Here is a 115,343-nt window from a genome sequence, read left to right as displayed (position 1 = left end):
TAAAAACGAGCGCGTCGATACCCTCCATCGCCGCAGCGAGCGAGCCTAGTTCGCGCCCGATCCGGTAGGTGTAGAGGTCGATTGCGAAACGCGCGTGTGCGTCATCGCTCGCGAGCAGCGCGCGCATGTCGCTGGATATGCCGGAGACACCCAGGAGTCCGGATTGTCGATAGATCAGTGCCTCGATTTCCCGAGCGTCCATTTTTAGCTCGTCGAGCAGATAGAGAATCACGCCCGGGTCCAGATTGCCGCTGCGCGTGCCCATCGGGAGTCCATCGACGGCGGTGAAACCCATGGTGCTCGCGACGCTCTTGCCAGCGGCGATCGCGCACATGCTCGCTCCATTACCGAGGTGCGCGACGACAGTCCGGCCCGCCGCGGCGCGCGGATCGAACTGCGGCAGGACGCCAGCAATGTATTCGTACGACAAACCGTGAAAGCCGTAGCGGCGCACACCCCGCTCCGTGATGGAGCGCGGCAGCGCATAGCTTTGCGCGAGCTCCGGCTGCGCACGGTGAAAGGCGGTATCGAAGCAGGCCACCTGCGGGATGCCGGGATTGCGCTCGCCGAGGATGCGAATCGGTTTCAGGTTGTGCGGCTGATGCAGCGGCGCGAGAGGAACCAGCTTTTCCAGCTCGTCCACGACAGCGGGCGTGACGAGTGTGGGACGTGCGAACACCTGCCCGCCATGCACGACGCGATGCCCCACCGCGACAAGCTCGTGCCCCTCGCTGTGGCTGCGCAAGAATTCGCCGAGATACTCGATCGCGCCGGCATGCCCTAGCTCGATGCCCTCCCCCCACGTCTTCTCCTCAACGCCTCCGCCACTGCCTATGGCTGTGAAGTGCGGCGCGGTATAGAGCCCCTCGATCTGTCCGTGCACGAGCAGCGCGGTACTTTGCGCGTCGTATGCGCAGTACTTGAGGCTCGACGAGCCGGCGTTCAAAACCAGGATGAGATCGGCCATTGCATCACCTGATCGCCTTGCTGCTTTCGCGGCGCGCGCGGGCGACAAGCGCCGCCACCGCGCACGAAGCGAGCCGCGTCATGACGGAGTCGGCGCGGCTCGTGAGGATGATCGGCACCCGCGCGCCGAGCACGATGCCAGCCGCGTCGGCTCCGGCGAGAAAAGACAGGCTCTTTGCGAGCATGTTGCCGGCCTCGAGGTCGGGGACCAGCAGGACGTTGGCCCGTCCTGCGACGGGGGAATCGATCTGCTTGATCTGCGCGGCCTTGAGGTCGATCGCGTTGTCGAGCGCGAGCGGCCCGTCGACGAACGCCCCGGTGATCTGGTGGCGGTCCACCATCTTGCACAGCGCGGCAGCCTCCACCGTGGACGGCACCTTCGGGTTGACGGTTTCCATCGCCGAGAGGATCGCGACGCGGACTTCGGGAACCTGCAGTGCGTGGGCGAGATCGATCGCGTTTTGCAGGATGTCCGCTTTCTCCTCGAGCGTCGGCGCGATATTGATGGCCGCGTCGGTGATGATGAGCGCCTGGTCATGCTCAGGCACATCCATCACGAAGCAGTGGGAAAGCCGCCGTGCGGTGCGCAGGCCCATGTCGCGCTTCACCACCGCGCCCATCAGTTCGTCGGTGTGGAGGCTGCCTTTCATCAAGGCCTCGGCCGCGCCCTCGCGCACGATCTGCACGGCTTTCGCCGCGGACTCCTCGCTGAACGGCGCATCGACGACCGGATAGCCGGCGATTGCGATCCCGTGCTGCGCCGCCACGGCTTCTATACGCTCCTTCGGGCCGACCAGGATCGGGGCGATCAGCCCCATCTGCGCGGCCTCGACAGCACCCTGCAGCGAACTCTGGTCGCACGGGTGAACAACAGCAGTGCGCAGCGGCGGTAATGCCCGGCTGGTCTCGATCAGCCGCTGATACTTCGCGTGCTTCGCTTCCATCAGCATCTCCCTTTGATGCGCAGGAAAGGTGTGAGCGACTACGAGCCCGTTCGCGCCGCGACAGCGCCGCGCGCAGGTGCAGGTTCCGCTGCGAGCACGCCACGAATGCGTTCGAGCGTCGCCAGTTGCCCGGGCGTTGGCTTCGCACTTTGCACTCGCTCGTCGGCAAGCAGTTTGTCGAGCAGCGCGAGCAGCCGCTCGCGGTCGACGCGCTCGGCGAGAAGCAGCGGAAGCGTGTCGATGGCCTGGTCCGGCTCGAAGCTCGCGATGAGTTCCTGCTCGCCCCGAACGCGGCGCCACTGGTCGGCGGGCAGTGAGGTCGGCAGATACTCCGAGTAAGCCTTCGCCAGTTCGCCGCGCATCGCGAGGCGCGCGATCGGCAGCGGCTCACCCTTGCGCGCAAGCAGCGCGGCCGAACGCGCAATCGCTTCGATATAGCCGCCTTCGCCGATCGATGCTAGCGCCTCCTTCACGAACGGCTGATCGCGCACGTCGCCCACCGGTTGATGTGTCGCGCGTTTTTGCCCAGATTGACGGTCCGCGAGATACATCGAGAACATGTTCGCGTAGATGCCAAAGAAGGTCGATTCCGTAGTCGCGTCGCGCATCGCGCGGTAGTAGTCAAGCGATGCGCTCACGATCTCGGAGCCCATCTGCTCGATCTTGAGCCATGGGTTGTCTTTGTCGACGGCCTGGCGGTGCGCGCGCGTTGCATCGGCCGCTCCCGGCAGCCACGCGAGCCACGGGTTGAGGTCCGACACACTCCAGCGCTCGAAACGCAGCGGATGAAATTCCCGCAGGAGACTCGCCGTCGTTTCGTTCGATGTCGCCTGGACGACTGGCTGCGCCAGTAATTCATAGGCATGCTGATTAAATTCGGAGATCTCCTCGACCGCCTGGAACGGTTTCTCGTCCTCGCGCTTGAAACGGTTGAAGCGCTCCGCGACTTCCTCGAGCCGGTACTCGCGGAACTCGACGTCGTAGATGGGCGTGCCCTGTGCGTCCTTCTGCTCGGTGATTTCCATGCCGTAGAGCCCGGCGGGCAGGCTCTCGATGTGATCCAGCACGGAGATGATCTGCTTGTGCTCCTTCTTCGCTACCCTGCCGGACACGAATATGCCAAGGTGGCCAACGTCCTGGTGCGTGAGGCCGACGATCACCTGCCCGCGCGCCTTGATCTCTTCAGTGCTTCCGTAGATATCCGCGACCCAGTTGAATGCCTGTTGCGGGGGAGTGATGTTGTCGCCGAGCGAGGCGAACAGGATGATCGGCGAGCGCAGTTCGCGCAGATCGAAGCCCTTGCCGTCGGGCCCCTTGACCTCGCCTGTCCACAGCTTGTTGCCGACGAACAGGTTGCGCGTGATCCACTCGATCTCTTCGCGATTCATCAGGTAGTACCCGCCCCACCAGCGCTCGAACTCCAGGAAACGCGGCGGCTCGGTGTCGATGTTCGCGTAGAGGTGGTGGTACTTGTCCCAGTACGTATTGGCCGGGTTCAGGTACTCGAAGTTCTGGACAAGGTGCGCGCCGTCGAACTTGCCGTTACCGAGATCGGAGGCGAACGAAGAGAGCCACGTGCCGCCCAGAATGCCGCCGACGTAGCGCATCGGGTTGTCACCTTCACCCTCGCTCCACGCGCCGCTCCAGTACGACATCGGCGCGCCGTTGATGACGATCGGGCCGGTGTCGTCGGGATCCGACGTCCCCAGCATCATCGCGGCCCAGCCGCCCTGGCAGTTGCCGACGATGGCCGGCTTCGGGCTGTCCGGATGCAGCGAGCGGACCTTCTTGACGAAAATCTGCTCGGCCGCGCAGACGTCCGGCAGCGTCTGGCCCGGTTCGGGATTCTGGAAGAACACCACAAAATAGACCGGGTGTCCGGCGCGAAGCGCAACGCCTACCTGCGAGTCGTCCTTGAAGCCGCCGATGCCGGGGCCGTGTCCGGCTCGCGGGTCGATGATCATGACCGGACGCTTTTTCGGATCAACGCTCACGCCTTCGGGCGGCCTGATCTTGAGGAGCGCGTAATTGACCGGCCGCTCGAACGTGCGGCCGTCGAGCACCGTCTCGTAGTCGAAGTGAAGCACCGGCTTAAGCCCTTGAGCGGTGCGTTCGACGAATTCGTTGCCGCGCGCATGCAGCGTGTCCCAGAAGAGCAGCGTGCGTTGCGCCGCGTCGAGCGCGTAGCTCCATGCGTTCCACGGCGTGAACGATGCCATCATCGCAGGCAGCGCCGCGGCGCCAGTCGCGCCCTCGCCATTGCCATTCAGCGCCTTGGTCACGCGTTCCCTGAAGTGCTCCTGCGCACCTCTCGTCCGTTTGCTGAGGACGAGCGAGATTTTTTCACCGATTTCCTGGCTGCGTGCAAGCTGAGTTGCTGCGTCCATAGAGTCAGCCTCGTAATCAGAATGATGGGCGACCAGGACGTGATAGCGGTTGCAGCTGCAACCCGGCGACGGCGATTCGTGTGGGCATGGGCGTACGAACCGCGGGGGGCGTGATCGCTGTCCTGTGTGTCGGGGTACCGGCGGCCAGTTTGCCGAGCCGATTCTCGTCCCAACATGTGTCGAACACATGTCCGGTCGGAGCGTCCCGACTTCGCGCTGCTATTAGCGCTTCGGTCAGGCGGAGTATGTCGGCCATTGTGCAACCGCACAATGAGACCAAAGTCGTATTTTCAAGGTGCGATCGAGGTGGGATACGGTTATGTGGTGCCGGCACACGCTGAGGAACCGGCGAGCGGACGGACTTCAACGCGATGTCGGGAACCAATATCTTGTTGGCGAAGCGCACGCACGCTCGTTTTCCAGTGCTTCAACGCCGAACAGGTCGATGCCACAGTTTCTCCAGCGCTAACATACTCGCGACGTCGTATGCGGTATCAGCGAGCGAACGCACGACGTTTGGACTTCGACCTCTTCAGACTCGCACTTTGATGGGAGATCGCATCATGGCTGCACGCACCCGTGGGCTCATCGTTACGATCGCGGCGCTGCTTCTGGCAGCGTCGTTCGGCGATGCAACGGCCACTGAACAGGCGCAACAACGTCGCGCAGGCCGCGACGTCCGCCAGGAAACGCGTCAGGGCTCGCGTAACACCAAACAGGAATGCCGCGCCGCTAACCAGACCAGCAACTCGCAATGCCGGCAGGACAAGCGACAAACCAAGCAGCAGGGTCGTCAGACGGCACGTGACATCAAATATTGATCGCTGCACCCTGGCGTTTTCCAGTTGGCCGACTACAACCGGGAATGAACGATGCTCCAACAAAAGGAGTGCTTCATGCGTGGTAGATCGGATAAATCAGCACGGGTATGGATATGTGCCTGCTTTCTCGCGGTCCTGCTACCTTGCCAGTCGAATGCTCAGGTCGTGCCTGGCCTGTTGTCGCCCAACACCGTCATTGGCGGCAATGTGAAGCAGCACGCCGACGCCGTGCTCGCCATCATGACCTACACGACCGTCCCTGACGTCACGACCAGTAACCTGTCGGTCAATAACAGCCTCAGCGGGAATCCGGGCTTCGGTCAGTCACAGTTGGGCGGCGGCTTCACGCTCAGCAGGACCTTTCCGTTGTATCTGGAAGGCACGATTGCCTATAGCCGTTACGATCCGGTTTTCATTGCGACGGATGGCGCCCAGCAGCGATCGGTACCGACCCGATGGAATACCGTCAGCAGTACGGTCGGCATCGGCTGGGATTTCCGGATCACGGACGAACTCGCGTTCCGCCCGATCCTGAACGGCACGATTGGGCGTGTCGCCAGCGATCTGCGGGTGGGACAGACGCTCTTCAATCACGTCACCGACAGCAACCTCCAGTTTCTCGAGAATGGCGTGCTGAACGCGTATGGCTATGGCGGCTCGCTGATGCTCGATTACGAGCACTACCGCGAGAACTATGAAATCGACGCTGAACTGCGCGCGACCGATATCTACCTGCGCAGCTTTGGAAGCTCGTCGGAGGCAGTTCAGGGTTCGGCCACGGCGCAACAAATCAGCCTGTGGACACGCTGGCGCGCGCCTACCGGCTGGCACGCGCTCGACCGGCCGATCCGCTATGTTCTCGAAGCCGCCTACTCCCACTACTTTGGCGACAGCGCGGGGGTGCTGGGATTCAATGACCTCACGTCGCTAGGCGTGGGCCTCGAACTCGACAGCAGCCGCTACCCCATCATCATCACCCGCACACGGGCGATGGTGCGATACGTGTTCGGACACAATGTGCACGGCGTGTCGTTCGGGTTTGCGATCAGCTTTTGATTCGCGCGTGACGCGCGCAACGATATGAGACCAAAGTCCAATTGACGCTATCCGGACCCAATCCGATAGTGAAGAATCGCTGTCTCTAGAGCAAGGCAACAATCCCCACATCAGTTCCTCGCAACGGCCGCTGTGGCCACGATCGGGCGTGCCGCATTTGCCCGGCAGCACATGTCTGTAAAGGCCGCTAACGGAACAGGCAAGGCTAACCATGGCACGAACGGCACCGTTCAGGGGCACCATCGCTGCATTTTTGTGTCACTGACGATTCTCGAGACGACCTGGCAGGAGAAAAACTCATGCTGCTAACACCGAACGAACAACGGGTTTTGTCCAGAGGATTACTCGATGTCCTGATTCGCGCCGGGCTCGTTGCTGTGCTGGCTGTCTTTTGTTACCGGATTTTCGTTCCGTTCCTTAACCTGATGGTGTGGGCGCTGATTCTCGCTATCACGCTCTATCCGCTTCAGGTCATGCTTCGCCGAACGCTCGGCAACAAGGACGGTCTGACTGCCACGCTGATCGTGCTCGTCGCCTTCGTTGTCGTTCTCGGGCCGACCTATATGCTGGGCGTTGCGCTCGCCGACTCGCTGGAGAACGGGATGGCCGTCGTCAAGAGCGGCAGCTTTCAGATTCCACCGCCCGCCGAATCGGTTGCGAACTGGCCGCTGGTTGGCAAACGTGTGTATGACGGCTGGCTCCAGGCCTCGACGGACCTCGTCAGCTTTGCGCAGAAGTTCGCGCCGCAACTCAAGGACGTGGGTCGCGCTCTGCTGGGAACGGTCACCGGTCTGGGCGCCGGACTGCTCGTATTCTTCGCCGCCTTGATCGTCGCGGGCATTCTGATGGCGTTCGGCGAGAAGGGGCACGGCAGCGCTGTGCAGATCGCCTCGCGCATCTTCGGCACGGAGAACGGCAACCAGATCACCGATCTGTGCACGGCCACCATTCGCGCCGTGGCCCAGGGCGTCGTCGGTATCGCGTTCATCCAGATGCTGTTGATCGGCGTCGCGTTCATCATCATGGGCATTCCCGGTGCAGGCCTGCTTGCCCTCGCCGTCCTGCTCATCGGCATCATGCAACTGCCCGCTACGCTGATTACCGTACCCGTCATCATCTTCGTGATCGTTACCGAGGGCGTGAGCACGGCGACGATCATCTTCTCCATCTATGTATTCATCGCGGGTCTCGCGGACAACGTGCTCAAGCCATTGCTGCTGGGGCGTGGCGTGGCGGTGCCAATGCCCGTTGTGCTGATCGGTGCGCTCGGAGGCATGGTGACGGGTGGTGTCATTGGTCTGTTCATCGGTCCCGTGATGCTGTCGGTCGGTTACCAGCTCTTCTGGCGATGGGTGAAAGACCCGCCAAAGCTTCAGTCCGACCAGGTTCAGGAACAGAAGCAGCCTTGAAGCTGCAGGTGCGGAGCCGTGTTGCCTGCCATGCGCCCATTCACGACGGCGATGCTGCTCGGCGCAGGTTGCCTGAGCGGGTGCATGCGTGTGGGACCGGACTTTCAGCCACAGCACGAAGCGTGGAGCGAACACTGGAGCAGCGCATCGATCAATCAGGTCACGCAGCAGACAGCAGAGCCTGATCTCCGCCAATGGTGGCTGATATTCGGCGACCAGAATCTCGAACATCTGATTGCCGTTGCCGATGCCAACAACGGCGACCTGAAGATTGCCGGTCTGCGCGTTATCGAGGCCCGCGCCCAGCTCGGTATCGCGCTCGCCGGGCGCTACCCGCAGGTGCAGCAGGTCAACGCCGACGTGCTCGCCTCGGCCCGCAAGCGCTCCGATGGATTCGACCCGCGTTCGGGGGCCTACCTGCAGTATGGCGCGGGTTTCAGCGTCGGCTGGGAACTCGACTTCTGGGGGCGTTTCGCCCGCGCCATCGAGTCCGCCGATGCCGCATTCTTCGCCGCGCAAGCCAACCGCGATGCCACGCTTGTTCTGTTGCACGCGCAGATCGCCGATACGTATTTCGCGCTGCGCACGGCAGAGGCCAGGCTGCGTATCGCGCGCGAAAACGCACAGCTGCAAAAGCGCAGCTACGAGATCACGGAAAAACTGTTCAAGAGCGGCGAGACCGATGAACTGGACCTTCAGCAGGCGAAAACGCAGTACCTCGGAACGCTCAGCAGCATCCCCGATCTCGAGAGCCAGATCGAACTTTCGCGCCACGGGCTGTCCGTGCTGACGGGCCAGCCGCCCGGCCCGCTGCCGGAACTCGACGTGCAGCCCGGCAAAGAAGGCGTCGTCCCGTTGGTGGACCGCGCCGTGCTGCAGAACGTGCCAGCCGATCTGCTATTGCGGCGTCCCGACGTTCGCGCCGCCGAGTATCAAATGGCCGCGCAGTCGGCACTCATCGGCGTGGCGAAGGCCGATTTTTATCCGTCCGTGTCGTTGCTGGGTTCGCTTTCCTGGAGCGCGAGTTCACTCGCGGGTTCACCGAACACGCTGGGCATTGCAATCGGCCCTAGCGTGACCTGGAACGTGCTCGATCACGGCAGGATCACGAACAACGTGCGCGTGCAGGACGCCCGGCTGCAACAGTTGACGGTCGCTTACCAGAACACCGTGCGCGAGGCGGCTCGCGAGGCCGATGACGCCGCCACTGCGCTGATCGCCGCGTTGCAGCGCGAAACCATTCTGAACGACGCTCAAGCGGCCGCGCGGCGCTCCCTCACGCTCGCCAATACGATCTACCGCGAAGGGTATTCGGACTTCCAGCGTGTGCTCGATGCCCAGCGCGCCCTGTTCACCCAGCAGGACGCCTACATCGTCAACCGCAGCAACGCCGTAGGCAGTCTGGTCGCCCTTTACAAGTCACTCGGGGGCGGCTGGTACACGGAGCAGTCGCTAGTCGACGACGCGACACGCAAGCAGATGCGGCAACGCACCGACTGGGGTGACCTGCTCGACGATGCGAGCGCTCCATCCAGCGCTGCCGCCCGCCCGCAAGGTGCGTCCCCATGAGCGATACACCCGAACCCTCGAATACAGCGCCGGCTCCGGCACCCGCCACCGATCCGTCGAGCAAGGCGGTGAAGTGGATCGTGTGGCTGATCGTCGTGAGCCTGGTCTGGTATCTGCTCGCCGACCGCTTTACGCCGTACACGCAACAGGCGCGCGTGCAGGCCTACGTCGTGCCTGTCGCCGCGGAAGTATCGGGACGTGTAACGCGCGTTCTCGTGCACAACAATCAGGAGGTCAACGCGGGTGACGTGCTATTCGAAGTCGATAACGAGCAATACCAGATAGCCGCCGTTCGTGCGCGGGCCGATTACGAGTCCACACGCCGACAGGTCGGCGCCAGCACTGCGGGCATTGATTCGGCGCTCGCATCGCTGCGGGCGGCAATCGCGAACGAGGTCAAGGCGCGCCAGGATAGCGAGCGCCTGGAACGGCTATACCGCGAAGACGAAGGCACGGTCTCACTGCGACGCATCGAGGTCGCGCGAGCCACGTATGAGCAGGCCCAGAGCCAGGTCGAGGCCGCGCGTGCCGAAGTGGAGCGCGCGCGGGAACAACAAGGCGGCAACGAAGCGGAGAACGCGCAGTTGCGCAGCGCGGCCGCCGCCGTGAAGAAGGCAGAACTCGATCTGGCCGACACGCGGATCGTGGCCGGCTCGGGTGGGGTCATCACCGATCTGCGTACGGAAGTCGGCCAGTTCGCGGCGGCAGGCAGCCCGGTGATGACGCTGATTGCGATCCGCGACGTCTGGATCAGCGCCGACATGACCGAGAACAATCTCGGCCATCTCCAGCCCGGCACGCCGGTGGAAATCTCGCTGGACGCGCTGCCGGGCCATGTCTTCGACGGGCGGATTCGCAGTATCGGCTACGGCGTGAGCACGGGCCAGAGCACGCCGCCGGGCAGTCTGCCCACCGTGCAAAACAGCCGCGACTGGCTGCGGCCCGCTCAACGCTTTCCCGTGATCGTCGAGTTCGACCCGCGCGAGCGCGAACGTCTGCGCAACATGCGCGTGGGCGGGCAGGCAGAGGTGATGGCGTTTCCGACTCAGCCCAATCCGCTCAATCCGCTCGGGCGCGTGTTCTTCCGCGTGATGAGCTGGCTCTCGTACGTTTACTGACCACGTCCATGGACAACAGGCTCCAGGTGACCGGTCGCCGTTCGCTGCGTCTTGCCACGGGGACCGCGCTCTGCCTCGCGATCAGTTTCGCGCTGGACTTCCCGATTCCCGTCGTCGCGCCGGTGTTCGCCGTCTTTCTTCTCGCGACGCAAACGCGGCCGCTGTCGCTCAAGACCGGCATGGTGCTCGTGCTGGTCGTGGCATTGACCACAGGCAGCGGCTTGCTGCTTGTTCCGCTGCTTCGTCACTACGCGTTCGGCGGCGTGCTGATCGTCGGCCTCATGCTTTATTTCGCCTTTCGTTACGGCCTGCGCGGCGGGAACAATCTGGTCGCCACATTTCTGGTTGCGGGTCTGACGATGATCTCCGCAGCGGGGACGAGCGACTTTCAATTGGCCGCGACCGTCGTCGGTGCACTGGCGAAGGGACTTTTGCTTGCCACGTTGGTATCGGCCCTGACTCACGGCCTGTTTCCCGAGCCGCCTGCCGCGCGGCAAGCACCTGCCGCGCCGACGATGCCCGACGCACAAGCGACGCGTATTGCGCTGCGCGCCGCGCTCGTGGTGATGCCGGCGTACCTGCTAGCGATGACCGATCCGGCCAGCTACATGCCGATCATCATGAAGTCCGTGAGCCTTGGCAGGCAGAGCTGCACCACGACGGCCCGCCATGCGGCGCGCGATCTGATCGGCTCCACGCTGCTGGGCGGCCTGCTCGCGATCGCGTTCTGGTTCGCACTCAGGCTCTTTGTGCACGTGTGGATGTTTTTTCTGTGGATGCTGCTGTTCGGTCTGCTGGTGGGACGCAAGCTGTATCGCATCAGCCCGACGCGTTACTCGCCCGGATTCTGGCTGAACAGCCTCGTCACCATGATCATCCTGCTTGGGCAGTCGGTGCAGGACAGCGTGGCCGGCAAGGATGTGTACACGGCATTTGCGGTGCGAATGGGGCTCTTTCTGGCTGTCACGGTCTACGCCTGCCTGATGCTCCTGATCTTCGAACAACGTCGAGGCGCAGGCTGATGCTCCGCTCGGCGCTGATGCTCCATCAACGAGGTGTGTGCAATGAACGCTGCAAAGGACGACGCTGCTATCCGCCTGAACGCTGGCGACATCCTGCGGGAAATGGGCAGGACCCTCTGGCATCTGCGTGCGATCCTGATCGGGCTTATCGTGCTATTCGTTCTGCTGACGATCGGAATGTGCTACTTCGGCGGCGCCGTCGAAACGGCGAACCGGACACCTTCGCCGTGGGGCGAGACCGTGTACTTTTGCGCGATCACCGCTCTCACCATCGGGTACGGCGATATCGTGCCGACTTCGACGTTCGGGCGGTTCGATGCCGTTGCGCTGGGTCTGGTCGGCCTCGTGATGACAGGATTGACGGTTGCCGCGGCCGTTCGGGGTGTGCAGGAGGCCGCGCAGCGTGCAATCGAACAGAAGAGGAGTGAGCGGGAGACTGACTGAATGCACGTTCACCGCGCTTGGTGGTCCGCCTCGCAATGATCCGGTCAGCTATCGCGCGAAACGATGACTTCAATCCGTGCGCTGCTATCGAAGCGCGGCGCTCGCGATATCCGCTCCGTGAACCTGCGCTTGCGGCGCCTGGGGTGCCGATGCGGGAGTCGGCGGCGCTGGCATCGTCATGTGCTCTGCCTGCGTCACCCATCCTCCGCCCATTGCCTTGTAGAGGGTGACGTAATAGGTCAGCTCGGCCGCCTGGGTTTGCGTATAGCTGAGCTGCGCGTTGAAGAGACTCCGCTCTGCATCGAGTACCTCGATATAGCTCGTATAGCCGCCCTCATAGCGCTTGCGCGCGAGCCGCGCATAGGTCGTCAAGGCATCGACCTGCCTGCCCTGAGCAGCGAGTTGCCCCTGACTCTTCTGCAGCGCGATCAGCGAATCGTCGACTTGCTGGAAAGCCGTCTGGACGGTCTCGAGATACGTATAGAGCGCTTCCTGCTCCCGCGCTTCGGCCAGATGGACCTGCCCGGTGATGTTGCCGCCGGTGAAAATCGGCTGCACGATCGATCCGCCCACCGACCAGATATAGGCCGGTCCGGTGAGCAGGCTTGAAAACACGGTACTGGCCGCACCGATCAGCCCCGACACCGAAATGGTCGGAAAGTACAGCGCGCGCGCCGCCCCGATCTGCGCATTTTCCGCGATCAGGTTCTGTTCCGCCTCCAGCAGATCCGGACGCCGGACCAGCAAGTCCGATGGCACACCTGCGGGAACGGCCGGCAACGCGATCTCCTGCAGTTCGCGCCCACGCGGGATCGGGCCGGGATTCTGCGCGAGCAGCACGGACAGCGCGTCCTCCTGCTGGGCAATCTGCATCTCGATCTGGGGGATGGTCGCGAGTGTGGCCTCGTACTCGGACTGGCTTTGCGCCAGCTCCATCTCCGACACTTCCCCGTGCTGGAAACGCAGCGAGAACACGCGCACCGCCTCGGCGCGACTCGTTGCCGTTGCCTGCGCGATATCGAGCTGCCGGTCGAGGCTTCGCAGATTGATGTACGAAACCGCCACCGAAGCGACCAGGGTGAGGATGGTGTCGCGCCGCCCCTCCTCGGTCGCGGCGAGTTGGGCGCGCGCGGCCTCGGTCAGGCGGCGCGTGTGCCCGAAGAGGTCGATGTTCATCGACGCGGCAAGCGTCGGCGAAAACAGGTTGTAGACAGGATCGACACTCTTGGGCAGCGGAATGCCGCTGGCACCCGACACGCGCTGGCGCGACGCGTCGAAGCCGGCGCTCACCTGCGGGAAGAACGCGGAACGCGTAATCTGCAACTGCGCGACAAATTCGTCGATGCGGGCTGCGGCGATCTTCACGTCGCGATTGTGTTCAAGCGCCGTGCTGATCAGATCATCCAGTACCGGCTCCTGGAACTGCTGCCACCATAGCGTATTGGCCACATCGGCCACTTCGGCGCTTGCGAACCGGTAGGTCGCGGGCACATCGACGTTTGGCCGCACGTATTCCGGGCCCGGCAGACAAGCGCTGAGGGCGAATGCCAGCAACGGCGCGAGCCGCCGCGTCATGGCCGACAAAGGAGCGCACGCGTGGGGGAATGCATGCATCTCAATCATCCTCGCGCGGCGCGGAAGGCGTTTCATTCGGCGCCCCCGCCGCGCCGGCCTGACCACCGGTGCCTGAGGCGTCGCCGCCCTTGTCCGGCTTCGCGGCACTCTTGCTCGAACGAGACGACATCGTTTCGAGCAGGTAGTAGAACATCGGGATGAAGAACACGGCGATCGCGGTCGCGCCGAGCATCCCGCCGATCACGCCGGTTCCGATCGAGTGACGGCTGTTGGCCGAGGCACCCACGGCGATGGCCAGCGGCACGCAGCCGAGAATAAAGGCGAGCGAGGTCATGACGATCGGCCTCAGCCGCTCTTCCGACGCAACGATCGTGGCGTCGTGCACCGTGGCGCCCCCCTCCCGGTTCATCACCGCGAACTCGAAGATAAGAATTGCGTTCTTCGCCGCTAGCGCAACCAGCATCGTGAGCCCGATCTGGAAGTAAATGTCGTTTTGAAGGCCTCGCATCAGGATGGCGAGCAATGCGCCGAAAATCGCGAACGGCACCGCCATCAGCACGCCGACCGGCAGAGACCATTTTTCGTACTGCGCCGCGAGAATCAGGAAGACCATCACGAGGCCGAAGATGAACACGGAGCCTGACGTTCCACCCGATTTGCGTGCTTCATAGGCCTCGCCGCTCCACGCAACACCAAACCCGTTCGGCATCTGCGCCGCGATGTCCTCGAGCGCGGCGATGGCCTGCCCGGAACTGAATCCGGGTGCTGCGTTGGCCGTCACAAGGACCGCGGGGAAGTTGTTGAAGCGCGTGAGAAGGTCCGGTCCCGTCACGTACCGGTAAGTCGCCACGGCACGCAACGGCACCATCGTATTGGTCCTGCTGCGCACGTAGATGCGGTCGAGATCGTCGGGTTTCAGCCGGGTAGACGGATCGGCCTGCAGGATCACCTGCCATAGCCGGCTCGAACGATTGAACTGCGACACATAAAGCGAACCGAACATAGTCTGCATCGCGCTGTACACATCTTCCACCGGCACGCCGAGCGTTTCCGCACGTTCGCGGTCGACATCGACGAGCAGTTGCCGCGAGTTCGGATTGAACGTGGTCGTGATACGGGCGAGTTCGGGCCGTTGCCGCGCCCGCGCGATGAACTGGCGGACCACCTCACCGAGTTGCGCGATGGTCGCGTCGCCTTTGCTCTGAATCCATACCTCGGTGCCGCCCGTGGTGCCGAGACCGGGAATCGAAGGCGGGTTGACCGGAATGACGAGCCCCTCCTTGATGACCGACAGCGCCTTGTAGGCGTTGACCAGCATAGTATGCGCATTTTGCGTGGCGGCATTACCTCGCGCATAACGTTCATCGAAACTCTTGAGCCCGACGAAGAACGTGCTGGCGTTGTTCTTGTTCTGCACGTCGAGCAGGCTGTAACCGTCGACGGTTGCAATACCGCTCACGCCATCCTGCTTCATGAAGTACTCGGCCACCCGATCCGACACCGCTGCCGTGCGGTCGAGGCTTGCGGCGTCGGGCATGACTATCGCGCCGAGCAGGTACCCCTGATCCTCCGGCGGAAGAAAGGCGGAGGGAATGATCCTCATCATCACGACCGTGAGCGCGATCATGCCCCCGAACAGTAAAAGCGCGAGCACCCAGCGCCGCATGACGAGCTTGACCACGTTGATATAGCCCTTGGTCATGCGAACAAATGCATTCTCGAACCAGCGGAAGAAGCCTTTCTTTTCGTGATGGGTGCTCTTGAGCAATATCGCAGCGAGCGCGGGCGACAAAGTGAGCGCGACGAGGCCCGATATCACGACGGAGATGGCGATGGTGATCGCGAACTGCTTGTATAGCTGCCCGGTGATCCCGCTCACGAAAGCGACCGGAACGAACACCGCGCACAGCACGAGCACGATAGCGACGACTGGCCCGGCCACCTCGTCCATCGCACGCTTGGCCGCGTCTTTCGGGTTGAGCTTGTGGACCGTTATGTTGCGCTCGACATTTTCGATCACGACAATGGCGTCGTCGACCACGATGCCGATCGCCAGCACCATGCCGAATAGCGTCAGCATGTTGATCGAAAACCCGAGCAGCGCCATGCCCATGGCGGTGCCGACGATCGACACCGGCACGGCCAGAATCGGAATCAGTGTCGCGCGCAAGCTTTGCAGAAAAACGAACACGACAATGACGACCAGCACCAGCGCTTCGAAGAAGGTGTGAACGACGTCCGAGATCGAGGCGCGTGTGAACTCGGTCGTATCCATCGCGATCCGGTAGTCGAGGCCTTCAGGGAACGACTTCTTCATTTCGGCCAGCGTGGCTTGGACCTGTCTCGACACGTCGAGTGCATTCGCGCCCGGCTGCTGGAAGACCGCGATGATGGTGGCCGGCTTACCCTGGAACCGGCTGCGGATCGAATAGTCCTTCTGCCCGAGCTCCGCCCTGCCCACGTCCCGCAGCCGCACGATCGCCGCGCCCTCGCTGGCCGCGCGCAGGATGATGTCGTCGAACTCGGACGGCTGGGCAAGCCGTCCGGTGGTCGTCACGGCAAACGACTGCTCGACTGGCGAGCCCGTCGGCGACTGCCCGATGCGCCCCACCGCGAACTGCTGATTCTGGTTCTGCACGGCGCTTTGCACATCGGCTACCGTGATCCCCAGTTGCGCCATCCGGTCAGGCTTGAGCCAGATGCGCATCGCGTAGTCCGGCGTGCCGAAGATGCTCGACTGGTTCGCGCCCGGTATCCGCTTGAGCGCATCGAGCACATAGATGTTCGCGTAGTTCGCGATATACGTAGCGTCGTAGCGCTCGTCCGGCGAATAGATCGCGATCACCATCATGAACGCCGACGACTTTTTCTGCACCTGAACGCCCTGCGCCTGAACGGATTGCGGCAACTGGGGCAGCGCGAGATTGACACGGTTCTGCACGTCGACCTGCGCGAGCTGCGGGTTGGTGCCAATCTCGAAGAAGGCGTTGATCGTCAGGTTCCCGGTCGATGAACTCGATGAGTTCATGTAAATCATGTTGTCCGCGCCGTTGACCTGCTGCTCGATCGGCGCGGCCACGTTGTTGGCGACCACTTCTGCGCTCGCCCCCGGATACGTTGCGCTGATCGTGATCTGTGGCGGCGTGATGTCCGGGTATTGCGCGACCGGCAACGACAGCATGGTCAGCGTGCCGCCCAGCGTGATGACGATGGAGATGACCGAAGCGAAAATCGGTCGGTCGATGCAAAAGTGGGAGATGCTCATCGCCACCGCCCTTCAGTTGGCGGCGGCCGATGCCGCCTCGCCGCCCGCAGGGCGATTTAACGGCGGCGCCGCGGGCGGCCCGGACGCACCGGATTCCTCATTGGTCTGAGCCTGTGACCCGCCCGGCTCGGCCTGCGGCGGGCTCGCGACGATCTTGAGGGGCGTATCGGCCACGACGCGTATCGCGCCATCGACGACGACCCGTTCGCCGTTTTTCAGGCCATCGATGATGAACCAGTCGTCACCGTGCCATTCGCCCACCTCGACCACGCGCTGACGCGCCTTGCCATCCTTGTCCACGACCCAGACAAAGTGACTTTTCGCGCCCTGAAGAACGGCGCGTTGCGGCACGAGTATGGCGTTGGGGCGGATGGCGCCCGAGACGCGGGCGCGCACGAACTGGCCAGGACGCAGCGAGCCATCCGGATTCGCGAAGACCGCCCGCACGAGAAATGTGCCCGTTTCGGTGTTGAACGCGGGATTGGCGAAGTCTATCGCGCCGCGTCCCTTGTAGATCGAGCCGTCGGCAAGCTGAAGCGACACCGAAAACGCATTGTTCGCCGGAAACCGCAACTGCCCCGCCGAAATCTGATCCCGGTATCGCAGTTGCTGGTTTTCGGAAATGCTGAAGTTGGCCCACATCGGGTCCAGTTGATAGACGTAGGTCAGCAGCCCATTCTGCGTGGAGGTGACGTAGCTGCCGTCCTGTTGTCGCGCGAAGCTCGACAGTCCGTTCAAAGGCGACTTGATCGTCGTATAGCTGAGATTGAGCTGCGCCGTGTCGACCTCGCCCTGCGCGGCGATCACGGCGGCCCGCGCCTGCTTTTCGTTGCCGACCGCATCGTCGAGGTCCTTCTTGCTCAACGCGTTTTCTGCCGCCAATGGTTGCACGCGCGCGAGGTTTGCCTTCGCCACTTCGAGACGTGCCTGCTGCTGGGCCAATTGTCCCTGAGCGGTTCTCAACGCCGCTTCGAAAGGCTTGGGGTCCATCAGGAACATGACCTGCCCTGCCTTGACCAACTGCCCTTCCACATACATGCGCCGGTCGAGGAAACCGTCGACGCGAGCGCGTATCTCAACTTCGCGCGAGCTTTCGGTCTGCGCGGTGAACTCGAAATCAACGGGGGTATCGTGCGGCTCCACCGTCGTCACGGTGACCTCTATCGGCGGGGTGGCTGCGACCGGCTCCTTCTTGCTGCAACCCGCGAACAGACCCAGAAGTGCAATGGCAAAGGCCATTGAGAGCACGCCTTTCGGGAAGGACCGGCATACCGATGCCTGTGCCGTTCGCCATTGCAGCGGCTGCTTATCATGCATGCACGCGCGCGCCATCATTGCCTCAGGGTGATCTCGTAAGGCCCGCCTTCGACCCGGCATGGACCGGTGAACACGACAGCTTCCGGTCCAACGCGCGCTGCTTGAAGGGACGGGGCTCCGACTGCTTGAACGTACCCACCGGGTCATGCCTGCTCGCGCAGAAATGGCACTGCGCAGCAGACCTGTCGCTGATTCGATGAAGGCCAGTATGGCGATGCCCCATGCCGGCAACAATCGGACTTTGGTCCTAGCTGGCGGTCGAGCAGGCACCTCGCCAGACGCACGAGCACTGTGTAAGAAACCGGCTGCGCTGCTCAATAGGACCAAGGTCTTATGGTGCCCTCGTTGACCTGCAGTTCATGCTTTCAGGAATAGTCGGCGCGGACATTGACCGCGATGCCTTACCACGGCGCAAGGTTTTCTTCCTGGGAGTGAAGCCATGTCCTCAAATCATGCAAAAAACCGGGAAGCGAAGTCCGAGGAAAAGGCCGAAGCAAAGATGAGCAACAAGGACTATTTGAAGGAGTTGGAGCGGCTTCACGTCGAACTGGTCAAGATGCAGCAGTGGGTCGTCAAAAGCGGCGCGAAGATCTGCATCGTGTTCGAGGGGCGCGACGGCGCGGGCAAGGGTGGAACGATCAAGGCGATCACCGAGCGCGTGAGTCCGCGCGTGTTCCGGATCGTCGCGCTGCCGGCCCCCACCGAGCGCGAAAAGAGCCAGATGTATATTCAGCGCTATGTTCCCCACCTGCCGGCAGCCGGCGAGGTCGTCATATTCGACCGGAGCTGGTACAACCGCGCGGGTGTCGAACGCGTCATGGGGTTTTGCACCCAGAAGCAGGCGGACGAATTCCTGGCGGCCGTGCCGTTGGTGGAGAAAGCAATCATCGCGTCGGGCGTCATCCTGATCAAATACTGGCTCGAAGTGAGCCCCGAGGAGCAGACCCGCCGACTCGAAGGCCGCATCCACGATGAGCGCAAAACCTGGAAGCTGTCGCAGATGGACCTCGATTCGTACAGCCGCTGGCACGACTATTCGAGGGCTCGCGACGAGATGTTCGCGAAGACCGACCTCGACTTCTCGCCATGGCATGTCGCGCGTTCCAACGACAAACGGCGTGCACGGCTCAACATCATCACCCACCTGCTCAATACGGTTCCCTATGAGAGCGTGCCGCGCTCCAAGGTGGTGTTGCCGAAGCGACAGAAGGCGTCGGGCTATGTGGAGCCGGAATACCCGTATAAATACGTGCCGGAGGCTTTCTAGCTGCCCCGCACATCCCGAACGGGAAAACAAACGCGTAACCGCAACGTGGCGTGCCAGGCCGCAGGTGAGATCACGCGGAACGCTGCAAAATGACGGTGACGCCGAAATCCGGGCGTGTTCGAGGCAAAGCCAATGCGGAGGACAATGATGGCCGATCTGTGGATTGGAAATGTCGAGGCCGACGTGTCATCGGAAGAGCTCAGTGAGTTCCTCGGCAGATATGGATTTCCGCCGTTCGACGCAATCCAGTACATGCCCGGGTCCGGCGAACGTCCCGCCGTGGTCCTGACCTTTGAGAATGTCGATATCGAGGCGCTGCGGATGCTCCAGCCGCGAATTCACAACCTTTACTGGAAAAACCGCACGATCGTCGTCCAGGTCGTGCCGCCGAGACGCGACGACTGAGCGGTTCGGGTCCGGAAGCGGCGCGCAAATATTCCAGGACGTATACGCGCGCAGGCGGCCATAAAAAGGCCACCTGCGTCGCCTGCCGTATAGCGTTTAACCTGTTCTCAAACGTCTTTCGTGCGACTCACGAATGGCGCGCGACCGTGCGCGCGGGCATCGTAACGGGGGAATTTCCCAGCTCGGCTCGTTCGGCGAGACGAACGAGTTCCGCGAGCGATTCGGCCCGCATTTTCTCCATCACGCGCGCCCGGTGAATCTTGATCGTCTTCTCCGCGGCGCCTAGCGCATCCGCCACGAGCTTGTTCGGCCGCCCGGCGACAACCAGCGCCATCACTTCACGCTCACGCGGGGTCAACTGGTTGACGCGACGCTGGATTTCAGCCTGTTGCGCGCGCTGCTCGAACCATTGCTGCGCGAGCGCCAGCGCACGATCAGTCGCTTCGAGCAAAAGGTTTTCGTCCACTGGCTTCAACAGAAAATCCGTCGCGCCGGCCTTCATCGCCGCGATGGCGGTGCCTATTCCACCGTGACCGGACACAAAGATAATCGGAATGCTGCTGAGCAACCGCTGCTGCAATGCAATGCCGCTCAGGTCGGGCAGCTTCAGGTCGAGCAGGAGACAGGCAGGCGCGCTGGTGAGATCCGCGTGATCGAGAAACTCGCCAGCACAACCGAACGTCTGAACGGTATAGCCCGCCGAACCGAGCAGGCGACCGAACGCCCTGCGTATCGACTCATCGTCGTCGACGATGAACACAACGGATGTGGGTGTATTCATGGTCGCTCTCGCACGGCAGTATTCATGGTCGCGCCCTCCGCAGGCAGCTCGATATGAAACGTCATGCCACGGTCAGCATTGCGCTCGGCCCACAGGCGCCCGCCGTGCACCGTGACGATGATACGGCTGATGGACAGTCCAAGGCCCATTCCGTCCGGCTTCGATGTCGAGAATGGCTTGAACAGGATCGCTAACTGTTCGTCGCTAACGCCCATACCGCGGTCGCGTACCGCGATGTGCACGCCGCTGACGCCCGCCATCGGACAGACGTGGACGAAGACCTCGCGGTCGTCGCTGACGCTGTCCAGCACGGCATCGAACGCATTGATGATCAGATTGACGAGTACCTGCTGCAACTGGACAGCATCGCCATGCAGCAACGGCAACCCGTTCTCGATGTGCGAACTCAGCGACACGTCGCACTCCGTGGCCCTGCGGTGCAAAAGTTGCATAACATCGCGCACGAGACGACTCATGTCGATCGTGCCCATCTCGGTCTGCTCGCGTTTTCCGAACTTCCGCATCTTGCGGACGATGGCGTGCGCGCGAGCGCTATCTGACACGATTTCTCCGAGCAACTCGAACAATTCGCTCTTGTTGAGCGGCTCGATTGCCAGGAACCGCCGCGCGGCCTGAGCGTTGCTGAGAATGGCGGTAAGCGGCTGATCGACCTCATGCGCGAGTGCCGCCGCCTTGTCGCCCACATCACAATCCTGTTCGCGATGACGACGTGCCGGACCGTCGCTTCGAAATACGGGCTCGGTTGCGCTCATGGCGTCATCGTGAGCAGGTTCGATGACGACCACCGCGTAGCGTGCGTTATCGACTGCAAACGAGACTGAGCTCGTTACCTGCACGTCGCCCTGTTCGCCTTCCTTTTTGCGCACGATGGCCGCACGCTTCGTGCTGCCTGCGGCGGCGCACGTCACCCACGACCTGCCGATCGGCGCGACGCCCTCCTTGTCCTGCGACGGATGCACAAGGACGTCGACCAGCATTCCGGTCATGTCCGTGGAGGCATATCCGAAGAGCAGCGCGGCTCGCGCGTTCGAGCAGACTATGCGGCCTTTGGCGTCGACCGCCAGCGCAGCGGACGGCACCACGTCGATCATGCTGCGAAGCACTTGTGGCGCCGCACATTCGACACCGCGCCTCGCGCGTGGCTCCGACGATACCTTGATGAACGATGCCAGATGAGCAATGTGGCCTGTTACCCAGACAAGCCACGGAAGCAAATTCTCTCTGCTGTGTACCGGACCTGTTAGCCGAAACGGCCGTTTCCGGGTTCCCACGTTCTCGCCATACATGGTGGCCTCCGAACGCGCAATCCAGCCATGGAATTGCGACATCGCTGCAGAATCGAGCATCGCTGATTGAACGCCATGCAGCCTGACGCGAACACCATGCGCAAAGACGCGCGAGATCTTGTTTACCTGCCTGGAAACGGCGACATACGTTATGTGTTCACAAGCGCGACGAACTACGGCAACCAACGGCGTCTGCTATTTGATTACCCGGAAAAACTGTGGCTCGAACGTGACATTCTGAAGTATTGAAACATGTGCTGGGTATGCGCAACTGAAACCAGTGTCTCACCGTATCCCTGATTGAACGTGTGAACGGTATGTCGAGAAAGCACACGTTAATTATCAGGAAAAAGGTCTGCTTTCTTTAAAGCGCTATCCGGATTCTAGGTCATTCTTTCCAACCTATATGTAATACACGTTACGCATTCATTCTCGCTTTTCGTGTGTAACGTGCATACATCGCGCAGGGGCGTCAGCGCGAAAACGGTTCGAATAATATTTGCAAACTCACATTCCGTATTTGGGGTCGATCTCACGCGTGCAGGGTGAAAATTGCCTCGGTGATAATCAATCTGCGCGATTGGCTAGCAAACATGCGTTCTCGCGCCAGTCATGGGTTGCGCCGTCACGGCGACGAAGCCGGTACGCCGCTACCGGCCTCCTTGTGCTGCGCGGAATGGGCGGGCGGATGCTTATTCGCCCTCGCCTTCTGCTCCGCCTTGCGTTGCACATCCTGCATATGTTTCATGCCCGGCGAGCTAGTTTGCCCATGAGCCGGCACAATGCCGATCGATGAAACAGCGAGCATCGTCGGCAATAGCCGTCGCCACGCCCGAGACAGGATCATGAATTTCACCTCGATCAATGGGGGCTGCAACGCGTGTGCGCTTCGTACGACCTCAGTTAGTTTACGTGGCCACTACAATATTTTAAACGCGCGTAAACGCGCGCTTTATGCGATCTGCTTCAAAAAAAGCAACTCGATGGAATTAAAAAACAATGGCAGATCACCATCCGAAATAAGACGTCACCCTGTGCAATTCGTACGCGCGAGCGCTATTCATTCGCTACACACTGGCACGAATAGTCAATAGGACTCTGGTCCGATTGCTCCCGCTGCACGTGACTGCAAATATGGGGCGATAGCCTTCCTGGCTGCCTCATTTTGCGCGGCGAAGGCCTGTGAACCACCGCTGACCCCGGCATGCCTGAGATGGCCTGCTCGTGGGACACCGCGCTGGTTGTCGTCGGCTGCGTCGTGTCGTAATCCGCACATCGGCTGGTTCGGCTGGGCAATGGGAGGAGTGGCCATGACTGGGTGGACTGAACGAATCTCCGGCGCAATCCGACTGCTATTGCTCGTGTTGTTGAGCGCGGTGTCATGTGCCGCGTTCGCGCAAGATCAGGCGCCGCCCGCACAAAACCAGGCGCAGCCCGCAGCCTACAAACCCGAGGAGATCGAGGCGCTCGTCGCGCCGATCGCGCTCTACCCCGACTCGGTGCTCGCGCAAGTCCTGATGGCTTCGACCTATCCGCTGGAGATCGTCCAGGCCGCGCGCTGGGTCAAGGAACACCCGAACGTCAAGGGCGATGACGCGATCAAGGCCGTGCAGGACCAGACGTGGGACACCAGCGTGAAATCTCTGGTTGCCTTCCCTCAGATTCTGGAGCCGATGAACGAAAAAATAGACTGGACGCAGAAACTCGGCGACGCCTTCCTTGCCCAGGAGAAAGACGTGCTGGCCGCTGTGCAGCGGCTGCGAGGCCGCGCACAGGAGGCCGGGAACCTGAAGTCGAATGAACAGCAGCAGGTGATCGTCGAGCAGCCCCCGCAACAAGGCGGCCAGACAGTCGTGCGCATCGAACCCACCAACCCCCAGGTGATTTACGTTCCAGCCTACAACCCAACTGTGGTTTACGGTGCCTGGAGCTACCCGGCCTATCCACCGACCTATTGGCCCCCGCCTCCTGCGTACTATCCTGGCGCCGCGCTGGCGACGGGCTTCGCATGGGGCGTCGGACTCGCAGCGGCGGGCGCGATATTCGGCAACTGCAACTGGGGCGGCGGCGATGTCAACATCAACGTGAACAAGGCCCGAAACGTCAATCGTAACTTCGACAGCACCAAAGTCCAGGGCGGCAAGTGGCAGCACGACCCCGGCCATCGCCAGGGTGTCTCGTATCGCGACAACGCCACACGCGACAAGTTTTCGCGTGACGTGCCAGGCCGCGATGCACGTAGCGACTTTCGTGGCCGCACGGGCGGCGCGGGTGGACCGGGAGGCGCAGGCGGCGTGGGCGGTGCAGGCAGACCAGGAGGCCCAGGCGGAGCCGGTGGTGTGGGCGGTGCAGGCAGACCGGGAGGCCCAGGCGGAGCTGGTGGCGTGGGCGGTGCAGGTAGACCGGGAGGTCCAGGCGGTGCTGGAGGCGTTGGCAACGCAGGCAGACCGGGAGGCCCAGGTGGAGCGGGAGGTGTCGGAAACGCGGGCAGACCCGGTGGTGTGGGTGGCGCCGGTGGTGCTGGTGGCCCCGGCGGAGTAGGCAACGCGGGCAGACCCGGTGGCGTGGGCGGAGCGGGAGGCGCAGGCGGCCCTGGCGGACGCGGTGGCTACGCTGGCGGGGGCCGCGACAGTGCTTTTCAGGGCGTCGGCGGTGGAGGTGCCTCGCAACGCGATGCCAGCCGTGGCAGTGCGAGCCTGCAGTCCTCGGGTTTCAATCGCGGCGGCGGCGGCGGTGGTGGCGGCATGCGCGCAGGCGGTGGCGGTGGCCGTGGTGGTGGTGGTGGCAGACGCTAGGGAGAACTTTCATGAAAGGACTATCGCGGCTTCGCCCTGCCATCAGCCTTGCGGTCACGGCGGCGTTGACGGTGGCGCTCACAATCGCTCCCGCGCAGTCGTTCGCCGCTACGGCACAGGCCTCGTTCGCCTCGCCCGAAGCGGCAATGAACGCGTTCGGTAACGCGGTCGCCGGCAACAACGAAGCGAAACTGAAGAAACTGTTTGGCGCCGACTTCCGGAAGCTTTTACCGCCAGTTGGCGCGCAAATCAGAGAGACGTTCCTCGCCCAGTGGCAGAAATCGCATGCGATCCAGGCCGCTGGCGAGAACCGCGCGCGTATCGCCGTTGGCGACGACGGCTGGACGTTCCCTATTCCGATCGTCAAGAACGCCGAAGGCTGGCATTTCGACATGGCGGCAGGCGCCAGGGAAATGCAGGTACGGCGCATCGGCCGCAACGAACTCGCGGTGATCCAGACGATGCTCGCGGTCTACGACGCGCAGCGTGAATACGCCTCGTCCTACCACGACGGTAGCGATATGTACGTCTATGCGCGCCGCCTTGCCAGTACGCCTGGAAAGCACGACGGACTTTACTGGCCTACGGGGGAGAACGAAGAACCGAGCCCGCTCGGTGAAGCGTTCGTCACCGCAGTCAAGCGCGGCGAATCGACCAACGGCTACTACGGCTACCACTACAAGTTGCTGACCGCGCAAGGACCGCACGCCCCGGGTGGCGCATACGACTACCTGGTCCGCGGCCAGTTGTTCGGCGGCTTCGCCGTCGTTGCATGGCCGGTCAAATATGGCGACACCGGCATCAAGAGCTTCATGGTGAGCCACGCAGGCCAGGTGTTTGAGCGCGACCTCGGGCCCGATGGCGCAGCCAAGGCCGAGGCGATGAAGTCATTCGATCCTGGTCCTGGCTGGGCGAAGGTGCAAGACACACAAGTCGCCCCGTAGTGGCGCGCACAGCATCGCCATCGCTTCAGGAGCGGGCCCGATCGGAATGACCCGCTTGCGGATCGCGGTCCGCTTTGCCGCGATAGTCGTCCACCGCGCTGCTCACGGTCGGATGAAACCGCTCGCCGCCGATCAACGGCATCAGTTCGAAACGCTTGAGCTTGTCGCGGACGGGGTCCTTCATCTCGGCGAAATGCAACGCGATGCCGCGGTCCTCCAGCACTCGAACAAGTTCACGCAGCATGTCGGCAGACGTGACGTCCACGCTGGTCACAGGTTCGGCGGCCACCACGATCCTGCGCACAGGCGTTGGAGATTCGTCGACCGCTTCCAGCAGGCGCTCCTGAAATAACTCCGCATTGGCGAAAAACAGCGGCGCGTCCCAGCGAAACAGCAGAAGCCCCGGAATCCTCGCAGCGTGCGGATAGCGCTCGATGTCGTGGTATCCGCGCAGATCTTCCACGCGGCCGAGAATGGCGTAATGAGGCCGCCAGCCATCCCACAAGAATTCGATGACCGCGAGGACCACCGCGATGCCAATGCCGGGAATCGCACCGAAGACCGCGACACCGGCGAAGCACACCATGGCAAGCCAGAATTCCCATTGCTGGATGCGATAAATCCGCTTGAGGTCGGTAATTTCGAACAGACCGATAGCGGCCGCGATGACCACGGCGGCGAGCGCGCTGTTGGGCAGGTATCGCATCAGATTCGGTGCGGCGAGCAACAGTACCGCCACGGCCAGCGCGCCCACGACGCCCGTCATCTGTGTCTGGGCGCCCGCCGCTTCCGCGACCGGCGTGCGCGACGAACTGCTGCTGATCGGGAACCCGTGAAAGAATCCTGCCGCGAGATTGGCCGCACCGAGGCCCACCATTTCCTGGTTGGGATCGACCCGCGTACGGAAACGGGCCGCGAAGGTGCGCGACAACACGCTGGTGTCCGCGAAAGATATCAGCGCGACGGCGCATCCGCCGAGGACGATCTTGACCAGATCGACGTCGCTTGCCCAGGGCACGGCAAAAGACGGCAGCCCCTGTGGAATCTTGCCGAGCACTTTGACACCGTGGGAATCGAGGTGAAACACGCTGACGCACAGGGTTGCGAGCACAACAGCTATCAGAATGCCCGGTACCTTTTCGAAGCGTTTGAGGAAGAGGATTAGCACAAGCGTTGCCACACCAACCGCCACGCTGTACCAGTTGGATTTCCCATCGGCGATAGCCGTGCCCAGATTCAGCAGGTCCCTCAGCGGACCTGCCTTTTCAATGGAAACGGCGAACAGCTTGGGCAACTGGCTGATCAGAACGGCGATGGCAATGCCATTCATGTAGCCATATCGAATGGGCTTCGAGAGCAATTCGGTCACGAAGCCGAGACGCAACAATCCCATCAGGATGCAGAACGCGCCGGAAACGACGGCCATCATGCTGGCGACCCCGATCGCGCGCGCGGGATCGCTGCCGGCAGTCGAAATGACGACGGCCAGAATCGGCGCCGCAAGGGCTGAGTCGGGTCCGAGGACAAGAATCCGGCTGGGTCCGAACACGGCATAGGCCAGCAGCGGAATGATAGTCGCGTAGAGGCCGTAGACACCGGGTACGCCGGACGCCTCGGCGTAGGCGATGCCCACTGGCACCAGCATGGTGGTCAAGACCAGCCCGGCCGCCACATCTTTCGATAACCAGCTTAAGCGGTACTCCCTCAACATGATGAGGCCTGGTAGCCAACGCAACCATCGGTGCATCGTGTTTGAGGGATGCCTGCCGTGGAGATCAGATTTGTCGGGTTGCATGAGCGGAATGAGTAGCGCCGGGAGAGACCCAGGCGGGCGACTGGATTGGGTGGATGTTAATGCCCAGAATAGATCAGGTTTCCGAAATAAGACAGCAGGTGATCTGCTCCGAACTTGTCGTTCTCGCAGTGGGCTGCTGCATGACCGGATCAGTGCATCCCTTTGCGAACCGCGACAACGGTCCCACTAAGGTGCTCAATGCGCCTGACCGGCGCGAATGGCCGCGGCGATATCCGTGCTGATCACGCCAAGCGCGCGCTCATGAGCCGCCACCAGCGCGCCATAGTCCTTTCCGTCAACCGGTTCGCGTGCCACGGTTTTCCCCACCACTGTGGTGCCACTGGCCGGTGGGCGCACGGCCCACTGCGCGTCGATCGTCACGGCGTCGCCAGGCACGCTGTCGATACTCATGATGTCCACTCGCACGCGCCACTCCGGCGGAGCGCCTGCGCCCAGATCGTACAACGACACACGCGCTGTGGTAAGGCGCTGCGCAAGGTCGGCGGCGATCACGCGGGCGATGTCCGTCTTCAGCGGCTCCGCCCAGCGCTCGTACTCGTTCAGCTCGATCCTGTTGTCGGCGGTGCGCGTGACGATCTGCGGACGGTCCACGACGTCGGGCACGGTAACGGGACTCACGACCACGGTCATCGTCGCGGGCACAGGCGGATCGGCACGCTGCGCATCGCCGTGCATGACGTAATACGTCGGCGAAGGCGAGCGGCAGCCCGCGATGGCGAAGAGCGCGATCAGGCAGACGGCGAGCACGGTTGCGCGGGTCATTGTTTCTCTCCTGGCTTGCCGCGCACCACCGCCTCCGGATGCCGCTCCAGATAGTCCGTGAGGTTGCGCACCGATGCGGCAGTACGGGCCAGTTCGCGCATGGCGTCGCTGGTGTTCTGCTGCAGTTGCGACTCGGGCTGCAAGGCGGAATTCGCCGAATCGAGCGCCGAGCGCGCCGACGACAGCGTGCCTTGCACCTCAGGCACGACGTCGGTGCCGAACCGCGAAATCACTTCGTTCGTATTCTGCAGCGTTTGTTGCGCCTGCGTGCCGATCTGCTGGAACGGAATGCCGTTGAGCTTCGCAAGAAGGCGTGTTAGCGACTCCTGCAGCGACTGGAGCGTGCGCGGGGCCGCCGGCAGTTCCGGCGGCGATTTCGACCAGTCGATCTTCGCCTTCGGAGCATCCGGGAAAATATCGAAAGCGACATACAGTTGCCCCGTGAGCACGTTGCCCGTGCGCAACTGGAACCGGAAGCCGCTGGCGACCAGGAAGTCGCCAAGCTCGTGCGGCGACGACGCAAGGCGTCCGCCCGCCTGCGGGCCGTTCTGAAAGCGCGACGTGAAGCGCTCCGGATACAGGTTGATCTCGACCGGAATGCTGAACTGACGCTTCACCGGATCGAAGCGCGTAAAGATGCGCGTCACCTCGCCGACCTGGACACCGCGGAAATCGACCGGCGCGCCGACGGTCAGTCCGCGCACCGAATCAACGAAGTTCACGACGTAGGTATCGACGATGCGGTCATGCACCCTCATCGCCTCCGCGCGCGTAGCGTACAGGTCGAACGGTGTTTTATCGACGACCTCGGGCATATTGCGGTCGGTCTCCGGCGTCTCGAATGCTATTCCGCCGATAAGCAGCGAAACGAACGATTGCGTATTGATCTGCACGCCCTCCGCGCTGAGCGACACGTCCAGCCCGCTCGCATGCCAGAAGCGCGTGTCGCTGCGTACGAAGCGATCGTATGGCGCGTTCACGAACACGTGCAATGTCACGCCCCGCCCGTTCGGATCCAGCTCGTACGAGTAAACCTGACCGACCTGCAAACGACGGAAGAACACCGGCGAACCGACGTCGAGCGACCCCATGTTCGCGCTCTTGAGCACGAATTCGCGGCCGGGTATGTCGCTCGGAAATACCGGCGGCACTTCGAGGCCGACGAAATCGTGGCGAGCCTTTGTCGAATTGCCCGCGTCCATGCCGACGTAGGAGCCCGAAAGCAGCGTGCCGAGGCCCGAAACCGTGCCGCCGGAAATCCGTGGGCGCACGACCCAGAAACGCGTGTTATCGACGAGCATGCTCGTCGCGTCCTTCACGAGTTCTCCGGTGGCGATCACGCGCTTGTGATCGGGTGACAGCGTGACCGACTTCACGATGCCGATGTCGACGTCCTTGAACTTGATCTTCGTCTTGCCGGCCTCCAGCCCTTCACCGGTGCGAAAACTGATCGTGACGGTCGGCCCCTCTTCGAGAATCGCCTTCACGGCGAGCCAGCCGCCGATCAGCAGCGCGACGATCGGCACCAGCCAGACAATCTGCATGCGCCAGCGCGAACCCGGGACCGGCTTCGCTTGCGGGAGATCGGGCAACGCGTCGTCAGGGCCGGGATCAGGCATATCAGGCATGCTCGACCTCCACAGGGTCCCAGATGAGGCGCGGGTCGAACGCCTCTGCGGCGAACATCGTCAGGACCACGACGGCCCCGAAGGCGATTGCCGCGGGCCCCGCCTTGATCATCGCGAGCGCATTGAACTGCACCAGTGCGACCAGCATCGTGACGACATAGATGTCGAGCATCGACCAGCGGCCAACCAGTTCGACCATCCGGTAAATTCGCGCGCGTTCGCTGGGCAGCCACGTCGAGGCGCGCTGTGCCGTCCACGCCAGATACGCAAGACTGAGAATCTTCAACATCGGCACCGCAATGCTCGCGATGAACACGACTACGGCGAGCGGCCATGAACCGGACACCCACAGGTACACCACGCCGCTCAGGATCGTGTCTTTTTGCGTCCCGAAGAGCGAGCTCGTGTCCATCACCGGCAGCACATTCGCCGGGATGTAAAGCACCACCGACGCCACGAGAAACGCCCACGTGCGCGACAGGCTCGCGGGCTTGCGCAGATGCAGCGCGGTCTCGCAGCGCGGACACGCTACCGCGTCTGCATGCGGCGGCATACGCACGAGGAGCTCGCAGCAAGGGCACAACGCAATGCCGCACGCGGCGCCCGTGAGACCGCGCGGCGGCGCTGCGAGACGTGCAGCGTGGGGTGTCGCCGAGGACGACACGGGCGCGATGCGATGCCAGAGGGCGGGCACGTCGAGCGCCGCGCCGGTGCCGGCGAGCACCACCATCAGCGCGCCAAAGGACCACAGCGCGACGCCCGTCACAACCGTTGCGATGTGCGCGAGCTTGACGAGCGCGACCAGCAGCCCGAGGATCAGCACTTCGGTCATTCCCCACGACCGCGCGATGCCCATCAGGCGAAAGACGATGCTCGCGCTCCACGGCTTGCGCCTGAACTCGAGCGGCACGAGCAGCCACAGCAACGCGACGATCTGGGTCGCCGGCATCAGGATCGTCGTGACGAACACCAGTCCGGCGATCGGCCACATGCCATCGCGGTACAGGACCTTGACCGAACCCCACAGCGTCGCCTCGACGATATTGCCGTTGACCGCAAGGCCCACGATCGGATAGATGTTGGAGATGACGAAGAGCACGAGCGCACCCGATGCGAGTGCCAGTGAACGTCGCCCGCTATCGGAATGATCGCGTTCGAGTTCGGCGCCGCAACGCACGCAGCGCAGTACGCCGCCATGCGGACAGGGCATGCGCCGTTGCAGCAGATCGCAGTCGTGACATAGAAGCAAGCCGGCATGCTTCATCTGGAATGCTCCCGTGCCGGCGGGCCGGCGTACGGCCCGGCATCGCGTCGTGCGCAGGTTCCGCCATCGGCCGCGTCGACATCGGCGACCCGTGCTTCGAATTCCGGCGCCCGGCGAGGGAAGGTTGCCCGCCTCTCCAGCAGAACGGCGCGCGGCAGTTGAGCGGAAGGCGATTTCATGGCGGCATACCGGCTCAAGCGTCAGGATCCCCGTCGAGCACGGAGCGTACGGCGTCGATGAGGTCCAGTTCGTCGAACGGCTTGCACAGGTACGCCAGCGCGCCCCCTGCACGCGCCTGCTCGCGCACGCGCGGTTCATCGTGAGCCGTGATGATGATGACCGGCAGACCGGAGCCTGAAAGGCGCTGTTGCACGTCGAGGCCGGTCAACCCGGGCATCTGGAAATCGAGGATCACGCACGCCGGCTCGTACGGAGGCGTCGTATGCAACGCCTTCAAAAAGGCCTCGCCGCTCGCGAAAGCAACGGCATCGATGCCTGCGGACTTCAATAAACGGCGGATCGCACGCCCAACGGATTCTTCGTCGTCCACGATCGCCACTGATTGCCTCGAAGCGCTCATTTGATCCACCAGGCCGAAAAGCCGGTCCGGGCATTGGTCGTTCCCGAGCCATCAACGCCTGGCGATCCACGGCTACAGGTATGGACGCTGCTGTGCCTGCGCGCACATTGCACGCAGGTACTCCACACGTGGTTACTTCGCGTGAGCTGGCTTGACAGATATGGCCAGCGCCTCCGTGAACACGGCCTCGACCTGATCGCCCGTCTTGACGTTCGCCAACTGCGCGGGATCCTCGACGAGCAGGTCAACCGTGTTACCCTCGGGCCCCTTGAGCGTAACTGTCTTCGTCTTCTCGTTGACGGCCACGACGTCCGCCACGATCCGTACCTCGCGCCCGATCGTCCCGCCCGGCTTCCCGCCCTTTGGCGCGCGCTCCATCGACGGCGTCTCCGAGACCGAAGCCGCTTCGCCTCCGCCCTTCTTGAGGCTCAACGTGAGGGCCTCGTGATAAGTTGCGGTGACCTTGTCGCCAACCCGGATCTGATCGAAATTGCGAGCCTCGTCACCGACCTGAATTTCAAACGTCTCGCCGTCTTCACGCTTGAGCCTGACGGTGCGCGTTGCCGGATCGACGCTCAGCACCTCCGCCGTCACCTTGTGCACGCCAGCGGCGGCGACCTTGCCCGGCGCTTTCGCCACAGTCGCGTTCGTCTGGGCCTGAGCCTGTGCGCATGCAAGCTGCGCGACGCCTACGATCACGGCGGCTGCGAGCAGTTTTAGCTTCGGCATTGATCTCTCCGTTTCAACAAGGGGGCGCGCGCGTCGGAACGCTACACGCCGCTACTCGCCATACGCGGCGACGCATGCCTCGATCGATACACGCCACCGCGTCGAATACACCGCACTCGCGTTTTACAGATCCAGCTTCGTGACCTTGGTGCCTGACAGCGAGGCGTCCGCCATCAACCCGGTGTTGGTCATCACGATCGCGCTCACCGGTGCCGTCGCAGTTCGCGTGTCGATCATGCCGTTTGCGCCTACTTTCACGATCGAAACCTGCACATCGCCGCCGACCGACCAGCCCGCCGAATTGCGGAAGTTCGCGAGCGCATCCTCCGTCATGAACAGGAAGATGATCGCAGTCGACTGCGCGCCCGCCTGGAATCCGAATGACGCCGCTGCGGTACTGTAATAGCCGACGGTCTGACCGCCAACGCGCAACGAACCTTGCCCATACGCGCCGCCGACGATGAACGCAGCCTTGACGACGGAAGGGAACACCAGCACGCCGCGCGCCTTGGAAACCAGCTCTTGCGAACCGGGCACCGTCGCGTACAACCTCGACATCACGCCGTCCACGGCGGCGTCGATTTCCTGGCGCTTCGACGCGCTCGTTTGTTCGCTCTGGCCACTGCTCGTTGTCGTGCTGCAACCCGAAATGGCCCAGCTCACCGCAGCGGGCAACACAGCAGCCCTAAGCACAAAAGTCCTTCGCTTCATTATCGTCCTCCGATTGGCTTCAAAGGCCACCCGCAACGTGTTCGCCGGTTACCGGATCGGCTGGTAACGCCGCCTATACGGTGATTGCATGATGTCAAATGAAAACTAAAGCTTCTATCGGACCTTGGTCCTAGTTATTGCCGATTACTGCCGCCCGGCGAACTGCACAGCACGAACTCGCCCGCCTCCGCGGCAAGCGCGGTGGAAACGACGCTTCGTCTGCGCCATCCGACGGCTCGATGGCACCCGCTTAGTTGACCGTGTAGCCACGCCCTTGCATGCATGCGGCGTAGGCACGATTGAAGGTGTCCATTGCGCCTTGCGTCTGGGCTTGAGCGTTGGCTTCCTGGTTGCGTCGATTCTGACGTGCACGGGCGCCGCCGACCATCGTCCCGGCTACCGCGCCGACTGCCGCGCCCTTGCCCGCATCGCCCCCGATTGCGCCGATGACCGCGCCGCCCGCCGCGCCACGCGCAGCACCGCCGACCCGCTCACCACCGCCGACAGCAGGACCGGAAGGCGGAGGCGCTGTCGACACCTGCGTCGGATCGATACCGGTATTGTTCTTTGCCCATGCGTAACACGAACCCTCATCCTTGTGCTGTTGCTGAGCGCTCTGGCCCTTCGCCGGGTAGACGATCGGCCCCGCGCTCACCAGGCTGGCAGGCAACAGTCCCGCGACAACCAGTACACGGATGTGGCGTTTCATCGACTTGCCCACAATGCCTCCTCGGCATAATGCCAGGTAGAACGAATCGTGATCTGACGGGTAAAGCGGCGCTCGCGGCATGGCCCGCCCGCGCGTACCCACGTGTCCCGCTGCGACGGTCTGCCGTGCGCGGCCCGCGAGACATCAGCCCGATCCCTAGCGTATGGCGGCCTCTCTGGGTGGAGCAATCGGACCAAAGTCGTACTTGTTGCGCACCACGACTGTGGAAAGCATTGACCCGAATGCATGCGCCTCGCGCTGTGCCCCTGGATTTTCTCCCGTAATTCCGGGCACAACCTCACATTGCGGTTGATGATCCGGTCGTGCGTCGGAAGTCGCGCGGCGAGCGCATGTTTTCAGTGCGCGGTGTGGGTGCCGTTTGTTGTAGTGTGTTAATGCGATGGCGAGATTGCGAACGTCAGGTGCCGGCATAAAAGCGACGCATTTACCCTTCACTATCTTCATGAAGCTTTCGGCCACTGTATTGCGCTGCGGGGTGCATACGGGCGCCGTGGGCGGCTTCGGGTCGATGACACGCTATCCCGCGAAATCTGCAGACCCGGCTTCAACCCGCAACCTGGCTCGTTAAAGAAATTGCGCCGCCGGAAAATGCTATTCGTTGGTATCTTAACGATCGCTACCGCACTGGATCACGATGTGCCGCGATCCTGAATGCGGCAAAACCTGGAGGCGTGAGCAACGATGCCCAGACGTAATCCAGTACTGCAGCGCGTCCAGAAACCGCCGATGACCCGGGCGAAGCGGCGCCTGCTGGTCATTGGCGTAATCGTTCTGGTCGCCGCTTCTGGCTGGGGGATGGGGCTCGTGGTCGAACCCGCGTTCCAGCGCACCATCGTCATGACGAGCGGCGCGGACAACGGCATCTATCGCGGATTTGCGGATCGCTATGCGCCGATCCTGAAGCGCGCGGGCATTAAACTCGATATCCGCAGTTCTTCCGGCTCGGTGGAAAATTATGAGCGGCTGAGCGACCCGAACAGCGTCTACCAGGTCGGTTTCATCCAGTCGGGCACCACCCGTCCGAAAGAGACCGACAATCTGCAGTTAATTGCTGCCGTGTCGTATGAACCGATCTGGGTGTTCTATCGCGGCGACACGACGGTCGACCGGCTATCGCAACTACGCGGCAAGAAGATTTCGATTGGCGTGCCCGGCAGTGGCCTGCTGAACGTCGCGCAGGATTTGCTCGGCCATAGCGGCATCACGAGCGAGAACGCCACACTGCTGCAAATGGATGCCCCTACGGCCTATCAAGGGCTCGAAAGCGGCCAGATCGACGCCGCTTTTTTCATCGGCAGACCCGACGCCAGCATGCAGAAGACGCTGCTGAACAGCAATCTGAAGCTGATGAGTTTCGCGCAGGCCGATGCGCTGACCCAGAAAATCCCGTCGCTCGTAAAAATCGTTTTGCCGCGCGCCTCGACGAATGTCGCTGAAGATCTGCCGCGCGCCGACGTCACGTTGCTGGCGGCAACGGCGCTGCTCGTATCGAAAGACACGATGCACCCGGCGCTCGTCTACCTGCTGCTCGAGGCGGCCCGCTCCGTCCACAGTGGCGAAGATTACTTCACACCGTTCGGCACGTTTCCGAACCTGAACTCGCAAGAATTCCCGATCGCCGACGAAAGCATTCGCTACTTCAAATCCGGCCAGCCGTTCCTGTACCGCAATCTGCCGTTCTGGCTCGCTAGTCTTATCGAACGACGGCTGTTGATCCTCGTGCCGTTCGCGGCGCTTCTGATCGGATTGATCCAGGCGTTGCCGCGCCTGCTCGAAGCGCGGATGAAAAGGCGCCTCGTGGTCTGGTATCGCGAGATCAAGGCACTGGAAGATGAAGTGTGGAGCAGCAGCGATCCGACCCGCTCACAGATTGCGCAATGGCGCGACGAGATCGAAAACATCGACGCCAACGCGAGCCAGATTCGGATCCCGTATAAATATTTTGAGGACGTGTATGCCCTCAAGCAGGCAATCGGTGTCGTGCGGGACCGGATTGCGCTTGTCGCGCAGAGAGTCAAGGGATAGCGGCACGCGCCGCCGTTGTCGTCGAGATAGAACACCCACACCCTGTTGAACCGGTCACCCGACTACCATGCGGTCGTTTGACAGAGAAAAAATTCCATAACACGACTTGAATGAAGCGGAATATGGAAGAAATATCTCCGTGCCGAGGCATATACTTTTCCGCTTGACGAGCAAAAGTATGGCAATGGACGCGCAAGTACTGATTCAGTGGTTAAAAAAAGAGGTGTCGCCGGCACTGGGGTGTACCGAACCGGTAGCCATCGCATTCGCGGCAGCTGCAGCGGCACAACATCTGAGCGAACCCGTTACGGCGATCACGGGCCACGTGTCCCGGAACCTTTACAAGAACGCGATGGGTGTCACCCTCCCCGGCACCCATTCGTGCGGCGTGGAGCTGGCGGCCGCAGTGGGCGCAATCGGCGGAGATCCGCTCGCGGGCCTGGAAGTGTTCCGCAGCATCGAGCCTCAGCACGTCGCCGACGCCCGCATGATGGTGAACGAAGGCCGCGTCACTATCGAGCAGAAGGAAACACCCGAATTCCTCCATGTCGATCTCACGCTGAAAGGCGGAAACGATCAGTGCAGGGTTGTTGTGAGTGGCGGACACACCCAAATCACGTACCTGTGTGTCAACGATCGCGTCGAGATCGATCGCCCCGCACGACCCTCGCACAGCAATGACAACCGGCTGCCCGACTTTACCCTGCGGGACGCTTTTGAGTTTGCGGATTCAGTCGACTTCGAAGACATCGCATTCATGCTCGAGGCCGCGAAAATCAACAGTGCACTCTCCGCCGAAGGACGGCGCGTGCGCTATGGCCTCAACGTAGGCGGAACGCTGCAAGACGCCATCTCGCAGGGTCTGATGCAGGACGATCTGCTCAACCGGATCGTGATCAATACGACCAGTGCGTCGGATGCCCGCATGGGCGGCGCTACGCTTCCCGCGATGACGAACTTTGGTTCGGGCAATCAGGGCATTGCCGCGACGATGCCGGTCGTCACCGTCGCGCAGCACCTCCAGGTTGACGACGAGGCGCTGGCGCGCTCACTCGCGCTCTCACACCTCGTGGCGATCTCCATTCATGCCCGCTATACCCGCCTGTCGGCACTTTGCGCCGTGACTACGGCCGCCATGGGCGCCGCGGCGGGGATGAGCTGGTTGTTCGCGAGGGATTTCGGGGTGCTGGAACGCGCGGTGTCGAACATGGTCGGCGATATCAGCGGGATCATTTGCGATGGCGCATCCAACACCTGTGCAATGAAGGTTTCGACAGCCACCACCAGCGCCTTCCGGTCCGTTCTGCTCGCCAGACAACGCATCCGTGCAGGATCGGGTGATGGAATTGTCTGCGAGGACGTTGAGGACACAATCAATAACTTGTGCCAACTGGTGACCCAGCCGATGAAGCATACCGATGTCGCCATCATCGACATGATGTGGCAAAAGCCGTTGCGCGTGTCCGGTGGCGAAGCGAGGCGGACGTCGACGAAGGAACGCGACGTGAACGACGCAGAAGTCGTGGCTTGAGCGGTTACCTGACGCCAGATGAGTTCGCGCGGGCGTGGGAGCGCCCGCGCGGCATAGCTTTACAGCGGCTGCGCGTGGCCCAGGTTGGGCTGCGCGCCGTAGCGCCTTAAAGGACGTTTGTCTCGCGTTCAGCGTGACCGAGCCGATTTCACGCTTCCCTTGCTGCCACGCCTGATTGCTGCCCGCGGCTCAGTCGCGCGGAGAAAACTCCGCACAACTGTCGCCGGGAGCGGTCAGCCGGTCATGCAGCCGGCACAACCGGCTTTCGGCCGCGCTGGCGCCATAACCCGAACTGAACACGACGAGCCCGGGTATCCGACGCTCGAGCGTGCCGCGCTCATTGTCGCGATGGCGACAGCGTGCGCATGCCGCCTGGTCGCACGGTTGAGGAACGGGCGTTGCTGCCAGCGTCCGCAGCCGTGTTAGCAAGCCGATGCCAGGCATCACGTTCCCTGTCCAAGGCTATTCCAGTAAGGTGCGAACACGTGCGCCGAGAGCACGTAGCCGATCGCGATGTTCACGGCCACACCCACGGTGAACGCTAGAAACGGCTTTACGCCAGTCGCGGAAAGCGAACGCAGCCGTGTCGTCAGCCCGATGCTCAAGAAGCACAGCGTGAACGCCCAAACGCGCAACGCCGTAATCGGCGCGACGAACTCGGGTGTAACGATCTTGCGGTAGTCGGCGAGCGAATAGTGGCTGGCGATCCACGTGACCAACGCCGATGCGATCAGAAAGCCGATCACGAACTTCGGAAAGCGTGCCCAGATTTCGCGTGCGTCAGCCTTCGACTTCACGCCGTCGCTGGTGCGATCCCAGCGAGTAGTTGCGATCACCGCGAGCACGAATGCCCAGATGCCAATCCAGATGTCACGTCCCACCACTTTCATCAACGTGAACGCCTGCACCGATGCATCCGGTGCACCGGCGATTGCGCCGGCGGCCTGTTTCGCAAGATCGCCATAAGCCTGCGCGGCGGCGATGCCTGCAGCGTCCGCGAACTCCGACGTGCCGATCCACGCGCCGGCAACCCCTGTCGAAAGCCCGAGCTCGCGAGCCGCAAACGGCAACACGAAGAGCGTCACGATGGCCCACACCACGACGAGCGTAATGGCGACGGACGCCTGCTCGCGTTTCGCGCGAACCGCACCAGCCACCGCGATCGCCGCCGATACGCCGCACACCGCGCCGCCGACACCGAGCACCGCGGCAAAGCGCGGATCGAGCGGGAATGCACGCGCGGTGAAAAAGATCACGGAAAACGTCACGAGCGATACGATGCCCGCCTGCGCGACCGCAACGGGCCCGGCCCATGCGATCAGCGTAAACGGCAGCGTCGCGCCGAGCAGCACGATCCCCACCTTCACGTAGAACTCAACGCGCAGTCCTGCCGCGAACCACTCGGGCAGGCGAAACACGTTCGAAATCACGAGCCCGACCGCGAGCGCGACGAGCGGCGGTTCGAGGTTGTACTTTGCCGCGCCGGTCCACGCGCCGAGCGTGAAAATCACGCCGGACGCGACGAAGAGGATGAAAAACGCGGGCAAGAAGTGGGCGATCCGCTGGCGCAGCGCGACGATGCTGATGCTGAACAGCCCCGCAAGCACGACGAATAGCGCGGCATAGTTCGGCAGATGATGCGAGAAGTCGGCGCCGGTCTGCGCGAGCGACGACCATTTCGCGGGTGCCACCGCGAGCCATTTGATGCTGTGACCGCTACTAAACAGGCCCCACGCAACGACGATTACCGCGAGGCCGATCCACACGGCCCACCAGTCTTCATTGGAAAAGAGCCCGCCGCGCTCGGCGCGCTGCGACGGGGCTTCAGCCGGCGTCGCGTCGGCCGGCAAGGTTTGATGGGTAGTCATAGGCTAGCGTGCAAAGTTAAGGAGTCCCGACGCTCCATGTCATCGCAATGGCGAGCTGATTTATGGTTAAAGTCCACGCCGGTGCGGCGAAGTATAGGTATGGCCTAATGCAAAACGAAACGATCTTTCGCTCTATCGATATGACCGCAAGGTATTAGCGCCAGATCCATGTAAGCGGATGCCTGAGAGCAATCCGCATGTCGGGCCACAGCAGGTCGCCATCGCTAGTAAGTGTGGGCCGGACCATGCCCCGTGGCTCACGGTTCCGCGCAGGCACGCAGACAATCGAGCGCCAGCGTCACCGCATTCCGGCTCACGGCGTCGGCGCGCCAGTACATCGACACCGCTCCGGCTCCGCCGAACGGCATCGGCAGCACGCGCGAGCAGTTCTACGATTCGCTCCAATGGCTGTACGGATGGCGTGCCGAGGATTGCCTGAAGGGCGCGCTCTGATGCTGTGACACGGGTGGCGCTGTCCGGATCGGCAAGCCGTTCCGCCGCGCTGCAGGGGCGCTTCCCGCGCCAGGTTGCGTCCCCTGACCGGCTCTGGATTCGGTGGCACGCCCACACACACGGCGGACTGTTGCCGGTCGCGTCAGCCCCGTCGGCCGGTTTATTCGCCTCTCCGCTCCGATGTTACCGATCGCTGCAAAAATTCGCGGGTTTCGGCAGGATCTCGTTGCCATTGTTAAGGCAGCGACAACAGTGAATTCGCAAATTAGGTATTTACCCTAGTATCTCGGCCTCCTACACTGCTGTCAGTGCTGCAGACATATCAGCTCTCAGCCGACAAAATAAATCTGGAGGTAATAGTCATGAAATCGCTCGTTCAAGCTGTCGTTATCGCTGCCACCCTTGCTGCTCCTGTCGCTGTGTTCGCTCAATCGGCCCAGCCGGTGACCCGCGCGCAAGTCCGTGAAGAGCTGGTTCAGATCGAAAAGGCCGGTTACAACCCGTCGCATGCGAACCCCAACGACTACCCGGCGAACATTCAGGCCGCTGAAGCCCGTGTTGCCGCGCAAAACGCCGCCGTGGGCGGTGTGACCAGCGGCACGTCGGAGCAGGGCCACGCTGTTAAGTAAGCTGTCCGGCTGAAAAGCCGCAGTTTCCGCCAGGGGCTTCGTTCCTGGCGTTTCGATGGTTTCCCCTGCTGGCTCGCCATCGCGGCTTATCGCGACGGCGAGCCGGTTTCGTTTGCGGCCACCGCAGCCGTGTCGAGTGTGCTTTGCACAGTGCGCGCGCGGGCATCCCGACCACCACTGGCGTCCGTTGAGTCTCGCGGATAAGCAGGTCGATTCATCTGAACTTCAGGCGGACTCGCCCCGCCATCTGCACAGTCATCCCGGGCAACCGGCGTGAAAACGACACGCGCCATGCCGCCATTCAACTTCCCCATTCCATGCCTGCGCGTCTGCGTGATCGCGCTGAAGCCGTGCAATCGGGCGCTCCAGACGGGTATCGCCAGGTCACGACCGCAGCCAATACACCGTCTCCGCGAGGCCGACGCCCTGACTGGCCGCGAACGTTATTGTTCTCCCAGCGAAAACAGTGAGTTCGGAAATTAGGTATTTACCCTAGTATCGCGCGCTCCTACACTACCGTCAGTGCTGCAGACAAACCAGTTCTCAGCCGACAAAAACAAACCTGGAGGTAATAGTCATGAAATCGCTCGTTCAAGCCGTCGTTATCGCCGCCACCCTTGCTGCTCCTGTTGCTGTGTTCGCGCAATCGAACCAGCCGCTGACCCGCGCGCAAGTTCGTGAACAGCTGGTTCAGGTCGAAAAGGCCGGCTACAACCCGGCGCGTTCGAACCCGAACGAATACCCGTTGAACATTCAGGCTGCTGAAGCCCGTGTCGCCGCGCAAAACGCCGCCGTGGGCGGCGTGACCAGCGGCACGTCGGAGCAAGGCCACGCTGCACAGTAAGCGGTCCGGCTAAAAAGCCGAGGATTGTCGCCGGAGTGTTTTGTCGGTCGTGATCCGGTGGTTTCCCCTACTGGCTCGCCATTGCGGTTTGTCGCGGTGGCGAGCCGGTTTCGTTTACCCGAGCTACATCGGGGAACCACCAAAATTTCCGCACGCTGGCGGAAAGTGCCGGCACGCTACTGCATTTTCCTTAAACCCCGGCGTATCCCGCGCAAGCTGTAATAGTTTCGTTGCGGGTGTGGTATTGGAACTGTATGGTGAAGGGCGTGGGGCTCTCGTGCGTCCCGCGTGACGTCCATAAGGAATCCATATGATATCCACGACAACCAGTTCCAGCGTGTCCGATATACGCACCGATGTGCTGATTGTAGGCGCCGGTCCCGTGGGCCTGTTCGCGGCGTTCGAGGCAGGCGTGATCGGGCTCTCGTGTCAGATCGTGGATGGCATCGAGAGGCCCGGCGGGCAGTGCATCGAGTTGTACCCCGACAAGCCAATCTACGATATTCCGGCTATTCCATCGTGCACAGCGCGCGATCTTGTCGATCGTCTCATTGAACAATGTCGACCGTTCGAACCCGCCATGCATCTCGGTCAGCGTATCGAGACGCTGGAACAACTGGAGGGTGGCCGCTGGCTTGCGCGCACCGACAAGGGTGTCACCTTCGATGCCGCCGCTATTCTGATCGCAGCGGGCAATGGTGCATTTGTGCCGCAGCGGCTCACACTGGATGAGGCGGCAACGCTCGAAGGCCAATATGTCCATTACAGCGTCTCCGACGCCGACATCTTTGCCGGCAAGAACGTCGTGATCGCGGGCGGCGGTGACTCGGCGCTCGACTGGGCGCTCGCGCTGCTACCGATCGCGCGGCGCGTCACCCTCGTCCATCGGCGCAACGGCTTCAGCGCGACCGATTCGAGCGTGGCCCGCGTTCATCAGGCCGTCGCCGCAGGGAAGATGGATTTCGTGATCGGCACGATTGCCGGGTTGCACGCGTCGGAAGGGCCGCTCGAATCGATTGAGGTTCGCCAGATGGACGGTTCGGTGCGCATCGACGCCGATCAGATGCTCGTGCTGTTCGGACTGGTCGCAGCGCTTGGTCCGATTGCGAACTGGGGTATCGCCGGTCCGGCGGGGCGGATTTCCGTCGATACGTCTTACTATGAAAGTTCACGACCCGGCATTTTTGCTGCTGGCGACATCGCCGCCTATCCAAACAAGCAGAAGCTGATTCTGTCTGGATTTCATGAAGCCTCGCTGGCGCTGCGCAAGGCCTATACCTACGCCTATCCGGACAAAAAGCGTGTGCACGTCCATTCGAGCTACGACACCAAGCTGGCCGAGCGAGTAGCGGCGGTTCACGCGTAGTGGCCACGAGCACCCTGCCCGGTTAGCTCGTACGGCCTTTCTCGGGCGCGACGTTCAAGTCACTGGCATCGCGCCGCGGCTTTGTTCTGCGGGAATCGGCGGGCTGACCCGTGGCTCGCGCAATCGCACAACGGGACCCTGGAAAGCACCCTGGCGCGGTTTCCGCAATATCAGCGTGCCGTGCTATCCGGTCGTCTGGCCCATTCGCGAAGATCGTCGACCATCGGTACGGCGGCCAGCACGACAAGGATGCCGGCCAGCAGAATCGTTGCAGCGTAGCCGACGTGCTTGAAGCCAAGCGCGCCTGCAAAGGCGCCAGAAAGAAACATCGTGAGCATCGTGCCGAGCACGCGCAGCTTCTGCCGGTCCGCGTACACATCGGACTCGCCAGAGCGGGCGCTACTCGAATTCCAGTAGAACAGCTTGCCGAGTTCAATGCCGATGTCGGTGACGATGCCAGTCATGTGAGTCGTGCGGATTTCGGCATTCGACAGCTTCGTGATGATCGCGTTTTGCAGCCCCATGATGAAGCACAGCAGAACCACGGTGAAGGGCACGAAGAATGCCTGCCACAGCGCGAGATGGCCGCCGAGCAGACCGAAGCACAGTAGCAGGACAGCTTCGAGCAGCAATGGCAAGGCGTACCGGCCGTTCAGCTGCCTACGCCGTCCCCAGTTGATGAGCACGGCGGAACAGGCCGCACCGAGCACGAACGATGAGAGCGACGCGATGCCCGCAAACGCCAAGGCGAGATTGCCGAGCGCTGCCTCGTCGGCAATGGCGGACACGATGCCGCTCATGTGCGACGTATATTGTTTGACGGCGAGAAAGCCCCCCGCATTCGCGGCGCCTGCAACAAACGCGAGCGAAAAGCCGAGATGCCGATTGGAGCTGTGGTTGCGATCCTTGCCCGCGAGATTACGAAAGTAAGTGACTGGCATGGTGTATCTATCGCAGCTCGCTCAGTGTTCTGCCCTTTCAGCAAACCCCGGCAAACGATGGTCTGATGCGCGCCTGCGGGTCATGATTGGGGCATTTCATGGGGCCGCATGAATCGCGGCCGGAATCGGATTCCATCTTTCAGTGTTGGAATATACCGCATTTCGTCGCGCGTTTTCGTCGCGCATTTTCGTCAAATAAACGGGAATTCGCAGGCTAAATGCGGTCTACCCCCGCTGGGCCGACCTCGTGCGGCCGAGGCCCGTGTCCACGCAGCGGCTTAAGCGCTCTGTCGCGGCACGACCGTGAACTCGACCTTGGTGGCCTTCGCGTGCGACTGCGTCTGTGGGGCGGACGCATCCGGCGCGGCCACACCGAGCGCGGCCAGCAAAGCGTCACCGGCACGCAGGCCGATGCCGTAGGCATCCACGGAGACCGTTGTGATCGTCGGATGGCAGCACGCGGCAACCTCGAAGTCACCGAATCCCGCGACCGCAATATCGTCAGGCACCGACAAACCGCGTCGATGACATTCCATGATTGCGCCGAAGGCCGACATGTCGCTCACGCACATCACCGCGTCCGTGTCGGGCCATGCTTCGAGCAACGCAGCGAGCGCTGGCGCGCCATGGCTCATCGTGATGGGGGATTCACCGAGCCGGATGACCCGCGGCTCGCCAAGACCGAGCGCCTTGATCTGGGCCACATAGCCCCGCATCCGTTCGAGACCGCGCCGGTCGAGTTCGCTCGCGCCGCCGAGATAGCCGATCCGTTGATAACCCTTCTCGTGCAGATAGCGCACCATGGCGCGCGCGGCCCTCGAATTGGAAAAGCCCACGCTCATGTCGATCGGATCGCCCGGCAGATCCCACATTTCCACGACCGGGATGCCCGCGCGCTGCAGCAGTGTGCGGGTCGCATCGGTGTGATGCCTTCCGGTGAGCGCTACGCATCGCGGTTGATAGCGCAACATCGAGCGGACGAGCTGCTCCTCTTCTTCGAGCCGGTAATCGGTGTCGCCAAGCAGAAGTTGCAGGCCGTGAGGCGCAAGCGCCGCGCTGAGCCCGCGCACGGTATCGGAAAAGTTGGAGCTGGAAAGCGACGGCACCAGCACGGCGACGAAATCGGAGCGCCCCGACGACAAGGCGCCCGCTGCTGCGTCGGCCACGTAGCCGAGCTCGTCGATGATTTTCTGTACCCGCTCGCGCGTGGCCTGCGATACGTTGCCCCCCGCCAGGACGCGGGAAACAGTCATCTTCGATACCCCGGCGAGCCGGGCAACATCCGACATGCGGGGCGGTACGGAAAGCGGGTGAGCGGGCGTTGCGCTCATGAACGGAAGCCGTGGAGTGTGAGAACCCGTATCATACCGGCTGATTCCGCGAAAGTGCGCGCACGGCGCAACGCCTGCTTCACCCCAGCGCCGCGGTGCAAACAGCCTGCGCTTGTCCCGGAACCGGCGAACGGAATGAAAACAGTCCCCCAGCCAAGGGTTGCTCGCGCAACTGCTCTTGCGAAAGACCCTTGCGTGCCGTTGTCGCGTATACGGTGCGCAAATCGTGGCCAGCGAACGCAAGCTTGGTGACGTTCGAGCAGGGAAACGCAATCTCCTCCACGAGCGCGCCGGCCGGAGAATATCGTTCGATGCGAGCACCGCCGAATAGCGCGATCCACACGAATCCTTCCGAATCCACAGCCATTCCGTCCGGATAGCCGGTACCCGAGATCGCTGCAAACGTGCGCTTGCCGCTCAAGGTTCCGTCGCTCGCGACATCGAATGCGTAAACGACCCGCTCGATAGTGTTTCCATGGTAAAGCGTGCGACCGTCCGGGCTCATCGCCGGTCCATTCGTAATCACATAGCCGCTGTCCCGAACGACGATTTCGCCATTTTCATCGACCATGTACAGCGAACCGCTGGGGTCGACCTCGGCGTCATCCATCGAGCCGAACCAGAGACGGCCACGCGCATCGGCATACCCGTCATTGAGACGGTTGCCCGGAAGCTCGCTTTCGATTCGCTTGAGCAGTTCGAACTGACCGCTCGAAGGCGTGAAGCGGTGGAGACCACCCTGCAGGCCGCAAACGAATGTCTCGTTCGCATACGGCGCGACAAAGCCGATCTGCGCAGGTGCGCTCCACGTGCGGGTCTCGCCCGTCGCTGTCGTGAGGCGATGCAGCTTGCGCTGCTTGATATCGACGAAGTACACAGCGTCTTCACTGGCACGCCATACGGGTCCTTCGCCAAGCACGGCCTCTACGGGCCAGACGCAAACGGGTGTTGTCGAGTTCATCCGCCGTACCATCCCGCATCGACGAAATAATCGCGTCCTGAGCAGCGGGCTGCATCATCGGAGGAAAGAAACAGCGCCATCCGCGCGACGTGTTCCGGGTCAATGCGCTGCTGCAGGCATTGATCCGCCACGATCTTCGCTTCGCTCTCCGGCGATTGCCAGAGCTTCATCTGGCGCGGTGTACGCACGGCGCCCGGAATAATGCAGTTCACACGGATGCCGTGTGCGCCGAAATCCCGTGCCAGGCCGCGCGTGAGTCCTTCGATGCCCGCCTTTGCGGTCATGTAGATACTCAGATTGGCCGTCGCCAGGTGCCACGAAATCGAGCCCAGATTCAGGATCACGCCGCGCCCGAGTTTGCGCATGCCGTCCGCGACCGCCTGCGCGCAGAAAAACTGATGGCGCAGGTTGACCTCGATGCGTTGATCCCAGTAGGCCGGGCTCACATCGCTCACTTCATGCCGGTCGTCGTTGGCGGCGTTGTTGATCAGCACTTCGACCGGGGCACCGCGCGCGGCAATATCCGCAAACGTGGTCTTCAGCGCATCGAGGTCGCGCAGATCGCAACGGTAAAACAGCGGCGGATGCTTCGAGTCACGAAGCTTCTCCTGAAGATCGAGTGCATCGCGTTCCGCCACGTCCAGAAAGAAGACACGCGCCCCTTGTTCGGCGAACGCCTCGACCATGGCGGCGCCTATGCCGCTACCACCGCCCGTGATCACGACGGTCTTGTCAATGAGGCTTGGATAAATTGCGTACGACATCAGAATTTCCCAGATTCCCAGGTTGTTACGAGATCAAGCGTGCTGGCGCTCGTGTTAAGGCGCCAGCCGCCTATCTGTCATTGCGCGACGATTTCGACTTCGCTGACCATGCGCCAGTCGCGCTCGAGCGTGCGGGTCGCGTGGCCCACGACGGTAAGCGTTTCGCTCAGGTGAATATCCCGGCTCGAACTGCCGATCATCAAATCGAAGTCGCCCGGTTCGACGATGCGCTCGCCTCTTGCGTCGGTGAAATTGAGCATGTCCACCGGAATGCGTACCCGCACGCGTGCCGAAGCGTTTGAAGCAACCGGAATGCGTGCAAATGCCTTCAGCTCACGCACAGGCCGCGCGGACGACGCAATCTTGTCGTGCACGTAGATCTGCACGATTTCTTCGCCGTCGCACGCACCCACGTTGTTCACGTTGAAGCTGAATTCAAACGTACCGTCCGCGATTGCCGCTTCCCGCGTCGAGCATTCAAGCCCGTCGAACTGGAATTGCGTATAGCTCAGGCCGAAGCCGAACGGATAGCGCGATCCGAAGTGGTAAGCCACGGGCGTACCCGCGCTCTTGAGCCGGTGATTGTAGGTGTACGGCACCGCGCCTGCGCTCTTCGGCACGGAAAGCGGCAGACGTCCACTGAAATTCGCTTTTCCGGTGATCAGCTCGGCCAGGGCTTCGCCGCCCTTCTCGCCCGGCGCGAACGCCATGATCTGCGCGGCCACCTTGTCTTCGAGACCGCCGAGCGTGTACGGACGGCCACCCGTCATCACCACGACCGTGGGCGTCCCGCTTTCGACCACCGCAGCGAGGAGCGCCTGTTGCACACCGGGCAGCGTGAGACTGTCCGTGTCGGAGCCTTCGCCCACCGTGCCTGACTGAAAGAGTCCGGCCAGATCGCCGACAAACACGACGGCGACTTCAGCCTGCTTTGCGGCCGCGACCGCCGCGGGGATGTCCGACGTATCCTGGCTGATCAGTTCATCGACCTTGTCTTCGGACATGGCGGCCAGTGGCACGTCGCCCGGAAACACGGGCGCGCCCGCGCGCCGTTCCTCGATGATGTGGCAGCCACGCGCGTGAATCACCCGGTCTTTCCCGAGCAGATCGCGCAACGCCTGCAACGGCGTCGTCATGGCCAGATCCGACTGCTCGCCGCTATTGATCAGATGCACCGGGAAGCTGTAGCCCGCGAGCAGCGCGAGCGGATCGTCAGCCGTCGGTCCGATCACGGCAATCTTCGCAGCGCTGTCGAGCTTCAGCGGCAACACTCCCTCGTTGCGCAACAAAACAGCCGACTGCAGTGCCACCTCGTGGGCTACGTCGGTCGCCTCGGCGCTACGCAGGTTCACGTGCTCGGGATCGGCGTAGGGATGTTCGAACAGACCGATGTCGAACTTCGTGCGCAGCACGCGCTCGACTGCCGCGTCGACGGTGGCGAGGCTGATTTCGCCTCGCTCGATGGCTTCCGCCAGATGCAGCGCGCACTCATGCCCCGGCAGTTCGACGTCGAGGCCCGCGTTGAACGCGAGCGCGGCCGCCGCTGCGGCGTCGCGTGCTACAGCGTGGTGACTGTAGAGCAGATTGACCCCTGCGTAGTCGGCCACGATCAGCCCGTCGAAACCCCACTTCTCGCGCAGAACGCCTTCGAGTAGATCACGGTTCGCGTGGCAGGGAACGCCGTCGATGTCGTGATAAGCCGGCATGATCGAGCCGGCATTCGCGAGCTTGACTGCCATTTCGAACGGCAGCATGAACGTATCGTTGAGTTCCCGCGGACCGACATGCACCGGCGCGTGATTGCGCGCGCCTTCGCTGGCCGAGTGGGCCACGAAATGCTTGAGCGTGGCGAGCAGATCGCGCCGCTCTCCCTGCAACCCGTCCACATAGTGGCAAGCCATCACGCCAACGAGATACGGATCTTCGCCAAACGTTTCTTCCGTGCGACCCCAACGCGGATCGCGCGAGACATCCAGCACGGGTGCGAGCCCTTGATGGCAGCCGATCGAGCGCGCCTGCTCGCCGATGATCTCGCCAACGCGACCGATCAGTTCGGCATTCCAGGTCGCCGCATAGTTGAGCGGTGACGGAAACAGCGTGGCATCTTTCGTCATCAGACCCACGAGACATTCTTCGTGCGCTATCACAGGAATGCCGAGACGCGTGTCTTCCACCATCTGCCGCTGCAACGCATTGAGCGCGCGCACGCCCTCTTTCGGGTCGACCGTGTGCGTGCCGAGCGGACGCGTCACCTGTCCGAGTCCATGCCGCAGCAGACGCTCGATCGGCACACCGGCGTCGCGCTGAGCGAAATCTTCGGAACGCGGCTGATGATGGCCATCGGCCGACAGCTTCAGCCATACAGCGTGAAGCTGGGCGATTTTTTCGTCGAGCGTCATGCGCGACATCAGGTCGGCGACACGTGCCTCGGTCGGGGCGTCAGGGTCCCGGTAGAGCGGAATTTCGCTCTTGTGCTGAAGCGACATCAAAAGGACTCCTTTAAATTCAATTCGTTTTTCAAGCGGCGACGTTCGGTCGGAAATTTCGTCAATACGAAAACCGCCCGCGCAATCAGTCGAGGCGCCGCAGGGCGAAGTCGCGATTGTCGAACACGTGACAAGCGTTGGCCGGCAGTGCGAGTCTGACCTGCTCATCGCGCACCAGGTGGCTATCACCCGCAAGCTTGGCGATCAGCATGGCAGGCGTACGGCTGCCGCCCTCCACGTGGATGTAGCTGTGCTCGCCCATGTGCTCGACGAGGCGCACCGAGCAGCGGATCGACTGGACATCGTCTGCCTCGCCCGCAAGACGCATGTGCTCCGGCCGCACGCCAAGCGTGACCTGCATGCCCGGGCTGACCTGGCGACCATCGACGCGAGCGCGAATGATTTCGCCCGTGGTCAGTTCGATCTCGACGCCGCCTTCATCAATGGACTTCACGATGCCCGGCAGAAAATTCATCTTCGGCGAGCCGATGAAGCCCGCAACGAACCGGCTCGCAGGCCGGTGATAGAGATCGAGCGGCGCGCCGATCTGGGCGATGCTGCCATGGCCGCTCTGGTTGGTGTCGGTTTGCAGCAGCACGATCTTGTCCGCGAGCGCCATCGCTTCGATCTGGTCATGCGTGACGTAGACGGCGCTCGCGTCGCCGAATTCGCGATGCAGTCGTGCGATTTCGGTGCGCGTCTGTACGCGCAACGCGGCGTCGAGATTCGAGAGCGGCTCGTCGAAGAGGAACACGCCGGGCTCGCGCACGATCGCACGGCCAATCGCGACACGCTGGCGCTGGCCACCCGACAACGCGGCGGGCCGCCGTTCGAGCAGTTGATCGAGTTGCAGGGACGCCGCCGCGCGACGCACCTTGGTGTCGATGGTCGCCTTGTCGATTTTGGCCTGACGCAGACCGAACGCCATGTTCTCGTACACGCTCATATGCGGATAGAGCGCGTAGTTCTGAAACACCATGGCGACTCGGCGCTTGGCCGGCTCGACGTCGTTCATCACTTGACCATCGATGCGCAGTTCGCCGCCCGTGATCGATTCGAGACCGGCGATCATTCGCAACAGCGTGGACTTGCCACAGCCCGACGGCCCGAGAAAGACACAGAACTCGTTCTTGCCGACTTCGAGGTTGACGTCACGAATCACCGCGTGACCATTCACGTAGGACTTCTGGACGTTGGTGAGAGAAATGCTTGCCATATCGGTTTATGCGAAATTCGCGAAGTTCGGTGCGCGGGCCACGTGTGCCCGCACGTTTTCGAGGCGGTGTTCGATGCGGGTCAGCCCTTGAGCGAGCCGGCCATCATCCCCTTGATTACGCGTTCCTGACCGAACGCGTAGGCGACGATCAGCGGCAACGATGTGAGCACGAGGACAGCGAGCATCGAAGGAATATTCGACGCGTACTGCCCCTGGAAGTCCCAGATCGCGAGCGGCAGCGTGCGATGCTCGGACGTCGACGTGAGGATGTACGCGAAGATGAACTCGTTCCAGAGACCGATGCCGTTGAAGATCGCCACCGTGGCGAGACCCGGTCCCGAGAGCGGGAAGAAAATACGCCAGAAGATGCGGAACGGGCTGCAGCCGTCGAGCTGCGCTGCCTCTTCCAGCTCGCGCGGAATCTGGCGCATGAACTCGGTCAGAATGAAGATCGACACCGGCAGACTGAGGGCCACATACGGACCGAACAGCGCGAACGGCGTGTCGTAAAGACCGAGGTTGCGCGTGAGCAGATAGATCGGCACGAGCGTCGAGTGCAGCGGCACGATCATGCCGGCAACGATGAGCGCAAAAAGCGGCTTGTTCAGCCTGAAACGCATGCGCGCGAATACGTAGGCCGCCATCGCACTGAAGACGACGATCATCAGCACCGACACACCCACCACGAACACGCTGTTACGGAAATACGTGAAGTACGGCCCCTTCATCACCGCCGCGTAGTTGCCGAAATACAGGTGACCCGGCGGCGCCCACACGGGCGTCGAAAAGTTTTCTTCCTGGGTCTTCATGCTCGACGCAACCATGAAGAGAAACGGGAGCGTCGTAACGGCCAGCCAGATCAGTGCGAGGAGAGGAATCCCCACACGCGGGAATCGACGTTTCTTGCTCATGGATCAGACCTCGGTTGCGTAACGGCGGGTGAAGCGCAGCGATACCGCCGCCACCGCACAGACGATGAGGAACATCGCCGAGCCAATGGTGCTGCCGTAGCCGAGCTGGAACGAATTGAAGACCGTGCGGTACATGTAGGTGGCCATCACTTCCGACGAGCCTTCCGGGCCGCCGCCGGTCATGACGAACACGAGATCGAAGTAACGCAGCGACCCGAGCACGGACAGGAGCACAGCCGTACGCACCGTGCCCAGCAGGTGCGGCAGCTTGATGCGCCAGAAAATGGTCCACTCGGAGGCGCCGTCGAGAAGCGCGGCCTCGTTGACCTCAGCCGGCATCGACGAGAGGCCGGCGAGGAACAGAATCATGTAGAACGGCGCGTTCTGCCAGATGATGACGGCGATGGTCGAACCCAGCGACAAACGCGGGTCGCCCAGCCAGTCCTTCGCGAGACTGTCGAGGCCGACGGCTTGCAGCGCTGCGTTGAGCGGACCGAAATTCGGATCGTAGATACTCTTGAACAGAATACCGATCGCCACGCTCGACATCAGGAGCGGCAGAAAATAGAGAATCTTGAGGATGCGCGAGCCACGGCCCGCCTTTTCCAGCAGAACGGCGAGCACGAGCGCGACGGGCAACTGGAAAGCGATCGACGTGACAGCCAGAATCACGTTGTTCCAGAGCGCGTGCCAGAACACGGTGTCGTGGGCGAGCTTTTCCCAGTTCGCGAACCCGACATAACGGGCCGTGTTACCGAGGCCATTCCAGTCGAGAAGCGACAGCTGCAGACTGGAGATGAGCGGATAGAGCAGAAATACGGCCAGCAAAAAGATCGCGGGTGCGAGAAACACAACCGTGACGAGCGCTTGTGACGACAAGCGCAGCCGGCGTTCAGGTGTAGCGGTAATAGCGATATTCACGAGCGTTCATGCCGACCGGCACCTCGCGGTGCCGATCGGACTTTTCATAAGGACTGGGAATTAACCGCCCTTCTTGAAGGCGGCCTGCATTTGCTGCGCAGCGGCCTCAGGCGTGATCGAGAGACCGAACAACTCTTGCGTCGTGTCCTTGTGCATTTCGCCAAGAGCCGGCGGCAGTGCCTGGTCGTACCAGAGCTGCACGCTCGGAGCGGCGGCCAGCAGTTGCTGCAGACGCTGCGTGAACGGATCGTCGATCTTCACGTTGTTGACCGGCGGAAGCTTGTGGTCATCCGTCGCACGAGCCTGCATCGCCTGCTCGTCGGTCAGCGCCTGGATCAGCTTGAACGCCACGTCCGGGTTCTTGCACTCGGTCGAGATGCTCAGGAAGCCATCGCCCACCGTGCCGATCATGTCGCGCGGGTCACCCTTGCCGCCCGTCACCGTCGGGAACGGGAAGAAGTCGAGGTCCTTCGCAAAGCCGGGGTTTTCGTTCGCGATCGTCGAAGCTTCCCAGGCGCCCATCAGCTCCATGGCAGCCTTGCCCGTGTACAGCAGACGGCGCGAAGCGCCCGAATCGTAATCAAGACCGTTGATGCCAGGTGCGAATGCGCCTGCCTTCACGAGGTCCTGGATACGCTTGCCGGCTTCAATGAACGCCGGATCTTCGAAGCCCTTGCCCTTGCCTGCGAGCGCGTCCTTCACGACTTGCGGACCAGCGATACGGTCGACGATGTACATGTAGTACATCGAGCCGGTCCACTTGTTCTTGTTCGCGAGCGAGAACGCTGCGACGTTGTGCGACTTCAGCACATCGACGACGTGCATCAGTTCTTCCCACGTCTTCGGCGGCGTGATGCCGTACTTCTTGAAGACTTCCTTGTTGTAGAAGATCACCGCGGTCGCTGCGTTTTCGGCAGCAACACCGTAGGTCTTGCCGTCGAACGTCGTGTTATCCCACGATGCCTTCATGAAGCGGCCGCGATACGCCGGATCCTTGTTCAGGTACGGCGTGAGGTCGACGATCTGGCCGGATTTCACGTACTCGTGCAGGCCACCGCCGCCCCAGTTTTCGAAGACGCAAGGCGGCTGGTTGGCACCGAATGCCACTTTCAGCTTGGTCTTGTAGGCTTCGTTGAGCACGTGCGACTGCTCGACCTTGTACCCCGGAACCGCTTTCTCGAAGCGGTCTGCGCCGTCGCGCAGCACCTTGCTGGAAGTCGCGTTGGTCTGCTGGTCCCACTGCGTGATTACTTGTGCGTCCGCCGCGAAAGCGGCAGTTGACGCCGCAAGCATTGAACAGACCATCGCCACTGCCCCAACTACCGGCCGGGCTTTCGAAAGAACCGCATGCGCCATCGATACGTCTCCTCTGTTGTGAAGTTATAGGCACTACGTTAGCCTTAACGTTGCTGGATGTTAGATAAGCGAAGTGCTTAACGCTATACGGGTTAACCTGTGACCCGCCTCCCTGAAAACCCTAATCCACAGCCATAAGCCCGATAACTGGCAAGCGCCGTCGTGTATGCGGGCGCTGCCCGCCGCCGCGGGCATATGCCTTGTGTTCTGCGATAATGACCGGCAGAATGTCGATAACGCTAACGTTCCAATTCCTAGAAAACTCTGACGTATCCAGGGAAACAGGCTGTCAGACAATGACAAAACAAAACCCGACACTCGCAGACGTCGCCCGTCTCGCGGGCGTCTCGCAGATGACCGCATCGCGCGCACTCAACGGGCGGCCCGGTGTGTCCCGCGAAACGCGTGACGAGATAACCAGGATCGCCTCGGATATCGGCTATGTCGTGAACCGCACGGCGCAGAAGCTCTCCGGCGGCCGCAACGGCATCATCGGCATCATTACTCCGACGCTCGACACGCAGTTTTCCAGCGAACTGATTCTGGGCGCCGGCCGCGCGGCGCGTGCCGGTGGCTGCGAGGTACTCGTCTACACCCTCTCCGACGACGACCGGCGCACGCATCACGACGTGATGGGTCTCATGCGCCAGTTCTCCGATGGCTTGCTCGCGATCCTGCCGCGCGAATCGTTGTGCCTCGATTCGCTCGCCAGCGCGAACCTGCCGGTGGTCGTGATCGACCAGCGCGGAACGCTGAACCGCTTTCCGTCTGTGTCGGTCGACAACTATGGCGGCGCGCAACTCGCGGTCGATCATCTGGCCGAACTCGGCCACAGAAGGATCGCGTATCTCGGCGGCGACGAATTGATCGAGGGTGTGCGCGATCGTCAACGGGGCTATCACGACGCGCTGATCCGCCACGGACTGCCGCACGATCCGGAACTGGTCGTCACGGGCGACCTCTCGCAGATAACTGCGTTCGAGGTGGCATCCGGGCTGCTCGCGATGCCCGAACCGCCCACGGCGATCTTCACGGCCAACGACCAAAGCGCGTTTGGTGTCATCGCCGCGGTACGTGAAGCGGGTTTGCGCGTGCCGAACGACATCTCCGTGATCGGCTTCGACGACATCCCGATGGCCGAGCAGTTTCATCCGGCACTCACCACCGTTCGTCAACCGTTCCAGCAGATGGCAAGCTCCGCGGTCAATACACTGCTGTCGCAAATCGCCGGTTTCGATGCCGCCTCACAGCGCATCACATTTCCGGCGGAGCTGGTGGTACGCGACTCGACTGGCCCGGCGCCGCTCGAGCTGCGCCGTGCAGTCCCGGCACAGGCCCCTCGCAAATCGCGCATGCAACGCAACGGGCTATAAAGAACTGCGACGAACCGCGACGAACTACACGCCGCGGTTCGGATCGCCATCACCAGACCGTTTCCACATAGGTCAATTCCCGCATCCGCGCATCCGGTGTGACCAGCGTGCCACCGAGCGTGCGCGCGGTGGCCGCTATCAGCCTTTGATGCGAAGTCAGCTCGCGTGACATCGAAGCGGCGCGCACCGCGATAGCGGAATCGACCGGCACGAGGCGCACGCCCTCGATCGATATGAGCGTGGAAAGCCAGCTGCGGGTGTCCATCGAAAGTTCGAGGCACCCTTCTTCGACGAATTGCACCAGATCCAGCACGGTGATCGTCGATATCAGGATTTCACCGCCGTTCAGCTCGTTATCGATTGCCTGTTGCGCGGCATCGCCCAACTCGCCCTTTCCGTTCAACCAATAGACGAGCGCGAGGGTATCGAGCGTGATCATCCGTTCTCGGCCTGCTGCGCGAGTGCCTCGGCGCCGCCCTTGAGGCTGAAGTGCACGATGGAAGAACGCAGTAGTTCAAGCGGATTCTTGCGGCGGCTTCGGTACGGACGGATTTCGACGGTGGGCTCACCTCGATCTGTCACGACTACCGTCTCCCCCAGCATTTCCACGTGCCGGAACAGCTCGCACGCCTTGGACTTGAATACGGCTTTAGATACCCGCTTTTCCATCGTCGATCTCCACCTTCTCAAACCTGTTGACTGCAATATTCGCCGGTCAGAGGAGTCCGCTGCCGGCGGTGTATGTTATCGGTAACGTCGCAACAATATCACGCGTGCAAGCATCGCTACAACCCTGTTTAAACAGGGGTATTCCCGAAATATGTCGAATGCCTTCCAGATTTCGCCAGACTGTTTAGCAAACCTGATTACTATGCGGGTTACCAAGGGATAACCCTTGGTTGTGCCAGGTCGCACGAGAGGCGTAACATGCAGCATTGTTACCGGTAACATCAATTTGAACTGACCGGTCGGACGGTATATGAAAAAGCGCCCGGGCGGCGCTGCCGGGCAGCCGGCAATCATGACCCGCGGCATGGCGAGACCACCGCGACCGCCCGCGAAAACCCAACTTCACTTTGCACGCAAGAGAGATGACCACGATGTCCGAATTCAAACCGCGCAGGCTGAGAAGCCAGAACTGGTTCGACGACCCGGCTCACGCAGATATGACCGCGCTGTACGTCGAGCGCTTCATGAACTACGGCCTCACGCGCGAGGAATTGCAGTCGGGCCGCCCGATCATCGGCATCGCGCAGACGGGCAGCGATCTGGCACCCTGCAACCGCCACCACATCGAACTTGCGCAGCGTGTCAAAGCGGGCATTCGCGACGCCGGCGGCATCCCGATGGAGTTCCCCGTCCACCCGCTCGCCGAGCAAAGCCGCCGGCCCACCGCCGCGCTCGACCGCAACCTCGCGTATCTCGGTCTCGTGGAAATCCTGCACGGCTTTCCGCTGGACGGCGTCGTGCTCACCACCGGATGCGACAAGACGACCCCGGCCTGCCTGATGGCAGCCGCGACCATAGACCTGCCTGCCATCGTGCTGTCCGGCGGGCCGATGCTCGACGGCTGGCATAACGGCCAACGCGTCGGCTCGGGCACCGTGATCTGGCACGCGCGCAACCTGCTGGCCGCGGGCGAAATCGACTATGAGGGTTTCATGGAGCTGACCACCGCGTCCTCCCCCTCGATCGGTCACTGCAATACGATGGGCACGGCGCTTTCGATGAACTGTCTCGCCGAAGCGCTCGGCATGTCGCTGCCAGGCTGCGCGAGCATCCCGGCCGCGTACCGCGAGCGAGGCCAGATGGCCTACACGACCGGCAAGCGCATCGTCGATATGGTGCGCGATGACGTGCGTCCGTCGCACATCATGACCCACGCGGCGTTCGAAAATGCCATCGTCGTTGCGTCCGCACTGGGTGCGTCAACCAACTGCCCGCCGCATCTGATTGCGATCGCGCGTCATATGGGGATCGACCTGAGCCTCGATGACTGGCAGCGCGTCGGCGAGCAGGTGCCGCTGCTCGTCAACTGCATGCCGGCCGGCGAATACCTTGGCGAAAGTTTCCACCGCTCGGGCGGCGTGCCCGCCGTGTTGCGCCAGATCGCGGCCGCGGGCCTGCTGCACGGCGACTGCGCGACCGTGTCGGGCCGCACGATCGGAGAGATTGCCGCCACCGCGCCGGAAGCCGACCGCGAAGTCATCCGGCCGCACGACGATCCGCTCAAGCATCGCGCGGGCTTCATCGTGCTGTCCGGCAACTTCTTCGACAGCGCCATCATGAAGATGTCCGTCGTAGGCGACGCATTTCGTCAGACCTATCTCAGCGAGCCGGGCGCGGAAAACAGCTTCGAAGCACGCGCGATCGTCTTCGAAGGGCCGGAGGACTATCATGCACGCATAGACGACCCGGCACTGGAAATCGACGAACACTGCATCCTCGTCATTCGGGGCTGCGGCACCGTGGGGTATCCGGGAAGTGCAGAGGTGGTCAACATGGCGCCGCCGGCCGAACTCCTGCGTCGCGGGATCGAATCGCTGCCGTGCATGGGCGACGGGCGGCAAAGCGGCACGTCGGCGAGTCCGTCGATCCTCAATATGTCGCCGGAAGCGGCGGTCGGCGGAGGTCTCGCGCTGCTGCGCACTAACGATCGCATCCGCGTCGATCTGAATGCGCGCAGCGTCAATGTGCTGGTCGACGAGGCAGAACTGGCGCGTCGCCGTGAGACGGCAAGTTTTGAGGCGCCGCCTGCGCAGACGCCGTGGCAGGAGCTTTACCGGCAAACGGTCGGGCAGCTTTCGACGGGCGGCTGCCTCGAACCCGCCACGCTTTACCTCAAGGTGATCGAGGAACGCGGCGATCCGCGTCACTCGCACTAAGTGTGCAATTCAACTCCTCCACTTTTTGCTCAATCGATCCATGACCGCTTCCAACATTTCCGCCTGCCTGCCGCAGGATCTCGAACGCGCGCTGCTCATCGGACGCGTGTGGCGACACAGCGATAAGGGCGAAGGACCCAGCATCGTCGTCGTGCGTAACGGCGAAGTATTCGACATCACGCGCACTGTGCCGACGAGCGCCGATCTGCTGGACCGTCCCGATGTCGTTGAAATCGCCCGCCAGGCGCCAGGCGAATCGCTTGGCCCGGTCAGCAAGCTGATGGAAGCCAGTCTCGCCGCACAAAGCGGCAGCGGTCCGTACCTGCTCGCACCGTGCGACGTCCAGTCGATCAAGGCATGTGGCGTCACATTCGCCGTAAGCCTGATCGAGCGTGTGATCGAAGAACAGGCCGGCGGCGACCCGGCAAAGGCCGTCGAAGCGCGCAATGCGATTACCGCGCTGATCGGCACCGATCTGTCGAAAATCCGCCCTGGCTCCGAAGCGGCCATGCGCCTGAAGGCCGAACTCCAGCGTCGCGGTGCGTGGTCACAGTACATGGAAGTCGGCATTGGTCCGGATGCCGAAGTATTTTCGAAGTCGCAGCCGATGTCCTCGGTGGGCTTTGGCGCCGATATCGGCCTGCATCCCGCCTCGGTCTGGAACAACCCCGAGCCGGAAATCGTGCTCGCGGTCAGCAGCAGGGGCGAAGCCGTCGGCGCGACGCTCGGCAACGACGTGAACCTGCGCGACATCGAAGGACGCTCGGCGCTGCTGCTCGGCAAGTGCAAGGACAATAACGGCTCATGCGCGATCGGCCCGTTCGTGCGCCTGTTCGACGAGCACTTCACGATCGACACCGTGCGTCAAACGAGCGTTTCGCTGCGCGTGGAAGGTCGCGACGACGACTTCGTGCTGGACGGCATCAGCCACATGAGCGAAATCAGCCGCGATCCGCTCGACCTCGTCGGCCAGACCTGCGGCGCGCACCACCAGTACCCCGACGGTTTCATGCTGTTCCTCGGCACCATGTTTTCGCCCATCAAAGACCGCGATGCACCCGGTGGCGGCTTCACGCATCACTTGGGCGACGTTGTGACGATCTCCGCGCCGCCGCTTGGCGCGCTCGTGAATACGGTGCGCCTGTGCACCGAAATCACACCGTGGACGTTTGGCGCGCGCGCGCTGTACCGCAATCTCGCGCAGCGTGGACTCCTTGAGGCGCAATAAACCCGTCCGTCGTTCGACGCATGTTTATTGCGGTAACGACGTGACTAATTTGACCATCATCCAATCGACACCATGAACCAGTTCGCAAATTTCATAGCAGGCGAGTGGCTTGCATCGGAACGAGTCAAGCCCAACGTCAATCCGTCCGATCTTGACGACGTGATTGGCGAATTCGCGCAAGCCGACGTCGAGCAGACTCGACGTGCGATCGCGGCCGCCCGCGCGGCCTTTCCGAAGTGGTCTCACAGCACGCCGCAACAGCGCTTCGATCTGCTGGACCAGGCTGGCAGCATGATCCTCGCGCGTAAAGCCGAACTCGGCGAGTTGCTCGCCCGCGAGGAAGGCAAAACGCTCCCTGAAGCAATCGGGGAAGTCGGCCGCGCCGGCCAGATCTTCAAGTTCTTCGCCGGTGAAGCGCTGCGAGTCGGCGGTGAAATCGTGCCGTCCGTGCGACCCGGCTTGAACGTCGAGATCACGCGCGAACCGGTCGGCGTGGTGGGCCTGATTACGCCGTGGAATTTTCCGATCGCGATTCCGGCGTGGAAAATCGCGCCTGCCCTCGCGTTCGGCAACTGCGTCGTCATCAAACCCGCCGACCTCGTGCCCGCGAGCACCTGGGAACTCGTCAAAATCATCGCCGAAGCAGGCGCGCCCGCCGGCGTCATCAATCTGGTGATGGGCAGCGGCTCGGTCGTCGGTGAAACCCTCGTCCAGTCGCCCGATGTCGACGCCATCAGCTTCACGGGCTCGGTGGCAACGGGTCAGGCGATCGCAGCCAAATGCGTTGCCCTCGGCAAGAAATTTCAGCTCGAAATGGGCGGCAAGAACCCGATGGTCGTACTCGACGATGCAGACCTCGATGTTGCCGTCGAGGCCTGTGTCAACGGCGCGTTCTTTTCCACGGGCCAGCGCTGCACGGCATCGAGCCGCCTGATTGTGACGGCGGGCATTTACGATCGCTTCATTGACGCCGTGAAAGCGCGCATGAGCGCGCTGCGGGTCGGCCACGCGCTTGATGCGGCAACGCACATCGGGCCGGTCGTCGACGAAAGCCAGCTCGCGCAGGACGAGCGGTATATCGCCATTGCCCGCGAGGAAGGCGGGACGGTATTCGGCGGTCAACGTGTCGAATCGGCTACCAAAGGTTTCTTCCTCACACCCGCACTGGTCACTGACACCACATCCGATATGCGGATCAACCGCGAGGAGGTTTTCGGCCCCGTGGCATCGGTTGTCAAGGTGAAGGATTACGATGAGGCCCTGGCTGAAGCGAACAATACGCGCTTTGGGCTTTCGGCAGGTATCTGCACGACTTCGTTGAAGTATGCGGCGCACTTCAAACGTCATGTCCAGGCCGGGATGGTGATGATCAACGCCGCTACCGCGGGCGTCGATTACCACGTTCCGTTCGGCGGGCGTAAAGGCTCCAGCTACGGGCCGCGTGAACAGGGCAGCTATGCGAGGGAGTTCTATACGACGGTGAAGACCGTTTATGTCAATCCAGGCGCCTTGTAAGCGGTATTGAAGTAGCTCGGTGCAAGAGGAAGGAGCAACCGCATGACGATCGCGTTACGCGGTTGCAGGCATCTGGCGCTCACGGGCCTCGCTGATCTGCCCTGCCTCCAGCACCGAGCCGCCTTGCGCGCGTCAGAAAACGTGGCGGACGCCAACGTTCACACCAGTCGTCGTCCCTGCCGGGCTGAAGAGCGCGTTGTTAACCGACAGCCCCGTGTTCATCGCGCCATGGTTATTGACCACGGCGGCCTGACCGAAAAGCGTCGTCCTGTGCGAAAGGAAGTACTGGGCGCCAAGCGCCCCCATCACCGAGTGATTGGTCGTGTCGTTACGGTCGCTCACGTACCAGACGCCGCCGTTGAAGTCGAGCGTCGGCAATGCGAGGAAGTCGAGGCCAGCGTTATAGACGTTGCTATTGAAACCGCCCGCCACCTTGTAATTGATAAACGAAGCTTTTGCCGTCAGCCCGCCGATCTTGTACGACGCGCCCAGCATGCGCCCTATGAATGCAACATTGGTCGGCGGCGCCGTGTTCACCGTACCGCCGCTGTTCCCGTTGTAGAACGCGCCTTCTACCATCACCGTACCGTTGTCGTACTTGAGGTTCATCGAGTACTGCCGGCCCGACTGGAAGTTACCAGCCACGCCGCCGAACGCGAACATTGCACCACCCGAGAAACCCGCGACGACCGGGCTCGAATACGATACGGCGTTCGCATTAAACACACCCGTGCCGAGCACGTGATCGAGATAGATCGGCAAGCCACTGCCAAATTGCGACATGCCACGCGGATCGAGGTCGTAGAGCGATAGAAAGAACGGTGAGAACTGCATCCCCAGCTTGAGTCCGCCGTACTGGTTCGCGAGGCCCACATACGCTTGCCGGCCGAACAGGTTGCCGTTCGAATTGCTGAAAGCGCCGTTCGCTACGCTAAAGCCGCTTTCCAGTTTGAATTCGGCCTTCAACCCGCCGCCCAGGTCTTCCGTGCCCGTGAGTCCGAACAGCGTGGGCGCCGAGCCGCCATCGAGGAACGAAAACTGCTTGCCCGCATTGCCGCCCGTTGCGGGATCGAGCGTCTTGCTGGTATAGAGCAGCCCGCCGTCGACCAGGCCGTACAACGTCACACTGGACTGCGCGTGCGCGGTGCCGCTAAGAAGCAGGCCTGCCGCGCCTGCGATCCCCGCAATACGGAATTTTCGTTGACTGAACATCCGGTTGTCTCCTTTCTCCAAATGCATTGATTTGTCGCGTTTTAATAATTAGTAGTACTTTGTTGTAGCCGCATGTGAAGCCCGCAACCCAGGTTCGCTGCTATTCGCGCAGATGATGTATTACCAGATCGCTGAAGCGTTCCGCGTGCTCGATCTGCGTCCAGTGCCCGCATTGCCCGAACACATGCAACTGCGCGCGCGGGATCAACTCGAGGAGGCGCAGCGAACTGGCGAGCGGAATCACGCGATCCTCGCGACCATGCACGATCAGCGTCTCGTGCGGCAGCGCGCGGATGGCCGCCTCCGGGCTCGCGAGCGCGTCCACCGAGCGTTGCCGCGGCGCCGGGAACATCGCGGCAAACGCCTCCTGATAGCCGGGCCGGATGCTCGCTTCGTAGCGCAGTTTCGCAAGCTCGTCGTTCACGAGCGTGCGGTCGAACGCGAAGATGTCGAGCAGCGCGCGCATGTTCGAGATCGACGGCGTATAGCCCCACACGGCGTCGAGCCCTTCGGTGATCGGAAACGGCACACCCGCACTGCCCATCAGCACGAGCCTGCCGACCCGTTCAGGCGCGCGGATCGCGAGCGCAAGGGCGAGCGCGCCACCGAACGAATTGCCGACGACGTGCGCACGCGCGACGCCAAGCGCATCGAGCAGCCCGAGCACATGCGAAACCCACGCATCCATCGCGTATCGGAACCCCGGCGGCCGCGCCGTTTCGCCGAAGCCGACGATGTCCGGCGCGATCACGCGGAACTGCTTCGCGAGCGCCGGCATCGTGAGCCGCCAGTTCGCCCAGGCCGTCACGCCGGGCCCCGAGCCGTGAATGAGCAAAACCGGCGCGCCGTCGCCGAGGTCGTGATAGTTGGTCCGGATACCGTCGACCACAATGCTTCGGCCGATTTCTGGATTGGTCTCCATGCGATTTTCCTGTCTGGAAAGGCTGCGCGTTGATCAGCGTCCGCGCTTTTTGGCGCTCTGCCCCGCAATGCCGAAATGCTCTTTCGGCACTTCGATGATCAGCACACGCACCGAATCGATCGGTGCATCGACCGCGCGATGAATGGCGTCGGTGACTTCAGCGATCAAGCGCTCCTTTTTTTCCTCGTCCCGGCCTTCGATCAAGTACACGTGTGCGATGGGCACGATGATCTCCCTCTCAGACGAAGCGCAGGCTGGTCGATCCCATGCCCTGCACGCGCAGCGTGACGTTGTCGCCTGCGGCGACCGCCACCGCTTCGGTGATGCCGCCCGACAAGATCAGGCTGCCCGCGGGGATCGATTCACCGCGCGCGCCCAGATGGTTGGCGAGCATCGCCACAGCCGCGGCCGGATGGCCGAGCACGGCCGCGCCCGCGCCGAACGCCACCGGCTCGCCGTTCTTCTCAAGCACGATACCGATCGTGCGCAGATCGACGCCCTCGACGCCGAGCGGCTGGCCGCCTACAACGAAGCGCGCCGCCGACGTGTTGTCGGCCACGACGCTCTTCAGATCGAAGCGGAAGTCGCGGTAGCGGCTGTCGATCACCTCGATTCCCGGAATCACGAAGTCGGTTGCGGCAAGTACCGCGGCGATGTGGCAGCCAGGCCCCTTCAGCTCGGTCTTCGTGACAAATGCGATCTCCGGTTCAACCTTCGGGTGGATCAGTTCGGCCGCCTTGCAGGTGCCGCCGTCGGGCACCCCGAACGTGTCGATGAGATAGCCGAACACCGGCGTTTCGACGCCCATCTGCTGCATCTTCGCGTGCGACGTAAGGCCCGCCTTGTAACCGACGATGCGTGCGCCGCGTGCAAGCTGCCGGCGGCGTATCGTGTCCTGCACCGCGTACGCGTCGGCCCAGTCCATGTCCGGATACGTGTCGGTGATCTTCGGCGTGTCGCGCGCTTCGAGCGCGCAATCGTCGAGATGCCGGGCCAGCGATTCAATCGTTTCATTCGACAGCTTCATGCCGCCTCCTCGTTGTTGGGGTTCGAGCGTTCGCGACGTTGCCGCGCGAGCGTGAGCGCGGTGTCCTCGATCATGTCCTCCTGGCCGCCGACCATCTTGCGTCGGCCCAGTTCGACGAGAATCTCGCGTGACGGCACGCCGTACTTCTCGGCCGCGCGCTTCGCGAACAGCAGGAACGAGCCGTAGACGCCTGCATAGCCGAGCGTGAGCGCGTCGCGGTCGATGCGGATCGGAAAGTCCATCATCGGCACGACCCGATCCTCTGCGACGTCCTGAATCTTCCACACATCGACGCCGGTCTCGATGCCCATCCGGTCGCACACGGCCACGAGCACTTCGAGCGGCGTGTTGCCCGCGCCAGCGCCGAGGCCCGCCGCCGCGCCGTCGATGCGGTTCGCACCCACCTCGATCGCGGCGAGCGAGTTCGCGATGCCCATCGCGAGGTTGTGATGGCCGTGAAAGCCGAGTTCCGTCTTCGGATCGAGTGCATCGCGCACCGCGCCGAGGCGCGCCTTCACGTCGTCGGGGAGCATGTAACCCGCGGAGTCGGTGATGTAGATGCAGTTCGCGCCGTAGCTCTCCATCAGCTTCGCCTGCTTGACGAGCCCAGCGGGGTCGTTCATGTGGCTCATCATCAGGAATCCTACGGTGTCCATGTCAAGCTTGCGAGCAAACGAAATATGCTGCTCCGAAACGTCCGCCTCGGTGCAGTGCGTCGCGACACGGATCGTATGAACGCCAAGCTCGTGCGCCATTTTCAGGTGATCGACGGTGCCGATTCCCGGCAGCAGCAGCGCCGACACCTTCGCCTGCTTGAGCAGCGGAATCACAGCGCCGAGATATTCCTCGTCGCTATGCGCGGGAAAACCGTAATTGACCGACGAGCCGCCGAGCCCGTCGCCGTGCGTAACTTCGATGAGCGGCACGCCCGCTTCGTCGAGTCCGCTCGCGACCGAGCGCATCTGGTCGAGGGTCATCTGGTGACGCTTCGGGTGCATGCCGTCACGCAGCGTCATGTCGTGAAGGGTTATTCGCTTGCCTTGGAGATTCATGTCGATTCCGTATGGGTCCGGTCGCTATATTGTCAAACGCGGTGTGAAACGCGATGTGAAGCGCGGCGATGCGCCGTCTGCCTGGCCTCAGGCTGGCGCACTCTCGACCGGCGCGAGCGTGATGCGGCCTGCGAGCAGTTCTTCGGCGAACATCTCGGCTGTGCGCGCGGCGGCGGCCGTCATGATGTCGAGATTGCCGGCGTAGCGCGGCAGGTAGTCGCCGAGCCCCTCGACTTCGAGAAACACCGACACGCGATTGCCGTCGAACACCGGCCCGTTCACGAGACGGTAGCCGGGGACGTAACGCTGCACGTCGGTAATCATGGCGTTGACTGACTCGACGATGCGCGCCTCGTCGGGCACGCCCCCGGTCAGGCAGTGCACCGTATCGCGCATGATGAGCGGCGGATCGGCCGGGTTGATGATGATGATCGCCTTGCCCTTTTTCGCGCCGCCAACCTTCGCCACCGCCGACGCCGTGGTGCGCGTGAACTCGTCGATGTTCTTGCGCGTGCCGGGTCCGACCGAGCGCGACGACACGGTCGCGACGATCTCGGCATAATCGACCGGCTGCACGCGCGAGATTGCATGCACCATCGGGATCGTCGCCTGGCCGCCGCAGGTCACCATGTTGACGTTCATCTCGCGTCGGCCAAGGTGCTCCTTGAGATTGACGGGCGGCACACAGTACGGCCCGATCGCAGCCGGCGTGAGGTCGATCATCATCACGCCGAGCGCGTTGAGCTTGCGACTGTTTTCCGCGTGGACGTAGGCGCTCGTCGCATCGAAGGCGATTTGCACGTTGTCGGCCAGCACGTGCGGCACGAGACCGTCCACGCCTTCGGCGCTTGTCTTGAGACCGAGTTCGCGCGCCTTCTTCAGCCCGTCCGATTCGGGGTCGATGCCGACCATCCACACCGGTTCGAGCACGGGGCTGCGCATGAGTTTGGCGAGCAGGTCAGTGCCGATATTGCCCGGCCCGATCAGCGCGCAACGAATTTTCTGTGTCATGAGGATGTCCTCTTGCCTGTCATTGAAAGCGGTAACGATCAGATCGGCGGGTTCGTTCAGGCGAAGCGCACCGAACAGGCACCGATGCCGCCGATCGACACCCGGAAGCTGTCGCCGGCCTTGATCGTCGCCATCGCGGCCAGTGCGCCGGAGAGGACCACCTCGCCGGCCTTGAGCGGGATGCCAAACTCGCCGAGCGTGTTGGCGAGCCACGCGATGGCGTTGACGGGCGAGCCGAGCGCCGCTGCGCCTGCGCCGGTGCCGATCACCTCGCCGTTCTTTTCGAGCACCATGCCGCAGGTCGCGAGATCGACGCGGCGCGGACTCACGGCCGTATCGCCGAGCACGAACACGCCGCACGACGCGTTGTCCGCAACGGTGTCGCCGATCTTGATCTTCCAGTCGCGAATGCGCGAATCGACAATCTCGAAGCACGGCATCACGCATTCGGTGGCTGCGAGCACCATCGCGTTCGTGACGCCGGGCCCCATCAGGTCGCGCTTCAGGACGAACGCGATCTCGCCTTCGGCCTTCGGCTGGATCAGCGTGTCGAGCGGGATGCGCTCGCCCTCGCCATACACCATGCCCGAAAGCAGATAGCCGAAATCGGGCTGGTAGACGCCCAGCATGTCCATGACCGCCTTCGACGTGACGCCGATTTTTTTGCCGACGACGGTTTCGCCAGCGTCCATACGCCGATCTACGAAGCGCTGCTGGATGCGGTATGCGTCGTGCACCGTGAGATCCTCGTGCTGCGTGCTGAGCGGCGCGATGGATTCGCGGGCGACGAACGCGTCGTATAAACGGTCGCCCAGTCTTTCGATCAACGTTGTTTCCATATGCAATCCGAAATGAATTGAGGTTTTCTTCAAAGCTTCACGCAGACATTCTTGAGTTCGGTGTAGAACTCGAGCGAATGCACGCCGCCTTCACGGCCGATGCCCGACTGCTTCGCGCCGCCGAACGCGGTGCGCAGATCGCGAAGGAACCACGAGTTGACCCACGCGATACCGACCTCAATGGCCCCCGCGACACGATGCGCGCGTGCGAGGTTGGTCGTCCAGATCGCAGTCGCAAGCCCATATTCGTTCGCGTTCGCCCGGCGCACCACTTCCTCTTCGGAATCGAACGGCATGATGAGCGCACACGGGCCGAAGATCTCTTCGCGCGCGATCGGCGAATCGTCGCCGAGGCCTGTCCACAGCGTCGGTTGTACCCACGCGCCGCCGCGCAGGTCCGCTGGCATGTCCGGCACGCCGCCACCCGTCACGACCGTCGCGCCGAGTTCCACCGCCTTGCGGTAATAAGACAGCACCTTGTTGCGATGCTCCTGACTGATGAGCGGGCCCATGCCGGTCGTGGCATCCTCAGGCCGGCCTGGACGCAGACGCTCGGCGCCTTCCTTGAGGGCAGCTACGAAGCGCTCGAAGAGCGGCCGCTCGACGTAAATGCGCTCCGTACCGAGGCAGACTTGCCCCGAATTCACAAAACACGAACGCAGCGTCCCTTCGATGGCCGCGTCGAAATCGCAGTCGGCGAACACGATTGCCGCGTTCTTGCCGCCCATCTCCAGGCTGACCGGACGCGCGCCGTCCGCGGCGGCCTTCATGATCGCAGCGCCCGTGCGCGTCTCGCCAGTGAACGTGATGGCGTTCACGCCCGGATGGGTCGTCACGAACTCGCCCGCCGAACCGGGGCCGAAGCCGTGCACGACGTTGTAGACGCCGCGCGGCACGCCCGCCGCGTTCATGACCTCGCCGAGCAGCGCGGCCGTTTGCGGGGTCTCTTCCGAAGGCTTGACGACCACCGTGTTGCCGCACGCGAGCGCCGGTCCGACCTTCCACGTCATGAGCAGCAACGGCAGGTTCCATGGACAGACCACGCCGACCACGCCAACGGGACGGCGAATCGCATAGTTGAGCGCGCCCCTGCCGTCCGGCGTCGTCATTTCGAAGCTTTCACCGGGCACGTTCTTGACGACGTCGGCGAAGATCTTGAAGTTCGCCGCGCCGCGCGGAATGTCGATGTGCCGCGCGAGGCTCGCGGGCTTGCCCGTGTCGGCTACTTCGGCTTCGAGAAAATCGTCGAAGCGGCGCTCGATTCCGTCGGCCACCGCATACAGCAGGTCCACGCGCTGCGCGATGCTCAGGCTGCCCCACGGCCCTGCGAGCGCCGCACGCGCAGCACGCACGGCAGCGTCGACGTCCGCGCGGCTCGCTTCGGCCACGCGGGCGATCACCGAGTCGTCGAGCGGTGAGCGCTTGTCGAACCAGCGTGCGCCTTCGCCGCTGGCGTCGCGGTACTCGCCGTCGATGAAGTTGCGGACCAGTTTTGCCTCAGGCCTGCGGCCTGATTCGCCGCTCACGGCGGCGGTCGATTTTGTGTCGTGCATGGATCGTTCCAACAAGGTAGTCGTGATCGAGGAGTGAAACAAAGCGGCGGCAGCCCTTCACGGACCGGCAAGCCCAAGCGCGTCGAGGCCTGCCCGCGCGCAGGTTTCGTCCTGCGCTTCGCTGCCGCCTGAAATACCGATAGCTCCGATGACCCGGCCGTCCTCGACGACCGGCATGCCGCCGCCAAACGCGACGAACCGTGGACGCAGCACAATGCCCTCGCGCACGGCCGCCGAATGTTCCTGCAGCGCGTCATGCCATGCGCCGGTTCGCAGTCCGAAGCTTGCTGCGGTATAGGCCTTGTCGATGGCGATATCGATCGAATGCAGCGGCGCGCCTGGCATCCGCACGAACGCGGCGAGGAGGCCTGCCGCGTCGACCACTGCCGCGTTCACTCGCACGCCGAGCCGTTCGGCCTCACGCACGGCGGCCTCGACCGCGCGGTGCGCGGCGGGCCAGTCGATCACGCGCGCCTCGACGCCGTGCCGGGAAATGGCTTCATTCATCGCGCACCGTCCATCAGGTGTAGACCGTCGTGAAGGCTTCGTTCAGCTCGCCCGAGTGGTAGAAGATGGCCCGGCCGATCTCTTCCCCGGTCCACGTCGTGACCGGACGGTCCGGCTGCGCCAGATAACCGAGCCCAGCAAAGGTCTCGTTGCGGTTGCCGCTCGGATCGAAGAAGTAGATCGTCGTGCCGCGCGTGATGCCGTGCCGCGTCGGCGCGACGTCGATCTTCACCTTGTTCTTCGCCATCACGTCGGCGGACTTCAGCACGTCGGCCCAATCGTCGAGGAAGAACGCAATGTGGTGCAAACCGTTGCGCGGGCCGCCGACGAACGCAATATCGTGTGGCGTCGAACTGCGGAAGAGCCACGTCGCGACCGGAATCGAGTGATCCGGTCCGACCATCAACTGCTCCGAAAGATGAAAGTCGAGCACATCCCGCATGAAGCGCGTGTTGTCCTCCACGCGGTTGATGCCCCGCTCCGGATCGAACTCGCACATCAGCAGGCAGTGGTCGAGCCAGTGGACACCCGAACCCTTGATGTCGTCCGGCCACGGATCGGGGTTGAGCGAGCCCACGTCGGTGCCCACCAGTTCCTTCCTCGCGTAGAGCAGCATCTCGTGCCCGCTCGGCAGATGGAACTTCAACATGCGGCCGATCGCGGGCAAGCTGCCCTCGGGCAGCATTTCGGTTTTCGTACCGTGTGCCTCGATGCGCGCCTGCAGTGCATCGAGATCGGCGTCGCGCTCCACCTTGTACGCCGCGTGCCTGATCCCGGCCTGGTCCGAGGGACTCAGGATCAGCGAGTACTTGTCCCACTCGTCCCAGCATTTCAGATAGACGTTGCCTGCGTTGTCGCGATACGTCTCCTTGAGACCGAGTACCCGCTCGTAATGCCGAAGCGCCGCATCCATGTCCATGACCTTCAGGTTGACATGGCCGATACGCATCACACCCATGATGTGTCTCCTCCTGACTGCTTTGTTGAAATGGGGATCGCCGCGAAGGCGCATCCCTTGAAAAAAGGCTTTTGCATCTTCCCCGCTACTTCAACTTCGACGTCGCCCTGTGGCGCGACGCGACACGCGAGCGAATAGCCAGCGCATTCCTCCTCCGTACTCACGTGCGCGCGGCTGATCGGGCCGAGCCGGCTCACCTCGCCGCTCAACACGCGCACCTTGCACACGCCGCAGCCGCCGTTCAGACAGCCGACCGGAATGCCGCGACGGCCGAGCTGTGCCATCGCCGCGAGCAGCGACTGATCGGCCGCGCAAGGAAAGCGCTCGCCGGTCTGTGCGATCGTGACGGTGACTTTCGTCGCGCTTGTGGTCGCGCTCGTGCCCACGCTTGTGGCCATGTCACACCTTGCGGAAAAGCGGGCTGCGCACCTGCTGCACGTCGGCCGCTGAAATGAACTTCTCGTGATAGATGTCGCGCTCGAACAGACGGCCCTGCATCAGCGTCGAGATGCACGCGTCGATCATTGCGGGCGGTCCGCACAGGTACGCCTGGTGCCCCGAAAAATCGTTGTCGAAGTGCGCCTTCGCCACTTCGTGCACGAAGCCCTGGCCGACACCCCCGTCAATCGTCCCCTCGGACAGCGCGGGCACATACGTAAAGTTCGGATAACGCGCGCTCAGTGCGCGGAATTCGTCGTCGTAGTAGAGCTCAGCCGCATTGCGCTGGCCGTAGACCAGCGTGATCGGCAGGTCAACGCCCTGTGCCATCAGATCGAGGATCATCGAGCGCGGACTCGACAGCCCCGAGCCGCCCGCGAGAAAAATCATCGGCCTGCCCGCAGACTTGCGCACGAAGAAGCGCCCATACGGCCCGGACAGCGTCAACCGGTCGCCGACGGCGAGCTTCTCGTGCAACCACGCCGTCCCGAGGCCGCCCGGCACCTGGCGCACGTTGAGTTCGATCTCGCCTGTCTTCGCGACGTCGTCTGGCGCGTTCGCGATCGAGAACGCGCGGGTCTGCGTGATGTCCGGAATCGAGAGCTGCACGTACTGACCGGCCTGGAAATCGATCGGACGATCGAGCCGCAGTCGAATCGACTTGATGGTCGGCGTAAGCGTCTCGATGCGCACGACCTCACCCACGAAGTCCTGCACAGGGATGATCTGCGCATCCGGCTCCTCGTCGACATCGGCCTCGATCACGGTATCTGCCTGAAGCGTCGCGCAGCAGGCGAGCGCCTTGCGCTCTTCGCGCTCGAAATCCATCAACGCGAACGGGCTCGCGTCGCCGAGGTCCGCCTCGCCTTCGAGGACCTCGACCTTGCACGTTCCGCACAGGCCGTGACCGCACGCGTGCGGAATGTAGATACCCTGGCGCAGCGCAGCGTCGAGAATGGTCTGCCCGTCCTCGACTTCGATCGTGGCGCCGAGCGGCTCAATGGTGAGCTGGTAACTCATGTCGATTCCGTTTGTGATCCTGATGCTGTTCCTGACCGGCGGACCGGGCGCCTCTGCTCGCCCGGTCACGCATTCAACTGCATGAGCCTGCAATGCCTTCAAGGCCCGGTGTCCTGAAACGGAGCAGGTCTTTGTGGCCGATGCCGTTTTCCGCGAGGCTTTTCGACGGATCGGGCGTCCACGGCTTGCCCGACTTGAACCACTCCACGCAGTTCCAGTCGATCTTCGCGAAGTCCGGGTGATAGCCGTAAATGCCGGGTAGCACCTTCGCGGCCAGCGCGCCGAACGGCATGTCCGGCGGCAGCGGCAGGCAGAACGGCGACGGAAACATCAGATGGTCCTCCCAGCCGATGTACACGAGCGGCGCGGGAAATTTCTCCACCGCATCCTTGATCGGGAATGCGTAGGGCTTGAGCGCGATAACGGTCACGATGTTCTCCCCTGGCTCAATTGCTCGACGCTTCGCCGCGCCACGCCGCGAAGTTCTTCTGGTCTTCCGAGCCCTCGAAATCCAGGCTGTCGCGTGCGGGATCGACTTCGTAGTAGTCCAGAACAGCCGCGAGCGGATCGAAGCCTTCACTCGACGGATCAACACCGGGCTTGAAACAGTTTCCCTGGTAGATCTGATGCACAGGCAGCCAGGCCTGTGTGTACTTCTGTGGCTCGTCGTCGAATATCTCCTTGCAGTGATCGCTGCAGAAGTGGAACTTGTTGCCGAGGTAATCCGATTCGCGCGCACAGATCTTCGTCGCGTCGCCGGGCTCGGTGAACAGCATCGGCACCTGGCAGATCTGGCAAAGCATGGGCAGCGTCTTGATGTAGAAGCGGTTGCCGGCCTCGGCCTGCTCGCGCCAATAGTCGAAGCGCGGCCGGTAATGGCGATCGAACGTGTCCGGATAATGCGAAGCGAGCCACTTCATCTCGTCTTCCTTCGGCACCCACGTATGGAACGGCGCGGCCGCGCCGAAGCTGTAGAACGTCGCCCATGCCTGGTGGCTGATGTGATCCTTGCCTTCGCAAGCGTCCTTCCACCCCTTCGGCTCGCGGATGCCATAGCGCGCGAGATCCTTGAAGAGCGCGCCGCCGTTCTGCTCGGCGTACATTTCCCAGGCTTCTTTCCAGCTCATCACGCGCTTGGGCTGCATGTAGTCCATCATCATCGCGACGAGCGTGAGCAGCCGGTAGCCGCGCCAGAACCACTTGTCGATCCATTTCTGCACGATCGGCACGTTGCCGGGGTCCTGCTCCAGCATGAACTTGATGCACTCGATGCCGAGCGTCATGTGGCGCGACTCGTCCGACTGTGCCGAGAAGCCGAATGTGACGGTCGACATGTCGCCGTTGTACGCCGCGCCGGACATGAACGGCACGAACAGCAGATTGGTCAGCACATACTCGAACGAAAAGCTCACTGCGGTCAGAAATTCGAACGGCCCGGCGGTGGAAGCGTCCTCGAAGAACGACTTCGGCACGGACAGGTACCAGACACGGTCGAACCAGTGGTTCGTGTGGTGCATGCCGTTGAAAAACCGGTTGTACGTCGAGAGCGCGTGCGTTTCGGTCTGGTAGTGGCGCAGCTCGTCGATCGACTGCATCTGGCAGGCGACGCGCGCACCCTCGCCGGTGAAGTTCCGGCCGACGTGCGCAAACCCGCGGTACGCGTAGTATTCGAGCGGTGTCACGCCCTGGATGAACAGCTTCAGCGCGTTGACGTAGCGCGCGTCCGTCACGCCGAGAAAGGCGTTGTTCTGCGTGAACGCATCGATCACCGCGTAGAGCTTCTTCTCCTTCTCGCCCTGGTATTTCCAGTACGCGTCCATCGTGAGGCGGAACGGGTCCACCCACTGATCCCAGTCGTGAATCTTGATGCCTTCGTAACGGTCATACGGAAAGACCTTTTCCATCGGCTGATACGTGGTCTCCCAGCCGAGGCCGCGGGTCATCGCGGCATAGCGTTCCTTCAGGCCGAGCTTTTTCTTCAGCACTGGCGTGTCCATGCGTGTCTCCTTCATGGGGCGGCGTTCGACGCACCGCGTTTAATATTTCCAGCTGAGCGTGAACTGGTCGTCGTCTTCGTCGACGTGGCCGGAGATCGTGATCAGGTTGACGTGAATCTGCTGCAGGTCGAAGCGGGCGCCGGTCAGGTCTTCGATCGTCTGGCGCCGGATCGTCAGGTGCCCCGGCGCGTCGATCTTCACCATGCCCGGCGACTCGACGGCCACCGCGTTCGGGTTGTCCGATAGAATCGCCTCGACGACGGGCCTGGATTCCTCATTGGCTTGAAATGCAATGAATACGTTGGACATGCGTTTTCCTTCGGTGAGGTCGGTCAGGTCAGATCAGGTCGCGCATTACTGCCGGGCAATGCCGAGCTTCGCGAAACGCGCGCGAAGCTGCCCGCGCGCCTCGTCGAGCGCCGCATGGGCGTTGTTCTTGAACGCCAGTCCGGCGACGGGCAATAGCGCCGCGGCAGCCTGCTCCTCCCAGTGGTGCGCCCAATGCGTCAGGCACGCGAGGTTGTCTTCGGATTCGGCGGCCATCGTCTTGACGACCGCATCGACCCACCGGCTCGATTCGTCGTACCACTCGGGCATGAACGCGGTCAGCATCGCAATCGCGGAGCCGTTGTTCAGCGCCACATGTTCGTCGACGAAACGGTCATAGACGAGCGGATACAGCAGGCCGTCGAGCGCGAGGTTCTGCGCGACGAATAGCTCGACAGGGTCGTCGATTACGAAGGTATCCTCAACATATCGACGCAGCGCCTGCCACGCCGGATCCGCGAGCCATGCGGACTTTGCGTCATCGAGCATGTTCGGGCCGGACACGGAGACCGCGAGGCGCGTGAGGTACTGTGCGATGCCGAGGTTGTCCATCGCATGGAACATCGCGGGCGCGGTGAACGCGGTGCCGTAGCCAAGCGCGCAGATCTGCGAGTTGTTCATGTTCGCGCCCCAGGCGGCGTGGCGCAGCGGCACCAGCACGGCGAGCGCCTGCGCTGCGAGCGCTGCCGGGATCAGATCGGCCATGCCGCGCGACTCGACGAATTCGAAGTTGGATTCCATCGTGTCCTGCTGGCGCGCGCGCGTCGTCGTCCACGACGCGTAATAGAACTGCCGCGGGTCCTTCAGTGCGTACCAGTTCGACATGACGATCGCAGTGCGCGACGTATCGAACAGGTCGTGGTCGGGGTCCCACGTCGGGCGATAGTGGAAGTTGGCCGTGGGCTGCGAGCCCATGGTGCCTTCCAGGTAGCGCGATGCCGTCTTGCCCTCGCCGACGTACTGCGCGACGTGCGCATAGTTGTGTCGCAGCGGCTTGATGTCCACTGTCTTCAGATCGATGGTCACTGCGTGCTCCTCCCGGTCATGGTTTCGCTCGACTCGCCGAGCCGCGAGACGTTTTGCGCAAGGCAGAATTCCTCGAATGCGGCGAGCGGCAACATCAGTTCGACGCAGAGTTCCGGCTGTCCCACCGAGAATTCGAACTCGACGAATCCCCGGTCGTTGATGCCGGTCACCTTGACGAATCTGCGGCCTGGATCGAACGGGTCGTCTGCTATCTGTCTGTGCATGGCTGTCTCCTCCAGTGCGCGGTACTCAATGCACCATCTGTGCCATGCGGCGAGCATTCCCGACAAAAATCTCGATAATTAAGGGTAAGCACCGATCTCCGAATGCCGATCCTGCAGCGCAATACTGGTTAACCAGATCTGCTACAGCTCAAAATCACCCCGCCCAAACAGTTGATTTGCAGCGGGTTTTCATGATTTGATCAACGCATTCGGGCGCGTTTCACGAAATCATCAAACGCCACCCACATCGCTGCTCAAATGATGGGAAATTACAAAATCTCGATGGAGACGATATGACACGGCCCGAACTACCCCCGTTGCCGGCCGACGCCGATCTGCGCAAGCTGATCCATTTTTCGGCCAGCGACGGCCGCATCTGGCTCGCCGGGCAGCGGATGGTGCTGATCCATGCCGCGGCACTTGGCGCGCTGCGCCGCGAGCTGATGGAAAGCGTCGGGCCCGTCGAAACGCGCCGGATCTTCACGCGCGCCGGCTTCGCGGCGGGCGAGCGCGATGCGAATCTCGCGAGAGAGATTCGTGGCAACGCGTCGCTTTACGAAATGTTCGCGGTCGGTCCGCAACTGCACATGCTCGAAGGCGCGGTCCAGGTCACGCCGATCCGCTTCGAGGCCGACCCGGATACCGGCCGCTTCTACGGCGAATACCGCTGGGAGCACTCCTGGGAGGCAGAAGTGCACAAGCGCAGTTTCGGGCCGCAGACGCAGCCCGTGTGCTGGATGCTGATCGGCTATGCGTCCGGCTACACGAGCGCATTCATGGGCCGCACGATCCTGTTCAAGGAGACGTCATGCAGCGGCATGAACGACGCGCATTGCCATATCGTCGGCAAGCCGCTCGATGAGTGGCCGGACGCCGCCGAGCTGTCGTCGTGGTTCAAGGCCGACTCGCTCCTCAACACGATTCGCGACCTGCAGACCGAAGTGGAATCGCTGCGCCTCGAAATCGCGCCCGACGCGGACAAGACCCGCCTCATCGGCCGCTCTCCCGCGTTTCTTGCCGCCTATGACCTGCTGCAGATGGCGGCCCCGACCAGGGTCACGGTGCTGCTCACCGGCGAGACCGGTGTCGGCAAAGAGCGCTTTGCGCGTGCGCTGCATGCGCTCAGTCCGCGCGCATCCGGCCCGTTCGTCGCGGTCAATTGCGCGGCGATTCCGCATGCGCTGATCGAATCGGAACTGTTTGGTGCGGAGAAAGGCGCCTACACCGGTTCGCAGGCCGCGCGCGCCGGACGCTTCGAGCGCGCCGAAGGCGGCACGCTTTTCCTCGACGAAATCGGCGAGCTGCCGCTGGAAGTGCAGGCCAAGCTGCTGCGCGTGATTCAGGAAGGCGAGGTGGAGCGACTCGGCTCGACCAACAACCGCAAGGTCGACGTGCGCCTCGTTGCGGCGACGAACCAGGATCTCGCGCGGGCAGTGCAGGACGGCCGCTTTCGCGCCGACCTGTATTACCGGATCAACGTCTATCCGGTCATCATTCCGCCACTGCGCGCGCGCCGCGACGACATCGAGCCGCTCGCGCAGGCCATGCTCGAACGTTTCGCGTCGCTGCACGGCAAGCCGGTGCCGGCGCTCACCGATCACGCCTGCGAAGCACTGCGCGAGTACGCGTGGCCCGGCAACGTGCGCGAGCTGGAAAACATCGTCGAGCGCGCGGTGATCCTGTCGCGGCCGAACCGCGAGGTCGATTCGAAGGATCTCTTCCCCGGCATGATCCTGCCGGAGGGTGCAACGATCGATCGCAAGGGGCAAATCCAGGAGAGCCGCGCCGCGCACTTCGACTGCCATGCACTGCTCGACCGGCTTCAGGACTATGGCGGCGGCCTCGAAGGTCTCGAGCGCGCGCTGCTGCACGAGGCTGTGGACCGCGCGAACGGCAACCTTTCCGCTGCCGCGCGTCTGCTCGGCATCACGCGTCCGCAACTCAGCTACCGACTCGGGCGCAAGCAGAATCAGGAGGATCAAGCGTGAACCTGTCACCGTCGATCGAATCACTCGCCGCCGACGTCTCCCCACTGCTCGCCGACGACGCGGCCGGGACGCACGCCCGCACGCTCGGCGAGCAGGCGTATCACCAGTTGCGCCAGCACATCATCGAGGGCCGCTATCCGCCCGGCACGAAGCTGCGCGTCGAGCACCTCAAGGACGTTTATGGAGTCGGCGCCGGCACGCTGCGCGAAGCGCTTACGCGACTCGTCAGCGACGCGCTCGTCGTCGCCGAGGGACAGCGCGGCTTTCGCGTCACGCCCATGTCGATCGCCGATCTGGAGCACATCACGCAGTTGCGCATCCTGATCGAGGTCGACGCACTGCGCGAATCGGTCCGGCGCGGCGATGCCGCCTGGGAACAACGTGTGCGCCAGAGCTTCGAAGCACTTTCAGCATGGGAACAACCGGTATCGATCGAAAAACGGTCCGCCTGGGAGCTTCACAACCGGCGGTTTCACGAGGAGTTGATCTCAGCCGCTGCAACGCCCTGGACGTATCTGATTCTGCGCGTGCTGTCCCAGCACGGCGAACGCTACCGGCGAGCGTGCATCGGCCTCGAAAACTCGAATCGCGACCTGCATCGCGAACACGCGTGCATATTCGAAGCAGCGATACGCCGCGCCGATGCACGCGCCGCGCTCGCGCTCGAAGACCACATCAGCACGACGCTCACGACCATGAGGCAAGCGCCGAAAGGCGCTGTTCCGTTCGACTAAAGCCGGGATGCGGGTGGTCATGCCGGAACGCACTAACGTCGCAATCGAGACTGCGGGTGATTAACGGCACTGGAAGGATCATGCGGGAAAGCGCATCCAGCTTTCGTTGGACCGTCGCACAGGAATACCGCCGCAAGGCGGGATACCGTCTATGTTAGCCATGTCGAAAACAGGCAGTGGGTATCCGGGTAAGACCATGGTCGTTAGCGATCCCTTAGCCTTGCTGAGCGGTTCCGGTAATACATCACGAACTGCTCACCGACCTCAGGGAGGGCTCGCTGCAGCCCGACGATGAGGCAATACAACCTTTAAAGAAGAGGCAATGCACTATGTGCATACTGACGGTAAACTCTAATCAACAAAACAATGTGTTTTCGAACAGTACTACGCAAAACGGCGCTGGCCATGGTAGCCAAGGGCGTGGCAATCGAGACGGCAGCCAGGCGTTCACGGCTTCACAGAGCAGCTTTCTTCAATCCATGAACCAGGGCCAGTATGGCGCAGGCACCGGTGCGTATTGGAGCAGTACCCAGGTGTCCCAGCAGAGTTTCACTGCTTCACAAAGCGGCATGCTTCAATCGTCCAGCACGGGCCGGGGCGGCGCGGGCAATGGTGCAGGCGGGAACAGTTCTCAAGGAAGCGATCCGCAGTCCAACTCTACTTCTTTCTTTGGAAAGCTCAAAAATGCCATAGGTTACGCTGCTGAAGGGCTTCACTGGGGTGCTGAAAACCTGATTTCGGCCTCTGGGCTCGGGCCGATTTTCCAGACGTTCGACAAGCCGGTAATCCACAATCTTCTGTGGAGCCCTATTGCCCGTTTGACTGGCGTTCCCGTCGATTCTCACCCGCCTGGCATCGCATGAGAATGCCGCCAGGTTTTTAAAAAAATGCGAAATCGAATCATGAAATCATGAATCTCTGATTCGCCGTCGGCCATTTGATCCCTTGACTGCAAATTCAAGGGATTTTTCTTTTTGGTGACACGAGTCCATGACGCAAGCGTCCAAAGGAACTGTTCCGTTCGATTAGCGCCGGGATACAGATGATCGGTTCAAGTGCAGCCGGGCATCGACGACTCGAGTTCACCCGTAACACAACGCCATCAACCGGATGATCAGGAAGACAGACTAGATGCGTGCAGGCGTCAGCCCTTCGACGACGGCTTCGAAGCCGTCAGGGCAGCCGCTCGCCGGAGAATTGAGGTGGAGTCTCGCGCCAGCGGCCTGGGCGATGGCGTTGACGATTGCGAGGCCCAGGCCGCTTCCCGTGGCCGCCGTGGCACCACGTTCGAACGGTTCGGTGAGGCGCGCAAGTGTGTCAACCGGCACAACCGGTCCGCGATTGGCAACGCTCAACCGTCCATCTGCAGAGAGCACGACGCGAACGACCTCTGATTCCCCGTGCCTGATCGCATTCTCGATCAGATTGCGCACGAGAATCGCAAACGCATCCGGGTCGATCCGCGAGTCCACTTCCTGCTCGGGCAGCGTCAGGAAGATGCGATTGGATTGATCAGCACGACGAATATCCTCAACCACGATTCGCAGAACCGGCCGAAGATCCTGTGGGACATCGGCAAGAATGTGCGCCCCCTCCGCACGCGCGAGTTGCATCAGTTTCTCGCTTAGCCGGGCAAGTGTGCGCAATGAAGTCTCAACCGTTCTGGCACGTTCTTCGAGCTGCGAGCCTTGCGCCTCGGCGATGAGGCGCTGCGTCTGCGCAAGCGCAGCTGCAATCGGCGTGCGAAGCTCGTGCGCACTATTGGCCGTGAAGCTGCGCTCGGCAGTCAGCGCACGACCCAGCCTGTTCATCAGCTCATTAACTGAGTCCGCTACCGGTTCGATCTCGGCGGGCAATCCTGCTTTGGAAAGCGGACTCAGGTCGTCGCGGCCGCGACCGCCGATGCCTTCGCAGAACCGCCGGATCGGCCGCAGCCCCGAGCGGACCATCAGCCACGTACCGAGCAGCCCCAGCGGGACGAGCAGCAGCAAGGGCCGCAGAACGGCAAACGCGGCCACAAGACCTGCTCGCTGGCGACTGACCAGCGGCTCGGCAATCAGAAGCGTCACTGTCCCCTGAAGCACGGTCTCTGCGTAAATCCGGTGCGTCGGCGTCGAGCGGAACCCTGACGTCAGCCCCGGCGGAAAGATCGCGGGGTTTGCGTCATGCGATTGCAGAATCATATTTCCGGCCTGATCGCGGACGATATAGGTCAACAGCTCGTGGTGCGCGCGTACGGCGGCGATCCGTTGCTCGTCGCCGGGTTGCCGTTCCACGTCGACGATGTCCATCACGGCGAGCGGCACGAGCCGCTGAGCGGTCTCCTGCAACGCACTATCCGACATGCGGTCGATTTCCCCGCGCAGCACGTGAAATACCGCGAACGCGGCAGCCAGAGAGAAAACGATCAGGCCAGCCGCCAACAGGACAGCCATACGTGCCTGCAGGCTGCGCGGCATCATCGATCGTTGCGCAGCCGGTAGCCAAGGCCGCGTATCGTTTCGATCAGGTCGGCGCCCATTTTCTTGCGCAGCCGGCTCATGTGCACTTCAATCGTATTGCTGCCGATTTCGTCGCTGAACGAATAGAGACGCTCCTCCAGTTGCGCCTTCGAAAGAATGCTGTCCTGCCGCTGGATGAGCGCTTCCAGCAGCGCCCATTCGCTTGCCGTGAGCGAAATGTCCTGGCCATCGCGCTTGATGCTGTGGGCGGCGAGATCGATTTCGAGATCGCCCAACGTGACGAGCGGATTCGGATTGCCGCTGTACCGGCGCGCAACAGCGTTCACGCGCGCCGAGAGTTCGGAGAGGTCAAAGGGCTTGACGAGGTAGTCGTCCGCACCGGCATTCAATCCTGCGATGCGGCTGGTGACCTGATCGAGCGCCGTGAGGATGATGACGGCAACCGTCGAGCCACGCGCGCGCAGTTCCCGCAAAAAGTCGATGCCCCTACCGTCGGGCAGCATCAGGTCAAGCAGGATCAAATCGTAGTTGGCGGCCTGCTCGTAGCGCCGCGCGTCGCCAAGGCTGCCGACACAGTCGGTCGAATGTCCGTCACGCGTGATCTGATCTCTGACGGCTTGTCCGAGCAAGGGGTCGTCCTCGACAAGCAGCACTCTCATGCGTTTTCCCGATGATGTTTATCCAGCACTCTGCTACGCGAACCTTACGCCGGGATTAAGAAAAAATCGCGCGTTCGCAAGGTTGGCTTCAGCCAGGTGCGGCATCGTGAAGCCTGTCACGACGAACCGGAGATTCACCATGCCCCCTCGCCCGCTTCGCTATGCCCTCGCGATTGCAGCCATTGTCGCAGTTTCCGCCATGGGTACGCGAATTGCCCTGGCGGACGAGCACTGCAACGTGCCGCTCGCGAACTGGAAGCCGGTCAAGGATCTCGATTCCCTTGCGAGATCGCAGGGCTGGAACGTCGACAAGATCAAGACGGACGACGGCTGCTATGTGATCCGTGGAACCGATCGCGACGGTCGTCGCTTCAAAGCCAAAGTCAATCCCGGCACGCTCGAAATCATGCGGATGAAGTCCGGTGACGACGATGACGGGCACGGCCGGCATCGCTGGCGAGGGGAGCACGGTGCCGAACGCGGGCGCGGTGCTCAGTCGGCCACGCCGGGCAGCACGGCCGGCGACGGGGCCAGCGGCGCAGCACCGGCAGGCGGCGTGCTGACCCCGGGAACGAGGCCACAGGTCCAGATTAACTAGCGCTGGCAGGTGCCGCCAAGGCATCCCCATCGCGTCCCGCTCGCCCCGGCGATCCGGCACCCCACACCCATCGCCACTACCCACGAGGCTGATCATGACAGTGAAATACGCCATCCCGGCGGCCGCGCTGGCTGCCGCGCTCGCCGTGCCTTCGATGGCATCGGCGCGCCAGGTCACATTTGAAACCCAATTGAGCAATTACGGCGGCGACGGTGCCTATGTGGTCACGTATGTGACGGATCGCGCAGGCCGTTACAAGGGCACGCTATGGATGGCGGGTGACAAGGCCAAGTACTACAAACACTTGCGCGACTGGTACCGAATGTCAGGCGGCGGAGCCAAAGTCGATGGCATCACTGGAGCAAGCGTCGGCGCCGGCAAAACCCTGCGGGTTACGGTGGACATCGCCGATGCGCTGATCGATGCGGGCTACGAGGTGCACATCGACACGGCTGCGGAGAAGATGAGCGAGAACCCGTCCGAAGTTGTCGTTCCTCTGACGACGTCCGGGACGGCGAAGCCATTCAAGGGACGTGGCTTCGTGAAGTCGTTTCGCTATACGTTGTGAGAGATGCCATGCTGCGCAAGCTTCACTCGCTTCCCGGGATATTCGCTGCACTCTTGCTGATGGTGGTGGCGCTTTCCGGCGCCGTGTTATCGGTCAAGCCGGCGCTCGACCAGGCAGGTGCCGCGCGCGTGACCGGGCCGCTGGATGTTGCAACGCTCATCGCTCGCGTTCAAACCCACTACCCCGGGCTGGACAAGATCGTGCGCAGAGCCTCGGGCGAGATCGTTGCCTCTATTTCGTCGCCCGACGGCAATGCTGCCCTGCGGATCGACCCGGCAACTGGTACTAGCATCGGCCCGGATGCGCCATCGCCGGTCATGCGATGGGTCGCCAACCTGCATCGCAAACTGCTACTCGGTGATGCGGGGCGTGTCGCCACGGGTATCACCGCGGGTTTGATGCTGCTCCTGTGCGTTTCAGGTGTCGCGTTGCTCGCACGGCGCATGGGAGGATGGAAACATCTGTTCGATCGCATTCGAGGCACCGGCCTGCAACGCGTGCATAACGAAATCGCGCGCGTGGCGCTGCTCGCACTCGCGCTCTCGGCAGGGACAGGTCTGTTGATGTCTTTGACGACCTTCGGGTGGATTCCCGAACGGGTCACGGCCGAACTCCCCTACCCCAGCACCGCAGGCACGCTGGCGCCGCTTCCTGTTGGACAGGTAGCCGCGCTTCAGTCGCTCGATGTGAGCGCGTTGCGCGAACTGACGTTGCCCGCGCCGGGCAGTCCGGAAGACGTGTATGCCGTCACCACGACAAAAGGCACCGGCTATATCGATCCATCGTCCGGAGCATGGCTCGCCTGGCAGAACAACGACGCGTGGCAGCGCTTCCAGGGGACCGTGCGCATGCTGCACACCGGCCGGGGGCTCTGGTGGCTGGCGCTCGTGCTCGGATTGGCCAGTGCCAGCGTGCCGGCACTCGCGGTCACGGGCGTAGCGTTGTGGGCAAAGCGTCGTGGAGCAATGCCCAAAATCGCCGGCAACGCGAGTCCGCGTGAAGCCGACACGATCATTCTTGTTGGCAGCGAAAACAACGCGACCTGGGCGTTCGCTGCAGCCGTTCATCAGGCACTGACCCGTGCCGGTTTTCGCGTCAACATCGCCTCGATGAACGAAGTACGTTCGGGCTATCGTCGAGCCGCGCGCCTCATTGTGCTGACTTCGACATACGGTGACGGAGATGCGCCGTCGAATGCAACGCAGTTCATGCGTGCCATCACCCATTCGCGCTTCGACGCTGTCACGCGATTCGCCGTCCTCGGATTTGGCGACCGGCAATTTTCGAGTTTCTGCGGCTACGCACAAAAGGTGCATGACGCGCTACTGGTAAAAGGTCTGCAGCCGCTGCTGGAATTGGGAACGATCGACCGTCAGTCCGAGAGCGCCTTCACGCAGTGGATGGCGCAACTGGGCACCGTTCTCGGCGTGACACTTGACGCGCAATACCGCCCAACGCTTCCGCGAACGATTTCTCTCGAAGTTGTCGAACGCGATGATTACGGATTCGGCACCGACCGGCACGCCTGCGTGTTGCGTCTCGCGCCAGATCCGAAGCTGCGGTCGCCATGGCAGAAGGTGTTCGGCCAGCGCCTGCCCCCCTTTGAGCCAGGCGACCTGGTTGGCGTCGTGCCGCCGGGGCACACGGTTCCGAGATTCTATTCGCTGGCCAGCGCCTCGGGAGACGGGATTCTCGAGTTCTGCGTGCGCAAGCATCCGCACGGCGTGTGCTCGGGGTATCTAACCAGCCTTGAGCCAGGCGACCGGGTTGCGGTCTTCGTTCGCAGAAACGAGCACTTCAAACCGGACACTGGTGCGACCCCGCTCATTCTGATTGGCGCGGGCACAGGCATCGGCCCCCTGGTGGGGTTCATCCGGCAGAACGAGGCGCGTCGCCCTATGCATCTGTATTTCGGTGCGCGAAGCAGCGACGGAACGTTCCTTTATGAAAATGAATTGCAGCGCCTCGTAACCGCCGATCGACTGACCGCGTTGACGACGGCGTTGTCGAGCCCTTCCGAAAAGACCTACGTGCAGGAGCGGCTTCTTGCCGATTCGGCGAAATTGAGCGAACTCGTGGCGAAAGGCGCGCATGTGATGGTGTGCGGCGGCCGCGACATGGCCAAAGGGGTCGCGAATGCGTGGGAACGCATTCTGGCGGGCTCCGGCGTAACCGTAAGCGAGATGAAACTGCGAGGAAGCTACGTTGAAGACGTCTATTGACTCATCAGGTGCGTGCGACCTGGACCGGCATGTATTCAGCGGCGCTACCATGGCGACACGTTACAGCGCGCAGTGTTACGCGCCTGCGAAGACGGACCTCGTTTCGCTGCGCACCGACCTCGACCTGGCCGTGAAAAGCGTAGACGACGAAATGTCGAACTGGAAAGACGCATCGAATCTTACGCGCCTGAACCAGGCTGCCCCCGGCCATTGGGTGCCGATATCCGGAAACCTCGCGCGCGTGCTGATCCGTGGAATCGAAATCGGCCACGAGACGGGCAACGCCTTTAACATCGGCATTGGCGATGTGGTCGATGCGTGGGGGTTTGGTCCTGGGACTCGCGATCGGACGGCATGCCCGAATCGAGCGGCACCACGCCCGCTTCGCCCCGCCGACGAATGGCTCGAAGTGGACGCAAACGCGCGCCGCGCTCGCAAGCACGCGAGCATGACGCTCGACCTGTGCGGCATCGCGAAAGGCTTCGCGGTCGACGAACTCGGTCGGGTGATGGATCGTCACGGCATTGGCAACTGGCTCGTCGGGATCGATGGCGAGATGCGGGCAAAGGGCATGAAGCCGTTGAATGCAATGTGGGCGGTCGCCATCGAACGACCCGAATCTATGCACAGGGAAGCGATGGCCGTGCTGGAACTCACTGACGTCGCAATCGCGACCTCAGGTGATTACCGGCACTGGAAGGACCTTGAAGGAAAGCGTATCCACCATACGGTGAACCCGCGCACAGGTACACCGCTGCAAGGCGGGATAGCGTCTGCGACAGTCCTCGCGCGTACGTGCATGGACGCCGACGCGTACGCAACAGCGCTCATGGTCCTTGGTGAAGACAAGGGCGTGCAGTTTGCCCGAGACAAGCAACTCGACGCGCTCTTTATCATGCGCGAGGGCGAAGAACTGAGGACAACGGGTACGGGCTGCTTCGCGGCAAGTTAGTTCACGGTACGCCATACGACTCCGGCGCAACATTCCGGACTTTCCATCAAGGCGTCACGCCTGCCAACTGATCGATACGCACCGCGACATACGGATAAAACGGGTTCCACGACAAGCGCGTAAACATCCCCGCACCCACAACGAGGCCACCGGTCTCTCCCCGAATCGATTGCGCACCAAGCTGAATACCCACATCGTCGTTCGGATCAGGCGTTCGACCGTACAGCGGATCCGTCTCCGGAAACGGAAGTGCCACGTGCGACAGCGAATAGATATCCGCTGGATAATCGAGACCGGTGGGTTTAATTGTCGTGACCGTCGAGTTCGGTGCCATCGACTCCTCGACCACATGCGATGACGTAGACGACGCGTTGGTAAGGACCGTAAAACGGTAGTGGAGTGGTGGCGCGGGAGTGAGACGGCGCAGCGCATCGCGTATCGATGCACGCATGAGCGGGCTCAATTGTGTCGTGTGATTGATATCGAAGAGAACAAGCTCGCTGCCTTTGTCAGGCAGTTGTGCGTATAACGAATCGATTATCGCGCTTGTGATAACGGTGAAATCGATCACTGACTGAAAGGTAAGCACGGGCGGCAGCGACGCGAGCTGCCCGCGCCGGTTCGCCTGAGCTATTTCCCGCTGAACGTCCTGAGTCACCCGCCACGACTGGCGCGCGCCATTCACCGGAAACGAGTTGTACTTGAACGGATTGAATTCCGGAATGACATCGAGCCATGCTGCCTTTTCGAAAGCCGGCAGGATCGCTGGCAACGCCGCCAGGCCCGCAAAGCGCGCGAATTGAGTAATGCCTATCATCGGCGAAATCAGGATGAGGCGGTCTGCACGCGCCAGGCGCGGATCTCTCAAAGCTTCGAGCGAGTATTCAAGCGCCAGTGCGCCTCCGTTGGAATAGCCCACGATATGCAATGGTGCAGGTGCCGGCACGCGGCGGCGGGCCTCTCGTACGGCGAGACGCGTGGCCGCCTCCCAGTCCTTGGCGGTCACGTCGGTCAGACTTGCAGGGACCGTCCCGTGACCCGGCAAACGAATCGACACCACGAAGAAACCATCGTGCTGATAGCGCGCCGCGATGTGTCGCAAGCTGTACGGCGAATCGGTCAATCCGTGAATCATCACCGCAACCCCGCGCGGCGTTCCTTCTGGGGCGAGTGTGTATGAGCGGTTCCAATCGGTCTTTAAGTGACCCGGAAAAACAGGGCTGCCGGTGAAATAGCGATTGGCGGCGACGCGATCGCCCGGCACCAACTTATCGGAGACGTTTTTTCTGACCTCATCGAACAAGCGGTTTTCATGGGCGACGTAATCGTCCCACGTCGCCTGATCCAGCGCCCGAGCATGCATTTCCGCCGGGACGTAGGTATGCCACAGACCCAAAGGCGGCTTGCGCTGAGCGTCATGAATCCGCACCCCGCCTATGCTCGCGACTACCAGAAGCAAGACGATCGCGAGCCGCTTGATCCATCGGAAAACACTTGTTTTCATTTTGAAGTCCAGCGCTATGCGCACGAGCATTCGCCACTGCTTCCGGACGGCCTGAAATAATCGGTAACAGGGTTACTTTCGCGACACCGGTCAGATCGCCACGTAGCATCCTTCTACTGAAAATGGTTGGCCACGAGACGAATTCATCGCATTGTCCGCGTTGGTAACATGTAGTGTTTCGATCGATATTGCCCTATTACACCTTGTAGACAGGGTACCGAAATTGATTTGTTTTCTCTCGCTGCTATGATCAAAAAAGTTCATCCAGTCTTCCTGGCAACCGCCGGTGACCGCGCATCGCGAGAACTGACATGAAACCTGTCCTGCTGGCGCTAACCCTGCTCTGCGCTTCTACGTGCTGGGCACAAACAAGCGGTTCAGCTCCTTCATCACGGCACGAGGAAACCGTCGACGACCGCGTGAAGGAACTGCACTCCGAACTCAAGATTACGCCGGACGAAGAGGCAAAGTGGGCGAAAGTGGCCGATACCATGCGCAACAACGCGAAAACCATCGATGACCTGCTCACGCAACGACATGACGGCGCAATGAAGGCAACGGCAGTCGAAAACCTGCAATCGTGGAACGCGATCGCCCAGGCGAATGCGGAGGGCAGCAAGGCGATGCTCGACGCGTTCTCCGAGCTTTACGCCGACATGCCCGATTCGCAGAAGAAGATCGCGGACACCTCTTTCCGCCCTGTCGAGGGCCACACGAAATGACCGCGCGCGCAGTACAGCAGGGAGCCCGCGACGCACCGGACACTGACTCCTGAAACGGAGGCACGACGATGAATCAGCGCGTGTTGAGGTCAGCCTTCCTCCCTGCTCTCGTGGTGCTGTGTGCCATGCACACGGCACAAGCCCGTGTGAACGTCCACGTGGGCATTGGTGTTCCCGGGGTGTTTTACGCGCCGCCGCCCCCGGTTGTCTTCGTGCGTCCCCAACCCTTCTGGCCGCCGCCTGTTGTTTATACCCGGCACGGCTTTTCTCCCTGGCATCAGCCGCCGCGATTTGCGGGCCCACGGCACGCTCCGCATCCCGGCTGGAGACCGCCGCCGCGCTGGCGTTAGTGGCGTTAGTAGCGTTAGGCAGCGCGCGGCGATGATGTGCTCGGGGCGCCGTGTGTTGCATCGACCGGTTGAATTCGCATCTTGCGTTGGCCGCTGCGGAGCCGACAGTGGTCACGAGCATTAGCTGCCGACACCTGCCCGATCAAGCCGTCTTCGCCGGTTGCAGCTTCAATATTCGCGCAGACCGTATCGAACACGACGACAACGTCAAGCACGATGATCTGAATTGCCGCGATGAACCTCACCACCGTGTTGACGGCACCACCTGCGTCGTACGACGAAGATTGAGGAAATGAAAGGCACGGCCCGTGCAAACGCTGCGCTGGGTGTTGATGATGCGTTGGGAAAAGCCCGTGACTGCGCGCATCGTTGACATCGGACCAATCGGCGTAAGCCAACCTGTTTGCCAACGATCTCCGCCTTCGCGGAAATGCTTTAATCGTGCCATCCAATGGTCACACGAACTTTTCTACCGGATAACTGATTGTGATCTTTGAATAAATGCCGCCGCATTCTTTTCATCAGCTATCTGCCGAATGCCCTTTAACACCACAATCTGGCTCTATTTTTTAGTGACGATTTTGTCGCAATCGCTTTGATGTGTTCAGTTAAATACCGCCCGCAATGTCCTGCGCTTGCAGCCGCACCCGATCTGAACTCCAGTCGACACTGCTGACGCGATGACTATTCAGGTCCATATCAAACGACGTAGGGGGAACTTGACGGCGGCTTGCATTCGCTATGCAGCATGAAACGCCGGTGGGGATTCACGTACGTTAGCGTATCTACGATCAACCGTTTCTATAGACGTAAGTTGGTGGGCCAACACCATCCCTGCTTCCAGGTGTCGCCAGTTTGATCCTTCTGAATTGCGAATACGCCGACCGTCGCGGACGGCGATGCAATCCGCTTCAACATCGACTGCGCAGTGTTTCCAAACAAGTTTCGCGTATGGTCGGGGACAGCAATTACGTGAAATAGTCACGGGAGTGGCATAACGTAAACTCCTTGAAGTCAGAATTCCCTCTACTACTATTGAGAGACAGTTCACATTTCTGGATTCACTGTATTTGGATTTTGAGCTACTCCTGCCACGTATAAGGGCATGCTCACGCGGTCGGCTAACACGGTTTCTACGACGTTCCTGCGTCCACGAAACAACAGGTCAAGAACTACGTCATTCACCTTCCCGCCTCAGGAGATCAGGTCATGAAAAAGCAACTCGCCGTTTCTGCCATCGCTGCGCTCATCATCGGAATCTCATCGCCAGCTTTCGCGCAAGACAACTCCGGCGGCGACCAAAGCCAGGGGACAGGTCGCCAGCAGGTCATGCCGACCATGCCGCACAACGACTGGCACGAAGGCGAGCGCGTCCCTGCAAAGTATCGTCACTACAACTTCGTCATGAATGACTGGAAGTCCCACAATCTGGACGCTCCGGCACATGGCCAACAATGGCTTGCGGTAAATGGCGACTACGTGCTCGTGGCGAAGAGCAACTGGAAGATCGCGAAGATCGTCTCCGGTGCCCAGTGATCCAGCGTGCCGGGAAGTAAAGTTGTGAACACGCGTAGCCATGCATTTCGCCGGTCTATCGTAGATAGCTCCGGCCAGACGATCGACGGCGACCTGGTTAATCTACCGGGTCGTCGACGCCCTCATTCCGATCGGTCGGCCAGTCAACCCGAACGTCAACGCAACAAGCAGCGCGCAACGTTGAATCCAATGCCCACGTTTCTGCGGGACGCGCCTGTAATCCGCTGAGCGCAGTCGTTGAAGTGGGCGATCAGCAGACAAACGCTCCGGGCATTGCTGATCGGTGCGACCAAAGGGTACGCAGATTGCGCGCCGATACGTCCGCAAGTCAGCTGACGCGTCCTGCTCAGGGTAATTGTGATCTCGCAGACATCCGGGTACGGTCATAGTCGAATTCGGATATCGAAAAATAATATGAAAAATCGCGCTATTTTCTCCCTCATCAGCTCGACGCTTCTAGTAATAGCAGGAGTTGCCTGTATCCTTTTACTACTGGTTTCCACATCGATGATCGGTACGCCTTTCATCGCGATGATTCTTTTGATTTGTGGCTTCCTGCATGCTTTAAATCTGTTTTCCGCTCAAGGCTGGAAAGCGATCGCAAAGAAGGTCCCGGCAGTCCTTGTACCGATTCTCATCGGCATCCTGATTCTGGTGAATAGTGGCGTCCGCGCGCGCGGCCTTACCGTGATGCTCATGATCTCTTTCGCTCTCGATGGCTTCTTCAAGATCATCGCTTCGATCGGGAATGAGATGAAGATAAGCGCTATCGGCCTCGTAGGTGCTGGTCTGTCGTTTTTGCTCGCTATATTTATCGCCGCAAAATTCCCGAACATGCCGTTACCGCTGCTAGCGTTGTTTCTCGGCCTGGATCTCATTTCAATGGGCGTTGTGATTTTCGCCGAACGAGAGCAAACAGGCAGACGAGCGTGACAATACCAGCGGGCGGCGCGCCGTATTGACCGGCGTGCTGCGATATGAACGTTCGTAACAGGTAGAGGTTGCGCGAACGTGGGGTCGCGAGATGTCGCCGGAAGTGAGCAACGAATCGCCGCCACGCGTGGAGGCTGCGCGAAAACTATTCGGATCTGCACATAGCTCGCCGAGCGCTACCGACCATGTACGGAAACGCAGCGGCCCCCGCGACATGCAGCCGGGGGGCACTCAGAGTACCGACCGATCAGGACGACGCTGCAGCCCGTACGTCGAACGCACCGCCCGTTTGCACGTTACCGGCTGTCGTCACGGCCTTCTTGCCCGGCAACAGCGGAAAGACAAGCTCGGCGAAACGCCATGCTTCCTCGAGGTGCGGGTAACCGGATAGCACAAAGCGCTCCGCACCGAGGTCGGCGTATTCGCGCAGCCGCGCCGCGACCGTTGCGGGGTCGCCGACGAGCGCCGTACCCGCTCCGCCGCGCACGAGACCGACACCGGCCCACAGATTCGGGCTGATTTCGAGCTGGTCGCGCCGCCCGCCGTGGAGTTCTGCCATACGACGCTGGCCGACGGAGTCCATGCTTGCGAAATTCTGCTGTGCGCGCGCAATGTCCTCGTCCGTGAGCTTGCTGATCAACGCATCGGCGGCTGCCCACGCCTCCTCATTCGTCTCGCGGACGATGACGTGCAACCGCACGCCGAACCGTACCGTGCGGCCATGGCGCGCAGCACGTTCACGAACATCCGCGAATTTTTCCGCGACGGCTGCAGGCGGCTCGCCCCATGTAAGATACGTGTCGATGTGCTCGGCCGCGATTTCGTGCGCTGCCGGCGACGATCCGCCGAAGTAAAGCGGCGGATGTGGCTTCTGAACAGGCGCGAGGAAGTTCCGGGCTTTTTCGACGCGGATATGCTGGCCATCGAAATCCACCGGCTCACCCTCGAACAGTTTTCTCCACACCGTGAGGAATTCACTCGCATGGGCATAACGTTCGTCATGCGAAAGAAAAATTCCATCTGCGGCAAGCTCGGCTGCATCGCCGCCCGGCACGACATTCAGCAACAACCGGCCGCCGAGCGCCTCATCGAGCGTGGCCGCCTGGCGTGCGGTGGCCGTCACATTGCCGAGCGACGTGCGCAGCGCTACCAGAAGCTTGATGCGCCGCGTGACCGGAGCAAGGCTTGCCGCTGTCACCCAGGGATCGAGGCAGCTGCTTCCGGTGGGAATCAGCAGACCGTCGTAGCCAAGCTCCTCGGCGGCCACCGCGATCTGGCGCATGTACGCATTGCTCGGCGCACGACCGGAGTCGGATTTTCCGAGGTATCGCGTGTCGCCTGAAGTTGGCAGAAACCAGAAGATGTCGAGACTCATGATCGCTTACTCGAATAATGGATGTCGTAAACTTACGTCGGGGGGAAAGGCTAGTGGCAATTACAGCAGGTGACACGCGCGCGCCCAACCAATTAACGGGAAGTAGCTTATTCCCGCACGGGGGATGCCTCACCAGACGGGCTTGCGGGGTCTGTGCAGGTTACGGCGCGGGGTTCATTGCGGGCTTACTGACTTCTGCGCCGAAGTCGTGCGGCGACACAATTTGGGCGGAATCGTCGTGGTCGTCGCGCACCGCACCTACGAACTCGTGAGATGAGCTGTGCCCGTGACGATGAAACCGCGGATGCTCTCGCAGGCGACTCTGGGAGACATCGCGGCTCGCGCAGCCGTGTGATCACAGCCGATCATGTGAGCGCCGTTGCGGATACGTGTGGAGTGACCGGTGTGTAGCCAGTTAAGGGTCGTTCCACGCCCCCGACGGGATGGCACACGGTTTCAGAAAAATGCTGGGTGTTGTGGGCGTCGAGCACATCGGCCTCGGCGCGGATATACCCGGCTTCATCGCGGTGCCGGTATTCCGTAGCTACGAATAGTTGCAGCTTTTGGGTGCTGCGCTTCTCGCGCCAAGAGACCGGGAAAATGCCCGTAGGCAACTATCGGCGCGTATTTGAGGCTTCGCGGGGCTGAACGCGCGCAATAAAATGGTGCTCGTGGTTTAGATACGCAGCGGACCGTCGATTTCAGTCCGAACGCTCACCCTGAAGAAATTAACGCGCGAATTGAACACCCAACGCGCGGAACCACCATCTCTCCCATTCACCTGACGCCCAAATGATTTCGCCGACCAGACCCTGTCCAATCAGGACACGGATCTGGCCGGCGACAAAAGAGCGCCTAAAAACGCTTAAGGCTGCGCTGCGTAGTACTTCGCGAGACTGTCGATCTCTTCGGGACGCAGTTGCCGCGCGACGTTGCGCATCTGTTCGTCAATGTCGTTGTGCCGGTTACCGGCAGCGAACGAGCGCAGTTGCGTAGCGAGATACGGCGCGGACTGCCCGCCAAGCCAGGGCGCAGCACCCTTGCGGTCGAGCACTCCATGGCACGCGGCGCAAGGAGCGATATTGCGTATCGGCGCACCCTGCATCGAAAGCACGCGAGCCACGCTGTCGTCATGCCCGTCCGCGGCCGTCGCCTGCACGACGCGTGATTGGCTCGAATAGTACTCGGCGACATCGTGCATATCCTGGTCGCTCAGGCTGGCGATGATCGGCTGCATGATCGCGTTCTGCCGCGCCCCGCTCTGGAAATCACGCAGTTCCTTGTAAATCACGTCCGCGTACTGGCCGGCAAGGAACGGCGCCGTGACTCCGGCCGGGCTTTGCACGCCGTGGCACATCGAGCAACGCTGCGTGGCGAGCGTGGCGCCGCGTCCACTCGATACAGCGTTGACGCGCGCGATGCCCAACGGCGGCAGCACGACGACATTGCTCGGCGGCGCGTCAGCGACGTTGTCGCCGCCCTTGTACCACGACGACGGCGCACCCGCCGCGCTGCAGATCGCCCCCCACAGGCCGTTCGCCGTGAAGTCGCTATGCACGGAGGGCAGCCAGACGAAGCCGACGAGAATCGAGAGGATGGCAATCAGAGCCGTCCCGCCGGCGCTCACGACAAACCACGGATTGCGAAGGCTGAACAGGCGTTCTTCTTTCATCGCTGTGCTCCCACCGGAACCGCCGGGACCGAAGTCTGCGGCAGAAACAACAACTGCGCGATAGGCACCGAGTAGTTGACGACGGTAAGGCCGATCATCAAGGCAACCCACAGGCCGAAGCTGTTAAGCGCTACCGGTACGCGCTCGACCGGATACGCACAGGTGGCGAACTCGAACGGTGCGGGCGCGTGTTCCGTGCGGCTTGCGGAACCGAACTGGGCCTTCGCAAGGATGTAGACAAACAGCGCACCGGAGATGACCAGCACGATGCCGCCGATAGCGGAAATCGCCACCCAGATCGCCTGCGGTGCAATGGCGGGATCCGTGTAGTCGTAATACGCCATGCGACGCGGCGCGCCGAGCAGACCGACATAGTGCCAGGGGAACGTCAGCACGATCATGCCGATGAACCACAGCCACAGTTGCGTGCGGATCAGCTTTTGCGAGCCAAGCGTGCGGCCCGTGAGTTGCGGCCAAAGCTCGTAGGCAATCGCGAAGTACATGATCACGATCGCACCGGCGAAGATCAGGTGGAAGTGACCGGTGACCCACTGCGTGTTGTGAATCGTCGAGTTGAGCTGGTAGCTCATGTTAATGAGCCCTCCCGCGCCGCCGAAGCCGAGCATGATGAACGAGAGCGCGATGACGAGCATCATCGGATTGCTCCACGGCAGCGCGGTAAGCCAGCCGAACAGGCCCTTGCCGCCGCGCAGGCGACCCGCGATCTCAACCGAAGCGCAGATCGTAAACACCGTGAGCAGCGTCGGCACCGAGACCATCGCCGTGAACACCGCGTGCACGAACTTGAATCCGGCACCAACCTGCGGATCGGCAAACAGGTGGTGAATGCCGATCGGCATCGCGAACACCAGGAACATGATGAATGCGATGCGGGCCATCGAGTCGCTGTAGAGCCTGCCGCCGATCGCGCGCGGCACGATCGTGTAGTAGGCGATGTAGGCCGGAATGAGCCAGAAGTACACGATGGCGTGCAGCGTCCAGGAGAACAGAACCCGCGCGAGGCCCGCATCGATGGTCGATTTCAATCCGAACGCCACCGGCAGGATCTGGAACAGGATCTCGAGCGCCGCGCCCACAGCAGTCCAGGCCCACAGGTAAGCGCCGGCCACATTCGCGAACATGGCGAGCGGGATCGGCTTGCCCGGATTGGCGCGCTTCCACGCACGCAGGTTCACGTGCATCAGCGCAACCCAGATCCACGAGCCGACCACCACCAGCACCACGCCGAGGTAGTAGAACACGCTGCCGATCATCGGCGGATAGAACGTGAAGAGCACCGAGGCGCGGCCCATCGCAACGGGCACCAGCGCCATCACGGCGCCGACTGCCAGCATGAAGAAGGCCGCCCATGCCCATTTGAGTCCGATGAGACGCTGCTTGAGCGCGAGCTCACAGATGGCGTAGCCGAAGCCCATCGCGACGAGCGTCGGCAGCGCATAACCCATGATGGTGCCGTGCCCCGTCACAGAACGGTAGTAGAGCTCTGGATTGCCTACCCACGACATCAGTGGGCTGCGCACAAGCATCTGCCACGCGCCGAGCAGAAGTGCGACGAAGAACGTGACAAAGGCGAGCCAGAAATGCGCGAGAACGAGCCGCTTAGCGAGAAACACAGCTGAGCCTCCGGGAGTGGCGGGCGGCCTCGAAGAACGTGGCCTTGTCGATAACTTTCACGTGAGCCCACATGGTTTGATGACCATAGCCGCAGTATTCGTGGCACGGCATCAGATGTTCACCGGGCTTCGGGAAGACGGTGTTGAGCGTCGAGACATAGCCCGGCTCGATCATGGTGTTGATATTCGTCTCCATGACCTCGAGGCCGTGCACGACATCGGCGCTCGTGGTGCGCAGCGTCAGCGGCGTATCAGCCGGCACCAGCAGGCATTGCGGCGTGAACGAATATTGCTGGGCAATGAAGCGCACCGTGACGGAGCCGTCTTTTTCGACGGCGCTGCCGAGATTGGTCTCGACGAATTCGCCCGACATCTGCAACTTCGTCGGGTCGATCGTTTCCACGCGCGAGGGCGGCATCATCGCCGTGTGCACGCCGATGTAGATCATCATGCACACGAGCAGCAGAATCAGGCCGCCGGCGAATATCGCCCAGCGTCGCTCGACGCGCATCGCAACCGCGTGGGCATCGTGATTGGGTTGGTGCGGGGTTTCGGTCGACATGGTCAGCTGATAGTGCCGCGCGGCAGGAATATGAGGAAATAGAAGGCGAACCAGAGCGCGAATACGATCACGGTGGTCACAGTGGCCAGCGCGATCGCGCCACTCGGTCCGGCCGCGACGATACGCTCAACATCGGCGTTCGTCGCTGTGCCCTCGCGGTTGTCGTTGGTCTCCATCATGGGGCTCTCATTGAGGAGGTGGTGATACGAACCGATGCTCTGGTGCCGTGCGTCGAAGTGGTGCTCGCCTAGCGCAATGGCGCCTTGCGCAACTCGTTGACCTCTTTCGCCGTGACCGGCTGGCCATGGTTGCCCCACGCCGTGCGAATGTAGGTCACGACTGCAGCCGCGTCGCTGTCGCTCAGTTCCTGCGCGAACGGCGGCATGCCGTAAGGCTGGAGGTTGCGTTGCGTACCCGGCGGGAAACCGCCATTAAGCACAATCCGGATCGGGTTGACCGCGGAATCCATTTCGATCGACTGGTTGTCGGCGAGCGGCGGATACCTCGGCACGTTGCCCTTGCCTTCGTCGCCGTGGCAGATCGCGCATTTGTCCGCATACACCGCTTTGCCGCGTGCGAACACCTTCGTGCCGGTCGGCGCCGAGGGGCCCGACTTGCGGCCCGTGTTGTCAGGCAGCGCCTTGAGGTAGACGGCCATCGCCTTGACGTCTTCGTCGTTCAGATACTGAAGGCTGTGATACGTCACTTCCGCCATCGGGCCGTACACCGCGCCACGATCCGAGAGGCCTGCCTGCAGCAGATCGACGATGTCTTTGGTACTCCAGTCGCCGAGGCCACCGTCCTTGTCGGAGGTCAGCGATGGCGCGTACCACATCTGCACCGGAATCAGGCCGCCCGCGAACTGGTCGTGGCGCGAGGAGCCGCCAAGCGCGTTGATCTGCGTATGGCACATCGTGCAGTGGCCGAGGCCTTCCACGAGGTACGCGCCGCGATTCCACTCGACCGACCTCGCTGGATCCGGCTGGTATGCCCCTTCGCGGAAGTAAAGCGTGCGCCAGCCGAGCAGCAGCTCGCGCTGATTGAACGGGAATTTGAGTTCGTGCGGACGATTCTGTTGCTGCACCGCCGGAATCGATTGCAGGTACGCGAAGATCGCATCCGAGTCCTCACGCGTGACCTTCGTGTACTGGGCAATCGGCATGGCCGGGTAAATCAGCTTGCCGTCGGGCGACTTGCCCGTGCGCATCATCTTGAAGAACGCGTCCTTGTCCCAGCTGCCGATACCGTACTTTGCGTCAGGCGTGATATTGGGCGAATAGAGCGTGCCGAACGGCGTTTCCATCGCGAGGCCGCCGGCGAATAGCTTGCCGCGTGGCGCCGTATGGCAGGCAACGCAGTCGCCAGCACGTGCGAGATATTCGCCGCGAACGACGATCGCGGGCCGTGTATCGGTCGTGGCGGTTGCTGCCTGCGCTGCGTGGGCGCTCGACATGCCGAAAAACAGCATCGACGCAGCAGCACCGGCGACAGTCGTCACGCCGGCCACAGCGCGCGCGAGATGGGAGATTCGATTCTTCATTGCGGTTGACTCCCGCATGCGAGAGGCAGTTTGGCATCGCTCGACGGCGCCGGCCGGGGATCGTCAGGTCGCGGCTGGCGTGAGAGCCAGCTCGAAACCGCGTAGATATCGCGATCGTTCAGCTTCACGGCGATCTCGTGCATGCAGTCGCGCGCGAGTGCGTGCCGCGTGCCCGAGCGCCATGTGCCCATCTGCCCGGCGATATAGCTCGCATGCAGGCCGAGCAGACCGGGAATGCCTGGCTCCGCACCGGTCAGGCGGGCACCGTGACATTCGGCGCACGCGGGCAGCTTGCGCGACGGGTCGCCGTGAATCACCAGTTGCTTGCCATAGTCGAGCACAGCGGGAGGCACCGGAGCGGAATCGGGATTCGGATACGGAGGCTGGAAGCCAGCGAAGTACTGGGCGATTCGGTGCAGGTCTTCGTCGGGCAGGAACGCCAGCAGGTAACCCATCGGCGGATAGGTCCGGCCACCGTCGCGAAACGCCGACAACTGGTTGAACAGATAGTCGGCAGGCTTGCCCGCAATGCGCGGGAAGTAGTCGTTGTTGCGCCCCTGCCCCTGCACGCCATGGCACGACGTGCAGGCGCGCATACGCTCGTCCATCGGGGACGGCGTAGTCGCGGACTGCGCTACCGCGCAAGTCGAGGCGACACTTAGCAACAGTAAAAGCGATGCTCCGATGGTTCTGCGATACACGACGAGCCTCATGGAGTCAGGTGAGGTACACAACCTCTGTTCATGTGCAACACGCACATGGTTGTACTCAAAGTGGCCGGATAGTGCCTCACAAATCATGCATCGGACTAGTACCTTAATAGTCCACTTGGTTATTTCGTTGCAAATTTATCGAAATAAGGTAGTGCATTGCATCGCAATGTCGCACCCTCAATTTTCACAAAAACATTTCAACTTAAACGGGTTATCGGCATGTGTGGCGGAAACTTGAATGCATTCCACATAAATAGTGAAATGACGCGGCAAAAGGGCGCTTGTTCAGACGCACGTTTCGCGCACACGTCGTCGCACTGCGACCCGGAGCGCTGGACAGAAGAGCTAATTCGCCAATTAATCTGGCGCTTCGTTAATCGGCAAACGTTAAACTCGCGTTTATCGAGTTCATAGCTTGAGCTATTGCACGCAGATTCAAATCGACACGACCACGCGTTCGCATGGAAATAACCCGCGACATCAAATGCTTGAGCAGATACTGGACAATCTGTAATGTGCGAGTCAGGGCATATTGAATGGATCGAAGCACGGAACGGCACAGCTATCCGTCATGTTGATACCCGGCCCCAGGGTGTGTCGAAGCGATTGAGTTTGAGCAGGCCTGAAAGGCGTAGGCTGATTACACTGAACGTTCTGAAAGCCAGTCCTGCAAATTCTGATCAGGATACCTACGCTTTATCCGCACAACCAAGCCGGCTGAAGTCACTTCAACCGTAAGCGCCAGATTCACTAATATTCTCAAGACTTTGTCAGGCCGGGAACCGTAGCCTGTCCGACGCTTTGCACGATTTCCCCTGCAACCTGACAAAGCCCATTTGCAGCCGTTCCCCGCTGCGTCGTGTCACATCACGACGATAGATCCAGCGCGTTGGTCAAGTCACCCATGACCTGCTGCCCGCGCGCCTGCATCGCTGCGTCGCGTGCGCGTATGCCATCGAGCGTTTCGAGGTCGAACACGCGCGTAACCAGGCGCAAGATCGACGCCGTGTCGTACACCGTGTGATCGACGTACCCCTTCTTCGCGAACGGCGAGATGACCAGCGCCGGCACACGCGTGCCCGGCCCCCAGCGGTCGCCCTTCGGCGGAGCAACGTGATCCCACCATCCGCCATTCTCGTCGACCGTGACGATCACGACCATGTTCTCCCATTGCGGGCTCGCACGGAGCACCTTCACTGCATGCATGATGTGACGGTCGCCCGACGCAACGTCCGCGTAGCCCGCATGCATGTTCAGGTTGCCCTGCGGCTTATAGAACGTCACGGCGGGAAGGCGCCCTGCCCGCGCATCGGCGAGGAAGCGGTTGGTACTCTCATCGTCGCCGAGGCCGCCATCGCGCAGATGTTTCGCACGCGCCGCCGTGCCCGGGCCCAGATTTGCGTAATAGTTGAATGGCTGGTGGTGATACTGGAAGTTCGGGATCAGCGGCGTGCCATCGTTCGTGTTCTTTCCGTGCATATCCAGCGTCTGCTGGAACGCGCCGGCGTACCAGGCCCACTCAACACCGCGCTTGTTCAGCTTGTCGCCGATGTGCTCGTGCGTCTGCGGCGGCACAACCATCGCATTGCTTTCCTGCGTTAGGTCGACCACGCCATCTGCGCCGACCTTGTACGGAGTCGGCGCGTACGGCGGCATCATCGTATTTACCGCATAGCTTGCGGTGCTGCCGTCCGGGAGATTTTCGGGCGGCGTCAATGCGCTAGGACCGAACTTCGGAGTGCCTTCCATCGCGCTTTTCGGCGACGCGGCGAGTGGTTTCAGATTAGGGTCATCCGGACGTCCACTGACGGTCTCGGCGATCTGGAACTTCGCAATGCTCTGCGCCGGATTGGCGTACACGGGCGGTGTCGCCGCAATCAGATAGTGATGGTTCAGGAACGAGCCGCCAAACGCACCCTGGAAGAAGTTATCGCACAGCACGAATTCGCTGGCGAGATCCCACATCCGAAGATCGTAGCTGGCGTTCGCGTAGTGGCCCATCGTGAAACCCGCCGAGTCGGCCCACGCGACGAACATGTCGTTCTTGCCGCCGTTGATCTGCATCTGGTTCTGGTAGAACACGTGCCAAAGATCATGGGTAACAAGCGACAACGGCAGTTTCTCGCCATTCGGGCCTTTAAGCGCAAATGGCGCGTTCGGCAAATTGGTCTGGAATTGAACACCGGCCTTGTACGTGACGCCATCCACGGTCTGGTCTTTCAACAGCCAGCCGCCCGGCACGGGGGGAAGCTGCGGCAAGACAGTCGATCCATCGCGATCACGTTGCCGGTACTCTTCCGGCTTCACACTGGAGAGCGGGCGCTCAACGCCAGGATAATCGCCAAACAAATTGTTGAAGCTGCGATTTTCCGCGTAGATCACTACAACGGTCTTGACTTTGGATCGCAGTGCGCGATCGAACTGCGGCCCCGCCGCGGCACCCATCACAGCAGAGTCGCGCGATGGCGGCAGCGCGCAGGCCGCCAGCCCTCCTCCCATCGCCACCGCTGCAACTCCGCCGAGAAAGTGGCGGCGGCCCGGGCGCTGGGGCGTCTCTGCTACATCGGCTTCTTCATTCACCGGCGGTGAAGCGGGAGGTTCGCGGTATTTCATCGCATGTCCAAAGATGAGGGAAAGGATCGAACGGGGCTCGCACCGGGCACGGCACCGCACAATTCTGCCTGCGAGCGGTCGCGCTGCAGACGTCAATCGGGGGCATATAGTTGCGTACCTGTCGTGACAGTTTCGTGACGCGAAGAAGAGGCGACAGCCTGACGCGACATGGTCTGGCGCGGTCCTTGACAACCTTTAAGACGACCCGGCGCTCACTCGGGCATTCGCCCCGGAAGCGCTCATCGAAACCTCGATGAGGCGTTTCCCCAGGCCTACCCGCCCGGATGAAACAGCGTCACGCGAGTTTGCAGGCCGTCGCATCCCACACGCTTGCGCCCTTCGTCACTCTCGATCGATTGAAAGCGCAACGTATTTTGAATGCTCAAGTAAACGTTGTCGATTGTCGCTTGAACGAAGCGGATCGCCGATATCTTACGTGCATTGCGTTACGCGATGAACGGACTACCTAATAGCCGTTCCCTGTGAGTCACAAAAGGCCTCGAGTCCGCAAAACCATGGCCTATCGCGGGGATAGATTCGTGCCGCTACGGTTGAACAGCGTCGGGCAGGTTCCTGCAAAACGGGTTTTGGCGCCGTGAAACGGCGAATGTGGATCGCCAAAGCCACGGACGGTTAGTTGCGTTTCAGAATGTCAAACGCAATCGTTCATGCGGGACTTTCGCGTTCGGGGGCTCGGGTTCCGTTCGGAAACGAAACGAATTGTGACCATCGGTAACAGCCAGGTCGACATTCGCCGAAAGGAAGCTTTCCCGACGCTCCGAGCCGGACGGATTAGAAGCAAGTTCGATTTACACTCGCTTGCGATTCCTTACCCATGTGGATTGACTTGAAATCTACGATGCCTGGCAGCCTGCTCACCGGGCACCGAGGTGGCCGGAGTTTCCGTTTCCGGCCACCTTTCACATGAATTGAATCAGCGGGCTCGCTCACCATAAATGACCAGCTTTGATACCGTCATTCTGGGATTTCTTGCACAAATCCATCTTCCGCCCCTGCTCAACCACGCAATCAGGGTGATTGCGGGACTTTATACGTTCAAGGGTTTTCTGCTAATCCCGCTGCTGTGGTGGATCTGGTTCGAGCCTGGCGCGCGCCGCGACTGGCAGCGCGAAATGGTCATTGCCACGGTGGCGAGCGGCCTGATTGCGCTCGCCGCGGGTCGCATGCTTGCGCATTTCCTGCCGTTTCGGGAACGGCCGATTTTCAATCCAGACCTGCATCTGCATTTCGCCTCGGATTCGCTGCGCGAAGCTGCGCTGAGCAACTGGAGTTCCTTTCCGAGCGATCACGCCATGCTGTGGATCGCGATCGCGATGGGAATCTTCCTCGTATGGCGCGGTATAGGTACGCTTGCGCTTCTGTACACCACGCTATTCATCTGCTTGCCACGCGCGTATCTCGGCTTTCATTACCCGACCGATTTGCTTGCTGGCGCCGCAATTGGCGTGGCGATTACGTATCTCATGACACGCGACGCGGTCAGAAGCCGAACCGCCGCGCCCATTCTGCGCTGGACGATGCGCCTTCCCGGACCGGCATCGATGCTCGCATTTCTTGTGTGTTTCGAGCTGATTACGCAGTTCGACGATCTCCTGCGGCTCGCACATTCGGTGATGAATGCAGTGTGATGCGCGCGGTGGGTCAATGCGGTTCGAGGCGAACCAATCGACTGCCCCGACTGGTCCGAAAGGATTTCCTGAATATACCGACCTCTGGGGTGCGGAGATGCGGCCCACAACTCATCGTGCAGTCACGTCGGTCTTGTCGCGATAAGGTGTTGCAGATAGGGGCGCGCCCCACGCAACGAGTTGAGTCGCAGCCGACGCCCATGTGGCGGCGAGGCCGCGATCTTCCGTCGTGGACGGCATCAAGCTCCAGAAATACGATGCCGGCTCTCGTACCAGCGTTGCGAGCGATTGACGAGGCCGACGACGAACAGCATCGCCGGCACCTCGATCAACACGCCGACCACGGTTGCCAGCGCAGCGCCTGAATGAAAACCGAACAGGCTGATGGCGGTCGCGACGGCCAACTCGAAAAAATTACTTGCGCCGATCAGACTCGAAGGACCGGCCACGCAATGCGCGACGCCGAGCCGGCGGTTCAGCAGATACGCGAGCCCCGAGTTGAGCAGCACCTGAATCAGGATCGGCACGGCCAGCATGACGATCACGAACGGTTCGCTCACGATGGCCTCTCCCTGAAACGCAAAAAGCAGCACGAGCGTTGTCAGGAGCGCGCCGATCGACCACGAACCAAAGCGCGCGACCGTTCGCTGGAAATGGGCCTCGCCCTTTGCGAGCAGACGACGTCGAAGCCATTGCGCGAGGGCGACCGGAATCACGATGTACAGCGCGACCGAACTCAGCAGCGTATTCCACGGCACGGCAATTGACGACAACCCGAGCAGCAGCGCAACCAGCGGCGCGAACGCAACGACCATGACCGCATCGTTCAATGCAACTTGCGACAGCGTGAAATACGGATCGCCTTTGCACAATTGTGACCACACGAAGACCATCGCAGTACACGGTGCCGCGGCGAGCAGGATCAGCCCGGCGATGTAGCTATCGAGTTGTTCAGCGGGCAACCATGGCGCGAACACCTGCCGGATGAAAATCCAGCCGAGCAACGCCATCGAAAACGGCTTGACGAGCCAGTTCACGAACAGCGTGACGCTAATTCCTCGCCACTGGCGGCCGACCTGCCCCATCGCGGTGAAGTCGATCTTCACGAGCATCGGCACGATCATCACCCAGATCAGCACGCCGACCGGCAGATTCACATGAGCGACTTCGATCCGCCCAATGGCCTGAAAAATCTGCGGCAGCGCCTCCCCGAGCAGGATACCGGCGACGATGCACAGCGCGACCCAGACAGTCAGGTAACGCTCGAAGAAACCCATGGCAGGCCGGCTGCCGGAGACAACGGTATCAGTGCCGGTCATCTGCCACCTCTGGCGGACGCTCACCGATAGCGCGCATTTCCCGGTGAATCGCCGCATGGTCGAGCATGGGTAGCGGCAAATTCACGAACTGCGTCACGCGATTCATGATCTGCCGGAACACCTTGTCGAAGACGCGGCGCTTCGCTTCATCCGATCCCTCGAACGCCGCCGGGTCCTCGAAGCCCCAATGTGCAGTCAGCGGTGTGCCGGGCCAGAACGGGCAGGTTTCACCGGCTGCCTGATCGCAGACGGTGATGACGAAATCCATTTGCGGCGCATCGGGCGTCGCGAACTCGTCCCAGCTCTTGCTGCGCAGTTTCGACGTGTCGTAACCGAAGGCGGCGCAGCGTTCCGCCGCGAACGGATTGACCGTTCCGGTCGGATGACTGCCCGCGCTATACGCTCGGAACCGGCCCTTGCCGAGGATGTTGAACAGTGCTTCCGCCATGATGCTGCGTGAGCTGTTGCCCGTGCAGAGAATCAGAACGGTATAAACCTTGTCGCTCATGAACGGCTCCGCAGCGCGACGATCGATTCAACCGGCGAACAGCACGCAGCCGTTGTGGCAACCGCTTCGTGAGACGTGCCGTAGACCGGCGCCGCTTCGAGCGTGCGGAAGGTTTCCCAGGCGACACCCTGAGGATCGACAGTCCAGGCCTTGTCCGACTTCGCGTAGCAGCACGTTGTCCCGATCTGCTGCGCGACAGGTAATTGAGCGGCGGCGAAGCGTGCGTTCATTTCGGCCAGTTCCGCATCCGTTTCGACCTGAATGCCGATGTGATCGACACCGGCTTTCGCGCCGCGCTTCGAGATTGCGAAGTTGACGGCGGGATCCGTAAGCTCCCACTTGCAGTAGTCGTCTTTCAGCACGGTCGGCTCTGCGTTGCCGAACATGGCGCGGTAAAAGCGGATGCTGTCGTCGAGGTTTTCGACCGATACGTGGATGTGCATGCGTTTCATGGCTTGCCTGTGCAGACGTTGGGGAGACCGTTCGCGGAGCAGGCCGCGCCTGCGCAACAGTTCTCCGTGAGAAACCCGACCAGATTCGTCATCGCATCGAAATTCGCCGTGTAGATGACGAAGCGCCCTTCCTGCCGCGATTGCACCAGCCCGGCATGAGAGAGGTCCTTGAGGTGAAACGAAAGGCTTGATGGGGCGAGGCCCAACTGCTGCGCGATCTCGCCGGCCGCCATGCCCTCGTAGCCCGCGACGACGAGGGCGCGAAAGATAGCGAGCCGGGATTCGTGAGCAAGCGCGCCGAGGGCGCGCACGACGAGGTTCGAGTCCATGTCCGCCAGCATACATCGATAATTTCTACATTTCAAGAATTATTGAAATGACGCTAAAGCCGCCGCATTGATCCTCTCCAGCCGGCGTACAGACGCTCCGCAGCGATCGCTTCAATGGCGCTCATCAAGTCTCAGTGTTGCAGTGCAATGTCCCCGCTTCCATTACTTGTAAACTGTCCGCCGGACGTACATGCGTTTCCAGTGCACGGGGCCGCTATGGCGCGCCGAAGTAACGCGCGTTGCTAATCGCGGCATTCGCATCGTTTGCCGCGGAAAAGAGTAGCGTGTTGTAGTCGCTACCTGGTTGGCTGCAGTCTCAGCGTTCAATGACGCAGCCGACCTTCAAGTTCGAAACAGCAAACAGAGGATGCCACTTGTCGAAAGGACACAAAGAGACCGGTCAAGGCCACGAACACGAATCTGCGGCCGGAAAGACACGTAACGATCTTCCAGATGATCCTGCGCTGCCCACTCTCGCTCATCGCGCCGCACACCGCAGGCCTTTACCGTGGGAACAACCGAAATCGCGCGACGAAGAGGCGCAGGTGGATGACCGCCTGCATGCGATCATGCACAACCCGTCCTACGTGGAAGCGGACCACGACATCGACTTCTTGCAAGGCGACGACACGCGTGGTGTGCGCCTGCAACTCGACTACCTGAAGGCTGAGCAAATCCTGCAGTCGCAGGGAATCGACAGGACGATCGTGATTTTCGGCAGCACGCGTCTGCGCGAACCCGCTACGGCCGCACGGGAGCTTGCTGCGGCCAGGCAAAGTGCGGAAGACCATCCGCACGATAGCGTCTGCGAGCGCGCGCTCCGGCTCGCCGAGCATCGAATGGAATTGTCGGCCTACTACGATGTCGGCCGGCAACTGGGGCGCCTCGTTGGTCAGTGCGGCGACCCGCGGCTTGCAGTACTCACCGGAGGCGGTCCCGGGGGCATGGAGGCCGCTAACCGCGGCGCCTTCGATGTGGGAGCGAAAAGCGTCGGCCTGAACATCGCCCTTCCGCACGAACAGTATCCAAATCCCTATTTGACGCCGGGCCTGTGCATGAGCTTCCATTACTTCGCCATGCGCAAGATGCACTTCATGAAACGCGCCGCAGCGCTTGTCGCGCTTCCCGGCGGTTTCGGCACGCTGGACGAGCTTTTCTGCGCGCTTACGCTAATCCAGACACGCAAGTCAGCACCGATTCCGATCGTGCTGATCGGCGAAGCGTACTGGCGCAACGTATTCAACGCTGACTATCTCGCCGAAGTGGGCAGCATCGATGATGAGGATCGCGAACTGTTTTCGTACGCGGAAACCGCCGAGGAAGCATGGTCCGGCATCCTCGCGTGGCACAGCCAGAACGGCAGCCCGCTCGTTGTCAAATCACAGCCATGACAGGACAATCCATGAAGATCTCGTTTCACGGTGCCGACCGCGAGGTGACCGGTTCGTGTCACCTGCTTGAAGCTGATGGCAAGCGCATTCTGATCGATTGCGGCATGTACCAGGGGAGCCGCGAGCTCGACGACGAAAACGCGGGCGACTTCGGCTTCGATCCGCGTTCGGTCGATTTCCTGCTGCTCACGCATGCGCACCTCGACCATTGCGGACGGATACCGCTACTGGTCAAGCGCGGCTTCACCGGCGAAATCATCGCGACGGCGGCCACCCGCGAGCTCGCGCGACTCGTGATGCTCGACGCCGCACGGCTGCATGAGGAAGAGGCTGAACGCTCCGAGCGGCACGCGCACCGCCGCGGTGAAAAAACACGCAAGCCGCTCTACGGCACACTCGACGTGCTCGATACGCTCGACCATTTTGGCCGCAACGCTGTCTACGACGAACCGCTTTCGCTCGCACCCACCCTGCGCGCGACGTTTTACGACGCTGGGCACATCCTCGGATCGGCCAGTATCCGTATCGAAGACACGGAAGGCTCGGGCCGATCGGTCGTCTTCTCCGGGGACCTTGGCAATCGCGATCGTGCGATCCTGCGTGACCCGCAATTCCCTCCGCCAGCCGATGTAGTGGTCATGGAGACCACCTATGGCGACCGCTCGCACAAGGCGCTCGCGCCATCGATCGAAGAACTGTATGGCGCGATCACGGACACATTCAAACGCGGCGGTAACGTCGTCATTCCGACTTTCGCGATGGAACGCGCGCAGGAGATTCTCTACTACCTGCGCGAGGGTATCGAACAAGGGCGCCTGCCCCGCTCGATGCCCGTGTACCTCGACTCGCCGATGGCCATCTCCGCGACCGAGGTTTTTCGTCGTCATCCGGACTGCTTTGCAGAGAAAGACCGCGCGATGTTCGACGAGGGAAAGGATCCGTTCACGCTGCCCGGGCTGCGCTTCACCCGCGAGACGGCGGACTCGATGGCGCTCAATAACCTGGTCGGCGGCGCCGTGATCATGGCGGGCTCGGGCATGTGTACGGGTGGACGCATCCGCCACCACCTGCGTCACAATCTCTGGCGTCACGATTCGAGCGTCATCTTCGTTGGCTACGCTGGCCGAGGCACGCTGGCGAGGATTCTCATCGACGGTGCAAAGCACGTTAATCTGTTCGGTGACGACGTCCCCGTCCACGCCCGGCTATACACGATCAACGGATTTTCCGCGCACGCCGATCGTGACGAACTGCTCGCGTGGCAAAGAGCCCTGCGGCCGAAACACACCGTTCTGGTCCACGGCGACGAGGAAGTCATGCGCAGCTTCGCAACCCAGCTAAGCGACACTGAGGTCCACATGCCAGGCATCGGCGACGAGATTCTGGTCTAACGCGAGGCACGCGCGAGCGGTACGCGGCCGCTTACGCCGCTGCCGCCTCGCGCAGATCGTCCAGCACGAGAACCTTGTCGAACTGCTCGGTTACGCGCGGTGTCAGCTTGTGCGTGATGAGCAGCACGCTGCGCCCCGCCATCAGCTTCACGATGGCGGCCATCAATGCCTGTTCGGTAATGGTGTCCAGTCCTTCTGTCGGCTCGTCCAGCACCAGAATGGGAGCGTCAAGCAACAGTGCGCGGGCAATCGCGAGTCGCCGTGCCTGCCCTCCCGAGAGCCGCGTGCCGGCTTCGCCGATCGGCGTATCGTAGCCCTGCGGCAGGCCAGAGATGAATTCATGCAGTTGCGCTTCGCGGCAGGCCGCTTCGAGACTCGCCTGATCAGCGTCCGGACGCGCGATCAACAAATTTGCGCGAATCGTGTCGTTGAAAAGATAGGTATCCTGCGAAACGACAGCAATCCGCGCACGCACCGCGTCAGCTGCACAATCGCGCAGATCAACGCCACCTAGCTCGATGCGTCCTGCCGAATAATCCCGGAAGCGCAACAGGAGCTGGACAAGCGTGCTCTTTCCCACGCCACTCGTGCCAACTATGGCGACACGGCCGCCAGCAGGAAGGTCGAACGAAAGATCGCGCAGCACCCAGGGAAGCGCTTCTCCGTACCGGAAGCTGAGATTACGGATTGCCAGATCGTTACCGGACGGCATGGGAACGGGCTCCGGCGGGTCCTCTACTGCGGGCGCCGCATCCACCAGTTCGAAAATCCGGCGCGCAGCGGCCAGACTCTCTCCGAGGAGCTGGAGGGCTGTCGAGATCGGCATCACCGCCTCGAAACTCGCGAGCACCAGCAATGCGAGCATAGCGATATCGGCCGGGGCGAGCGACGTAGAAGCCACCCGGGGAATAGCCAGCAGCAGCGTGCACCACATCGCGCCTGACGCACACACGGCGAGCGCCCCTTGGGAGATACCCCTTACCCTGCTCAGGTTCGCCTGCTCCCCGACCAACCGGGCCGACAACCGGTCGACTCGTTGAGCGTACTCGTTGGCAGCACCGTAGACCTGAAGCTCTCCGAGTCCCTGCAGACTGTCCACAACGGTTTCGTGCAATTCGGCACGCAAGGCGACGGTCCTGCGACCCGGCTCCTGCGTCCAGATGAAGCCCAATCCGGGCAGTGCCACGCCAGCCACTAGCAGGAACATCAGCGTAACTGCCGCGACGGGCAGGCTGAATACCGATACGACCGCAACAATGACGAGTGTCCCGATCAGACCCGTTGCCGCCGGGACGAGCGCGCGAAGGTAGAGGTTGCTGAGACTGTCGATGTCCGACTGAATGCGCGTCGCCAGATCTGCTCCGCGGACGCGCTCGAGCCCGGCAGGCGCGAGCGGCTCGATACGGACATAGAACCACACGCGCAAACGCGCGAGCAGCCGGAACGTCGCTTCGTGCGTGACGAGGCGCTCGATGTACCGGCCGCCCGTCCGTATGATCGCGCACGCGCGGATCAACGCCGACGGCGTGAAATAGTCGAACGCAATATGAGTGACGCCTGCGAGCGCCATCGAAGCGATAAACCAGCCGGCGACGGCCATCAATGCGACGTTGGCCAGCACGGTGGCAAGCGACAGTGCAGCGCCGGCCGCCATCCACCACCAGTAAGGCCGAAACAGTGCAATGAGGCGAAGCAGATCGGCACGTGCGGTCGCGTTTTCGTGCTTCGCAGACTGGGTGACGTGAACGGGCGTTTTCATGACTCGACCTCGGCGCGTTCGTCCGGAGCGGCAATTCCGGCGTCAATGAGCCGCCGATAAACACCGTCGCTGGCCGCTAACTGCTCGTGCGAGCCTGACTGCACGGCCTTGCCGTGCTCCATCACGACGATCGTGTCAGCGAGCGCCGCCGTGCTCATCCGGTGTGCGATCAGTAGCACGGTCCGCCCGCGCGCAAGCCGGCGCAACGAATCGTGAATGCTCGCCTGGGTGTGGACGTCGAGGCTTGCCGTCGGTTCATCGAGCAGCAGCACAGGGGCGTCCTTCAGGAAGGCGCGAGCGAGCGCGAGCCGCTGGATCTGTCCGCCGGACAAGCCGACCCCGCGTTCGCCGAGCTCGGTGTCGTATCCGTTCGGGAGCGACTGAATGAAGTCGTCGGCCCCCGCATCGGACGCGGCCGCGCGCACAGTGTCAAAGTCCGCGTCCGGCCGCGCGATCAAAAGATTCTGCATGACCGTGCCCGCAAAAACGTGCGCGCGCTGCGGCACCCACGCGACCCGCGACCGCCAGTCGTCGAGATCGGTGTCGTTCAGCAATTGCCCATTAACGGAGATTTCCCCGGACGTCGCGCGCGCGAAGCCCAGCAGCAGGTTCAGAACGGTGCTTTTGCCCGCGCCGCTATGCCCGACCAGCGCCGTAATGCGCCCCGCATCCGCGACGAGATTCAATCGATCGAGCGCTGGCCGCTCCGAAGACCAGTCGTGAGAAACATCGTCGAAACGGATCGTGTAGCCTTCCGCGGCTGGCAGTGGCGCACGCGCACCGTGCTCCTCAGGCTCGGGCAGATCGACTATCTCCATGATGCGTTCCGCCGCGGCGATCGCGTCGAGCCGCTCGTGATACTGGCTACCCAGCGAACGAAGCGGCATGTAGAACTCGGGGGCGAGCAGCAACACGAACAATCCGCGCAGCAGCGGGATTTTCCCGTAGAAGAGGTGAAATCCGACCAGTACCGCCACGACCGCGATGCCTAGCGTCGCGAGAAATTCCAGCACGACCGAAGACAGAAACGCGACCCTCAGCACCCGCATGGTGCTGCTGCGATAGGCCTCGGACAATCGCGCCACGACGCTCGCCTCGCGCCGGCTCGCGTTAAAGAGCTTCAGTGTCGTGATGCCTTGAAGCGAATCGAGAAATCGCGCGCCAAGCACCGCGAGGAGCTTCCATTGACGCCGGTTCGCATCGGCCGCGCTCTTGCCGAGCAGAATCATGAAGAGGGGAATCAGCGGTGCGGTCACCAGCAGGACAATTCCCGACACCCAGTCGACGGGAAACACAACGACCAGGATCGCAAGCGGCAGCATCACCGTCAGCGCGCGGCCGGGCATCCACCGCGCGTAGTAGCCTTCCAGCGCTTCGATACCCTGCACGAGATGCGTCGCCAGCGCCCCGCTCGCCTCGCCGCGCAGCCACATCGGCCCGAGTGCCTGCAGCTTGCGCAACAGTTCGTTGCGCAACGCGACTCGCATGGTGGCGGCGGCGGAAAAGGCCACCCGCTCTGACAGACGGATCAGGACGTAGCGCAGGGCGATCACCGGCGGTATGGCCGCCAGCGCCGGCCATACCTTGGCCAGTCCCGCGCCCTCCATCACCACGGCGCTCAAGATCCAGGCCAACAACGCCGCCTGCACCATCAACAGCAGTCCGGAGCCCATCCCGAGCGCCACCACCCGGCCGATGCCGGGACGAATGGGCGCCGCGCGCCGGGCGAGCCAGCGATCGACGATTTTTGTAAGTGATGAGTCAGGGCGGGACATACGTGAATACCTGATTGAAGCCGTTGCTGTGGCACCTATAATCCCCAGAGGCCCAGGGGCGCGTACCGCAGCGGATGACGCCACCGCCCGACAAGGGCCATGACGACATGGAGACATAATGAAAACCGTTCTTCAGTTCACGCTGTACCTTGCGATTGCCGTTGCCGCCATCGTGGTCGCCGTCATCGTCAGCAACTATGGACTCTGGTACCTGACGTGGCTAATCGGTACGGCGTTGATCGTCCTGTGTGCAGTAGCTGGGGGCGTCCTTTTCGACACGCAAGAGCGACAAGGCAAGATTACGTGATAGCCGCGCCGGCTGGATGAGTCAGACGGCCGCGCCAGGGGTTGGGCGCGGTGGTCATTTGCGCCGGGGGTTGCCCTGACGCTTCCACGTACCGCGCGTAGGCTTCCTGGGCGTCGACTTCGCCTCGCACCAGCTCGCCTAATATTTGAGATACCTCCACGTCGCGTACGGTTCGCGGCGTTACACGCATGATCGAAACGCCTGCGGTCCGGAGCATCTTCAGGTCGTGTACCCAGTCAGGATCGGGGCTCTCCAATGATGCCTCGCGATCGCAACCCGGCAGTCCATGAATCGGCCACCCCTCGTAGGGGCAGTCATCGACCCGACACGCCCAGCGTGAATAGTGCCGCGGCGACAGCACCGGCTGCTCGATCTCGCAGGCCGCGTCGGCTGCAAAAGTCAGCACCTTCACGACCTCGCCGCGGCAGATGGCGGGCGTCACCCAGCGCTTCGCACCGAGCGCGACCAACTGCGTCAGCGTGGTCAAGTCTTTGCATTGCACACCTGACCCTATGACAAGCGGAACCTTACCGGCCAGCATCTGCAGTGTCCGCGTATCGCTGACTTCAACCGGAAGCGTACAGTCTGCGATCCACGCGTGAGAACCTTCGGCCGCCCACTCGTCCGCAGCGGCACGAACGGAAAGAACGACTTCCTTGCCGCCCGCGATCAGTTCGCGCGCAACGGCAAGACAGTCCCTCTTTTGCAAACCGCCCAACGCGGAGTGAATCGTAGTGCCGATATAAACGATGTCCACCGACGACAGTGCAACGGCATCGTAGAACGCCATCGTTGCGGAACGCGTCCAGTTCCCTGCGATTGCACCGATGGAAATTTTCACGGATACCTCCTTGCACACGTCGGTGGAAAACCATGGCAGGCGGGGTCCCGCCTTCGTCGTTACCCCGCCTGCCGTTCTTCAGGTTTTCTTCTCGTTTTCCTGAGCGTCGTACAGCACGCCGCCAGCCGCGGCGAACAAGACGATCATCGCCGTGCCAATCAGCCAGGAGAAATACCAGGCGCCGTAGTTGCCAATGACCACGCCGATGAAGATGGCGAGCACAGCAACGACCATGAAAATCACAAAGAGTCGAAACGTTTTCATCTATAGCTCCATCAGTAGGCGTGCGGATCCGACTCGACCTGTTCCGCCTTCACCTTTCCGCGCATAACGTGGAACGCCCAGCTCGTATAGGCGAGGACGATAGGCATGAACACCACGGTCCAGCCGGTCATCCACGTAAGCGTGGTCTGGCTCGATATGGAATTCCACACGGTCAAGCTCTGCGACGGATCGCTGGACGAAGGCATCAGGAACGGGAACAGACTCACGCCTGCCGTACCGATCACGCCGATCCATGCGAGCGCACCGAGCCACCAGGCGAGCGTCGAGCGGCCGGCGCGGACGGCCAGCAGGCCAAGCAGCATGCCCACGTAACCGAGAACCGGCACGAGCCAGAGCACCGGATACGCACGGTAGTTGTCGAACCACGCACCATCAGCCAGCACGACGGACTGCTGCAGCGGGGTCTGCGCCATGCCCGGAAGCGGAGCATGCTCGAGCCGGTAGCCGCTCATCTGACTGACCCAGATGCCGCCGATCGTAAAGAGAACAATCGCAACGATGCCGCACACGGTCGCCGCACCCCTTGCCCGATCCCAGAGCGCACCGCGTTCGGCACGCCCCATCAGCATCACGCCGCCCATGTAAATCGCGAGCGTCAGCGACAGCACACCGCACATCACGGCGAACGGGTTCAGCAGGCTCAGGAAGCTCCCCGTGTAGAACGACGTCAGGTCCCAACCGAAGTGAAACGGCACGCCGCGGAACATGTTGCCCATGCCGGCGCCGTACACGATCATCGGCACCGCGCCGCTGACGACCAGCGACCAGTCCCAGACGTTGCGCCACTTCGTACCCGGCAACTTGCTGCGATATTCAAATCCCAGCGGGCGCACGATCATCGTCCAGAGCAACAGCAGCATGACGATGTACAGACCCGAAAACGCCGTCGCGTAGATGAGCGGGAACGCCGCGAAGATCGCGCCGCCGCCGAGAATGAACCAGACCTGATTGCCGTCCCAGTGCGGTGCAATCGTGTTGAGCGCGATGCGCCGCTCCGTATCCGTGCGGCCCACGTAGCGCAGCATCGCGCCGACGCCCATGTCCATGCCCACCATGATCGCAAGTCCCATCAGCAGCACGCCGAGGAGCAACCACCAGAGCACCTTTAAGAAGAGATAGAGTTCCATTAATGTTCCTTGGCGGTCGTGAGGTTCAGTGCGGCAAGTTCCTTGTCCAAAGCGGCGTCGCCGTCACCGTGTCCATGCTCGCTGTCCGGTCCCTTGCGGATCGCCCGGACCATCAGATACATCTCGACGGCGATGAAAACCGTATAGAGCAGAACGAAGCCGACCAGCGAGAAGATCATGTAACCAACGCTGTGGGTCGAAGCAGACATCCACGTTGGCAGCATGCCGAACACGCTCCACGGCTGGCGGCCGACTTCCGCCGTCACCCAGCCAAACTCGCAGGCAAGGAAGGGAATCGGAATCATCCACGGGGCGAGTTTCAGGAACCAGCGCTGACGCGCTACGTCACCACGCAACGACAGGATCACCGCGATCACGAAGTAGGCCAGCATCAGCAAGCCGCACGCGACCATGAGGCGGAACACCCAGAAGATCGTGAACACGTTCGGGATCGAGTCCTTCGCCGCCTTGGCGATGTCCTCATCCGTCGCATTCGCAACGTCCTGGTCCTTCGCATAGCGCTTCACGAGGAAGCCGTAACCGAGATCGTCCTTATGCGCGCCGAACTGCGCGAGCGCTGCCTCGTTGGTCGGGTCCTTGCTGAGCACCTTGAGCGCATCGACGGCGGGAATGCCATTGCGGATGCGTTTGGCGGCGTCGGCCTCGATGCGGTCGATGCCCGGAACGGTCGTATCGAACGTATGCGTGAGCAGCGGCGTCAACACGTAGGGAATCTGGATACTCCACGTATTTTTGCCGTCGCCCTGATCGGGCCACGCCGCGATATTGAACGACGCGGGCGCCTCTTCCGTTTGCCACATCGCTTCCATTGCAGCCAGCTTCGAAGGCTGGGCATGGCCGCCGACGAAACCGAGCGCGTCGCCGAGCGTAATCACGCCGGCCACGGACAACACGCCGAACAGACTGGCCATACGGAACGATCGCTTCGCAACCTCCATGTTACGGCCGCGCAGCATGTAATACGCGCTGATGCCGGTCACGAAGATGGCCGCGGTGACAAAGCCCGCAATGCTCGTGTGAACGAACTTCGTTTGCGCGTCTTCGCTGAAGATGAGCGCGCCGAAGCTCTGCAGTTCCATGCGCATGGTGACGGGGTTGAACGCCGCACCCACGGGGTTCTGCATGAAGCCGTTAGCGACCAGAATCCAGAGCGCCGAGAAGTTGGACCCCAGTGCGACGAGATACGTGACGGTCAAATGCTGGGCTTTCGAGAGCCTGCTCCAGCCAAACGCCATCAACCCGACGAACGTGGACTCCATGAAGAAGGCCATGAGACCTTCGATCGCCAGTGGCGCACCGAAGATATCGCCGACGAACCCCGAGTAGAACGACCAGTTCGTGCCGAACTCGAACTCCATGGTGAGGCCAGTGGCCACGCCGAGCGCGAAATTAATCAGGAACAGGCCGCTCCAGAACTTGGTGATGTCCCGGTAGATTTTTTTCCCTGTGATGACGTAGACCGTCTCCGTCACCGCGAGGAAAAATGACAGTCCCAAGGTCAGTGGGACAAAGAGAAAGTGATAGAGCGCGGTGGCGGCAAACTGAAGCCGCGACAGCTCAACCACGGTATCGTTGATCATGAAATGCTCCGCTAAAAAGCTGAACGAGCCGAACCTCGAACCCCGAACCAGCGGCGGTCTAACTACACGCTGGCGTTAAACGAGTACCCAAGGCTTTGGCGCTTCGATACATCGCGTTGATGACACTGCAAAAGCCGTACGATCGCGCGCGGCACACTCCCCTACAACCGTAATAGTTTCTTATTTTCTGTAATCGTATATTACTTTGCATTGTGTAACCGTCGTGGCGGAATGCCGCACACCGGCTAAAAGCGGTCAATTTCGACAGCTCACAAGACGCGGGACAATATCTTCGTCTCATTAACTATGCAACTACGAAAGGGGTTCCGGAGCCTTTGGACGCTGTCAGATATACTTGCGGCGGAGATGACAACCACCATGAACGACACAAATACGGCCATCCGGGCGCTCCGGATCGGCGATCCGGCACCGGAATTCAGGGCTAGAACGACTTGCGGCGAGTGCGCGCTCGCTGATTACCGCGGCAACTGGCTACTCCTGTTCGCCCATCCCGCCGACTTCACGCCGGTGTGCACCAGTGAGTTCATCGGTTTCGCGAAGGCACAGGACAAGTTCGATGCGATTGGCTGCAAGCTTCTCGGGCTGTCCATCGACAGCCTGTATTCGCATCTGGCCTGGTTGCGGGACATTCACGAGCGGTTCGGCGTGAGGGTGACGTTCCCGATCGTCGAGGATTCGTCGATGGCAATCGCAACGGCCTATGGAATGCTCGATCCACTCGCTCCCGACGCCGGGGCCATCAGAGCCAGTTATGTGATCGATCCGCAGGGGGTGATCCGGGCGATGTCGTGGTATCCCCTGAATGTGGGGCGGTCAGTCGACGAGCAGTTGCGCCTCGTCCGCGCCTTGCAGGTTGCGGACGAAAACGGCGTATCTACCCCCGAGGGCTGGCACGAGGGCATGCCCATGCTCGAACTGGCTC

104 protein-coding genes and 1 pseudogene (1 of these 105 only partly in view) are annotated in these 115,343 nt (G+C 62.0%); 37 read left to right on the top strand and 68 right to left on the bottom strand.

The features are described from left to right. The 3 genes in view from D1Y85_RS10225 to D1Y85_RS10215 are tightly spaced (at most 38 nt apart) and all read right to left on the bottom strand, a layout consistent with a single transcriptional unit that may run on beyond the window. Positions 1 to 967 carry the 5' portion of an acetate/propionate family kinase gene (locus D1Y85_RS10225; protein ID WP_124150930.1) on the bottom strand. It extends 212 nt beyond the left edge of the window, so 967 of the gene's 1,179 nt are visible here — the first part of the coding sequence; it begins with the start codon at positions 965 to 967; the stop codon falls past the left edge of the window. Between the two features lie 4 nt (positions 968 to 971). Beyond that, positions 972 to 1,910 (bottom strand): phosphate acetyltransferase, encoded by a 939-nt coding sequence (locus tag D1Y85_RS10220; protein WP_124150929.1) that lies wholly within the window; start codon positions 1,908 to 1,910, stop codon positions 972 to 974. Between the two features lie 38 nt (positions 1,911 to 1,948). Further along, positions 1,949 to 4,297, bottom strand: a complete 2,349-nt coding sequence (locus D1Y85_RS10215; protein ID WP_124150928.1) for a DUF3141 domain-containing protein — start codon at positions 4,295 to 4,297, stop codon at positions 1,949 to 1,951. Between the two features lie 548 nt (positions 4,298 to 4,845). On the opposite strand from D1Y85_RS10215, the gene D1Y85_RS10210 reads away from it, so the two are divergent. The 7 genes from D1Y85_RS10210 (at position 4,846) to D1Y85_RS10180 (ending at position 11,736) form a co-directional block, all read left to right on the top strand. Next, complete coding sequence (locus D1Y85_RS10210; RefSeq protein ID WP_425466914.1) at positions 4,846 to 5,118, top strand: hypothetical protein; 273 nt, start codon at positions 4,846 to 4,848, stop codon at positions 5,116 to 5,118. Between the two features lie 75 nt (positions 5,119 to 5,193). Continuing rightward, on the top strand, positions 5,194 to 6,174 hold the full coding sequence (locus tag D1Y85_RS10205; protein WP_124150926.1) for a hypothetical protein: 981 nt from the start codon (positions 5,194 to 5,196) through the stop codon (positions 6,172 to 6,174). A gap of 299 nt (positions 6,175 to 6,473) precedes the next feature. Beyond that, a complete protein-coding gene (locus D1Y85_RS10200; RefSeq protein ID WP_124150925.1) occupies positions 6,474 to 7,583 on the top strand; it encodes an AI-2E family transporter in 1,110 nt (369 codons plus the stop codon). Positions 7,584 to 7,613: 30 nt separating this feature from the next. After that, the gene (locus tag D1Y85_RS10195) at positions 7,614 to 9,152 is read left to right on the top strand and encodes an efflux transporter outer membrane subunit (protein WP_124151055.1); all 1,539 of its coding nucleotides are present in this window, start codon (positions 7,614 to 7,616) and stop codon (positions 9,150 to 9,152) included. After that, a complete protein-coding gene (locus tag D1Y85_RS10190; protein ID WP_124150924.1) occupies positions 9,149 to 10,270 on the top strand; it encodes an HlyD family secretion protein in 1,122 nt (373 codons plus the stop codon). The genes D1Y85_RS10195 and D1Y85_RS10190 overlap by 4 nt, the downstream gene beginning before the upstream one ends. Positions 10,271 to 10,278: 8 nt before the next feature. Next, complete coding sequence (locus D1Y85_RS10185; protein WP_124150923.1) at positions 10,279 to 11,292, top strand: DUF2955 domain-containing protein; 1,014 nt, start codon at positions 10,279 to 10,281, stop codon at positions 11,290 to 11,292. A 42-nt stretch (positions 11,293 to 11,334) separates the two neighbouring features. After that, on the top strand, positions 11,335 to 11,736 hold the full coding sequence (locus tag D1Y85_RS10180) for a potassium channel family protein (protein WP_246024856.1): 402 nt from the start codon (positions 11,335 to 11,337) through the stop codon (positions 11,734 to 11,736). Positions 11,737 to 11,820: 84 nt separating this feature from the next. Here D1Y85_RS10180 and D1Y85_RS10175 read toward each other — a convergent pair whose 3' ends face one another. Genes D1Y85_RS10175 through D1Y85_RS10165 form a run of 3 tightly spaced genes read right to left on the bottom strand, consistent with a single transcriptional unit; the run spans position 11,821 to position 17,815 of the window. Continuing rightward, positions 11,821 to 13,350 (bottom strand): efflux transporter outer membrane subunit, encoded by a 1,530-nt coding sequence (locus tag D1Y85_RS10175; protein WP_425466913.1) that lies wholly within the window; start codon positions 13,348 to 13,350, stop codon positions 11,821 to 11,823. A gap of 1 nt (position 13,351) precedes the next feature. Beyond that, positions 13,352 to 16,576, bottom strand: a complete 3,225-nt coding sequence (locus tag D1Y85_RS10170; RefSeq protein WP_124150922.1) for an efflux RND transporter permease subunit — start codon at positions 16,574 to 16,576, stop codon at positions 13,352 to 13,354. Positions 16,577 to 16,588: 12 nt separating this feature from the next. Further along, on the bottom strand, positions 16,589 to 17,815 hold the full coding sequence (locus tag D1Y85_RS10165; protein WP_246024869.1) for an efflux RND transporter periplasmic adaptor subunit: 1,227 nt from the start codon (positions 17,813 to 17,815) through the stop codon (positions 16,589 to 16,591). A 517-nt stretch (positions 17,816 to 18,332) separates the two neighbouring features. On the opposite strand from D1Y85_RS10165, the gene ppk2 reads away from it, so the two are divergent. Beyond that, positions 18,333 to 19,160, top strand: coding sequence for a polyphosphate kinase 2 (gene ppk2 / locus D1Y85_RS10160; RefSeq protein WP_124150921.1), 828 nt, complete (start codon positions 18,333 to 18,335; stop codon positions 19,158 to 19,160). 144 nt (positions 19,161 to 19,304) lie between these two features. Beyond that, positions 19,305 to 19,565: an RNA recognition motif domain-containing protein gene (locus D1Y85_RS10155; protein ID WP_342773462.1), complete on the top strand. Its 261-nt coding sequence runs from the start codon at positions 19,305 to 19,307 to the stop codon at positions 19,563 to 19,565. 127 nt (positions 19,566 to 19,692) lie between these two features. On the opposite strand, the gene D1Y85_RS10150 is transcribed toward D1Y85_RS10155, so the two are convergent. Together D1Y85_RS10150 and D1Y85_RS10145 are read right to left on the bottom strand one after the other, a co-directional pair. Then, positions 19,693 to 20,346 carry a response regulator transcription factor gene (locus D1Y85_RS10150; protein ID WP_124150919.1) on the bottom strand — a complete coding sequence of 218 codons (654 nt, stop codon included), beginning with the start codon at positions 20,344 to 20,346 and terminating at the stop codon, positions 19,693 to 19,695. Beyond that, complete coding sequence (locus D1Y85_RS10145) at positions 20,343 to 21,470, bottom strand: PAS domain-containing sensor histidine kinase (RefSeq protein WP_185218947.1); 1,128 nt, start codon at positions 21,468 to 21,470, stop codon at positions 20,343 to 20,345. Before D1Y85_RS10145 ends, D1Y85_RS10150 begins: the two co-directional genes overlap by 4 nt. 249 nt (positions 21,471 to 21,719) lie before the next feature. On the opposite strand from D1Y85_RS10145, the gene D1Y85_RS10140 reads away from it, so the two are divergent. The 3 genes from D1Y85_RS10140 to D1Y85_RS10125 all read left to right on the top strand — a co-directional run bounded on the left by D1Y85_RS10140 (position 21,720) and on the right by D1Y85_RS10125 (position 25,392). Next, positions 21,720 to 21,902, top strand: coding sequence for a hypothetical protein (locus D1Y85_RS10140; RefSeq protein ID WP_124150917.1), 183 nt, complete (start codon positions 21,720 to 21,722; stop codon positions 21,900 to 21,902). Positions 21,903 to 22,963: 1,061 nt separating this feature from the next. Beyond that, on the top strand, positions 22,964 to 24,448 hold the full coding sequence (locus D1Y85_RS10130) for a DUF3300 domain-containing protein (RefSeq protein ID WP_124150915.1): 1,485 nt from the start codon (positions 22,964 to 22,966) through the stop codon (positions 24,446 to 24,448). Positions 24,449 to 24,459: 11 nt separating this feature from the next. Then, positions 24,460 to 25,392 carry a DUF2950 domain-containing protein gene (locus D1Y85_RS10125; protein WP_124150914.1) on the top strand — a complete coding sequence of 311 codons (933 nt, stop codon included), beginning with the start codon at positions 24,460 to 24,462 and terminating at the stop codon, positions 25,390 to 25,392. A gap of 25 nt (positions 25,393 to 25,417) precedes the next feature. On the opposite strand, the gene D1Y85_RS10120 is transcribed toward D1Y85_RS10125, so the two are convergent. From D1Y85_RS10120 to D1Y85_RS27515, 9 genes and pseudogenes are all read right to left on the bottom strand, one after another. After that, positions 25,418 to 27,103 carry a SulP family inorganic anion transporter gene (locus D1Y85_RS10120; RefSeq protein WP_185218946.1) on the bottom strand — a complete coding sequence of 562 codons (1,686 nt, stop codon included), beginning with the start codon at positions 27,101 to 27,103 and terminating at the stop codon, positions 25,418 to 25,420. Between the two features lie 279 nt (positions 27,104 to 27,382). Next, complete coding sequence (locus D1Y85_RS10115; protein ID WP_124150912.1) at positions 27,383 to 27,970, bottom strand: PqiC family protein; 588 nt, start codon at positions 27,968 to 27,970, stop codon at positions 27,383 to 27,385. Then, positions 27,967 to 29,589 carry a PqiB family protein gene (locus D1Y85_RS10110; protein ID WP_124151051.1) on the bottom strand — a complete coding sequence of 541 codons (1,623 nt, stop codon included), beginning with the start codon at positions 29,587 to 29,589 and terminating at the stop codon, positions 27,967 to 27,969. The genes D1Y85_RS10115 and D1Y85_RS10110 overlap by 4 nt, the downstream gene beginning before the upstream one ends. A 1-nt stretch (position 29,590) precedes the next feature. After that, the gene (locus D1Y85_RS10105) at positions 29,591 to 30,862 is read right to left on the bottom strand and encodes a paraquat-inducible protein A (RefSeq protein ID WP_124150911.1); all 1,272 of its coding nucleotides are present in this window, start codon (positions 30,860 to 30,862) and stop codon (positions 29,591 to 29,593) included. A gap of 193 nt (positions 30,863 to 31,055) precedes the next feature. Next, positions 31,056 to 31,442: a response regulator transcription factor gene (locus D1Y85_RS10100; protein WP_124150910.1), complete on the bottom strand. Its 387-nt coding sequence runs from the start codon at positions 31,440 to 31,442 to the stop codon at positions 31,056 to 31,058. Positions 31,443 to 31,574: 132 nt separating this feature from the next. Continuing rightward, positions 31,575 to 32,171 (bottom strand): hypothetical protein, encoded by a 597-nt coding sequence (locus D1Y85_RS10095; RefSeq protein ID WP_124150909.1) that lies wholly within the window; start codon positions 32,169 to 32,171, stop codon positions 31,575 to 31,577. Positions 32,172 to 32,294: 123 nt separating this feature from the next. Beyond that, positions 32,295 to 32,882: a BPSL1445 family SYLF domain-containing lipoprotein gene (locus D1Y85_RS10090; RefSeq protein ID WP_124150908.1), complete on the bottom strand. Its 588-nt coding sequence runs from the start codon at positions 32,880 to 32,882 to the stop codon at positions 32,295 to 32,297. Positions 32,883 to 33,132: 250 nt separating this feature from the next. Beyond that, positions 33,133 to 33,591 (bottom strand): glycine zipper domain-containing protein, encoded by a 459-nt coding sequence (locus tag D1Y85_RS10085; protein WP_124150907.1) that lies wholly within the window; start codon positions 33,589 to 33,591, stop codon positions 33,133 to 33,135. A 298-nt stretch (positions 33,592 to 33,889) separates the two neighbouring features. Then, a pseudogene (locus tag D1Y85_RS27515) lies at positions 33,890 to 34,113 on the bottom strand (integrase core domain-containing protein); the annotation flags it as partial. Positions 34,114 to 34,338: 225 nt separating this feature from the next. Between D1Y85_RS27515 and D1Y85_RS10075 the strand changes: the two are divergent. After that, a complete protein-coding gene (locus D1Y85_RS10075; RefSeq protein ID WP_124150905.1) occupies positions 34,339 to 35,637 on the top strand; it encodes a TAXI family TRAP transporter solute-binding subunit in 1,299 nt (432 codons plus the stop codon). A gap of 178 nt (positions 35,638 to 35,815) precedes the next feature. Continuing rightward, the gene (locus D1Y85_RS10070; protein ID WP_124150904.1) at positions 35,816 to 37,168 is read left to right on the top strand and encodes an L-cysteine desulfidase family protein; all 1,353 of its coding nucleotides are present in this window, start codon (positions 35,816 to 35,818) and stop codon (positions 37,166 to 37,168) included. A 443-nt stretch (positions 37,169 to 37,611) separates the two neighbouring features. On the opposite strand, the gene D1Y85_RS10060 is transcribed toward D1Y85_RS10070, so the two are convergent. Continuing rightward, on the bottom strand, positions 37,612 to 39,036 hold the full coding sequence (locus tag D1Y85_RS10060; protein ID WP_124150903.1) for a YeiH family protein: 1,425 nt from the start codon (positions 39,034 to 39,036) through the stop codon (positions 37,612 to 37,614). 252 nt (positions 39,037 to 39,288) lie between these two features. Between D1Y85_RS10060 and D1Y85_RS10055 the strand changes: the two genes are divergently transcribed. The 4 genes from D1Y85_RS10055 (at position 39,289) to D1Y85_RS10040 (ending at position 42,328) form a co-directional block, all read left to right on the top strand. After that, positions 39,289 to 39,489: a hypothetical protein gene (locus D1Y85_RS10055; RefSeq protein WP_124150902.1), complete on the top strand. Its 201-nt coding sequence runs from the start codon at positions 39,289 to 39,291 to the stop codon at positions 39,487 to 39,489. A 362-nt stretch (positions 39,490 to 39,851) separates the two neighbouring features. Further along, entirely contained in the window at positions 39,852 to 40,118 is a 267-nt protein-coding gene (locus tag D1Y85_RS10050) for a DUF4148 domain-containing protein (protein ID WP_124150901.1), read from the top strand. 577 nt (positions 40,119 to 40,695) lie between these two features. Beyond that, positions 40,696 to 40,962, top strand: coding sequence for a DUF4148 domain-containing protein (locus tag D1Y85_RS10045; RefSeq protein WP_124150900.1), 267 nt, complete (start codon positions 40,696 to 40,698; stop codon positions 40,960 to 40,962). A 310-nt stretch (positions 40,963 to 41,272) separates the two neighbouring features. After that, positions 41,273 to 42,328, top strand: a complete 1,056-nt coding sequence (locus tag D1Y85_RS10040; RefSeq protein WP_124150899.1) for an NAD(P)/FAD-dependent oxidoreductase — start codon at positions 41,273 to 41,275, stop codon at positions 42,326 to 42,328. 170 nt (positions 42,329 to 42,498) lie between these two features. On the opposite strand, the gene D1Y85_RS10035 is transcribed toward D1Y85_RS10040, so the two are convergent. From D1Y85_RS10035 to D1Y85_RS09995, 9 genes are all read right to left on the bottom strand, one after another. After that, positions 42,499 to 43,269 carry a YoaK family protein gene (locus tag D1Y85_RS10035; protein WP_124150898.1) on the bottom strand — a complete coding sequence of 257 codons (771 nt, stop codon included), beginning with the start codon at positions 43,267 to 43,269 and terminating at the stop codon, positions 42,499 to 42,501. A gap of 278 nt (positions 43,270 to 43,547) precedes the next feature. Beyond that, a complete protein-coding gene (locus D1Y85_RS10030) occupies positions 43,548 to 44,558 on the bottom strand; it encodes a LacI family DNA-binding transcriptional regulator (RefSeq protein WP_124151049.1) in 1,011 nt (336 codons plus the stop codon). 121 nt (positions 44,559 to 44,679) lie between these two features. Further along, positions 44,680 to 45,561 (bottom strand): SMP-30/gluconolactonase/LRE family protein, encoded by an 882-nt coding sequence (locus D1Y85_RS10025; RefSeq protein ID WP_124150897.1) that lies wholly within the window; start codon positions 45,559 to 45,561, stop codon positions 44,680 to 44,682. Further along, positions 45,558 to 46,325, bottom strand: coding sequence for a D-xylose 1-dehydrogenase (xylB, locus tag D1Y85_RS10020; protein WP_124150896.1), 768 nt, complete (start codon positions 46,323 to 46,325; stop codon positions 45,558 to 45,560). The genes D1Y85_RS10025 and xylB overlap by 4 nt, the downstream gene beginning before the upstream one ends. Positions 46,326 to 46,402: 77 nt before the next feature. Next, positions 46,403 to 48,811: a glycoside hydrolase family 3 N-terminal domain-containing protein gene (locus tag D1Y85_RS10015; RefSeq protein ID WP_124150895.1), complete on the bottom strand. Its 2,409-nt coding sequence runs from the start codon at positions 48,809 to 48,811 to the stop codon at positions 46,403 to 46,405. Positions 48,812 to 48,896: 85 nt separating this feature from the next. Beyond that, on the bottom strand, positions 48,897 to 50,027 hold the full coding sequence (locus D1Y85_RS10010; RefSeq protein WP_124150894.1) for an ABC transporter ATP-binding protein: 1,131 nt from the start codon (positions 50,025 to 50,027) through the stop codon (positions 48,897 to 48,899). Positions 50,028 to 50,107: 80 nt separating this feature from the next. Next, positions 50,108 to 50,938, bottom strand: coding sequence for a carbohydrate ABC transporter permease (locus D1Y85_RS10005; RefSeq protein ID WP_124150893.1), 831 nt, complete (start codon positions 50,936 to 50,938; stop codon positions 50,108 to 50,110). A gap of 3 nt (positions 50,939 to 50,941) precedes the next feature. Continuing rightward, complete coding sequence (locus tag D1Y85_RS10000) at positions 50,942 to 51,859, bottom strand: carbohydrate ABC transporter permease (protein WP_246024852.1); 918 nt, start codon at positions 51,857 to 51,859, stop codon at positions 50,942 to 50,944. Between the two features lie 60 nt (positions 51,860 to 51,919). Next, the gene (locus tag D1Y85_RS09995; protein ID WP_246024851.1) at positions 51,920 to 53,152 is read right to left on the bottom strand and encodes an extracellular solute-binding protein; all 1,233 of its coding nucleotides are present in this window, start codon (positions 53,150 to 53,152) and stop codon (positions 51,920 to 51,922) included. 359 nt (positions 53,153 to 53,511) lie between these two features. Between D1Y85_RS09995 and D1Y85_RS09990 the strand changes: the two genes are divergently transcribed. Continuing rightward, a complete protein-coding gene (locus tag D1Y85_RS09990; RefSeq protein WP_124150891.1) occupies positions 53,512 to 54,588 on the top strand; it encodes a LacI family DNA-binding transcriptional regulator in 1,077 nt (358 codons plus the stop codon). Between the two features lie 49 nt (positions 54,589 to 54,637). Here the strand turns inward: D1Y85_RS09990 and D1Y85_RS09985 are convergent, their stop codons facing one another. Then, on the bottom strand, positions 54,638 to 55,027 hold the full coding sequence (locus tag D1Y85_RS09985; RefSeq protein ID WP_124150890.1) for a type II toxin-antitoxin system VapC family toxin: 390 nt from the start codon (positions 55,025 to 55,027) through the stop codon (positions 54,638 to 54,640). Continuing rightward, positions 55,024 to 55,257, bottom strand: a complete 234-nt coding sequence (locus D1Y85_RS09980; RefSeq protein ID WP_124150889.1) for a type II toxin-antitoxin system Phd/YefM family antitoxin — start codon at positions 55,255 to 55,257, stop codon at positions 55,024 to 55,026. Before D1Y85_RS09980 ends, D1Y85_RS09985 begins: the two co-directional genes overlap by 4 nt. Positions 55,258 to 55,688: 431 nt before the next feature. Here D1Y85_RS09980 and D1Y85_RS09975 point away from each other — a divergent pair, with 431 nt between their 5' ends. From D1Y85_RS09975 to D1Y85_RS09965, 3 genes are all read left to right on the top strand, one after another. Then, positions 55,689 to 57,473: an IlvD/Edd family dehydratase gene (locus D1Y85_RS09975; RefSeq protein WP_124151047.1), complete on the top strand. Its 1,785-nt coding sequence runs from the start codon at positions 55,689 to 55,691 to the stop codon at positions 57,471 to 57,473. Between the two features lie 40 nt (positions 57,474 to 57,513). Continuing rightward, on the top strand, positions 57,514 to 58,701 hold the full coding sequence (locus tag D1Y85_RS09970; protein WP_124150888.1) for a fumarylacetoacetate hydrolase family protein: 1,188 nt from the start codon (positions 57,514 to 57,516) through the stop codon (positions 58,699 to 58,701). 72 nt (positions 58,702 to 58,773) lie between these two features. Beyond that, complete coding sequence (locus tag D1Y85_RS09965) at positions 58,774 to 60,216, top strand: aldehyde dehydrogenase family protein (protein WP_124150887.1); 1,443 nt, start codon at positions 58,774 to 58,776, stop codon at positions 60,214 to 60,216. 132 nt (positions 60,217 to 60,348) lie between these two features. Here D1Y85_RS09965 and D1Y85_RS09960 read toward each other — a convergent pair whose 3' ends face one another. The 17 genes from D1Y85_RS09960 to D1Y85_RS09880 form a co-directional block, all read right to left on the bottom strand. Continuing rightward, on the bottom strand, positions 60,349 to 61,428 hold the full coding sequence (locus tag D1Y85_RS09960; protein ID WP_124150886.1) for a porin: 1,080 nt from the start codon (positions 61,426 to 61,428) through the stop codon (positions 60,349 to 60,351). A 100-nt stretch (positions 61,429 to 61,528) separates the two neighbouring features. Further along, on the bottom strand, positions 61,529 to 62,350 hold the full coding sequence (locus D1Y85_RS09955) for an alpha/beta fold hydrolase (RefSeq protein WP_124150885.1): 822 nt from the start codon (positions 62,348 to 62,350) through the stop codon (positions 61,529 to 61,531). Positions 62,351 to 62,383: 33 nt separating this feature from the next. Continuing rightward, entirely contained in the window at positions 62,384 to 62,575 is a 192-nt protein-coding gene (locus D1Y85_RS09950; RefSeq protein WP_124150884.1) for a 2-hydroxymuconate tautomerase, read from the bottom strand. A 13-nt stretch (positions 62,576 to 62,588) separates the two neighbouring features. Next, positions 62,589 to 63,377 (bottom strand): 2-oxo-3-hexenedioate decarboxylase, encoded by a 789-nt coding sequence (dmpH, locus tag D1Y85_RS09945; RefSeq protein WP_124150883.1) that lies wholly within the window; start codon positions 63,375 to 63,377, stop codon positions 62,589 to 62,591. Continuing rightward, positions 63,374 to 64,429, bottom strand: coding sequence for a 4-hydroxy-2-oxovalerate aldolase (gene dmpG / locus D1Y85_RS09940; protein ID WP_124150882.1), 1,056 nt, complete (start codon positions 64,427 to 64,429; stop codon positions 63,374 to 63,376). Before dmpG ends, dmpH begins: the two co-directional genes overlap by 4 nt. A gap of 87 nt (positions 64,430 to 64,516) precedes the next feature. Next, positions 64,517 to 65,440, bottom strand: coding sequence for an acetaldehyde dehydrogenase (acetylating) (locus D1Y85_RS09935; RefSeq protein ID WP_124150881.1), 924 nt, complete (start codon positions 65,438 to 65,440; stop codon positions 64,517 to 64,519). Positions 65,441 to 65,496: 56 nt separating this feature from the next. Next, positions 65,497 to 66,279 carry a 2-oxopent-4-enoate hydratase gene (dmpE, locus tag D1Y85_RS09930; RefSeq protein ID WP_124150880.1) on the bottom strand — a complete coding sequence of 261 codons (783 nt, stop codon included), beginning with the start codon at positions 66,277 to 66,279 and terminating at the stop codon, positions 65,497 to 65,499. A gap of 29 nt (positions 66,280 to 66,308) precedes the next feature. Then, positions 66,309 to 67,832 carry a 2-hydroxymuconic semialdehyde dehydrogenase gene (locus D1Y85_RS09925; protein ID WP_124150879.1) on the bottom strand — a complete coding sequence of 508 codons (1,524 nt, stop codon included), beginning with the start codon at positions 67,830 to 67,832 and terminating at the stop codon, positions 66,309 to 66,311. 57 nt (positions 67,833 to 67,889) lie between these two features. Further along, the gene (locus D1Y85_RS09920) at positions 67,890 to 68,339 is read right to left on the bottom strand and encodes a GlcG/HbpS family heme-binding protein (protein WP_124150878.1); all 450 of its coding nucleotides are present in this window, start codon (positions 68,337 to 68,339) and stop codon (positions 67,890 to 67,892) included. A 13-nt stretch (positions 68,340 to 68,352) separates the two neighbouring features. Next, on the bottom strand, positions 68,353 to 69,297 hold the full coding sequence (locus D1Y85_RS09915) for a catechol 2,3-dioxygenase (protein ID WP_124150877.1): 945 nt from the start codon (positions 69,295 to 69,297) through the stop codon (positions 68,353 to 68,355). Further along, positions 69,288 to 69,695, bottom strand: a complete 408-nt coding sequence (locus tag D1Y85_RS09910; protein ID WP_124150876.1) for a 2Fe-2S iron-sulfur cluster-binding protein — start codon at positions 69,693 to 69,695, stop codon at positions 69,288 to 69,290. The genes D1Y85_RS09915 and D1Y85_RS09910 overlap by 10 nt, the downstream gene beginning before the upstream one ends. A gap of 1 nt (position 69,696) precedes the next feature. Then, positions 69,697 to 70,755 (bottom strand): NADH:ubiquinone reductase (Na(+)-transporting) subunit F, encoded by a 1,059-nt coding sequence (locus D1Y85_RS09905; protein ID WP_124150875.1) that lies wholly within the window; start codon positions 70,753 to 70,755, stop codon positions 69,697 to 69,699. Between the two features lie 73 nt (positions 70,756 to 70,828). Beyond that, positions 70,829 to 71,185 (bottom strand): phenol hydroxylase subunit P4, encoded by a 357-nt coding sequence (locus D1Y85_RS09900; RefSeq protein WP_124150874.1) that lies wholly within the window; start codon positions 71,183 to 71,185, stop codon positions 70,829 to 70,831. 16 nt (positions 71,186 to 71,201) lie between these two features. Then, the gene (locus D1Y85_RS09895) at positions 71,202 to 72,752 is read right to left on the bottom strand and encodes an aromatic/alkene/methane monooxygenase hydroxylase/oxygenase subunit alpha (protein ID WP_124150873.1); all 1,551 of its coding nucleotides are present in this window, start codon (positions 72,750 to 72,752) and stop codon (positions 71,202 to 71,204) included. Positions 72,753 to 72,791: 39 nt separating this feature from the next. After that, positions 72,792 to 73,061, bottom strand: a complete 270-nt coding sequence (locus tag D1Y85_RS09890; RefSeq protein ID WP_124150872.1) for an MmoB/DmpM family protein — start codon at positions 73,059 to 73,061, stop codon at positions 72,792 to 72,794. Between the two features lie 45 nt (positions 73,062 to 73,106). Beyond that, positions 73,107 to 74,105, bottom strand: coding sequence for a ferritin family protein (locus tag D1Y85_RS09885; protein ID WP_124150871.1), 999 nt, complete (start codon positions 74,103 to 74,105; stop codon positions 73,107 to 73,109). Further along, entirely contained in the window at positions 74,102 to 74,329 is a 228-nt protein-coding gene (locus D1Y85_RS09880; RefSeq protein WP_124150870.1) for a phenol hydroxylase subunit, read from the bottom strand. The genes D1Y85_RS09885 and D1Y85_RS09880 overlap by 4 nt, the downstream gene beginning before the upstream one ends. 293 nt (positions 74,330 to 74,622) lie before the next feature. Between D1Y85_RS09880 and D1Y85_RS09875 the strand changes: the two genes are divergently transcribed. From D1Y85_RS09875 to D1Y85_RS09865, 3 genes are all read left to right on the top strand, one after another. Then, a complete protein-coding gene (locus tag D1Y85_RS09875) occupies positions 74,623 to 76,317 on the top strand; it encodes a sigma-54-dependent Fis family transcriptional regulator (RefSeq protein ID WP_124150869.1) in 1,695 nt (564 codons plus the stop codon). Continuing rightward, complete coding sequence (locus D1Y85_RS09870; protein ID WP_124150868.1) at positions 76,314 to 77,051, top strand: GntR family transcriptional regulator; 738 nt, start codon at positions 76,314 to 76,316, stop codon at positions 77,049 to 77,051. The genes D1Y85_RS09875 and D1Y85_RS09870 overlap by 4 nt, the downstream gene beginning before the upstream one ends. 329 nt (positions 77,052 to 77,380) lie before the next feature. Continuing rightward, on the top strand, positions 77,381 to 77,914 hold the full coding sequence (locus D1Y85_RS09865; RefSeq protein ID WP_124150867.1) for a hypothetical protein: 534 nt from the start codon (positions 77,381 to 77,383) through the stop codon (positions 77,912 to 77,914). Positions 77,915 to 78,178: 264 nt separating this feature from the next. Here the strand turns inward: D1Y85_RS09865 and D1Y85_RS09860 are convergent, their stop codons facing one another. Both D1Y85_RS09860 and D1Y85_RS09855 read right to left on the bottom strand, forming a co-directional pair. After that, positions 78,179 to 79,510, bottom strand: coding sequence for an ATP-binding protein (locus D1Y85_RS09860; RefSeq protein ID WP_124151046.1), 1,332 nt, complete (start codon positions 79,508 to 79,510; stop codon positions 78,179 to 78,181). Then, complete coding sequence (locus tag D1Y85_RS09855) at positions 79,510 to 80,172, bottom strand: response regulator (protein ID WP_124150866.1); 663 nt, start codon at positions 80,170 to 80,172, stop codon at positions 79,510 to 79,512. The genes D1Y85_RS09860 and D1Y85_RS09855 overlap by 1 nt, the downstream gene beginning before the upstream one ends. 106 nt (positions 80,173 to 80,278) lie before the next feature. Between D1Y85_RS09855 and D1Y85_RS09850 the strand changes: the two genes are divergently transcribed. The 4 genes from D1Y85_RS09850 to D1Y85_RS09835 all read left to right on the top strand — a co-directional run bounded on the left by D1Y85_RS09850 (position 80,279) and on the right by D1Y85_RS09835 (position 84,512). Continuing rightward, positions 80,279 to 80,770, top strand: coding sequence for a PepSY domain-containing protein (locus tag D1Y85_RS09850; RefSeq protein WP_246024850.1), 492 nt, complete (start codon positions 80,279 to 80,281; stop codon positions 80,768 to 80,770). A gap of 100 nt (positions 80,771 to 80,870) precedes the next feature. Continuing rightward, a complete protein-coding gene (locus D1Y85_RS09845) occupies positions 80,871 to 81,338 on the top strand; it encodes a DUF2271 domain-containing protein (RefSeq protein ID WP_124151044.1) in 468 nt (155 codons plus the stop codon). An 8-nt stretch (positions 81,339 to 81,346) separates the two neighbouring features. After that, on the top strand, positions 81,347 to 83,560 hold the full coding sequence (locus D1Y85_RS09840) for a PepSY domain-containing protein (protein ID WP_124150865.1): 2,214 nt from the start codon (positions 81,347 to 81,349) through the stop codon (positions 83,558 to 83,560). 49 nt (positions 83,561 to 83,609) lie between these two features. Further along, positions 83,610 to 84,512, top strand: coding sequence for an FAD:protein FMN transferase (locus tag D1Y85_RS09835; protein WP_124150864.1), 903 nt, complete (start codon positions 83,610 to 83,612; stop codon positions 84,510 to 84,512). A 46-nt stretch (positions 84,513 to 84,558) separates the two neighbouring features. Here D1Y85_RS09835 and D1Y85_RS09830 read toward each other — a convergent pair whose 3' ends face one another. Beyond that, on the bottom strand, positions 84,559 to 86,046 hold the full coding sequence (locus tag D1Y85_RS09830; protein WP_246024849.1) for an alpha/beta hydrolase: 1,488 nt from the start codon (positions 86,044 to 86,046) through the stop codon (positions 84,559 to 84,561). Positions 86,047 to 86,327: 281 nt separating this feature from the next. On the opposite strand from D1Y85_RS09830, the gene D1Y85_RS09825 reads away from it, so the two are divergent. Next, a complete protein-coding gene (locus D1Y85_RS09825) occupies positions 86,328 to 86,738 on the top strand; it encodes a Spy/CpxP family protein refolding chaperone (protein ID WP_124150863.1) in 411 nt (136 codons plus the stop codon). A gap of 364 nt (positions 86,739 to 87,102) precedes the next feature. Here the strand turns inward: D1Y85_RS09825 and D1Y85_RS09820 are convergent, their stop codons facing one another. Next, positions 87,103 to 87,498 carry a hypothetical protein gene (locus D1Y85_RS09820; RefSeq protein ID WP_185218945.1) on the bottom strand — a complete coding sequence of 132 codons (396 nt, stop codon included), beginning with the start codon at positions 87,496 to 87,498 and terminating at the stop codon, positions 87,103 to 87,105. A 799-nt stretch (positions 87,499 to 88,297) separates the two neighbouring features. Here D1Y85_RS09820 and D1Y85_RS09815 point away from each other — a divergent pair. After that, positions 88,298 to 88,624, top strand: a complete 327-nt coding sequence (locus D1Y85_RS09815) for an RcnB family protein (protein ID WP_124150861.1) — start codon at positions 88,298 to 88,300, stop codon at positions 88,622 to 88,624. A gap of 414 nt (positions 88,625 to 89,038) precedes the next feature. Further along, positions 89,039 to 89,557: a hypothetical protein gene (locus D1Y85_RS09810; RefSeq protein WP_124150860.1), complete on the top strand. Its 519-nt coding sequence runs from the start codon at positions 89,039 to 89,041 to the stop codon at positions 89,555 to 89,557. Between the two features lie 247 nt (positions 89,558 to 89,804). Here the strand turns inward: D1Y85_RS09810 and ssuD are convergent, their stop codons facing one another. The 8 genes from ssuD to acpA form a co-directional block, all read right to left on the bottom strand. Next, positions 89,805 to 90,932, bottom strand: coding sequence for an FMNH2-dependent alkanesulfonate monooxygenase (ssuD, locus tag D1Y85_RS09805; protein WP_124150859.1), 1,128 nt, complete (start codon positions 90,930 to 90,932; stop codon positions 89,805 to 89,807). An 865-nt stretch (positions 90,933 to 91,797) separates the two neighbouring features. After that, positions 91,798 to 92,604: a c-type cytochrome gene (locus D1Y85_RS09795; RefSeq protein WP_124150858.1), complete on the bottom strand. Its 807-nt coding sequence runs from the start codon at positions 92,602 to 92,604 to the stop codon at positions 91,798 to 91,800. Continuing rightward, positions 92,601 to 94,238, bottom strand: coding sequence for a b(o/a)3-type cytochrome-c oxidase subunit 1 (locus D1Y85_RS09790; protein WP_124150857.1), 1,638 nt, complete (start codon positions 94,236 to 94,238; stop codon positions 92,601 to 92,603). The genes D1Y85_RS09795 and D1Y85_RS09790 overlap by 4 nt, the downstream gene beginning before the upstream one ends. Beyond that, positions 94,225 to 94,800 (bottom strand): cupredoxin domain-containing protein, encoded by a 576-nt coding sequence (locus D1Y85_RS09785; protein ID WP_124150856.1) that lies wholly within the window; start codon positions 94,798 to 94,800, stop codon positions 94,225 to 94,227. The genes D1Y85_RS09790 and D1Y85_RS09785 overlap by 14 nt, the downstream gene beginning before the upstream one ends. Positions 94,801 to 94,802: 2 nt before the next feature. After that, entirely contained in the window at positions 94,803 to 94,979 is a 177-nt protein-coding gene (locus tag D1Y85_RS26990; protein ID WP_185218952.1) for a hypothetical protein, read from the bottom strand. A 68-nt stretch (positions 94,980 to 95,047) separates the two neighbouring features. Beyond that, positions 95,048 to 96,340: a c-type cytochrome gene (locus D1Y85_RS09780; RefSeq protein WP_246024848.1), complete on the bottom strand. Its 1,293-nt coding sequence runs from the start codon at positions 96,338 to 96,340 to the stop codon at positions 95,048 to 95,050. Further along, positions 96,337 to 97,041: a c-type cytochrome gene (locus D1Y85_RS09775; protein WP_185218944.1), complete on the bottom strand. Its 705-nt coding sequence runs from the start codon at positions 97,039 to 97,041 to the stop codon at positions 96,337 to 96,339. The genes D1Y85_RS09780 and D1Y85_RS09775 overlap by 4 nt, the downstream gene beginning before the upstream one ends. Positions 97,042 to 97,920: 879 nt before the next feature. Beyond that, positions 97,921 to 99,666 (bottom strand): acid phosphatase, encoded by a 1,746-nt coding sequence (acpA, locus tag D1Y85_RS09770; protein ID WP_124150854.1) that lies wholly within the window; start codon positions 99,664 to 99,666, stop codon positions 97,921 to 97,923. 956 nt (positions 99,667 to 100,622) lie between these two features. Here acpA and D1Y85_RS09765 point away from each other — a divergent pair. After that, positions 100,623 to 101,315, top strand: a complete 693-nt coding sequence (locus D1Y85_RS09765; protein ID WP_124150853.1) for a phosphatase PAP2 family protein — start codon at positions 100,623 to 100,625, stop codon at positions 101,313 to 101,315. 239 nt (positions 101,316 to 101,554) lie between these two features. Here D1Y85_RS09765 and arsB read toward each other — a convergent pair whose 3' ends face one another. Genes arsB through D1Y85_RS09745 form a run of 4 tightly spaced genes read right to left on the bottom strand, consistent with a single transcriptional unit; the run spans position 101,555 to position 103,923 of the window. Further along, on the bottom strand, positions 101,555 to 102,634 hold the full coding sequence (arsB, locus tag D1Y85_RS09760) for an ACR3 family arsenite efflux transporter (RefSeq protein ID WP_124150852.1): 1,080 nt from the start codon (positions 102,632 to 102,634) through the stop codon (positions 101,555 to 101,557). Continuing rightward, the gene (locus D1Y85_RS09755) at positions 102,621 to 103,142 is read right to left on the bottom strand and encodes an arsenate reductase ArsC (RefSeq protein WP_124150851.1); all 522 of its coding nucleotides are present in this window, start codon (positions 103,140 to 103,142) and stop codon (positions 102,621 to 102,623) included. Before D1Y85_RS09755 ends, arsB begins: the two co-directional genes overlap by 14 nt. Then, the gene (locus tag D1Y85_RS09750; RefSeq protein WP_124150850.1) at positions 103,139 to 103,594 is read right to left on the bottom strand and encodes an ArsI/CadI family heavy metal resistance metalloenzyme; all 456 of its coding nucleotides are present in this window, start codon (positions 103,592 to 103,594) and stop codon (positions 103,139 to 103,141) included. Before D1Y85_RS09750 ends, D1Y85_RS09755 begins: the two co-directional genes overlap by 4 nt. Beyond that, on the bottom strand, positions 103,591 to 103,923 hold the full coding sequence (locus D1Y85_RS09745; protein WP_124150849.1) for an ArsR/SmtB family transcription factor: 333 nt from the start codon (positions 103,921 to 103,923) through the stop codon (positions 103,591 to 103,593). The genes D1Y85_RS09750 and D1Y85_RS09745 overlap by 4 nt, the downstream gene beginning before the upstream one ends. 545 nt (positions 103,924 to 104,468) lie before the next feature. Here D1Y85_RS09745 and D1Y85_RS09740 point away from each other — a divergent pair. Next, positions 104,469 to 105,314, top strand: a complete 846-nt coding sequence (locus tag D1Y85_RS09740; RefSeq protein ID WP_246024847.1) for an LOG family protein — start codon at positions 104,469 to 104,471, stop codon at positions 105,312 to 105,314. A gap of 11 nt (positions 105,315 to 105,325) precedes the next feature. Continuing rightward, entirely contained in the window at positions 105,326 to 106,705 is a 1,380-nt protein-coding gene (locus D1Y85_RS09735; protein WP_124150847.1) for an MBL fold metallo-hydrolase RNA specificity domain-containing protein, read from the top strand. Between the two features lie 31 nt (positions 106,706 to 106,736). Here D1Y85_RS09735 and cydC read toward each other — a convergent pair whose 3' ends face one another. Then, positions 106,737 to 108,464 (bottom strand): thiol reductant ABC exporter subunit CydC, encoded by a 1,728-nt coding sequence (cydC, locus tag D1Y85_RS09730; protein WP_124150846.1) that lies wholly within the window; start codon positions 108,462 to 108,464, stop codon positions 106,737 to 106,739. Next, positions 108,461 to 110,239 carry a thiol reductant ABC exporter subunit CydD gene (gene cydD, locus D1Y85_RS09725; protein ID WP_124150845.1) on the bottom strand — a complete coding sequence of 593 codons (1,779 nt, stop codon included), beginning with the start codon at positions 110,237 to 110,239 and terminating at the stop codon, positions 108,461 to 108,463. The genes cydC and cydD overlap by 4 nt, the downstream gene beginning before the upstream one ends. 118 nt (positions 110,240 to 110,357) lie before the next feature. Here cydD and D1Y85_RS09720 point away from each other — a divergent pair, with 118 nt between their 5' ends. Next, a complete protein-coding gene (locus D1Y85_RS09720; RefSeq protein ID WP_124150844.1) occupies positions 110,358 to 110,546 on the top strand; it encodes a hypothetical protein in 189 nt (62 codons plus the stop codon). Here the strand turns inward: D1Y85_RS09720 and D1Y85_RS09715 are convergent. From D1Y85_RS09715 to D1Y85_RS09700, 4 genes are all read right to left on the bottom strand, one after another. After that, positions 110,539 to 111,387, bottom strand: coding sequence for a hypothetical protein (locus D1Y85_RS09715; protein WP_124150843.1), 849 nt, complete (start codon positions 111,385 to 111,387; stop codon positions 110,539 to 110,541). The genes D1Y85_RS09720 and D1Y85_RS09715 overlap by 8 nt on opposite strands. Before the next feature lie 78 nt (positions 111,388 to 111,465). After that, complete coding sequence (locus D1Y85_RS09710; protein ID WP_124150842.1) at positions 111,466 to 111,651, bottom strand: hypothetical protein; 186 nt, start codon at positions 111,649 to 111,651, stop codon at positions 111,466 to 111,468. An 11-nt stretch (positions 111,652 to 111,662) separates the two neighbouring features. Next, entirely contained in the window at positions 111,663 to 112,799 is a 1,137-nt protein-coding gene (gene cydB / locus D1Y85_RS09705; RefSeq protein ID WP_124150841.1) for a cytochrome d ubiquinol oxidase subunit II, read from the bottom strand. Next, the gene (locus D1Y85_RS09700) at positions 112,799 to 114,400 is read right to left on the bottom strand and encodes a cytochrome ubiquinol oxidase subunit I (protein ID WP_124150840.1); all 1,602 of its coding nucleotides are present in this window, start codon (positions 114,398 to 114,400) and stop codon (positions 112,799 to 112,801) included. The genes cydB and D1Y85_RS09700 overlap by 1 nt, the downstream gene beginning before the upstream one ends. A gap of 378 nt (positions 114,401 to 114,778) precedes the next feature. On the opposite strand from D1Y85_RS09700, the gene D1Y85_RS09695 reads away from it, so the two are divergent. Further along, positions 114,779 to 115,343 (top strand): peroxiredoxin (locus D1Y85_RS09695; protein WP_221410276.1); only part of this gene is annotated, 565 nt, incomplete at its 3' end.

It is taken from the genome of Paraburkholderia dinghuensis, assembly GCF_003837865.1.
GTDB classification, from domain to species: domain Bacteria; phylum Pseudomonadota; class Gammaproteobacteria; order Burkholderiales; family Burkholderiaceae; genus Paraburkholderia; species Paraburkholderia dinghuensis.
This window is presented reverse-complemented; position numbering and strand designations above follow the sequence as displayed.

Coding starts and splice junctions, on each gene's coding strand:
- D1Y85_RS10220 (WP_124150929.1), bottom strand. CDS start 1,910: ATGGAAGCGAAGCACGCGAAGTATCAGCGGCTGATCGAGACCAGCCGG.
- D1Y85_RS10215 (WP_124150928.1), bottom strand. CDS start 4,297: ATGGACGCAGCAACTCAGCTTGCACGCAGCCAGGAAATCGGTGAAAAA.
- D1Y85_RS10210 (WP_425466914.1), top strand. CDS start 4,846: ATGGGAGATCGCATCATGGCTGCACGCACCCGTGGGCTCATCGTTACG.
- D1Y85_RS10205 (WP_124150926.1), top strand. CDS start 5,194: ATGCGTGGTAGATCGGATAAATCAGCACGGGTATGGATATGTGCCTGC.
- D1Y85_RS10200 (WP_124150925.1), top strand. CDS start 6,474: ATGCTGCTAACACCGAACGAACAACGGGTTTTGTCCAGAGGATTACTC.
- D1Y85_RS10195 (WP_124151055.1), top strand. CDS start 7,614: ATGCGCCCATTCACGACGGCGATGCTGCTCGGCGCAGGTTGCCTGAGC.
- D1Y85_RS10190 (WP_124150924.1), top strand. CDS start 9,149: ATGAGCGATACACCCGAACCCTCGAATACAGCGCCGGCTCCGGCACCC.
- D1Y85_RS10185 (WP_124150923.1), top strand. CDS start 10,279: ATGGACAACAGGCTCCAGGTGACCGGTCGCCGTTCGCTGCGTCTTGCC.
- D1Y85_RS10180 (WP_246024856.1), top strand. CDS start 11,335: ATGAACGCTGCAAAGGACGACGCTGCTATCCGCCTGAACGCTGGCGAC.
- D1Y85_RS10175 (WP_425466913.1), bottom strand. CDS start 13,350: ATGCATGCATTCCCCCACGCGTGCGCTCCTTTGTCGGCCATGACGCGG.
- D1Y85_RS10170 (WP_124150922.1), bottom strand. CDS start 16,576: ATGAGCATCTCCCACTTTTGCATCGACCGACCGATTTTCGCTTCGGTC.
- D1Y85_RS10165 (WP_246024869.1), bottom strand. CDS start 17,815: ATGGCCTTTGCCATTGCACTTCTGGGTCTGTTCGCGGGTTGCAGCAAG.
- ppk2 (WP_124150921.1), top strand. CDS start 18,333: ATGTCCTCAAATCATGCAAAAAACCGGGAAGCGAAGTCCGAGGAAAAG.
- D1Y85_RS10155 (WP_342773462.1), top strand. CDS start 19,305: ATGATGGCCGATCTGTGGATTGGAAATGTCGAGGCCGACGTGTCATCG.
- D1Y85_RS10150 (WP_124150919.1), bottom strand. CDS start 20,346: ATGAATACACCCACATCCGTTGTGTTCATCGTCGACGACGATGAGTCG.
- D1Y85_RS10130 (WP_124150915.1), top strand. CDS start 22,964: ATGACTGGGTGGACTGAACGAATCTCCGGCGCAATCCGACTGCTATTG.
- D1Y85_RS10125 (WP_124150914.1), top strand. CDS start 24,460: ATGAAAGGACTATCGCGGCTTCGCCCTGCCATCAGCCTTGCGGTCACG.
- D1Y85_RS10120 (WP_185218946.1), bottom strand. CDS start 27,103: ATGTTGAGGGAGTACCGCTTAAGCTGGTTATCGAAAGATGTGGCGGCC.
- D1Y85_RS10115 (WP_124150912.1), bottom strand. CDS start 27,970: ATGACCCGCGCAACCGTGCTCGCCGTCTGCCTGATCGCGCTCTTCGCC.
- D1Y85_RS10110 (WP_124151051.1), bottom strand. CDS start 29,589: ATGCCTGATCCCGGCCCTGACGACGCGTTGCCCGATCTCCCGCAAGCG.
- D1Y85_RS10105 (WP_124150911.1), bottom strand. CDS start 30,862: ATGAAGCATGCCGGCTTGCTTCTATGTCACGACTGCGATCTGCTGCAA.
- D1Y85_RS10100 (WP_124150910.1), bottom strand. CDS start 31,442: ATGAGCGCTTCGAGGCAATCAGTGGCGATCGTGGACGACGAAGAATCC.
- D1Y85_RS10095 (WP_124150909.1), bottom strand. CDS start 32,171: ATGCCGAAGCTAAAACTGCTCGCAGCCGCCGTGATCGTAGGCGTCGCG.
- D1Y85_RS10090 (WP_124150908.1), bottom strand. CDS start 32,882: ATGAAGCGAAGGACTTTTGTGCTTAGGGCTGCTGTGTTGCCCGCTGCG.
- D1Y85_RS10085 (WP_124150907.1), bottom strand. CDS start 33,591: ATGAAACGCCACATCCGTGTACTGGTTGTCGCGGGACTGTTGCCTGCC.
- D1Y85_RS10075 (WP_124150905.1), top strand. CDS start 34,339: ATGACCCGGGCGAAGCGGCGCCTGCTGGTCATTGGCGTAATCGTTCTG.
- D1Y85_RS10070 (WP_124150904.1), top strand. CDS start 35,816: ATGGCAATGGACGCGCAAGTACTGATTCAGTGGTTAAAAAAAGAGGTG.
- D1Y85_RS10060 (WP_124150903.1), bottom strand. CDS start 39,036: ATGACTACCCATCAAACCTTGCCGGCCGACGCGACGCCGGCTGAAGCC.
- D1Y85_RS10050 (WP_124150901.1), top strand. CDS start 39,852: ATGAAATCGCTCGTTCAAGCTGTCGTTATCGCTGCCACCCTTGCTGCT.
- D1Y85_RS10045 (WP_124150900.1), top strand. CDS start 40,696: ATGAAATCGCTCGTTCAAGCCGTCGTTATCGCCGCCACCCTTGCTGCT.
- D1Y85_RS10040 (WP_124150899.1), top strand. CDS start 41,273: ATGATATCCACGACAACCAGTTCCAGCGTGTCCGATATACGCACCGAT.
- D1Y85_RS10035 (WP_124150898.1), bottom strand. CDS start 43,269: ATGCCAGTCACTTACTTTCGTAATCTCGCGGGCAAGGATCGCAACCAC.
- D1Y85_RS10030 (WP_124151049.1), bottom strand. CDS start 44,558: ATGTCGGATGTTGCCCGGCTCGCCGGGGTATCGAAGATGACTGTTTCC.
- D1Y85_RS10025 (WP_124150897.1), bottom strand. CDS start 45,561: ATGAACTCGACAACACCCGTTTGCGTCTGGCCCGTAGAGGCCGTGCTT.
- xylB (WP_124150896.1), bottom strand. CDS start 46,325: ATGTCGTACGCAATTTATCCAAGCCTCATTGACAAGACCGTCGTGATC.
- D1Y85_RS10015 (WP_124150895.1), bottom strand. CDS start 48,811: ATGTCGCTTCAGCACAAGAGCGAAATTCCGCTCTACCGGGACCCTGAC.
- D1Y85_RS10010 (WP_124150894.1), bottom strand. CDS start 50,027: ATGGCAAGCATTTCTCTCACCAACGTCCAGAAGTCCTACGTGAATGGT.
- D1Y85_RS10005 (WP_124150893.1), bottom strand. CDS start 50,938: ATGAGCAAGAAACGTCGATTCCCGCGTGTGGGGATTCCTCTCCTCGCA.
- D1Y85_RS09995 (WP_246024851.1), bottom strand. CDS start 53,152: ATGCTTGCGGCGTCAACTGCCGCTTTCGCGGCGGACGCACAAGTAATC.
- D1Y85_RS09990 (WP_124150891.1), top strand. CDS start 53,512: ATGACAAAACAAAACCCGACACTCGCAGACGTCGCCCGTCTCGCGGGC.
- D1Y85_RS09985 (WP_124150890.1), bottom strand. CDS start 55,027: ATGATCACGCTCGATACCCTCGCGCTCGTCTATTGGTTGAACGGAAAG.
- D1Y85_RS09980 (WP_124150889.1), bottom strand. CDS start 55,257: ATGGAAAAGCGGGTATCTAAAGCCGTATTCAAGTCCAAGGCGTGCGAG.
- D1Y85_RS09975 (WP_124151047.1), top strand. CDS start 55,689: ATGTCCGAATTCAAACCGCGCAGGCTGAGAAGCCAGAACTGGTTCGAC.
- D1Y85_RS09970 (WP_124150888.1), top strand. CDS start 57,514: ATGACCGCTTCCAACATTTCCGCCTGCCTGCCGCAGGATCTCGAACGC.
- D1Y85_RS09965 (WP_124150887.1), top strand. CDS start 58,774: ATGAACCAGTTCGCAAATTTCATAGCAGGCGAGTGGCTTGCATCGGAA.
- D1Y85_RS09960 (WP_124150886.1), bottom strand. CDS start 61,428: ATGTTCAGTCAACGAAAATTCCGTATTGCGGGGATCGCAGGCGCGGCA.
- D1Y85_RS09955 (WP_124150885.1), bottom strand. CDS start 62,350: ATGGAGACCAATCCAGAAATCGGCCGAAGCATTGTGGTCGACGGTATC.
- dmpH (WP_124150883.1), bottom strand. CDS start 63,377: ATGAAGCTGTCGAATGAAACGATTGAATCGCTGGCCCGGCATCTCGAC.
- dmpG (WP_124150882.1), bottom strand. CDS start 64,429: ATGAATCTCCAAGGCAAGCGAATAACCCTTCACGACATGACGCTGCGT.
- D1Y85_RS09935 (WP_124150881.1), bottom strand. CDS start 65,440: ATGACACAGAAAATTCGTTGCGCGCTGATCGGGCCGGGCAATATCGGC.
- dmpE (WP_124150880.1), bottom strand. CDS start 66,279: ATGGAAACAACGTTGATCGAAAGACTGGGCGACCGTTTATACGACGCG.
- D1Y85_RS09925 (WP_124150879.1), bottom strand. CDS start 67,832: ATGCACGACACAAAATCGACCGCCGCCGTGAGCGGCGAATCAGGCCGC.
- D1Y85_RS09920 (WP_124150878.1), bottom strand. CDS start 68,339: ATGAATGAAGCCATTTCCCGGCACGGCGTCGAGGCGCGCGTGATCGAC.
- D1Y85_RS09915 (WP_124150877.1), bottom strand. CDS start 69,297: ATGGGTGTGATGCGTATCGGCCATGTCAACCTGAAGGTCATGGACATG.
- D1Y85_RS09910 (WP_124150876.1), bottom strand. CDS start 69,695: ATGGCCACAAGCGTGGGCACGAGCGCGACCACAAGCGCGACGAAAGTC.
- D1Y85_RS09905 (WP_124150875.1), bottom strand. CDS start 70,755: ATGAGTTACCAGCTCACCATTGAGCCGCTCGGCGCCACGATCGAAGTC.
- D1Y85_RS09895 (WP_124150873.1), bottom strand. CDS start 72,752: ATGGACACGCCAGTGCTGAAGAAAAAGCTCGGCCTGAAGGAACGCTAT.
- D1Y85_RS09890 (WP_124150872.1), bottom strand. CDS start 73,061: ATGTCCAACGTATTCATTGCATTTCAAGCCAATGAGGAATCCAGGCCC.
- D1Y85_RS09880 (WP_124150870.1), bottom strand. CDS start 74,329: ATGCACAGACAGATAGCAGACGACCCGTTCGATCCAGGCCGCAGATTC.
- D1Y85_RS09875 (WP_124150869.1), top strand. CDS start 74,623: ATGACACGGCCCGAACTACCCCCGTTGCCGGCCGACGCCGATCTGCGC.
- D1Y85_RS09865 (WP_124150867.1), top strand. CDS start 77,381: ATGTGCATACTGACGGTAAACTCTAATCAACAAAACAATGTGTTTTCG.
- D1Y85_RS09860 (WP_124151046.1), bottom strand. CDS start 79,510: ATGCCGCGCAGCCTGCAGGCACGTATGGCTGTCCTGTTGGCGGCTGGC.
- D1Y85_RS09855 (WP_124150866.1), bottom strand. CDS start 80,172: ATGAGAGTGCTGCTTGTCGAGGACGACCCCTTGCTCGGACAAGCCGTC.
- D1Y85_RS09840 (WP_124150865.1), top strand. CDS start 81,347: ATGCTGCGCAAGCTTCACTCGCTTCCCGGGATATTCGCTGCACTCTTG.
- D1Y85_RS09835 (WP_124150864.1), top strand. CDS start 83,610: ATGGCGACACGTTACAGCGCGCAGTGTTACGCGCCTGCGAAGACGGAC.
- D1Y85_RS09830 (WP_246024849.1), bottom strand. CDS start 86,046: ATGCTCGTGCGCATAGCGCTGGACTTCAAAATGAAAACAAGTGTTTTC.
- D1Y85_RS09825 (WP_124150863.1), top strand. CDS start 86,328: ATGAAACCTGTCCTGCTGGCGCTAACCCTGCTCTGCGCTTCTACGTGC.
- D1Y85_RS09815 (WP_124150861.1), top strand. CDS start 88,298: ATGAAAAAGCAACTCGCCGTTTCTGCCATCGCTGCGCTCATCATCGGA.
- D1Y85_RS09810 (WP_124150860.1), top strand. CDS start 89,039: ATGAAAAATCGCGCTATTTTCTCCCTCATCAGCTCGACGCTTCTAGTA.
- ssuD (WP_124150859.1), bottom strand. CDS start 90,932: ATGAGTCTCGACATCTTCTGGTTTCTGCCAACTTCAGGCGACACGCGA.
- D1Y85_RS09795 (WP_124150858.1), bottom strand. CDS start 92,604: ATGAAAGAAGAACGCCTGTTCAGCCTTCGCAATCCGTGGTTTGTCGTG.
- D1Y85_RS09785 (WP_124150856.1), bottom strand. CDS start 94,800: ATGTCGACCGAAACCCCGCACCAACCCAATCACGATGCCCACGCGGTT.
- D1Y85_RS26990 (WP_185218952.1), bottom strand. CDS start 94,979: ATGATGGAGACCAACGACAACCGCGAGGGCACAGCGACGAACGCCGAT.
- D1Y85_RS09780 (WP_246024848.1), bottom strand. CDS start 96,340: ATGAAGAATCGAATCTCCCATCTCGCGCGCGCTGTGGCCGGCGTGACG.
- acpA (WP_124150854.1), bottom strand. CDS start 99,666: ATGAAATACCGCGAACCTCCCGCTTCACCGCCGGTGAATGAAGAAGCC.
- D1Y85_RS09765 (WP_124150853.1), top strand. CDS start 100,623: ATGACCAGCTTTGATACCGTCATTCTGGGATTTCTTGCACAAATCCAT.
- arsB (WP_124150852.1), bottom strand. CDS start 102,634: ATGACCGGCACTGATACCGTTGTCTCCGGCAGCCGGCCTGCCATGGGT.
- D1Y85_RS09755 (WP_124150851.1), bottom strand. CDS start 103,142: ATGAGCGACAAGGTTTATACCGTTCTGATTCTCTGCACGGGCAACAGC.
- D1Y85_RS09750 (WP_124150850.1), bottom strand. CDS start 103,594: ATGAAACGCATGCACATCCACGTATCGGTCGAAAACCTCGACGACAGC.
- D1Y85_RS09745 (WP_124150849.1), bottom strand. CDS start 103,923: ATGGACTCGAACCTCGTCGTGCGCGCCCTCGGCGCGCTTGCTCACGAA.
- D1Y85_RS09735 (WP_124150847.1), top strand. CDS start 105,326: ATGAAGATCTCGTTTCACGGTGCCGACCGCGAGGTGACCGGTTCGTGT.
- cydC (WP_124150846.1), bottom strand. CDS start 108,464: ATGAAAACGCCCGTTCACGTCACCCAGTCTGCGAAGCACGAAAACGCG.
- cydD (WP_124150845.1), bottom strand. CDS start 110,239: ATGTCCCGCCCTGACTCATCACTTACAAAAATCGTCGATCGCTGGCTC.
- D1Y85_RS09720 (WP_124150844.1), top strand. CDS start 110,358: ATGAAAACCGTTCTTCAGTTCACGCTGTACCTTGCGATTGCCGTTGCC.
- D1Y85_RS09710 (WP_124150842.1), bottom strand. CDS start 111,651: ATGAAAACGTTTCGACTCTTTGTGATTTTCATGGTCGTTGCTGTGCTC.
- cydB (WP_124150841.1), bottom strand. CDS start 112,799: ATGGAACTCTATCTCTTCTTAAAGGTGCTCTGGTGGTTGCTCCTCGGC.
- D1Y85_RS09700 (WP_124150840.1), bottom strand. CDS start 114,400: ATGATCAACGATACCGTGGTTGAGCTGTCGCGGCTTCAGTTTGCCGCC.